The organism is Microbacterium sp. OR21 (assembly GCF_047306785.1).
In the GTDB taxonomy this organism is placed as follows: domain Bacteria; phylum Actinomycetota; class Actinomycetes; order Actinomycetales; family Microbacteriaceae; genus Microbacterium; species Microbacterium esteraromaticum_E.
In genome coordinates, this window is the sequence record NZ_JAZEXJ010000002.1 from 570,111 (window position 1) to 683,363 (window position 113,253).

Annotated in this window: 108 protein-coding genes, 6 tRNA genes and 1 pseudogene (1 of these 115 cut by a window edge); 28 read left to right on the forward strand and 87 right to left on the reverse strand. The window is 69.1% G+C overall.

Annotation, left to right across the window (positions count from 1 at the left end; translation table 11 throughout):
* The 9 genes from V2S04_RS07230 to V2S04_RS07270 form a co-directional block, all read right to left on the reverse strand.
* A protein-coding gene (locus V2S04_RS07230; protein WP_413637819.1) for an L-serine ammonia-lyase, iron-sulfur-dependent, subunit alpha crosses the window boundary here: on the reverse strand, positions 1-1,163 show its 5' portion. It extends 334 nt beyond the left edge of the window; 1,163 of the gene's 1,497 nt are visible here — the first part of the coding sequence; its start codon is at positions 1,161-1,163; its stop codon lies off the left edge, out of view.
* Positions 1,164-1,298: 135 nt separating this feature from the next.
* Positions 1,299-1,371, reverse strand: a tRNA-Arg gene (locus V2S04_RS07235).
* Between the two features lie 73 nt (positions 1,372-1,444).
* Positions 1,445-2,077, reverse strand: a complete 633-nt coding sequence (locus V2S04_RS07240) for an asparagine synthase (protein ID WP_413637821.1) — start codon at positions 2,075-2,077, stop codon at positions 1,445-1,447.
* A 54-nt stretch (positions 2,078-2,131) separates the two neighbouring features.
* Positions 2,132-2,791: a GntR family transcriptional regulator gene (locus V2S04_RS07245; RefSeq protein WP_413637823.1), complete on the reverse strand. Its 660-nt coding sequence runs from the start codon at positions 2,789-2,791 to the stop codon at positions 2,132-2,134.
* A 107-nt stretch (positions 2,792-2,898) separates the two neighbouring features.
* Positions 2,899-3,033: a methionine/alanine import family NSS transporter small subunit gene (locus tag V2S04_RS07250; RefSeq protein WP_099194994.1), complete on the reverse strand. Its 135-nt coding sequence runs from the start codon at positions 3,031-3,033 to the stop codon at positions 2,899-2,901.
* A complete protein-coding gene (locus tag V2S04_RS07255) occupies positions 3,030-4,649 on the reverse strand; it encodes a sodium-dependent transporter (protein WP_413637825.1) in 1,620 nt (539 codons plus the stop codon). Before V2S04_RS07255 ends, V2S04_RS07250 begins: the two co-directional genes overlap by 4 nt.
* Before the next feature lie 192 nt (positions 4,650-4,841).
* Complete coding sequence (locus V2S04_RS07260; protein WP_413637827.1) at positions 4,842-5,042, reverse strand: multidrug transporter; 201 nt, start codon at positions 5,040-5,042, stop codon at positions 4,842-4,844.
* Between the two features lie 1,026 nt (positions 5,043-6,068).
* A complete protein-coding gene (locus V2S04_RS07265) occupies positions 6,069-6,686 on the reverse strand; it encodes a DUF305 domain-containing protein (RefSeq protein WP_413637828.1) in 618 nt (205 codons plus the stop codon).
* A gap of 131 nt (positions 6,687-6,817) precedes the next feature.
* Positions 6,818-7,216, reverse strand: a complete 399-nt coding sequence (locus V2S04_RS07270) for a four-helix bundle copper-binding protein (protein ID WP_413637829.1) — start codon at positions 7,214-7,216, stop codon at positions 6,818-6,820.
* 116 nt (positions 7,217-7,332) lie between these two features.
* Between V2S04_RS07270 and V2S04_RS07275 the strand changes: the two genes are divergently transcribed.
* From V2S04_RS07275 to V2S04_RS07300, 6 genes are all read left to right on the forward strand, one after another.
* Positions 7,333-7,614 carry a metal-sensitive transcriptional regulator gene (locus V2S04_RS07275; RefSeq protein ID WP_413638117.1) on the forward strand — a complete coding sequence of 94 codons (282 nt, stop codon included), beginning with the start codon at positions 7,333-7,335 and terminating at the stop codon, positions 7,612-7,614.
* Between the two features lie 165 nt (positions 7,615-7,779).
* Positions 7,780-7,974, forward strand: a complete 195-nt coding sequence (locus V2S04_RS07280) for a heavy-metal-associated domain-containing protein (RefSeq protein ID WP_413638118.1) — start codon at positions 7,780-7,782, stop codon at positions 7,972-7,974.
* Between the two features lie 64 nt (positions 7,975-8,038).
* A complete protein-coding gene (locus V2S04_RS07285) occupies positions 8,039-8,344 on the forward strand; it encodes a hypothetical protein (protein ID WP_413637831.1) in 306 nt (101 codons plus the stop codon).
* Positions 8,345-8,347: 3 nt separating this feature from the next.
* Positions 8,348-10,291 carry a heavy metal translocating P-type ATPase gene (locus tag V2S04_RS07290; protein WP_413638119.1) on the forward strand — a complete coding sequence of 648 codons (1,944 nt, stop codon included), beginning with the start codon at positions 8,348-8,350 and terminating at the stop codon, positions 10,289-10,291.
* A 52-nt stretch (positions 10,292-10,343) separates the two neighbouring features.
* Positions 10,344-10,799: a DUF6153 family protein gene (locus V2S04_RS07295; protein WP_413637833.1), complete on the forward strand. Its 456-nt coding sequence runs from the start codon at positions 10,344-10,346 to the stop codon at positions 10,797-10,799.
* Positions 10,800-10,868: 69 nt separating this feature from the next.
* A complete protein-coding gene (locus V2S04_RS07300; protein ID WP_413637835.1) occupies positions 10,869-11,471 on the forward strand; it encodes a DUF305 domain-containing protein in 603 nt (200 codons plus the stop codon).
* Here the strand turns inward: V2S04_RS07300 and V2S04_RS07305 are convergent.
* The 5 genes and pseudogenes from V2S04_RS07305 to V2S04_RS07325 all read right to left on the reverse strand — a co-directional run bounded on the left by V2S04_RS07305 (position 11,437) and on the right by V2S04_RS07325 (position 14,898).
* Positions 11,437-12,222, reverse strand: a complete 786-nt coding sequence (locus V2S04_RS07305) for a transposase (RefSeq protein ID WP_413637836.1) — start codon at positions 12,220-12,222, stop codon at positions 11,437-11,439. The two genes, V2S04_RS07300 and V2S04_RS07305, sit on opposite strands and share 35 nt — an antisense overlap.
* On the reverse strand, positions 12,210-12,422 hold the full coding sequence (locus V2S04_RS07310; RefSeq protein WP_413638120.1) for an IS110 family transposase: 213 nt from the start codon (positions 12,420-12,422) through the stop codon (positions 12,210-12,212). Before V2S04_RS07310 ends, V2S04_RS07305 begins: the two co-directional genes overlap by 13 nt.
* Positions 12,423-12,844: 422 nt before the next feature.
* A pseudogene (locus V2S04_RS07315) lies at positions 12,845-13,282 on the reverse strand (IS3 family transposase); the annotation flags it as partial.
* A gap of 220 nt (positions 13,283-13,502) precedes the next feature.
* Entirely contained in the window at positions 13,503-13,868 is a 366-nt protein-coding gene (locus V2S04_RS07320) for a hypothetical protein (protein WP_413637838.1), read from the reverse strand.
* 118 nt (positions 13,869-13,986) lie between these two features.
* A complete protein-coding gene (locus tag V2S04_RS07325) occupies positions 13,987-14,898 on the reverse strand; it encodes a cation diffusion facilitator family transporter (RefSeq protein ID WP_413637839.1) in 912 nt (303 codons plus the stop codon).
* Between the two features lie 608 nt (positions 14,899-15,506).
* Between V2S04_RS07325 and cmtR the strand changes: the two genes are divergently transcribed.
* Together cmtR and V2S04_RS07335 are read left to right on the forward strand one after the other, a co-directional pair.
* The gene (gene cmtR, locus V2S04_RS07330) at positions 15,507-15,839 is read left to right on the forward strand and encodes a Cd(II)/Pb(II)-sensing metalloregulatory transcriptional regulator CmtR (protein ID WP_413638121.1); all 333 of its coding nucleotides are present in this window, start codon (positions 15,507-15,509) and stop codon (positions 15,837-15,839) included.
* A 200-nt stretch (positions 15,840-16,039) separates the two neighbouring features.
* A complete protein-coding gene (locus V2S04_RS07335; RefSeq protein ID WP_413637840.1) occupies positions 16,040-17,920 on the forward strand; it encodes a heavy metal translocating P-type ATPase in 1,881 nt (626 codons plus the stop codon).
* Between the two features lie 158 nt (positions 17,921-18,078).
* Here V2S04_RS07335 and V2S04_RS07340 read toward each other — a convergent pair whose 3' ends face one another.
* The 15 genes from V2S04_RS07340 to V2S04_RS07410 all read right to left on the reverse strand — a co-directional run bounded on the left by V2S04_RS07340 (position 18,079) and on the right by V2S04_RS07410 (position 30,089).
* Positions 18,079-18,351 (reverse strand): hypothetical protein, encoded by a 273-nt coding sequence (locus V2S04_RS07340; RefSeq protein WP_413637841.1) that lies wholly within the window; start codon positions 18,349-18,351, stop codon positions 18,079-18,081.
* 94 nt (positions 18,352-18,445) lie between these two features.
* The gene (locus V2S04_RS07345) at positions 18,446-19,348 is read right to left on the reverse strand and encodes a cytochrome c oxidase assembly protein (protein ID WP_413637842.1); all 903 of its coding nucleotides are present in this window, start codon (positions 19,346-19,348) and stop codon (positions 18,446-18,448) included.
* Between the two features lie 75 nt (positions 19,349-19,423).
* Positions 19,424-20,446 (reverse strand): c-type cytochrome biogenesis protein CcsB, encoded by a 1,023-nt coding sequence (gene ccsB, locus V2S04_RS07350; RefSeq protein WP_413637843.1) that lies wholly within the window; start codon positions 20,444-20,446, stop codon positions 19,424-19,426.
* Between the two features lie 11 nt (positions 20,447-20,457).
* Positions 20,458-22,035 (reverse strand): apolipoprotein N-acyltransferase, encoded by a 1,578-nt coding sequence (gene lnt, locus V2S04_RS07355; RefSeq protein ID WP_413637844.1) that lies wholly within the window; start codon positions 22,033-22,035, stop codon positions 20,458-20,460.
* 3 nt (positions 22,036-22,038) lie between these two features.
* Positions 22,039-22,977, reverse strand: a complete 939-nt coding sequence (locus V2S04_RS07360; RefSeq protein WP_413637845.1) for a cytochrome c oxidase assembly protein — start codon at positions 22,975-22,977, stop codon at positions 22,039-22,041.
* Between the two features lie 23 nt (positions 22,978-23,000).
* Entirely contained in the window at positions 23,001-23,240 is a 240-nt protein-coding gene (locus V2S04_RS07365; RefSeq protein ID WP_413637846.1) for a zf-TFIIB domain-containing protein, read from the reverse strand.
* Positions 23,224-24,930 carry a cytochrome c biogenesis protein ResB gene (locus V2S04_RS07370; RefSeq protein ID WP_413637847.1) on the reverse strand — a complete coding sequence of 569 codons (1,707 nt, stop codon included), beginning with the start codon at positions 24,928-24,930 and terminating at the stop codon, positions 23,224-23,226. Before V2S04_RS07370 ends, V2S04_RS07365 begins: the two co-directional genes overlap by 17 nt.
* Positions 24,911-25,675 (reverse strand): cytochrome c biogenesis CcdA family protein, encoded by a 765-nt coding sequence (locus tag V2S04_RS07375; RefSeq protein WP_413637849.1) that lies wholly within the window; start codon positions 25,673-25,675, stop codon positions 24,911-24,913. Before V2S04_RS07375 ends, V2S04_RS07370 begins: the two co-directional genes overlap by 20 nt.
* Positions 25,672-26,271, reverse strand: coding sequence for a TlpA family protein disulfide reductase (locus V2S04_RS07380; protein WP_413637850.1), 600 nt, complete (start codon positions 26,269-26,271; stop codon positions 25,672-25,674). The genes V2S04_RS07375 and V2S04_RS07380 overlap by 4 nt, the downstream gene beginning before the upstream one ends.
* On the reverse strand, positions 26,268-26,603 hold the full coding sequence (locus V2S04_RS07385) for a DUF6804 family protein (protein ID WP_413637851.1): 336 nt from the start codon (positions 26,601-26,603) through the stop codon (positions 26,268-26,270). Before V2S04_RS07385 ends, V2S04_RS07380 begins: the two co-directional genes overlap by 4 nt.
* Positions 26,600-27,124: a signal peptidase II gene (locus V2S04_RS07390; protein ID WP_413637852.1), complete on the reverse strand. Its 525-nt coding sequence runs from the start codon at positions 27,122-27,124 to the stop codon at positions 26,600-26,602. The genes V2S04_RS07385 and V2S04_RS07390 overlap by 4 nt, the downstream gene beginning before the upstream one ends.
* Positions 27,108-27,815 carry a copper resistance protein CopC gene (locus tag V2S04_RS07395; RefSeq protein WP_413637853.1) on the reverse strand — a complete coding sequence of 236 codons (708 nt, stop codon included), beginning with the start codon at positions 27,813-27,815 and terminating at the stop codon, positions 27,108-27,110. Before V2S04_RS07395 ends, V2S04_RS07390 begins: the two co-directional genes overlap by 17 nt.
* A 14-nt stretch (positions 27,816-27,829) precedes the next feature.
* Positions 27,830-28,807, reverse strand: coding sequence for an NAD(P)-binding domain-containing protein (locus V2S04_RS07400; protein WP_413637854.1), 978 nt, complete (start codon positions 28,805-28,807; stop codon positions 27,830-27,832).
* A 26-nt stretch (positions 28,808-28,833) separates the two neighbouring features.
* Positions 28,834-29,541 carry a DsbA family protein gene (locus V2S04_RS07405; protein WP_413637856.1) on the reverse strand — a complete coding sequence of 236 codons (708 nt, stop codon included), beginning with the start codon at positions 29,539-29,541 and terminating at the stop codon, positions 28,834-28,836.
* Positions 29,542-29,633: 92 nt separating this feature from the next.
* On the reverse strand, positions 29,634-30,089 hold the full coding sequence (locus V2S04_RS07410) for a hypothetical protein (protein WP_413637858.1): 456 nt from the start codon (positions 30,087-30,089) through the stop codon (positions 29,634-29,636).
* A gap of 450 nt (positions 30,090-30,539) precedes the next feature.
* Between V2S04_RS07410 and V2S04_RS07415 the strand changes: the two genes are divergently transcribed.
* Both V2S04_RS07415 and V2S04_RS07420 read left to right on the forward strand, forming a co-directional pair.
* On the forward strand, positions 30,540-31,187 hold the full coding sequence (locus V2S04_RS07415; protein WP_413637860.1) for a M23 family metallopeptidase: 648 nt from the start codon (positions 30,540-30,542) through the stop codon (positions 31,185-31,187).
* 290 nt (positions 31,188-31,477) lie between these two features.
* On the forward strand, positions 31,478-31,975 hold the full coding sequence (locus tag V2S04_RS07420) for a hypothetical protein (RefSeq protein ID WP_413637861.1): 498 nt from the start codon (positions 31,478-31,480) through the stop codon (positions 31,973-31,975).
* Between the two features lie 11 nt (positions 31,976-31,986).
* Here V2S04_RS07420 and V2S04_RS07425 read toward each other — a convergent pair.
* From V2S04_RS07425 to serS, 5 genes are all read right to left on the reverse strand, one after another.
* Positions 31,987-32,078, reverse strand: a tRNA-Ser gene (locus V2S04_RS07425).
* A gap of 62 nt (positions 32,079-32,140) precedes the next feature.
* The gene (locus V2S04_RS07430; RefSeq protein ID WP_413637862.1) at positions 32,141-33,400 is read right to left on the reverse strand and encodes an LCP family protein; all 1,260 of its coding nucleotides are present in this window, start codon (positions 33,398-33,400) and stop codon (positions 32,141-32,143) included.
* Between the two features lie 22 nt (positions 33,401-33,422).
* A tRNA-Ser gene (locus tag V2S04_RS07435) sits at positions 33,423-33,507 on the reverse strand.
* A 110-nt stretch (positions 33,508-33,617) separates the two neighbouring features.
* The gene (locus V2S04_RS07440) at positions 33,618-34,412 is read right to left on the reverse strand and encodes an HAD family hydrolase (protein ID WP_413637863.1); all 795 of its coding nucleotides are present in this window, start codon (positions 34,410-34,412) and stop codon (positions 33,618-33,620) included.
* Positions 34,409-35,731, reverse strand: coding sequence for a serine--tRNA ligase (gene serS / locus V2S04_RS07445; RefSeq protein WP_413637864.1), 1,323 nt, complete (start codon positions 35,729-35,731; stop codon positions 34,409-34,411). The genes V2S04_RS07440 and serS overlap by 4 nt, the downstream gene beginning before the upstream one ends.
* A gap of 75 nt (positions 35,732-35,806) precedes the next feature.
* On the opposite strand from serS, the gene V2S04_RS07450 reads away from it, so the two are divergent.
* Positions 35,807-36,805, forward strand: coding sequence for a diacylglycerol/lipid kinase family protein (locus V2S04_RS07450; RefSeq protein ID WP_413637865.1), 999 nt, complete (start codon positions 35,807-35,809; stop codon positions 36,803-36,805).
* A gap of 6 nt (positions 36,806-36,811) precedes the next feature.
* On the opposite strand, the gene V2S04_RS07455 is transcribed toward V2S04_RS07450, so the two are convergent.
* The 3 genes from V2S04_RS07455 to V2S04_RS07465 all read right to left on the reverse strand — a co-directional run bounded on the left by V2S04_RS07455 (position 36,812) and on the right by V2S04_RS07465 (position 39,317).
* Positions 36,812-37,525, reverse strand: coding sequence for a hypothetical protein (locus tag V2S04_RS07455; RefSeq protein ID WP_413637867.1), 714 nt, complete (start codon positions 37,523-37,525; stop codon positions 36,812-36,814).
* 112 nt (positions 37,526-37,637) lie between these two features.
* Complete coding sequence (cls, locus tag V2S04_RS07460) at positions 37,638-39,101, reverse strand: cardiolipin synthase (protein WP_413637868.1); 1,464 nt, start codon at positions 39,099-39,101, stop codon at positions 37,638-37,640.
* A 42-nt stretch (positions 39,102-39,143) separates the two neighbouring features.
* Positions 39,144-39,317, reverse strand: coding sequence for a hypothetical protein (locus V2S04_RS07465; protein WP_413637870.1), 174 nt, complete (start codon positions 39,315-39,317; stop codon positions 39,144-39,146).
* A 164-nt stretch (positions 39,318-39,481) separates the two neighbouring features.
* Between V2S04_RS07465 and V2S04_RS07470 the strand changes: the two genes are divergently transcribed.
* Positions 39,482-40,594, forward strand: coding sequence for a DUF4192 domain-containing protein (locus V2S04_RS07470; RefSeq protein WP_413637871.1), 1,113 nt, complete (start codon positions 39,482-39,484; stop codon positions 40,592-40,594).
* Positions 40,595-40,635: 41 nt separating this feature from the next.
* Here V2S04_RS07470 and V2S04_RS07475 read toward each other — a convergent pair whose 3' ends face one another.
* Positions 40,636-41,823, reverse strand: coding sequence for a MarP family serine protease (locus V2S04_RS07475; RefSeq protein WP_413637873.1), 1,188 nt, complete (start codon positions 41,821-41,823; stop codon positions 40,636-40,638).
* A 13-nt stretch (positions 41,824-41,836) separates the two neighbouring features.
* Positions 41,837-43,360 carry a lysine--tRNA ligase gene (gene lysS / locus V2S04_RS07480; RefSeq protein WP_413637874.1) on the reverse strand — a complete coding sequence of 508 codons (1,524 nt, stop codon included), beginning with the start codon at positions 43,358-43,360 and terminating at the stop codon, positions 41,837-41,839.
* Between the two features lie 88 nt (positions 43,361-43,448).
* Between lysS and V2S04_RS07485 the strand changes: the two genes are divergently transcribed.
* On the forward strand, positions 43,449-45,266 hold the full coding sequence (locus tag V2S04_RS07485; RefSeq protein ID WP_413637876.1) for a DUF2207 domain-containing protein: 1,818 nt from the start codon (positions 43,449-43,451) through the stop codon (positions 45,264-45,266).
* Positions 45,267-45,312: 46 nt separating this feature from the next.
* On the opposite strand, the gene V2S04_RS07490 is transcribed toward V2S04_RS07485, so the two are convergent.
* The 10 genes from V2S04_RS07490 to hpt form a co-directional block, all read right to left on the reverse strand.
* Positions 45,313-46,014 (reverse strand): DUF2520 domain-containing protein, encoded by a 702-nt coding sequence (locus tag V2S04_RS07490; protein ID WP_413637878.1) that lies wholly within the window; start codon positions 46,012-46,014, stop codon positions 45,313-45,315.
* On the reverse strand, positions 46,011-47,693 hold the full coding sequence (locus V2S04_RS07495) for a PH domain-containing protein (protein WP_413637880.1): 1,683 nt from the start codon (positions 47,691-47,693) through the stop codon (positions 46,011-46,013). Before V2S04_RS07495 ends, V2S04_RS07490 begins: the two co-directional genes overlap by 4 nt.
* The gene (locus tag V2S04_RS07500) at positions 47,690-48,289 is read right to left on the reverse strand and encodes a PH domain-containing protein (protein WP_413637881.1); all 600 of its coding nucleotides are present in this window, start codon (positions 48,287-48,289) and stop codon (positions 47,690-47,692) included. The genes V2S04_RS07495 and V2S04_RS07500 overlap by 4 nt, the downstream gene beginning before the upstream one ends.
* Complete coding sequence (locus V2S04_RS07505; protein ID WP_413637882.1) at positions 48,258-48,722, reverse strand: DUF3180 domain-containing protein; 465 nt, start codon at positions 48,720-48,722, stop codon at positions 48,258-48,260. Before V2S04_RS07505 ends, V2S04_RS07500 begins: the two co-directional genes overlap by 32 nt.
* Positions 48,719-49,258 carry a 2-amino-4-hydroxy-6-hydroxymethyldihydropteridine diphosphokinase gene (gene folK / locus V2S04_RS07510; RefSeq protein ID WP_413637884.1) on the reverse strand — a complete coding sequence of 180 codons (540 nt, stop codon included), beginning with the start codon at positions 49,256-49,258 and terminating at the stop codon, positions 48,719-48,721. The genes V2S04_RS07505 and folK overlap by 4 nt, the downstream gene beginning before the upstream one ends.
* Positions 49,258-49,626 carry a dihydroneopterin aldolase gene (gene folB, locus V2S04_RS07515; RefSeq protein ID WP_413637885.1) on the reverse strand — a complete coding sequence of 123 codons (369 nt, stop codon included), beginning with the start codon at positions 49,624-49,626 and terminating at the stop codon, positions 49,258-49,260. The genes folK and folB overlap by 1 nt, the downstream gene beginning before the upstream one ends.
* Positions 49,627-50,421 carry a dihydropteroate synthase gene (gene folP / locus V2S04_RS07520; RefSeq protein WP_413637886.1) on the reverse strand — a complete coding sequence of 265 codons (795 nt, stop codon included), beginning with the start codon at positions 50,419-50,421 and terminating at the stop codon, positions 49,627-49,629.
* Entirely contained in the window at positions 50,418-51,020 is a 603-nt protein-coding gene (gene folE / locus V2S04_RS07525) for a GTP cyclohydrolase I (RefSeq protein ID WP_413637887.1), read from the reverse strand. The genes folP and folE overlap by 4 nt, the downstream gene beginning before the upstream one ends.
* Position 51,021: 1 nt before the next feature.
* Entirely contained in the window at positions 51,022-53,028 is a 2,007-nt protein-coding gene (ftsH, locus tag V2S04_RS07530; RefSeq protein WP_413637888.1) for an ATP-dependent zinc metalloprotease FtsH, read from the reverse strand.
* A gap of 64 nt (positions 53,029-53,092) precedes the next feature.
* Positions 53,093-53,644, reverse strand: coding sequence for a hypoxanthine phosphoribosyltransferase (gene hpt, locus V2S04_RS07535; RefSeq protein WP_099195784.1), 552 nt, complete (start codon positions 53,642-53,644; stop codon positions 53,093-53,095).
* 84 nt (positions 53,645-53,728) lie between these two features.
* Between hpt and V2S04_RS07540 the strand changes: the two genes are divergently transcribed.
* The gene (locus tag V2S04_RS07540; protein ID WP_413637889.1) at positions 53,729-54,238 is read left to right on the forward strand and encodes a DUF937 domain-containing protein; all 510 of its coding nucleotides are present in this window, start codon (positions 53,729-53,731) and stop codon (positions 54,236-54,238) included.
* Positions 54,239-54,241: 3 nt separating this feature from the next.
* Here V2S04_RS07540 and tilS read toward each other — a convergent pair whose 3' ends face one another.
* From tilS to V2S04_RS07555, 3 genes are read right to left on the reverse strand one after another with little or no spacing between them, the layout of a single operon-like run.
* Entirely contained in the window at positions 54,242-55,231 is a 990-nt protein-coding gene (tilS, locus tag V2S04_RS07545; protein ID WP_413637890.1) for a tRNA lysidine(34) synthetase TilS, read from the reverse strand.
* An 18-nt stretch (positions 55,232-55,249) separates the two neighbouring features.
* Positions 55,250-56,047, reverse strand: coding sequence for a 3-hydroxybutyrate dehydrogenase (locus V2S04_RS07550; protein WP_413637891.1), 798 nt, complete (start codon positions 56,045-56,047; stop codon positions 55,250-55,252).
* A gap of 46 nt (positions 56,048-56,093) precedes the next feature.
* A complete protein-coding gene (locus tag V2S04_RS07555; RefSeq protein WP_413637892.1) occupies positions 56,094-57,467 on the reverse strand; it encodes an MFS transporter in 1,374 nt (457 codons plus the stop codon).
* A gap of 66 nt (positions 57,468-57,533) precedes the next feature.
* Between V2S04_RS07555 and V2S04_RS07560 the strand changes: the two genes are divergently transcribed.
* A complete protein-coding gene (locus V2S04_RS07560) occupies positions 57,534-58,499 on the forward strand; it encodes a LysR family transcriptional regulator (protein WP_413637894.1) in 966 nt (321 codons plus the stop codon).
* Positions 58,500-58,554: 55 nt separating this feature from the next.
* Positions 58,555-59,046 carry an inorganic diphosphatase gene (gene ppa / locus V2S04_RS07565; RefSeq protein WP_340087516.1) on the forward strand — a complete coding sequence of 164 codons (492 nt, stop codon included), beginning with the start codon at positions 58,555-58,557 and terminating at the stop codon, positions 59,044-59,046.
* A gap of 81 nt (positions 59,047-59,127) precedes the next feature.
* Here the strand turns inward: ppa and V2S04_RS07570 are convergent, their stop codons facing one another.
* Positions 59,128-60,543, reverse strand: coding sequence for a peptidoglycan DD-metalloendopeptidase family protein (locus V2S04_RS07570; protein ID WP_413637895.1), 1,416 nt, complete (start codon positions 60,541-60,543; stop codon positions 59,128-59,130).
* Between the two features lie 231 nt (positions 60,544-60,774).
* Between V2S04_RS07570 and V2S04_RS07575 the strand changes: the two genes are divergently transcribed.
* From V2S04_RS07575 to V2S04_RS07585, 3 genes are all read left to right on the forward strand, one after another.
* Positions 60,775-60,847: transfer RNA gene (locus V2S04_RS07575), tRNA-Glu, on the forward strand.
* A 26-nt stretch (positions 60,848-60,873) separates the two neighbouring features.
* A tRNA-Asp gene (locus V2S04_RS07580) sits at positions 60,874-60,947 on the forward strand.
* Positions 60,948-61,016: 69 nt separating this feature from the next.
* A tRNA-Phe gene (locus V2S04_RS07585) sits at positions 61,017-61,089 on the forward strand.
* Between the two features lie 125 nt (positions 61,090-61,214).
* On the opposite strand, the gene V2S04_RS07590 is transcribed toward V2S04_RS07585, so the two are convergent.
* The 3 genes from V2S04_RS07590 to V2S04_RS07600 all read right to left on the reverse strand — a co-directional run bounded on the left by V2S04_RS07590 (position 61,215) and on the right by V2S04_RS07600 (position 64,029).
* Entirely contained in the window at positions 61,215-62,444 is a 1,230-nt protein-coding gene (locus V2S04_RS07590; RefSeq protein ID WP_413637896.1) for an ATP-binding protein, read from the reverse strand.
* Between the two features lie 101 nt (positions 62,445-62,545).
* Positions 62,546-63,388, reverse strand: coding sequence for an SDR family NAD(P)-dependent oxidoreductase (locus V2S04_RS07595; RefSeq protein ID WP_413637897.1), 843 nt, complete (start codon positions 63,386-63,388; stop codon positions 62,546-62,548).
* Positions 63,388-64,029, reverse strand: coding sequence for an NADPH-dependent F420 reductase (locus tag V2S04_RS07600; RefSeq protein ID WP_413637898.1), 642 nt, complete (start codon positions 64,027-64,029; stop codon positions 63,388-63,390). The genes V2S04_RS07595 and V2S04_RS07600 overlap by 1 nt, the downstream gene beginning before the upstream one ends.
* An 83-nt stretch (positions 64,030-64,112) precedes the next feature.
* Here V2S04_RS07600 and V2S04_RS07605 point away from each other — a divergent pair, with 83 nt between their 5' ends.
* The 3 genes from V2S04_RS07605 (at position 64,113) to V2S04_RS07615 (ending at position 67,257) form a co-directional block, all read left to right on the forward strand.
* A complete protein-coding gene (locus tag V2S04_RS07605; protein WP_413637900.1) occupies positions 64,113-64,739 on the forward strand; it encodes a cyclodeaminase/cyclohydrolase family protein in 627 nt (208 codons plus the stop codon).
* 42 nt (positions 64,740-64,781) lie between these two features.
* On the forward strand, positions 64,782-66,260 hold the full coding sequence (locus tag V2S04_RS07610) for a deoxyguanosinetriphosphate triphosphohydrolase family protein (protein WP_413637902.1): 1,479 nt from the start codon (positions 64,782-64,784) through the stop codon (positions 66,258-66,260).
* A 76-nt stretch (positions 66,261-66,336) separates the two neighbouring features.
* Positions 66,337-67,257, forward strand: a complete 921-nt coding sequence (locus tag V2S04_RS07615; RefSeq protein WP_413638122.1) for an NADP-dependent oxidoreductase — start codon at positions 66,337-66,339, stop codon at positions 67,255-67,257.
* A gap of 54 nt (positions 67,258-67,311) precedes the next feature.
* Here V2S04_RS07615 and V2S04_RS07620 read toward each other — a convergent pair whose 3' ends face one another.
* Together V2S04_RS07620 and V2S04_RS07625 are read right to left on the reverse strand one after the other, a co-directional pair.
* Positions 67,312-67,569: a DUF6458 family protein gene (locus V2S04_RS07620; RefSeq protein WP_413637903.1), complete on the reverse strand. Its 258-nt coding sequence runs from the start codon at positions 67,567-67,569 to the stop codon at positions 67,312-67,314.
* Positions 67,570-67,689: 120 nt separating this feature from the next.
* On the reverse strand, positions 67,690-68,193 hold the full coding sequence (locus V2S04_RS07625; RefSeq protein WP_413637905.1) for a MarR family winged helix-turn-helix transcriptional regulator: 504 nt from the start codon (positions 68,191-68,193) through the stop codon (positions 67,690-67,692).
* A 108-nt stretch (positions 68,194-68,301) separates the two neighbouring features.
* On the opposite strand from V2S04_RS07625, the gene V2S04_RS07630 reads away from it, so the two are divergent.
* On the forward strand, positions 68,302-68,646 hold the full coding sequence (locus tag V2S04_RS07630) for a hypothetical protein (RefSeq protein ID WP_413637906.1): 345 nt from the start codon (positions 68,302-68,304) through the stop codon (positions 68,644-68,646).
* A 2-nt stretch (positions 68,647-68,648) separates the two neighbouring features.
* On the opposite strand, the gene V2S04_RS07635 is transcribed toward V2S04_RS07630, so the two are convergent.
* A complete protein-coding gene (locus tag V2S04_RS07635) occupies positions 68,649-69,845 on the reverse strand; it encodes a glycosyltransferase (protein ID WP_413637907.1) in 1,197 nt (398 codons plus the stop codon).
* A gap of 129 nt (positions 69,846-69,974) precedes the next feature.
* Between V2S04_RS07635 and V2S04_RS07640 the strand changes: the two genes are divergently transcribed.
* The gene (locus V2S04_RS07640) at positions 69,975-70,238 is read left to right on the forward strand and encodes a glutaredoxin domain-containing protein (RefSeq protein ID WP_313366368.1); all 264 of its coding nucleotides are present in this window, start codon (positions 69,975-69,977) and stop codon (positions 70,236-70,238) included.
* Positions 70,239-70,269: 31 nt separating this feature from the next.
* A complete protein-coding gene (locus tag V2S04_RS07645; protein WP_413637908.1) occupies positions 70,270-72,024 on the forward strand; it encodes an aldehyde dehydrogenase family protein in 1,755 nt (584 codons plus the stop codon).
* Positions 72,025-72,052: 28 nt separating this feature from the next.
* On the opposite strand, the gene V2S04_RS07650 is transcribed toward V2S04_RS07645, so the two are convergent.
* On the reverse strand, positions 72,053-72,931 hold the full coding sequence (locus V2S04_RS07650) for a neutral zinc metallopeptidase (protein ID WP_313366366.1): 879 nt from the start codon (positions 72,929-72,931) through the stop codon (positions 72,053-72,055).
* 96 nt (positions 72,932-73,027) lie between these two features.
* On the opposite strand from V2S04_RS07650, the gene V2S04_RS07655 reads away from it, so the two are divergent.
* A complete protein-coding gene (locus V2S04_RS07655) occupies positions 73,028-74,017 on the forward strand; it encodes a malate dehydrogenase (protein WP_413637909.1) in 990 nt (329 codons plus the stop codon).
* Positions 74,018-74,083: 66 nt separating this feature from the next.
* A complete protein-coding gene (locus V2S04_RS07660; protein ID WP_413637910.1) occupies positions 74,084-74,542 on the forward strand; it encodes a recombinase family protein in 459 nt (152 codons plus the stop codon).
* Between the two features lie 36 nt (positions 74,543-74,578).
* Here V2S04_RS07660 and V2S04_RS07665 read toward each other — a convergent pair whose 3' ends face one another.
* From V2S04_RS07665 to V2S04_RS07795, 27 genes are all read right to left on the reverse strand, one after another.
* Entirely contained in the window at positions 74,579-75,349 is a 771-nt protein-coding gene (locus tag V2S04_RS07665) for a hypothetical protein (RefSeq protein ID WP_413637911.1), read from the reverse strand.
* A 51-nt stretch (positions 75,350-75,400) separates the two neighbouring features.
* A complete protein-coding gene (locus V2S04_RS07670) occupies positions 75,401-76,114 on the reverse strand; it encodes a hypothetical protein (RefSeq protein WP_413637912.1) in 714 nt (237 codons plus the stop codon).
* 16 nt (positions 76,115-76,130) lie between these two features.
* Positions 76,131-77,795, reverse strand: a complete 1,665-nt coding sequence (locus tag V2S04_RS07675) for an alpha/beta hydrolase (protein ID WP_413637913.1) — start codon at positions 77,793-77,795, stop codon at positions 76,131-76,133.
* Positions 77,792-78,082 carry a hypothetical protein gene (locus V2S04_RS07680; RefSeq protein WP_413637915.1) on the reverse strand — a complete coding sequence of 97 codons (291 nt, stop codon included), beginning with the start codon at positions 78,080-78,082 and terminating at the stop codon, positions 77,792-77,794. Before V2S04_RS07680 ends, V2S04_RS07675 begins: the two co-directional genes overlap by 4 nt.
* 175 nt (positions 78,083-78,257) lie before the next feature.
* Positions 78,258-78,551: a WXG100 family type VII secretion target gene (locus V2S04_RS07685; RefSeq protein ID WP_313366360.1), complete on the reverse strand. Its 294-nt coding sequence runs from the start codon at positions 78,549-78,551 to the stop codon at positions 78,258-78,260.
* Positions 78,552-78,648: 97 nt separating this feature from the next.
* On the reverse strand, positions 78,649-80,346 hold the full coding sequence (locus tag V2S04_RS07690; protein ID WP_413637916.1) for a hypothetical protein: 1,698 nt from the start codon (positions 80,344-80,346) through the stop codon (positions 78,649-78,651).
* Between the two features lie 7 nt (positions 80,347-80,353).
* On the reverse strand, positions 80,354-80,575 hold the full coding sequence (locus V2S04_RS07695; protein ID WP_099196903.1) for a hypothetical protein: 222 nt from the start codon (positions 80,573-80,575) through the stop codon (positions 80,354-80,356).
* 61 nt (positions 80,576-80,636) lie between these two features.
* A complete protein-coding gene (locus tag V2S04_RS07700) occupies positions 80,637-81,017 on the reverse strand; it encodes a hypothetical protein (RefSeq protein ID WP_413637917.1) in 381 nt (126 codons plus the stop codon).
* On the reverse strand, positions 81,014-81,670 hold the full coding sequence (locus V2S04_RS07705) for a DNA/RNA non-specific endonuclease (RefSeq protein WP_413637919.1): 657 nt from the start codon (positions 81,668-81,670) through the stop codon (positions 81,014-81,016). The genes V2S04_RS07700 and V2S04_RS07705 overlap by 4 nt, the downstream gene beginning before the upstream one ends.
* A gap of 2 nt (positions 81,671-81,672) precedes the next feature.
* Positions 81,673-82,377 (reverse strand): hypothetical protein, encoded by a 705-nt coding sequence (locus tag V2S04_RS07710; protein ID WP_413637921.1) that lies wholly within the window; start codon positions 82,375-82,377, stop codon positions 81,673-81,675.
* Between the two features lie 147 nt (positions 82,378-82,524).
* Positions 82,525-87,027 (reverse strand): FtsK/SpoIIIE domain-containing protein, encoded by a 4,503-nt coding sequence (locus V2S04_RS07715; protein ID WP_413637923.1) that lies wholly within the window; start codon positions 87,025-87,027, stop codon positions 82,525-82,527.
* Between the two features lie 59 nt (positions 87,028-87,086).
* Entirely contained in the window at positions 87,087-88,421 is a 1,335-nt protein-coding gene (locus V2S04_RS07720) for an RDD family protein (RefSeq protein WP_413637924.1), read from the reverse strand.
* Positions 88,421-90,079: a serine/threonine-protein kinase gene (locus V2S04_RS07725; protein ID WP_413637926.1), complete on the reverse strand. Its 1,659-nt coding sequence runs from the start codon at positions 90,077-90,079 to the stop codon at positions 88,421-88,423. Before V2S04_RS07725 ends, V2S04_RS07720 begins: the two co-directional genes overlap by 1 nt.
* The gene (locus V2S04_RS07730) at positions 90,076-91,407 is read right to left on the reverse strand and encodes an FHA domain-containing protein (RefSeq protein ID WP_413637927.1); all 1,332 of its coding nucleotides are present in this window, start codon (positions 91,405-91,407) and stop codon (positions 90,076-90,078) included. The genes V2S04_RS07725 and V2S04_RS07730 overlap by 4 nt, the downstream gene beginning before the upstream one ends.
* Complete coding sequence (locus V2S04_RS07735; protein WP_413637928.1) at positions 91,404-92,225, reverse strand: PP2C family protein-serine/threonine phosphatase; 822 nt, start codon at positions 92,223-92,225, stop codon at positions 91,404-91,406. Before V2S04_RS07735 ends, V2S04_RS07730 begins: the two co-directional genes overlap by 4 nt.
* Positions 92,222-93,592 (reverse strand): RDD family protein, encoded by a 1,371-nt coding sequence (locus tag V2S04_RS07740; RefSeq protein ID WP_413637930.1) that lies wholly within the window; start codon positions 93,590-93,592, stop codon positions 92,222-92,224. Before V2S04_RS07740 ends, V2S04_RS07735 begins: the two co-directional genes overlap by 4 nt.
* A complete protein-coding gene (locus V2S04_RS07745) occupies positions 93,589-95,979 on the reverse strand; it encodes a transglutaminase domain-containing protein (RefSeq protein ID WP_413637931.1) in 2,391 nt (796 codons plus the stop codon). Before V2S04_RS07745 ends, V2S04_RS07740 begins: the two co-directional genes overlap by 4 nt.
* On the reverse strand, positions 95,976-97,235 hold the full coding sequence (locus tag V2S04_RS07750) for a DUF58 domain-containing protein (protein WP_413637933.1): 1,260 nt from the start codon (positions 97,233-97,235) through the stop codon (positions 95,976-95,978). The genes V2S04_RS07745 and V2S04_RS07750 overlap by 4 nt, the downstream gene beginning before the upstream one ends.
* On the reverse strand, positions 97,235-98,206 hold the full coding sequence (locus tag V2S04_RS07755; protein WP_413637934.1) for an AAA family ATPase: 972 nt from the start codon (positions 98,204-98,206) through the stop codon (positions 97,235-97,237). The genes V2S04_RS07750 and V2S04_RS07755 overlap by 1 nt, the downstream gene beginning before the upstream one ends.
* Positions 98,207-98,258: 52 nt before the next feature.
* Positions 98,259-104,354: an Ig-like domain-containing protein gene (locus V2S04_RS07760; RefSeq protein WP_413637935.1), complete on the reverse strand. Its 6,096-nt coding sequence runs from the start codon at positions 104,352-104,354 to the stop codon at positions 98,259-98,261.
* Between the two features lie 181 nt (positions 104,355-104,535).
* Positions 104,536-106,020, reverse strand: coding sequence for a S8 family peptidase (locus tag V2S04_RS07765; protein ID WP_413637937.1), 1,485 nt, complete (start codon positions 106,018-106,020; stop codon positions 104,536-104,538).
* A 46-nt stretch (positions 106,021-106,066) separates the two neighbouring features.
* Complete coding sequence (locus V2S04_RS07770) at positions 106,067-106,696, reverse strand: DNA-3-methyladenine glycosylase I (RefSeq protein WP_413637938.1); 630 nt, start codon at positions 106,694-106,696, stop codon at positions 106,067-106,069.
* A gap of 40 nt (positions 106,697-106,736) precedes the next feature.
* Positions 106,737-108,794, reverse strand: a complete 2,058-nt coding sequence (locus V2S04_RS07775; RefSeq protein WP_413637939.1) for an acyl-CoA dehydrogenase — start codon at positions 108,792-108,794, stop codon at positions 106,737-106,739.
* 139 nt (positions 108,795-108,933) lie between these two features.
* The gene (locus V2S04_RS07780) at positions 108,934-110,370 is read right to left on the reverse strand and encodes an MFS transporter (RefSeq protein ID WP_340087588.1); all 1,437 of its coding nucleotides are present in this window, start codon (positions 110,368-110,370) and stop codon (positions 108,934-108,936) included.
* A gap of 64 nt (positions 110,371-110,434) precedes the next feature.
* Positions 110,435-111,253 carry a MetQ/NlpA family ABC transporter substrate-binding protein gene (locus tag V2S04_RS07785; RefSeq protein WP_413637941.1) on the reverse strand — a complete coding sequence of 273 codons (819 nt, stop codon included), beginning with the start codon at positions 111,251-111,253 and terminating at the stop codon, positions 110,435-110,437.
* 27 nt (positions 111,254-111,280) lie between these two features.
* The gene (locus V2S04_RS07790) at positions 111,281-111,952 is read right to left on the reverse strand and encodes a methionine ABC transporter permease (RefSeq protein WP_099196077.1); all 672 of its coding nucleotides are present in this window, start codon (positions 111,950-111,952) and stop codon (positions 111,281-111,283) included.
* Positions 111,949-112,725: a methionine ABC transporter ATP-binding protein gene (locus V2S04_RS07795; RefSeq protein ID WP_413637943.1), complete on the reverse strand. Its 777-nt coding sequence runs from the start codon at positions 112,723-112,725 to the stop codon at positions 111,949-111,951. Before V2S04_RS07795 ends, V2S04_RS07790 begins: the two co-directional genes overlap by 4 nt.
* 93 nt (positions 112,726-112,818) lie before the next feature.
* Here V2S04_RS07795 and V2S04_RS07800 point away from each other — a divergent pair, with 93 nt between their 5' ends.
* Complete coding sequence (locus V2S04_RS07800) at positions 112,819-113,241, forward strand: OsmC family protein (RefSeq protein WP_413637944.1); 423 nt, start codon at positions 112,819-112,821, stop codon at positions 113,239-113,241.
* Positions 113,242-113,253: the final 12 nt, after the last annotated feature.

Consider the following 113,253-nt stretch of genomic DNA (forward strand, 5'->3'; position numbering starts at 1 on the left):
CCGACCTCGGCCTGGCAGCCGCCTTCGGCTCCCGAGATCGAGGCGTTCGCTTTGAACAGCGAGCCGAGCGCGGTGGCGGTGAGCAGGAACCGGCGGATGCCGCGGCGGCGGTTCGCCTCGGCGACCGCGGCCTCATCGAGCGGCTCACCGGCAGGCAGAGCCGCCTGCTCGTTGCGGAAGCCGAGCAGGGCGCTGCCGACGAGTTCGCCGTGCGGGGTGACGGCGTTGCCGACGCCGAGCCCCGAATCGGCGAGGAAACGCCACCAGTACATCGCCACGGCGGGGAGGATGCCTGCGGCGCCGTTGGTGGGCGCGGTGACGACGCGGCCGCCGGCCGCGTTCTCCTCGTTGACCGCGAGGGCGAACGCGCCGAGCCATTCGCCGGGTAGCACCGCGTGCCCCTCGACCTCGGCGGCCTCGAGCTGCTGGCGGATGTCGCCGGCGCGGCGCTTGACCTTCAGGATGCCAGGGAGCGTGCCCTCGGAGTGCAGGCCGGCGTCGACGCAAGAGGCCATAGCATCCCAGATCGCGTCGAGCCCCGCCGCGACCTGCTCCTCGGTGCGGACGGCCATCTCGTTCGCGCGTGCGATCTCGGCGATCGTCATCCCGGTCTCATCGCACAGCGCGAGCAGCTCTTCGGCGCTGTCGTACGGGTACGGCTGAGGAGCCGCGGCCACACGCGCCTCTTCGCCGTCGCGGCGGATGAAACCGCCTCCGACGGAGTAGTAGGTCTGCTCGAGCACGGGTGCGCCGTCGGCGTCGAGAGCGTGCAGGGTCATTGCGTTGGGGTGCCCGGGCAGTCGCGTGCGGGGCACGAACGCGATGTCGTCCTTCGCGAACGGGATGCCCCGCTCCCCCGCCAGAAGCAGGTCGCGACCCTCGGGCCATCGGCTCCACAGTTCGCGCACGTCGGCGGGATCGCAGGTCTCCGGGTGCAGTCCCTGCAGGCCGGCGACCACGGCATCCGGGGTGCCGTGGCCGAGCCCCGTCGCCCCCAGCGAGCCGAACAGCTCGCAGCGCACCCGCGCGACCCGATCGAGCACGCCCTCAGCGCGCAGCCGATCGGCGAAGTCGACGCCGGCGCGCATCGGCCCCACGGTATGCGAGCTCGACGGCCCCACACCGATGGAGAACAGGTCGAAAGCCGAGACGTACGCAGTCACGCCTCCAGCCTACGACCGACCCGTCTTCTCGAGGCCGCGAGAGCTGGCGCTGCGCCGTCGCGGAACGTCCCCCGAGGAAAGGCGAAACCCCCGCCGCTTCCGCGACGGGGGTTTCAATACTGTCTCAACACAGTGCGCGCCCCGAGGGACTCGAACCCCCAACCTTCTGATCCGTAGTCAGATGCTCTATCCATTGAGCTAGGGGCGCACGACCCGCTCAGCGGGCCGAAGAACAGCCTACAACACGTTCCGGCGAGAAGCGAAATCGGCGGCGGGGCGACTCATCCTAGGCGTGTCCAGAGGGCGCGCAGGCCGTCTCGCTCGCTGCCCGAAGCATCCTTCTCCGCGGCCTTCTCGGCTGCCTTCTCGCGCTTTCGGCGAGCGCGCTGCGCAGACGAGAGCGCCTGCAGGTCGACGAGCTTGAGTGCCTGCATCCGCGCCTCGCGCATCTGCTCGTACTCCGGATCCTGATCGGCGCGCATGCCCTCGACCCGCAGCCGGCGATCGAGATTGCTGCGCACGTCAGCCCAGGCCGCGGCTCTCGCCTCTTCGACGAGCCGGCGCAGCGCCTCGGGATCCTCGGCCATCGCCCTCAGATGCTCGGCCACGCCGATGGACTGCCTGGCGCGCCGGCGCAGGTTGCGCACATCGCGGTCGCGGTAGTCGTGGGTGCCGTGCGGGTCGGAATGACGACCGCGGGCGCGCTTGCGCAATGCGGTCAGATGCTCGGCCGCCTGCTCGGACTCATCGGCCATCGCGCGCAGCGCGACGCGAGCCTCGTCCATGTAGTGGTCGAGTTCGAAGGTGCCTCCCTGCGCGATCGTCCCCACGAGGATCTGGTTCTTCACGGTCAGCCGAACGGCCGCCGTGGCGATCGCGACGCCCTCGGCGATGGCATCCGCTGTTCGTCCCACGAGCACCTCCCCCATCGAGCGTACCGGCACCCCATCGACAGCGGTGAGGGTGGTTCACTCCCGCGCCGCCGACGTGCCGAACATCTTCTCGTGAGCCGCCGCCCTGCCCTCGGCCAGGTGCTCGGGGATCATCCGCCGCAGGGCGTCGACGTCGCGCGCGCGGATCGCATCGAGGATCTCGCGATGCGTGGCTGCCATGTCGGCCAGATCGTCGTGCTGTCCGAACAGCCAGCGCAGCCGAGTGACCAGCGAGCCGGCGAGCTCGATGAGCATCGCGTTTCCGGACAGCCGCACGACGGCCATGTGGAACGCGGTGGATGCCTGACGCGCGGCGTCGGTGTCGCCGAGCGCCGCCGCCGTCGCCTCCTGGTTGACGAGGGATTCGAGCAGGGCCAGTCCGACCTCGTCGATTCGCTGGGCCGCCAGCACGAACGAAAGGGTCTCGAGAGCCTCTCGCACCTCGGCGAAGCCCTGCAGATCCTGCGGCGAGAACTCACGGACGGTCGCCCCGCTGCGCGGCCGGGCCACCACGATGCCGTCGGCGACCAGGGCCTTGATGGCCTCGCGCACGGGCAGCCGCGAGACGCGGAGCTCGTCGGCGATGTCGCGTTCGACCAGGCGAGAGCCGGGCGGGCGGCGCCCTGACACGATGTCGTCGCGCAGCGCGTCGGCGACACGCTCTGACTCGAGGCCAGAGCTCCTGTCGATCGCCATGCTCGATTCAACCACCGCGCGATCGTTTCGGCCAGTATTCCGATATGTCATCCTGCCGAGGACGACGCCCGCGTCTCTGCGTCGGCCGCGTCACGAGCCGGCGCCGACTAGAGCTCGACGGGCGGCGTCGGCTCGTCTTCTGCGGCCTCCGGGTGACGAGCGAGGTTCACGATGGCGAGAGCCAGCCCTCCCCACACGGTGACCATGGCGACGATCATCATGATGATGGCGGTGAGGGTCATGACCGTGCTCCCTTCGCGGCGTCATCGTGCAGAGCGATGCTGCCCGTCTCCGCGTCCGGCTCGTAGCGCTCCGTGACGAGGAACTCGTCGTACTCGGGGTCGAGCTTGGCGTGCGAACGTCGGCTCCAGGGCAGCAGCGTGAGCAGGATCGCGAACACGATGAGCGCGATGACCATGCCCCAGCCGAAGATCGCCAGGAACCACAGGGGGTAGCCCTCGTACGGTTCGCTGATCTTCGCTCTGACCTCGCTGACGAACAGGTAGCCGAGCACGATCGGGGCGAGGGCGCCGACCAGCAGCATCCACACCCACCCGAGTCGGAAGCTGGAGCGCCTGTTGATGTGGTCGCGCAGCGCCGGCAGCTTGCGCAGCAGCCACGCGACGACGATCACCGCGACGAGCGCCACGGCCATGATGCCGAACGCGTTGATGAACGCGTCCGTCGCATCCAGCACCTGCAGCGCCGTCGTGGTCGAGAAGAAGGCGATCGAGATCAGCGCGACGGGGATCGTCACGACGAGGGTCGTGCGGACTCGGCCCCAGCCCAGCTTGTCCTGCAAGGCGGCGACGACGACCTCGAGCACCGAGATGAGGGAGGTGACGCCGGCGAACACGAGGGCACCGAAGAACAGCACGCCGATGATCGATCCTCCGGTGGCGTTCGAGACGATCGTCGGGAACGCGACGAACGCCAGGCCGATACCCGAGGCGGCGACCCCGGAGACGTCGGTGCCCTGCGCCTGCGCCATGAAGCCGAGGGCGGCGAAGACGCCGATGCCGGCGAGGATCTCGAAGCCCGAGTTCGCGAAGCCGACGACGAGACCGGATCCGGTGAGGTCGGTCTTGCGCTTCAGGTATGACGAGTACGTGACCATGATGCCGAAGGCCACCGAGAGCGAGAAGAAGATGTGGCCGTAGGCGGATGCCCAGACGCCGGGGTCGGCCAGCGCCTCCCAGTTCGGGGTGAAGAAGGCGTTCAGCCCGTCGACGGCGCCGGGCAGGAAGAGCGCCTGCACGACGAGCGTCGCGAACATCAGCGTGAGCAGCGGCATGAGGATCATGTTCGCGGCACCGATGCCGCGCTTCACACCCAGCGCCATGATGATGATCACGACCAGCCAGACGCCGATGAGCGGGATGCCGACCTGTGGCACGAACTCGAGCGAGACGCCCTTCTTCAGATCGCCCATCTGCAGGAACTCGGTGAAGAAGTAGTTCTGCTCATTGCCCTTGCCCCAGGTGATCTGCGCCGAGAACCAGGTGTACATGGCCGCCCACGCGATGATGACGGCGTAGTACGTGGCGATCACGACGCAGATCAGCACCTGCCACCAGCCGAGCGGCTCTGCCACACGGCTCATCCGGCGGAAGGCCAGCGGCGCCGATCCGCGGAAGCGGTGGCCGATGGCGTAGTCGAAGAACAGCAGCGGGATTCCCGCGGTCAGCAGAGCGCACAGGTAGGGGATGAGGAAGGCGCCGCCGCCGCCTTCGTATGCCACGTAGGGGAACCGCCAGATGTTGCCGAGACCGACCGCAGATCCGATCGCCGACAGGATGAAGACGTTGCGCGAGCCGAAGGCCTCGCGCCTCTTGGTCTGCGTCGTAGCATTCGCCATGCTGGCGAGGTTACCGCAGGCGGTCACGCCGTAGCGGGGCCGTGACGGTCGCCCATCGAATCGTGGCGGTGGCATCCGCCCGGTGTCAGGTGCCGCGCAGCTCGATCGCGTCCTCGTTCCCGCAGGCTGACGCGTGCGGATGAGGTCCGCCCCGCGTGCGCCCCTCCTCAGGCGCGTGGGGCGGACCGCCCCTCAGTCCGCCTGCTCGGCCTCATCGGCCTCATCGGCCTCAGTCATGCCCGGGCCGGGCCCGGGGCGCACGGCCGCGGTGTCGGCGATGTCGACGCGCACATTGCCGTCGTGCTCCGACACCTCGATCCGCGGCGCAGCGTCGGCCTCGGTGGAATGCTCCGCGCGGAGGAACTGATCGCGCAGCTTCTCGTCGTGCGTCATCTCTGATTCGCTATTCTGCATGCATCGCATGATGCTGTGCGATCTGCGACGAAGGCAGACCCTGGCCGACCGTCGGCGTGCGTGATAAGCGGCGGCTCTATGCGAAAAATCCGGCCCTCGAGGCTTCGTCCCAAGATCCGGATTCTCAGCGGAGACGGAGGGATTTGAACCCTCGGTCCCCGTGAGGGGACTCCACCTTAGCAGGGTGGTGCGCTCCAATCAGACGGTCGACAGGCTCGCCGTGCTGGGACGGGTGGAACGACTGGAAAGCCTCTGTTTCCGCGGCTACTCGACCATTCGGTCTTATGCTCATCACGCTCTGGAGACACGCGAAACTCGTCAAGAGCGCCACCCTCGGGATGCTCCGGACACTTCTGGGACACTTGGCGACGCGTGGAGTGGCGGCGGGACTTGAACCCGAATGACACCCCTGCAGCCTCGGTCCTGCCATCGACCGGCATGAAGGCAAGTCGCGAACAGTAACCGAGCTGCACCACCTCTTGTCTTGTCACTCGAGGTCGTCAGGAAACCACTCATCAACGCACTCGATATACGGCATCTCACCGTCGAATCGGATGGGCAGCAAGACGTAGTCCGAGATGGACGTGTCGAACTCTGGGAACCGGGGCGGCGCGGAGCGTGATTCCGAAGATCCTGCGGACTGCTGCTTCCTCATCGCGGCCCGAATCGCCTCGCCTCCGTCCCATCGACGGAGAAGAAACGCGAGATGCCTGCTCGGTCTGGGGGTATAGCTCGCTCTCGTCGGGCACCCATGGGCCCGCCAACGCGATGTAGAGGTTCCTTCTTCCCGGGTGCTTGTAGAGCAGCGGGTAGTGTGCGAATCGCTTTTCGATGCCGGGCATGCCGATCAGGATCAGCGCTGTCCCAGTGCGGTCGTTATCGGTCCAACCCTTTGGCGTGAACAGAATCGACACGATAGTTGTCTTGAGGGGCGGTGCCCCGGATGCAGCACCGCCCCTCGCGCATGAGGTCATGATCCATGACGGTGTTGCCGCTCGTAGTCGTTCATTCTGCGGGGCACTCGCGTTGCGCGGTTTGGTCGAAGGCGGGAGCGGGACGGGCTTCCGCTTCTTCGGGTGTCGTGGCGACGCCGCTCTTCTCGATGTCGTCGATGAGCCAGTCCATTTCGAGGATCTCGTTGCGCTGGGCCTTGCTGATCTCGGCGGCCAGTTCGCAGACGCGGATGTCCTGGATCTGGGCGCGTTCGGAGCGGGTGATGGCGAGGGAGTGGTGGGGGATCATCGCGCTCATCCAGGCGGTGTCGTCGACGGTGATCTGGCTGCGGTCCAGTGCGACTCCGCCGGCGATGAGGAGGACGCTGGCGGCGACGACGGCGATGTTGGCCTTGACGTTCTTGTACATGTTGAGCATCCAGGCCAGCATGACCAGCCCCATGGTGCCGCCCATCGTGAGAGCCATGAAGACACGGCTCTCGCTGAAGCGGACGTGGCTCCATTCCCAGGAGCCGACGAACATGACCCAGTACATGACGACCATCCCGGTGAGGATCATCGCCGCGAACCGCAGGTACATCTTCCAGGGCTTGGGGTGACCCTGCTCGCCCTTCCGACCGTGTTCGCCGTCGGCTTCGTGCTTGGGTGCGTGGCGCTCGTTCGAGGTCATGACGTCTCCTGGTGCGGGTTGGGATAGGTCGGGTGACGGGCGGCGATGTTCGGTACTTCCGCGCTTCGTCACCTCACCGCGTCGTGATCGGGTGATTGCGCGGTGCTGTGTGTCGCGGGTTCTGCCGGGACTCAGAGCGCGGCGAGCAGATCGGTGCAGGCCTGCTCGCAACGGCGGTAGGACTCGGCGCATACGCGGCAGTGCTCGTGCATCTCGGCGTGCTGTTCGCACTCGGCGGCGCAGGACGCGCACGCCGTGCGGCAGGCTTCGAGGAGTGTGCGGATGGTTGCGATGTCGGGCGCGGTCTGCCGGGTGAGCACTGCGCTGGTGACGGCGCAGATGTCGGCGCAGTCGGCGTTCTTGCGGATGCACGCGACGAGCTCGGCGACCATGTCTTCCCGGAGACAGGCATCAGAGCAGGCGGTGCATGCCTGCTCGCACTCGGTACATGCGTCGATGCAGCGTAGGAGCGTGTCCTGCGCGGGCGGCGTAGCCGACCCTCGAATGGGTGGCGAGCATCTGATCTGCAACAGTCATGGCGGTTTCCCTTCCGCCGGGACCCTCCCCGGCGCGGGCGACGCTACGACGCGGAAGAGGGATCACTGAAGGGGGTTGCTATACCCCTGAGGGGTATAGTATGACGTCCATGTATGGGTATGCGGACAACAAGAATGCGTTGCTGAAGCGGCTGCGTCGGGCTGAGGGTCAGGTGCACGGTATCGCCCGGATGGTGGAGAACAACGAGTACTGCATCGACATCCTCACTCAGGTGTCCGCGACCACGAAGGCGCTGGAAGCGGTCGCACTGTCGTTGCTGGGCGATCACCTCCGCCACTGCGTCGCCGAGGCGACCGCGCAGGGTGGCCCGGTGGCGGAGGAGAAGATCCGTGAAGCGAACGCCGCGATCGCCCGGCTCGTGCGCTCCTGACCAACCCGAAGAGAGGAACCCATGATGACGATCCGACGAGTCGAACTGGGACTGAAGGAAACCAACCCTGGCTGCAGCTGCTGCGCCGCCCCCGATGGCGCCCAGCACGACACGGCAGTACCCTCGACAGCGCTCGTTGAGTACACGCAGATCCTCGTCGAGGGGATGTCGTGCGGGCATTGCGTGAACAGTCTCACGGAGGAGCTGAGCGCGCTCGAGGGTGTCGAGCAGGTAAGCGCCGACCTGAACGTCGGGGGAACCCCGACGGTCACCATCCACCACAGCACCCCGCTGCACCTCGACGCGGTGCGGGCTGCCGGCCACGAGGCCGGGTACACGGTCGCGGACGCACCGGCCTGACTCATCCGGGCGAAGTGCCGCCCATCACCGCCATCAACGCATCGCACGGCATAGGGAGGCTCCGATGAGCCAGCACGAGCACCACGAGCACCACCACGCTTCGGGTCACGGCGACGACGAGCAAACCGCGGAGGGGATGCGCGAGACCGTCGCCATCGAGCCCGAGCACGGCGACCCGCACGGCGGATATGACCACGACCGGCACAGCGCGCATGGTGCGCACAGCACCCACACCGGACATCACTTGTCGGAGCACAGCATGACCGGCCACGAGGGAGACACCGCTCCGGGCGGCCACGCTGGCCGTGGTGGGCACACCGGTCGTGGTGGGCACGGGGACCATGTGGGGCAGTTCCGCCGGTTGTTCTGAGTGATGCTCGCCCTGGCCGTTCCGGTGATGGGGTTCTCGAGCATGTTCGCCATGCTCGTGGGTTACTCCCTGCCTGAGGTGGAGTGGGTCGTCTGGGTCTCGCCGGTCCTCGGCACGGTGATGTACGTCTGGGGCGGGCGCCCATTCCTCACGGACGCGATCAGCGAGGTCCGCACCCGCAAGCCCGGGATGATGCTCCTCATCGGTCTGGCGATCACGGTCGCGCTCGTCGCCTCGTGGGGGGCGAGCCTGGGGCTGCTGCACCACGAGCTCGACTTCTGGTGGGAGCTGGCGCTACTGGTCGTGATCATGCTGCTCGGTCACTGGATCGAGATGAGGTCGCTTGCGCAGACGACGTCGGCGCTGGATTCGCTCGCAGCCCTCCTCCCGGATGAGGCCGAGCGCGTCGAGGGCGAGTCCACCGTCACGGTCGCGCCGGCAGACCTCCGCGTCGGTGACGTGGTGGTGGTGAGACCCGGCGGACGGGTGCCCGCGGACGGGCGGGTGGTGCAGGGGTCGGCGAGCATGGACGAGGCGATGATCACCGGGGAGTCCCGCCCGGTGCGCCGTGCGGAAGGCGACCAGGTCATCGCCGGCACCGTCGCCACCGATTCCGGGGTGCGGGTGGAGATCACCGCCGTTGGCGACAACACCGCTCTCGCCGGCATCCAGCGCCTGGTCGCCGATGCGCAGAGCTCCTCCTCGAGAGCGCAGCGGATCGCCGACCGCGCGGCCGGTCTGCTGTTCTGGTTCGCGCTGGGAGCGGGGGCGATCACCGCGGCGGTATGGACGGTGATCGGGCTTCCCGATCAGGCGGTGGTGCGCACCATCACGGTGCTGGTGATCGCCTGCCCGCACGCACTGGGCCTGGCCATCCCGCTGGTGGTGTCGATCGCGACCGAACGGGCCGCGCGCGGCGGGGTGCTGATCAAGGACCGGCTCGCGCTGGAGAGCATGCGCACCATCGATACGGTCCTGTTCGACAAGACCGGCACCCTCACCAAAGGCACCCCCGCCGTCACCGCCGTCTACCCCGCAAGTGGACATGACCCGGATCGTCTGCTCGCTCTGGCCGCAGCGGCCGAATCGGACTCGGAGCACCCACTGGCCCGCGCGATCGTCAACAGCGCCGCCGCGAAGCAGCTCACCCTGCCGGCCGCGACGGGATTCACGTCCTCCCCGGCGGTTGGGGTTCGTGCGACCGTGGACGGAAGCACCGTGCAAGTCGGCGGCCCATACCTGCTCGAGCAGGAAGGCTCAACCGAGCTGCCGATCGCGGACCAATGGCGCACCGAGGGCGCGATCATCCTCCACGTGCTCATCGACGGCATGACCGCGGGCGCGCTGCGGTTGGAGGACGAGATCCGCGATGAGTCGCAGACGGCGGTCGATGCTCTGCACGCCCGCGGAGTGCAGGTCGCGATGATCACCGGCGACGCGGACGCCGTCGCGTCCACCGTCGCCGCCCAGCTCGGAATCGACCGGTTCTTCGCCGGGGTGCGGCCGGAGGACAAGGCCTCCAAGGTGCAGCAGCTTCAGGGCGAGGGCCGCAAGGTGGTCATGGTCGGCGACGGCGTCAACGACGCCCCCGCCCTCGCTCAAGCCGATGTGGGCATCGCGATCGGCGCGGGCACCGACGTGGCGATCGCGTCCGCCGGGGTGATCCTCGCCAGCGATGATCCCCGCTCGGTGCTGTCGGTGATGGAACTGTCTCGGGCGAGCTACCGGAAGATGAAGCAGAACCTGTGGTGGGCTGCGGGATACAACATCATCTCCGTGCCGCTGGCCGCAGGCGTCCTCGCCCCGGTCGGGTTCGTGCTGCCGATGTCCATCGGGGCGATCCTGATGTCCCTGTCCACGATCGTCGTCGCCCTCAACGCGCAGCTGCTGCGGCGCCTCGACATGCGCCCCGAGGTGACCACGATTCTGGTGCTTCAGGGCAGCTGACAGAAACGGTTCGTAACGTGCCGCGGGAAGGAAGGGAAACAGCATGCGCGCGATGCGAACAGGTCAACCGCTGACACTGCGCAAGTCGGTGCTGCACACCTTCCTCCTCACCATCAGCGTCGTCGTCGGAGTGATGATCGGATTGCTCGGGATGCACGTGCTCAGCACGGGCCAGACCCACCACGCACCCATCACCACCGTCCACGATGCCCAGCTGCACGACGCCGGGCTGCGCGACGCGGGACTGCATGAGACCTCAGTGGCGGTGTCGGCCATCGACGGCAGCACCGGCTGCGCTGAGCGGGCGTGTCAGGACGACATGGACGGCATGTCGTTCCTGTCGTGCGTGCTCGCCCTCCTCGTCACGGCGTTGGTGACCGCCATCCGCCCCGCGCGGGGATTCCTGCTGCTGGCTCGAACCCTCATCGCGCCGCCCGGCATCCACCCGCCCGCGGTCGCGCCGAGTCGACCACCCGATCTGACCGTCCTTTCCATCAGTCGCACATGATCCGCTGCCCGTCCTCGCAGACACAGGGCGCTCTCGCGCGCCCACACATCACACGACATTGGAGAGATCATGAAGTTCCGTACCCTCACCCTCAGCGCCGGCCTCCTCGCCGGAGCGCTCGTCCTCACCGGTTGCAGTGGCACCGCCGGCGGCGGTTCCACCATGGAAGGCATGGACCACGACAGCATGCCGACCGCCACCGCCGAAGCGAGCGAGGCGACGTTCAACGACGCCGACGTGTCCTTCGCGATGGGCATGGCGATGCACCATGAGCAGGCCATCGAGATGTCCGACATGCTGCTGTCTAAGGACGGCGTCGATCCCGACGTCGCGGCTCTCGCCGAGGAGATCAAGGCCGCCCAGGCGCCCGAGATCGAGACCATGAACCAGTGGCTGGAGTCCTGGGGGCAGGACCCCGAGATGGAAGGTATGGACCACGGCGGCGGGATGATGTCCGAGGAGGACATGACCGCCCTCGAAGAGGCCGACGGTGGACCGGCGTCGACGCTGTTCCTCGAGCAGATGATCGTCCACCACGAAGGTGCCATTGACATGGCCCAGACGCAGCTCGAGGACGGACAGAACCCTGACGCCCTCGCCCTGGCGAAGAAGATCATCGACGACCAGGCCGCCGAGATCACGCAGATGGAGGACATGCTCGCACAGCAGTGAGTCCGTCCCTCACACCGGTGGCCGCCCGGGGAGGGTGGCCACCGGTCGATCCCGTCTGACGTTTCTTGGAGTGTGGGCGCGGGCGGCGGGCGATCTCGTCAGCGCTGCGAAGGCCCACCAGTGGCAGGCGTCGCCGAGCCGCTTGTTGCGAACCTTCCGGGCTTCCACATAGTGCGAGCGTCCGGACGCACGGGTAACAGGTGCTGTTCCGGCCGAATGCTCTCAAGCCGGCGGCCGTGGTGAACCGATCGAGGTCGTCACCGATCTCGGCGAGGACTCGGGCTGCGAGCACAGCACCGATCCCGGGCGCGGACTGCAGGATCGGCGCGAGAGGCTGGCGTGCCAGCTCCGTCGTGAGCGCCTGCTCTAGCTCCTCGACAGCCTCGCGCATCGGGTCGACGATCTTCAGCAAGCCGGTGACCGCGATGCCGAGCGCAGTCTCGACGGGTTCGCTTTGCCGTAGCGCCGGTGCTCTGAGATCCGCGCGCACCTCCCTGACCAGGAATGGGTCGTTGCCGCGACCGACGCCGTGGAAGATCGCCTCGATTCGACCGTATGTCAGCCGTAGCGCCCCAGCAGGGGTCGGCGCGGTAACCAGCACTGCTGTTGCCGCGTAGTGCTGCAGCTTCGGGAACGCTTTGGCCGCCAGCCGATAGAACGCCAGCAACACGGAGCGCAGATTGCTCACCGTCTGGTGCAATCCCCAGATCGCTTCCTGGTGCTGCCTGGCCGGTGCCTTCACGCGCAACACACCGTTACTGTTTGCCGCAACGGGCGGTGCAGGTGCAGATCCGTGCGCAGCAGGTGCGCGAGCGCGATCGCGTCTGCAGGATCGGGCTTCTGACCGGCCAGACCATGCCGTTCTCGATACCTGGCGAGGGCGGGCGGATTGGTCGGATAGACGGTGAACCCAGCGCTTGCCAGCGCGACAACTCGGGGCAGCCGCCGTATTCAGCAATCAGCCCGAGCAACCAGCTGAAGCTGCCTGCATCGGCGGTCGGCCGCCGTTTCGTGATCACCTTCCCCTCGGCGTGAACGAGCGCGACGTCGTGATGGTTCTCCGCCCAGTCAATCCCGCTTGTCACCTCGGCTTGTTCCATGTGCTCAACTCCGTCCTGGTCGAGAGCATCGAGATGCGTGTCGGCGACCTAGTGGAAGCGCTCAGCGCCGCGGCATTTCACAAGCCGTTCACTATCTCGCGGGCCGGCAGGGTTACTGTCTACGTTCAGCCCTCACCGGTCAGCAGAATCTGAAGAAGCGATCGCCTGATGGCTGCTCGCCGCTCACATTGCCCGACTCGGGTCGGTGAAATCTCAGTGACCCCTGCCAGGCCCACTCGATTGCCAAGCTGTAGCGCCTCGACTATCCCATTGGGTGAAGTCGGTCACCCAGATGTGATCCGGCCGCGGCGCGGTGCAGTTCCGATTAAGCACGTCTCCGGCTCGCACGCCGTACTTGGCCGAGATCCTCGTGCGGCTCGCCTGGCGCGGGTGATCCTGGCCAGGCCGAGCGCGCGCATGGCACGCCCGACCGCACCGCGCGAGGCGTCCGCGATTGCGGTGCGGCGGATCAGCGCGGTCATCTTCTTGCGCCCGTACAGGCCTTCCGGGGTCATCTTGCGTCGCACCACGCCAGCGGCGTCGATGATCTCGGTCCAAGCCGCGTCACGGATGGCATCGACGACCCTCGCATCGCAGACCATCCGGGAAGCGATGCGGGGGATCCTCCAGGCCCCGGAAGGTGCGTGCGGCGATCTTCACGCCCTGCTCTGGCAGGACCCGCACGACCGACTCGACCGTCGATGCAGCACTACCAGGGTGTGATTTGGACCTTTAGGGCCTCGCGCGCCTGTAGTCGAAGGCGCCGTCCTTACGCTGCGATCCGAGCAAGTGATAGAGGACCCCGTCGTGATCAATGACGGGCTTGGGCTGGCCATCCCGTTGCAGAGGACAGACGACAGATTCGCCTGTGTGCTCCATGGCATCGTCGTGCAGAACCGCAAGATAGGTTTCGATCGACATACAGGCAACGCTACGCGGCCCACGGCCCAGATACCTCAGGACATCGACGTATGCCGTCAATCGCGGAGAGCCCAGCAGCGACCGCAGGGTCCTGGCGCAGGCTAACCAATCTCCTCTTCCAGCTCCCGGCGACTCTGACGAGTGGGACGGAACATATGGAGATCGACAAGGACAGGTAGGGTGGGCGACCACCGGGATCGTTCATCACGTCAGGGATGTCGGCCGTCACCGCGGCGAGATTGCCGATGAACCAGTTCCCGTACGCGAGGAAGTCCGTCACGTGACCTCGACCGAATCCCGGAGGCGGAATCAGCCGGTGGCGCACATTCACAATCGCGCCACCAAGGACGAATGCGATTCCCATCGCCCACCACATGGTCCGGGAGCGCCGTCCGGCGACGAAGAGTGCAGCCGTGGCCCCGACCCAAGCACGGTGAGGATCCAGATGAACTCCCGCAAGAGCCCGTGTGTTTCAGATCCTGCGACGACGCATGTTACGCGTGAGTGGTGTGTTCGTCCGGATGAGACTTCGGCTCGATCTGAAATGTGGAGTGCTCGACAGCGACCGGGAAGTGCTCCGCCACGCATTCTTGAAGGGATCTCAGCAAGCGAGCCGAGTCCTCTTGAGTGAGCTGGTCGTCCACGACGACGTGCGCGCTCAGGACCGGCAGATCGGTGGACACTTGCGACGCGTGCAGATCGTGGACGTCGACGACATGCGGCAGTTCACGCAAATGGCGACGGACCTCTTCGAGGTCGAGTCCAGGAGGAGTCGATTCCAGCAGGACGCTGCCGGACGCACGCAGCAGGATGAGGGTGCGCGGGATGATCAACAGCGCGATGAGGATGCCGGCCACAGCGTCCGCCCGGTACCAGCCGACTGTCGCGATCAGTATGGCGCTGACGATAACGCCTACGGACCCGAGCGCGTCGTTGACGACTTCGAGGAACGCCGCGCGCATGTTGAGGTTCGATGTGCGCCCCCCCATGAGAACGAAAAGCGATGCCACGTTGGCGAGCAGACCCACGATACCGAAGAACAGGAGACTGCCCGATGAGATCTCGGGAGGTTCGAACAGACGCCTGACGCCCTCGACGAGAGCGAAGATGCCCACACCGAGGAGAAGGGCGGCCTGGGCGAGGGCGCCAAGCACCTCCGACCGCCGCAAACCCCAGGTGTACCTGGCGCTGGGCTGCCGGTCCATCAGATGAGCCGCTGTGAGGGCGAGGGCAAGGCCGATCACGTCGGTCAGCATATGGGCGGCATCGACCAGTAGTGCGAGACTGCCGGTGATGATCGCGCCCACCACCTCTGTAACGAAGACCGTTGTCGTGATCGAGAAAGCGATGATCAGGCGACGCCGCGGGGTGCTCGCCGCCGGGGCGTGGGTGTGATCTGCTCCCATGTGTTTCTCCTTAAATACAGGGGCGACTGAGGATCTGACGTGCGATCGACGTCGCGTCTTGGGTGACGCCGGCTAGCGAGTCGGCTCCTGGGCGGCTGTAGCGGGGGATGCCCGCGCCGAACCGACCCGGAACGGCAGTCGCGCCTCGCCGACGATGGGCTGCGTGCTCTCGCGCACAGGCTCGGGGAGCAAGGTGTCCCCGAGAAGATACCCCGTGGCGAAGATCAACGATTGGGGCGTGATCCGTGCGCCGTCTTGTGGCTGCGATACCGAAGACTAGGAGCGGCAACAGTCCGAAACTGGTAATGAGCCGCATTATCAATAGGGGGCGGTTCGGCCTCGCGGGACGAGGATACCGAAACCGCGGCTGCACGTTCGGATTGTAACCCGCCCGCATATCTGGTGCCTTTGATTTGCCAGACCGTGCGCGAGGCGTAGCGGCAGCGGATTCCAGCCCCGCACCGACGCACGCATCAGCCATACGAGAATCGTGACCAGCGTTGCCACGATGATGGGTAGATTTCCACGTTCATGTCGCCGTCCTCCGGTCGCTCTGGACCGCCACCTAAATCAAGGTCATTCAGCGTGCCGTGTATAGTCATTGTGAGCTGACTATTACTTCCCGTCTTGATGTGATGAACCGACTGGGTAGGGCGATGGCCGACCCCACGCGCTCCAGAATTCTGCTGTCGCTGCTGGATGCTCCCGGTTATCCGGCTGAGCTCGCACGTGATCTCGAACTAAGCCGCACGAACGTGTCGAACCATCTCACCTGCCTTCGGGGCTGTGGGCTGGTGATCGCGACACCGGAGGGCCGTCGCACGCGGTACGAGATCTCGGATCCACACCTGACCCTGGGCCTGCGGCACCTCCTCGACGCCGTTGTCGCGGTCGATGAAGGCGTGCCGTGCGTGGACGAGAAGTGCGAGTGCTGCGCATGAGCGCGGAGTGCTGCGGCGCCGATGAGCCGAGTAAGACAGGCACCGTCCAGCGCATCGAGTTGTCGCGACCGCGCGCGGCGGGAGACGCCTGTTGTGGCCCCGATGTTGCATTGGTCGCACCGGCCGTGGCAACTCGTGATGAGGGCGATGCGTGCTGCGGTCCCGCACTGACGTCAGCTGCGGAACCCGATGAACACGAGGTGCGCCCGCCGTGGTGGCGTGACCTCGCCCTGCTGCCGTCGGCGCTGTCCGGGGTGTTCTTGCTCGCCGGGTTCGCGCTCGAATGGACGGGCCTGGAGGCTCCCGCACTGGTACTGCAGTGGGCCGCCCTGCTGGGCGGCGCGTACACGTTCGTTCCCGGCACGATCCGCCGACTGATCCGCGGCCGGCTCGGTGTCGGCCTGCTGATGACGATCGCCGCGGTCGGCGCTGTCCTGCTCGGGCACATCGGGGAGGCCGCGACCCTGGCGTTCCTGTTCTCCCTGGCCGAGGCGCTGGAGGACCGGGCAATGGACCGCGCGAAGGAGGGCCTGCGCGCACTGCTGTCCCTGATCCCGGACATGGTTCGTGTCTCGCGGCTCAGCGGCGACATCACGATCCCGGCTGCCGACGTACGCGAGCTCGACATCCTCGTCGTCGGAGCGGGCGAGCGAGTGGCGACCGACGGCGTCGTCGTCGAGGGACGGTCCAGCGTCGACACCTCGGCGATCACCGGGGAGTCCATACCAGTCGAGGTCGGACCGGGCGACGCGGTCGCGGCAGGTACGGTGAACGGGTCGGCGACGCTGCGGATCGAGGCGACCGCAGATGGTCGCGACAACTCCCTCACGCAGATCGTCTCGCTCGTCGAGCAGGCCCACGCCCGCAAGGGCGACCGAGCGCGCCTGGCGGATCGGATCGCACGCCCTCTGGTTCCCATCGTCCTGATCGCCGCAGCGCTCGTCGCCCTGTTCGGTTTCGTCGTCGGTGACCCGTGGACCTGGATCGAGCGGGCACTGGTCGTCCTGGTCGCGGCATCCCCCTGCGCACTGGCGATCGCGGTGCCGGTCACGGTGATCAGCGCTATCGGTTCCGCGTCGAAGTTCGGCGTGGTGATCAAGTCGGGTGAGGCGTTCGAACAGCTCGGCACCATCCGCGCCGTCGCCTTCGACAAGACCGGAACCCTGACCCGCAACGAACCAGCCGTGGTCGACCTCCGACCCGCCGACGGGATCAGTCGCGACGACCTGCTCGCCTGGGCTGCCGCACTCGAGGCCACCAGCACGCACCCCTTGGCCGCCGCGATCACCGCCGCATCCGCGAAGTCCTTGCCTGCGGTCGACGTCGTCGAAGAAGCCGGCCACGGCATCGCCGGGCGCGTCGACGGCAAGCTCATCCGCGTCGGGAACGTGCGCTGGCTTCCCCCGGCCGCACTCAGCGGTGCTTCCGACAGGATGGCGGCGGAGGGCATGACCGTGGTCGTCGTCGAAGCCGACGGCGTGGTCGCCGGGCTCGTCGGCATCCGCGACGAGCTGCGACCGGAGTCGGCCGAGACCGTGCGGATGCTGCACAGTCAGAGCATCGGGACCACCATGATTACCGGAGACAACGAACGCACCGCCCGCGCCATCGCCGCACAAGCTGGCATCGAGGACGTGCGGGCTGAGCAGCTGCCCGCCGACAAGGCCCGCGTCATCGAGACGCTGACCGCCGTTCGACCGACGGCGATGGTGGGGGACGGCATCAATGACGCCCCGGCTCTCGCGACCGCCACGGTCGGGATCGCCATGGGGCTGAAGGGCTCGGCGGCCGCCATCGAGTCCGCCGACGTCGCCTTCACCGGCCACGACCTCCGCCTCCTCCCCGGCGCGCTCGCTCACGCCCGCCGTGGCCGGCGCATAATGACTGCGAACATCGCCGTGGCACTCGCGATCATCATCGTGCTGTTCCCGCTGGCGCTGTTCGGCGTTCTCGGTCTCGCAGGCGTCGTCCTGGTGCACGAGATCGCCGAGGTCATCGTCATCCTCAACGGCGTCCGTGCAGCGCGACGCCCTGCGACTCTCCGGGAACTCGTGCCGGCAATCGAGCCTGCACACGTCTGATCAACTACATCGTGCGACGCTTCCCGCTGCCCGGACACTTCAACTCCATGACAGATCGCGCCCTCGATCGCGGTATCGACGGTGCAACCGGGGCAGGCGGCTCGCACGCTGTCCATCGGACCGCGCACGCGAGCCGCCTTCTCCTCCCATGCCGGCTCCTATGCCGCCGCGTCGAGCAGGATCGTGATCGCGTCATCGTCGGGGCAGGACGACATCCGCGCTTCACCGCTCTCCGTCGTGAACGTGAGCCTTGTGCATCCTTCGTTGTCGGGGTCGACCTCGACGACGCCAATCGTCGCCAGCAAGGTACCGCCGTTCACGCCGACGAGAATCGTCATGCCGGGATCGAGTTCGCTGGCCGCGAGCTCGAAGCTCTGCAATCCGTCGTCGCGCTGCTCCGCCCGCTCTTCGGTCAGCTCCGAAACCGACACCGCGGCAGGTGGCCATCTCGAAGGTCTTCGGGTCGAGCTTGTCGGGCGCTGTGTCATAGTCCTGCTGCGTTGCCGGACCGTTCGTGGTCCGGCGCTAGTTCTCATCCCGCGCGCGGGAGAGGGTAGCGAGGTAATCGTTGTAGGCGTCGAGCTCGGCATCCTCGGCCTTCTGGCGTTGCTTCGCGGTGCGCGCGTCGCGGGCGCGCCAGCGGGAGAGGCAGACGATGAGCACCACAAACAGCGGGAGTTCCGCGTAGGTCCAAACTAAGGAGCCGGCGATTGCCTGATCGAGGGCGGGATCATGCCTAGTAGTGGCTGTGTTGTATGCGCTGAACAGCAATGTGCTGGTGCGGAGCAGAACGAGGCCGAAGATGGCGTGGATCTGGATCTCGACGGCGATGTCGATGAATCGTGCGGCGAAGGAGGGGGCGCGTGGTAGTGGGTCGGAGGACCACAGCGGTGTCGCTGAGACGATACCGAGGACGAGGATGACGAAGAGTAGGGCGTCGTGGCCGAAGGGGATGCGCATGATGGCGCTGATGGCGTCTGTGAGGTAGAGGGTGGGATACAGCAGCATCGCGGTGACGATGGCAACCACGGGGTGCAGCGCGGCCCGCCAGAACCGTGAGCGGAGCCCCCCGTGCGCGGCGCAGAGGATGAGGCGTCCGAGGCCGGTGTGGGGTGTGCTGCGTAGGAGCAGCCGTCCCGGTGACCCGGCGATCAGGAGGGGCGGGACGACGGTCAGCAGGGTGATCTGCTGGAACACCAGGGCTGCGATGGACTCCGTCGCGAGGCGGTTCACGCCGAACGTCGTGACGGCGAAGATCAGGACGCACCCGATCAGGAACGATGCCGTGCGGGCGATCGCCCAGCGGCAGCCGTGACGCCACATCCAGATTGCGCCGCGCAGGTACAGCGCCGCGAGCAGCAGGGCGGCGATGGCGACAGGCGAGCCCGCGAGGGGCTCGAACGCGACCCACTGGTCGATCGGCGGCATGGCGGATTTCCTTTCATCGAGGCGATCATGCGTCGGCGGCTCCGGCCGTGGTGGTGGCGCGGGCGGAGCGCGGGGTCAGGTGAGGCCGGAGTAGGAGTGCAGGCCGGGGAAGTACACGTTGACGATCGTGAAGTTGAACAGCACGGCGGCGAATCCGATGATGCACAGCCAGGCCGAGCGGTTGCCGCGCCAGCCGCGGGTGGCGCGGGCGTGGATGTAGCCGGCATAGAGCACCCAGATCACGAAGGTCCAGACCTCCTTGGTGTCGAAGCCCCAGTAGCGTCCCCAGGAGTCGTTGGCCCAGATCGCTCCGGCGATCAGGGTGAACGTCCAGAACATGAAGCCGACGATCACGAACCGGTGGGCGAGGGTCTCGAGGACTTCGCCGGCGGGCAGCGTGCGCAGGAACCCGCCGCGGCGCCCTGCGGCGGGCGAGGTGCTCGTGCGGCGTTCACGGCGGGATTGCAGCAGTTGTGTGATGGAGAGGCCACAGGCGAGGGCGAACAGGGCGGTGGCGAGGGAGGCGACGAAGACGTGGATGACGAGCCAGATGCTCTTGAGCGGATCCATCAGCGAGACGACTTCGACGTAGAAGCTAAGTGTGGCGCCGCCCAGCAGCAGGACGATGATGCCCACCAGGAACGCGCCGAGGAAGCGCAGGTCGTACCAGCGGAGGGCGAGGAGGTAGACGGCGACGATCAGGACCGTCCCGGTGAGAGCGAATTCGTACATGTTCGCCCATGGCACCCGCTCTGCGGCGATGCCGCGGGCGATGGTTCCGCCGGACTGGAAGAGGAACGCGAGCGCGGTGAGCGCGGTGCCGATCCTCGCCCACAGCAGCCGGGGACGCTGCGAGGGTGGGGCATGGATGTCGTCCGGCTGCGGCTGGTCGGGCGGGGTCGGAGCGCTCGGAGAGGGCTGGTCGGCGGCGCCGATGAGGACCGGTGCGCGCTGCTGTTCCCGAGCCGGGGCGGGGCGTGCGGAACGCTGTGCGAGGTCCACGGTGTAGGCGACGAACGCCAGCGCGTAGGTCGCGATGGCCGTCCACACCAGCAGCAGTGAGAGGCCATCGAGGGAGGGCGTTTCTGTTCCGGGCATGTTGAGCTCCTTCATACGGACGAGCGGTTGCGGATGCGGTGGAGGATCCCGAATGCGATCAGGGCTCCGAGGGCGCCGAGCGGGATCAGCGCGCTGATCCCGGGGCCGAGGATCGTGGCGGGCGTGAGACCGGTGCGCAGCGGGACGATGGTGATCGCCGCAGCGGCGGTGTCGACGGGGATGCTGTCGATGGTCGCGCCGTCGGGGGCGATCACCTGGCTGGTACCGGTCGTGGAGACGTTGACGACGGCGCGGCCGGTCTCGATCGCGCGCATGCGGGCGAAGGCGAGCTGCTGCAAGTTCTCGGCGGTGCCGCGGAAGTCGGCGTTGTTGGTCTGGAAGACGTATAGCTGTGCGCCCTCTCGCGCGCCGTCCCAGATCACCTGGTCGTAGATCACGTCGAAGCAGATCGCCAGCCCGATCCCGACATCGTCGACGGTTACCAGGGGCGGGAGGGTGCCCGGGGTGTACTCGCGCTGGATCAGCCCGACCAGGTCGGGGACGATCTTCTCGTACAGCCAGCGATCCGGCACGTACTCCCCGAACGGGACGGGATTGATCTTGTCGTGCCGCTGGCGTTCGTCGGGCTGCGGGGTCCAGAGCAGGGACGAGTTGAAGACGTCCGCTCCTCGTGCGGTCGCGGCGTTCATCAGCAGCGGAGCGTCGGCTTGGCGGACGATGCGGTCGAGCGTGGCGGCGGTGGCGGGGTCGGCGAGTGGATCGGAGTCCACTCCCCCTTCCGGCCAGGCCAGCAGATCCATCGGCTGTCCGAGCAGCGGAGCGGTCGCCTCCGCCTGTGCGGCGAGCACGTCACCGCGTTCTCGGGTGTCGAAGTAGGCCGCCGGGCCGTTGCCTTGCACCCACCCGACCTCGAGTGTGCCGGTGGGCGAGGTGGGGAACTGGGGGACGAGGAGTAGGAGAGCCAGTACGGACAGGGCGGGGACGCCGCCACGCAGGAACCGTAGCCCGCCGGCGCGTGCCCATTGTACGACGCCGGCGCACATCGTCACGAAGAGGAAGGAGAGTCCCGTCACGCCCGTCCAGGATGCGACCTCGGACAGCGGGCCGTCGACGAGCGTCATTCCGATGCGTGCCCAGGGGAACCCGGAGTACGGCCACGAGCCGAGAACGACCTCTCTGCCCGCCCAGAGGCCGGCCACCAGGAGGGGAACCGCGACCAGCTGCGCCGCGCCCCGATGCGGGAACCGCGCCGTCCACCGATAGGCGAGCGTGATCAGGACAGCGCCAATGCTGAACAGGATCGTCTCAAGGCCGGCAAGGGCAATCCACGGCAGGGGGCCGAGGAACTCCCCCACCCAGATCAGGTGAGTGAAGAAGAACACTCCCCCGAAAGCGGCACCGACCAGCAGGGCCCCGCCGATGCTCCGGCCGACGAGGGTGCTCAGCGCCAGGGTCACGCTGAGCAGCGCCAGCGGCCACCATCCGACCGGCGGCGAGGCGAGACTCAAAGCGAGTCCTCCGATCATCGCGGCCGGGACCCCCGCCCACAGCGGAAGCCCGCTCGGCGGGGAGGACGCCCCGCCGGCGGGCGCGGCGACGGCCGGGGCTGACGTCAAGGTCGGGTGCATCGGTCAGGTGTCCTTCTTGCGGAGGGCATCGAGGTAGGCGTTGTAGGCGTCGAGCTCGGGATCACCGTGCACGTCGGCATATCTGTCGGCTTTGGCGGCCCGGAGGGTGTCATCACGGAACCATCGGTGCATGACGTAGAGGAGCATCACTACGGTGGGGCCTTCTCCGTAGGACCAGGCCAGGGCACCGGCGAGCCACTGATCGTCCAGCGGATCGATGCCTAGCGCCGTCGTGGGACCGGCGAAGGTCTCGACGAACAGCGTCGGGCTCATCATCAAGAACACGCCGAAGAACACGTGCAGGGCTGCTTCGGCGAACAGGTCCATCGCACGGCCGGGGTACGTCATCCGCACCGGGAGCGGGTCGTTGGACAGGATCGGGATGGTGAACAGAACGCCGGCTGCCAGGAAGGCGACCTCGAGCAGCGGATGCCCGCCAGGGGTCTGCAGGATCGGGTCGACGAGACCTCCGAGGTAAAGGCCATAGAACGACATCAGGAACAGCGGCATCGCGATCCAGGGGCTCAGCGCCCACCGTGCGATGCGGCTGCGCAGCCCGGCCAGGGCGAGGCGGAGGATCACTCGCCCGAGGCCGCGATGCGGGGTGGCGCGCAGCAGCAGTGTGCCCGGGGAGCCGAGCACGAGCAGCGGCGGGATGGCCATCATCAGGGTGAGCTGCTGGAACATGAAGACCGAGAACAGCAGGTACCGGTACCCTTCGACCGCCAGGCCGGTCATGGCCACCAGGACAATACATCCGAGGAGGAAGCACACCGTGCGGGTGACCGACCATCGGCGTCGCTGCCGCCAGAGCCGGATGGCGCCGGCCAGGTATAACACGGCCATGAGCAGACTGAGCATCGGCAGCACCGGGACCGGCGGCAGCATCGGCGTGAGAAACGCCTCTAGCGTCGGCGGTGTGTCGGGAATCGAGTCGTTCATGGCGTGTCATCGGTCGGCGAGGTTCAGAAGTCGAAGAGGTCCCCGAGGAACCCCTCGCGTCGTCTCTTGCCGCCGCGGTCATGCCGGGAGCGGCGGTGCTCGTCTTCGGGGTAGTCAGGGGCCTGGTAGCCGGATGAGCGGTCGATGATCTTGTCGAGCTCGCCGCGGTCCAGCCACACGCCGCGGCATTGGGGGCAGTAGTCGATCTCGACGCCGGAGCGGTCGGTGACCAGGAGCGTCGTACCGTCAACGGGGCATTTCATCGGTTCTTTCCTTCTCTGGGGATGAGTCGGAAGCGCCGGTGAGCGCCTCCGTGTGGGTGTCGGCGATGTCGACGACGGCTTTGCGGAGGGTGGGGTCTTCGCCGCGGGCCAGTCCGGCGTACTCGAGGCGGACGCCGTCCTCGGTGGGGTGGGCTTTGACCCAGACGCGGCGACGGGGCACGAAGAGCCCGGCGAAGAGGCCGAGCATCGCGAGGATCGAGAAGGCCAGCACCCATCCGGCGGTCGGGTCGCGCTGGATCTGCAATGACGCGAATCGCTTGACTGGATCCTCGGGCGACGCGATCTCCCAGGTGACGGTGCCCCACCCGTTCGGCAGGTCTGCGGTCTCCCCCGGTGTCAGTTCGATGGAGTCGACTCCGGTCTTGCCGCCGGTGTGCTGGGTGAGGCCGTCGGTTTCGAGGGTGTACACCGATCGCGGGGTGCCGTCGTCGATGCCGAGGTCGCCGCTGTACACGTTGAAGGTGAGCAGCGGGTTGACGACGTCGCCGTAGATGGAGGTGTAGGCGCCGGAGTCCAGCACACCCGCGGTGGGGTAGAAGAATCCGACCAGGCCGACCTGCTCGGGCAGCCCGTCGGGAATCTTGATGATCCCGAGGGAGGTCATGTTCGAGTCCTGCGGGAGGAACGGCTGCGACTCGGTGTACACGAGATCACCGGCCGCGTCGCGCACGGTGATCGTGGGAGCGTAGCCATTGCCGAGCAGGTGGATGCGGTCGCCCGTGACAGAGATGGGATAGTTCACGATCACGCTCTCGGTCCGCTCCTGCTCACCGGGGACGCGCACGGTGACGTCGGCGGAGAAGTCTCCCGCCTGCCCGGCCCCCGGTGTGCCAGGCCGCTGATACGTGACCTGGAATTCGTCGAGGGTGAGCGAATACGGAGCGAGACCGGTGCCGTCGATGAATCGGCCGGCGTCGAACGAGGAGTAGTCGCTGAGCGCGTTGACGAAGGTGGTGCCCTCAACGACGACGCGCTGGCCCGTGTAGGAGAACGCTCCTCCCAGGCCCACCGAGACGAGCACGCCGATCAGCGCGGTGTGGAAGACGAGGTTGCCGGTCTCGCGCAGGTATCCGCGTTCGGCGGATACGGAGAGCCATCCGCGGCCGTCGTAGCGGTGCACCCGGTAGCCCGCGCGGCGCAGCTGCCGCTCGGCGACCTCGATGGCCTCTCGCGCCTGGCTCGCGGGATCGGCGGCCGGGACGGTGCGCTCCTCGTAGTCATCGAGCCGGGACAGTCGCACCGGCGTGCGGGGCGGCTGGGATCGCAGGGCCTTGTAGTGGTGCTTCGTGCGCGGGGTGACACATCCGATCAGGGAGGCGAACAGCAGCAGGTAGATCGCGGAGAACCACGGCGACTGGTATACATCGAACAGCCCGATGGCATCCACGATCGGATAGGCCTCGGGGTTGTCACGCTGCCACTGGATCACCCCGTTGGGGTCGGCGCTGCGCTGCGGGAACAGTGATCCTGGCACGGCGGCGATCGCCAGCAGGAGCAGCAGCAGCAGAGCGGTTCGCATGCTGGTCAGCTGACGCCACGCCCATCTCGCCCATCCCATGACCCCCAGCGCTGGTTGGGCGATGACGGAACCGTCGCCGTCGGCGTGGTCGTCGGGCCGCAGGGGGTCGACGGGTGCATCGGTGGTGGTCTCAGAGCGGGAGGGGGACATTGATCACCACCTGCTGGAGGGCGGACATCAGCGCAGTCCACAGCCCGGTCACCATCAGGATGCCGAGGAGGACGAGAACTCCCCCGCCGACGATGTTCAGGGTACGGATGTGGCGGCGCAGGAACGCGATCGACCGGGACGCCCACCCCCAGCCGAGGGCGAGCACGAGGAAAGGCAGGCCGAGCCCGAGCGAGTAAGCCAGGCCCAGCAGGCCTGCACGGGTCGGGTCGCCGAGGTTCCACGAGACCGACAAGATCGCCGCGAGCGTCGGGCCGATACACGGCGTCCACCCGACGCCGAGCGCGAACCCGAGCAGCGGCGCACCGAGCAGCCCAGCACGGGACTGCATACGCGGGCGGAGCGAGCGCTGGGCGACGCCGAAGAACCCGATGAACACCAGGCCGAGGATGATCACCACGACGCCGAACACACGCGTCAGGACGTTCGCGTACTGCAGCAGCAATAACCCGAACGTCCCGCCCAGGATCGTCACGGTGACGAACACGACAGTGAACCCGGCGATGAACAGCGTCACCCCTAGCAGCAGCCGCGTGCGCTCCGCCGTCGCAGTGGGGGTCGATGCGCCCCCGACCGCGGTGACGCTCGAGGCGCCGCCCAGATACCCAAGGTAGCCGGGAACCAGCGGCAGCACGCACGGGGAGACGAAGGAGATCAGACCCGCCAGGACCGCTATCAGGATCGCGACCCACAGCGCCCCGTCAGCGACGAGCTCACCGGGGCTCACGGCGACTCCTCGAGGGCGTCGCGAACGAGCGTCGACAGGATGGATGCGCTCTGCAGCTGCCCGATGATGCGCGCGGCGACCCGCCCCTCCCGGTCGACCACGAGTGTCGTCGGGGTCGCCTGGATCGGGGTGACCTGTGCGAACGCCAGCTTGACCTTGCCATCGTTGACGTCGATCACGCTGGGGTAGGTGACGTTGTTGTCCCGGGCGAAAGAGAGCGCCGTGGCGGGCTGGTCGTAGGTGTTCACTCCGAGGAACGACACGCTCTGATCCTGGTACTCCTGCCACACCTCCTCGAGCAGCGGCGCCTCGACGATGCACGGTCCGCAGGCGGCGTACCAGAAGTTCACCACCAGCACCTCGCCCCGGTAGTCGTCGCTGGAGACCGTCGCGCCGGTCTCGGTGGCACCTTCGAAGACCACCGGGTCGCCCCGCTCCCCTGCCGCGATCTCCACGACGCGGAAGTCTCCGGCGATGTACCCCTTCTCGTCCCCCTCCTGGTACTGCTGCGCCAGGGAGTCGTTCGCGGAGCACCCCGTCAGGGCGATGACGCCCAGGAGCACCGCGGCGACTGCGGCGATCGTCCGGCGGATCATGTGCGACGCACCTTGATCAGTGCCCCCGCGATCAGGAAGACGATGGCCGCGGCCGGCTGCGCCGCCGCCCAGACCGGGCCCGTGAATGGGAAGGGCACGACCGGGTTCCACAGCACCAGGACCGCGACGAATACCGGGATCCACCACCATTGGCGCGCCTGCCCAGCAAACCAGGCCACGATCGCCGCGAAGATCGCAGTGACGAATAGCACCACCTGGAACAGGCCGGCACCGGTCCACAGCGGAGCGGTGAAGAGGACCGCTGCGGCGAGCAGTCCCGGTGCGAGTGCATTGCGCTGGAACGTGGACGGCGCGTGTTGTTTCGCGTTCATGCGGTACCTGCTTCCACTCGCGCCGAAGGAGCCAGGTCGCCCTTGCGCCGCCGGGTCCAAGTGATGCCGAGAAGGAGGATGACGCCGATGCCGAGCGCGACATCTGCGAGGTTCCCGATGAACAGGGTCCCGTAGGCGAGGAAGTCGGTGACGTGCCCGACCCCGAAGCCGGGCGGTGAGAACAACCGATCGATCAGGTTCCCAAGCGCGCCGCCCAGCATGAACCCGAACGCCACCGCGAGCCCTGCCGTCCGTGCACGGAGCGCGGCGATGATCAGCCAGACCACCGCGCCCGCTCCGACCAGGGTGAGCACACCAGTGAATCCAGACCCGAGGGAGAAGATCGCACCCGGATTGAACGCGAGTTGGAGGCCGAACAGATCGCCCAGGAGCGGGATACGCACCTCCTCGCTCAGCGTGACGAGAGCGGCCGCCTTCGTGGCCTGATCGATCATCACGATCCCTGCCGCCACAATGGCGGCGACCGCGAGGTGTCTAAGCCGGTTAGGACTCATCGGCATTCTCCTTCTTCTGCTGCGCCGCCCGGTCTCGACGGCGCCGATCACGACCTGCCATGAACATCAAGAGTGCTGCGCTACCCAGGAGGGCCGCTCCCCCAGCGACGACCAGGACGGGGAGTGCATCGAGGTCCGTGCTCGCTTGGCTGTGGATGTCGCCGTAGCCGGACTCGGCAGTCGGCGTCGGGGTCGGCGTGCTCTCCTCCGATGGGGAGGGGCGGCTCATGGACGTGGGGCTGCTCGTCGGCGGCGCGCCCGTCGTCTCCACCGTGAACGTGTACTCGTCGCTGATCGGGTGTCCGTCGCTGGACACCACCCGCCACCTCACCGTGACCTCTCCGACGACCAGCTGGTCGGACAGGTTCTGCGTGACCGTCGCCTCGGAGATCTCGGGAGCGTCGTCGACGAGGTTTCTGCCGTCTTCTGTGATGACCTCGATCGCCGTGGCGCCCTCGAGCCTCTGCAGCTCGCCCGTGAAGGTGAGGGAGATCTCCGCCGGGGCGTCAGATACTGTCGCGGATGCCTCGGGGTAGGCGGAGAGCAACTCGTCGTGAGCAGCGGCGGGACTCGCCGTGCCGAGAACGGCGCCGCCGATGACCAGCAGAGCAGACAGGCTGGCGGACGCGGTGAAGCCACGGCGCCGCTTGCTCGACGTTCGAGAGGTCGAGAGCCTTCGGCGGTGGATGGATTTCATGAGTTCTGCTTTCTTCAGGGGCGTTGGACGATGTGGCCGGCGATGGTCGTGGCATCCCGCCAGACCCCTGCGATGGTGTCGGAGCCCCTGCCGCCGTACTGCGGGATCCCGGCGACGAATAAGCCCGGTATCCCGGTCATGGCCCGCTGGGGAGGATCGATCTGGGCGCTGTCCGGTAGCCAGTCGTCCCCGGGAACGAATCCGGTGGCGAGGATCACGGAGCTCGGCGTCGCCACTGTTCCGTCGAGGAAGGTGACAGCGCTCTTCGCGGCCCTTGCCACTGCGGGGCAGATCCTGACGCCAGCGTCACGCAGTTGTTCGTAACTGTCCCCGAACACCGGCTCCGGTCGCGATCCTCGAGCAAGGAGTTGCCGGCGCGGGTAGCGTATCGCCGGCTGGTGCCGACGAGCCGTGCGGACAGCCAGGGTCACGGCATGCGAGGGCGCGAGTTCACGGGCCAGCTGCACACCGCTGTTTCCGCCGCCGACGATGAGCACATCGTTCGTGGAAATCTGCCGCGGATACAGGTACTCGCTACTGTGCAGCACAACTCCGGGCACTTGAAGTTCCGCTGCCCACACCGGCATGCGCGGATGCGCGGCGGCGCCGGTCGCACACACGACGTTTCGGGTCTGCACCTCGCCATCCGTGGTCGACAAGTGCAGGACCGAGCCGGACCCGCGCCGCTCCACACCTGTCGCGCGCACACCCCAGATGGTCTTCACTCCGAGATCGCCTTCGACGTAGCTGAGGTAATCGATCATCTCGTCGACCCGCGGCCGACGGCGTTGATCACCCAGGAAGGGCAGGCTCGGCAGAGCGCTGTGACGGGCGTCGCTGAGAAGCACCATCGAATGCCACCGGGAAGCCCAGCTGCGCAGGCCTGGCGCGGCCCCGTCGATCACGACGAAGTCCTGCTGGGGATGCAGTCCTTTCGCGACCAGTGCGGCCGCCACTGCGAGGCCGGCCTGACCGCTGCCGACAATGATCACTCGTTTATGCGACAGGCCTGCCCGCATCACTCGTCACCGTTCACCGCTGCTTCGATGGCGTTCTCGAGGTCGTCCAGCTGCTGCAGTTGGAGCTGCTCGCCCTCGAGGAAGAACGTCGGCGTGCTGTTGACGCCGAGCTCCTGTCCCGCATTGAAGTCGAGCTTGACCCGTTCGAGCGTGGCCGGATCCGCGATGGCGGTATCGTAGGCAGCCATATCCAGGCCGATCTCCTCGGCGAAGCCGCGGAAGAGATCAGCGCGGGATTCTCGAGCCTCGCCCCACTCCGCCTGCGTCTCGAACAACCGGTTGTACATCTCCTCCAACCGATCCTGCTGGGCGGCGGCCTCTGCGGCGAGAGCCGCGTTCGTCGAGTTGAAATGGCCCGGGAGCGGGAAGTAGCGCACCACGTAGGTGATCTCCCCGGCGTACTTCTCGCGAAGATCCTCCACGATCGGGTAGAACATCCCGCAGGCCTCGCACTCGAAATCGAGGAACTCCACGACCTCGACCGCACCCTCCCCGCCGTCGTCGAGGATGTGCGAGCTGGCATCGACGACAGCCGGGGGCTCGGCTGTCTGGCCCTCCCGCGCCGCGGGTGACGGGGTGGACGAATCTTGGTTGTTGATCATCACGTAGATGATCGCTCCCACCACGAGAACGATAACGAGTGCTGCAGTGATCAGGATCGGACGCGCGCTGCGGCTCGCGGCGCGCGTCTTTCCAGAAGGGTTCATCAAGTACTCCAAACAGGATCAATGGCATGGAACAGGCCCCGGGCGGGTACCCGGGTGCGTAGCGCCGTCCGCACGAGACGGCATGCCGAAGGTCAGGTTCGGGAAAGACCCAGCTGTGTCAGCGACAGTGCTCCAGTCGGAGCAGCGATGAGGCGGACCGGGACGAGCGAGAGGGCCGCCCAGCGAGGGGCGAGATATACGACTCCCCGCCGCCGCGAAAGCATCCGGGCGAAGATCACGAGGACGAGTCCGCACAACACACCGAGGGCGCACAGAGCCGCCCCGACAAGGATCCCCGTTGACTCGTCATCAGCGGAGCCCGCCAGGTGCTCGTCGATGGTGCTGCCGCCCTCCCCCACGGTGACGTGGGGATCGACGAGTGCGTTCACCAGCAGGGGTGAGGTCCAAGTGCCTTCGCTCTCGGAGTGCGATGCACCGGCGGCACTCAGTATCAGAAGCAGAGCCAGCACAAGCGCTGTAATGATCCTCGTTATCAACAACCGCTGGCTCAGTATTTCTAAGCGCTGCGTCCGAGCCGAGGAGATCATCTCTACAAGGGTAGAGCGCGGACCTTTGAGCCTCCTCTATGGAGATGGAGCCCGGTCTTTAAGCAGATGCTGTGAAGATGCATCTCGATTTGACCTGAGCAATTCAGACTATCTACCGTTACAGATCGGTAACGATCGGGTCTGCGATCGAAATGAGCATTCTGCTCCACCGGAAGGACCACCATCATTTCAGTGCTACCCGAACGCGAAACCGAGAACGCGTCGACGGACTCTGGCTCCCTTAATCGCCCCCTTCTTCGTCGCGATCTCCGTCGCCAAGGCGAGCCGCCGTCGCACGATGCCACCGCGCCCTCACAAACCTCCGTCATCCCGCCGCACATACCTGAATCCCACGTTCCGGTAACGTCTGCGATACCGCCCCACCGTCCACGCGACCGGAGCCCGTGGGGTCGTGCGAAGACGCTCGGAGCCGCCCTCGCCGTCAGCGTAATGATCACCGGCGCCGCCCTTCCAGGAGCATCCGACGCGGAACCGCAGCCGGTTCAGGCCACGGTGACCGTTGATGGTCAGTCCTACACGGCGGAAGAAGACGTCCGGGCGGAGGTACTCTTCCGCGGGGACTATTCCGCAACCACGGAGGAGGAGATCGCCGCGTCACGCGCGCAGGCGCTCACAGCCGCCGTCGCATCCGGCCTTCCCCTCTCGACAGCTGTGAACCTGCCAACAGCTCAACAGGTTCTCATGCCGTTGGCCTCCGACACCTACTCCCTCAGCGACGGGTTCGGCGCCTCGCGGCCGGGTCGCTCGCACATGGGCCAAGACCTCGCGGCATCAGTCGGTACGCCCATCTATGCGGCTGTCGCAGGCTGCGTGTCGCTCTCAACCGAGAGAAACAGCGGCTACGGCGTGAGCATCCGGGTCGAAAGCCTGCTCGACGGAAAGACGGTCAGCACCCTCTACTCACATCTGAACAACGGAACCCGCGCGGTGAAAGTCGGCGACTGCGTTACTTCCGGTCAGTACCTCGGCGACGTCGGCTCCACCGGCTACATCTTCGGATCCTGTCTGCACTTCGAAGTTCACATCAACGGCCGCCCCATCGACCCCCGGCCCTGGTTGAGCAAGAACGTGGATTGAAGCCACCTCAGTCGCTGTACGCTGTAGGTCCCGACGGAGTGATCACCGACCACTGCCCGCCTATCAGGTAGCTGCCCGCCGTCCACGAACCGGCAGACATCTCCCCAGGCGGTGCGGAACCTTGGGACCCAGTGAACTCGACGATTCGGAGCGACGCGTGCTGCATCGTCGTAATGGAGGGGCCGGAAACCGCAGAAATTGGCATCACGCCACGTGGCTTCTGGCCGGCGACGAGGAAGAATGAAGGGTGCGCCTCGAACGCGTGAAGTGCTTAGATCTCGCCGATCTCCTTGCCTCTGCCGCAGCTCTCGGTGATCCGCTCGCATTCAGACAACTATGCGGAGAAGGATCCAAAGTCGTGGCGCGGCACGCGGCTCGTGCCTCTGTCACCGAGGGCTCTCGAGATCTTCGAGGAACACGCAGCCGGTAAGCGCGCCGATGACTATCTGTTCACCAATCGCCGTGGCGGGCAACTCCGGGTCGGCGTCGTGCGCAAGTTCCCCATCGGCTTTCGTCGCCACGCACTCCGACACTACGCCGCGTCAACCTGGCTCCGTCTTGGCACTCCTGTCCACGAGGTAGCCGAGTACCTCGGCGATGATCCGCGCACAGTTCTGAAGATCTACGCGCACATTCTCGGCGAGGGACAACGCCGCGACTTCATCAATAGGCTCGCCGCCGCCGAGGCGACTCAGAAAAAGCCCGGACACTCCACGGACACTAGAGCCCAGAAGCCTGATCAGATTCAGACGCCTTCGAATCAGGCGAGCCGAGAAATAGGCTTCTGATCAGGAGCTTTTGGCGGAGACGGAGGGATTTGAACCCTCGGTCCCCTTGCGAGGACTCCACCTTAGCAGGGTGGTGCACTAGGCCTGACTATGCGACGTCTCCAGGCATCCGACTTCGACCGGATGCGCCTTGCAAGCATACCCGTTCTCCGGGGCAGTCACGAATCAGCCCCGGACGTTGCCGTTCGAGCAGGTCTGCACGGCGGCGGAGTTGCCCTTGATGGAGTCGGGCAGCGCCACGACGTCGTCGGGGGTCGGCGCGGGGGTCCCGGATGCCGTCGGCGCAGGCGCGGCCGGCGTCTCGGGCTCCTGCACGACGACGCCCTCGTTCGCGGTGTTCTGGTGCGTGATCTGCAGCTGCTTGTTCGCCTTGATGGCGTCCCACAGCACGGTCGCGGCGCTCTCGTCGGGGACGACCTTGTTCGCGTCGTACGGGTCTTCCGCGGTGGGGTACTGCACGAACACGATGTCCTCGAACGGCACGCTCTTGACCGCGAGGGCGATCTGCACGATCTTCATCGGATCGGCCAGCGTCTTCGACGCCTCGAGGTTGTTCAGGCCCGTGTCGGCCAGCTTGAGCATGACCGGCACGTTGCCGAGCACCTCGCCGCTGATCATCTTGCGGGCGAGGCTCGACATGTACTGCTGCTGGTTGCCGATGCGCCCGAGGTCCGACCCGTCGCCCACGCCGTGACGCGTGCGCAGGAACTGCAGCGCCTGCACGCCCTGGATAGTGTGCGTGCCGGCCTTCATGTCGAGGCCGGTGTACCGGTCCTTGATGGGGTTCGCCAGGCACACCTCGACGCCGCCGATGGCATCCGTGATCTCGATCACGCCGCCGAAGGTGACCTTCGCGGCGAACTCGATGTCCTCGCCGGTGAGCTGCGAGATGGTCTTGGCCACGCAGTTGAGGCCGCCCTTCTCACCGCCGTGCTCGTAGGCGACGTTCAGGGCCTGCTTGCGCATCGCCGGCTTCGTGTTGCCGTCGATGTCGGTGCACTCGGGAATGGGCAGCATCAGGTCTCGGGGGAAGCTCACGGCGGTGACCCGACGCGGCTCTGCCGACACGTGCACGAGCAGGTTGACGTCGTTGAGGGTTCCGCCGGCATCCCGGCCGGTGCATCGCTCGCCGAACAGGTGCTTGTACTTCTCCTCGCACGTATCCACCCCGGTGAGCAGGATGTCGAATCCGCCCGGGTACGCGCCGATGTCGGGCGGCAGCTCCTTCGTGCCCTCGAGCTCGACTGCGTTCGCGTTGACGGTCGAGGTGAATCCGCCCACGACGTATCCGGCGACGCCGATGCCGCTGATCAGAACGACGGCGAGCGCGACGCCGAGCAGCTTGAGCAGCTGCCCGACCGCGCTCGGCGAGCGGAGCTGACCATGGCGCGCCACGGGCTGGCGTCGTTTGACGGACGTGCTCACTCGGGGGCCTTTCGACAGGAAGCGGAGGGTGTGGGATTCGAACCCACGGGACATTGCTGCCCACTGGTTTTCAAGACCAGGTCCATCGGCCGCTCGGACAACCCTCCCGACGCCGGTTCGCACCGGACGGTCAGGCGTCGAGTCTATCGGCTTCGGGCGGAGCCCATCGGACGACTCATTCTCGCGCGCACGCCTGGGGATCTTCTGGGGAAGACGATCAGAGCAGGGTGCGGAGGGCGGATGCCAGACCGCCGTCCTCGACGACGCCGGTCAGCTCGCCGGCGGCGTCGCGCACCTCGTCGACGGCCTGCCCCATGGCCACCGCACGCCCACCGCCCTCGAGCGCCCAGGCGAACATGCCCAGGTCGTTACGGCCGTCGCCCGCCACGAGCACCCTGTCGCGTGGCGTCTGAAGCTGGGAGCGCACGCGCTCCAGCGCGGTGCCCTTGTCGACGCCCTTCGGAGCGATGTCGAGCCAGGCCGTCCAGCCGACGGCGTACGACACCTCGTTCAGCCCGACCTCGGCGACGATGCGCTGGAAGTCCGCCTCGTCGTGCTGCGGCGACACCACGACCACCCGCGAGACGGGTTGCTGCATCAGCTCGTCGAACTCGACCTCGCGCCCGGCGTCGAGCGACCAGTCGTCGAGCACGTCGGTGTACAGCCGCTCCCCCGACGCGAGTTCGACCATGTAGCGCGCTTCGGGCAGGCTCTCACGCAGCAGGGCGAGCACCGGGGCCGGATCGAAGACCTCGACGCGCCACCGCTCCCACGTGTCGCGGACACGGCGCATCACGACGGCGCCGTTCGAGCACACCGCGAACTCGGCGGTGAGCTCGAGGGCGTCGATGAAGCGCTGCGTCGCGCCCCAGCTGCGCCCCGTGGCGAGCATGACCTCGTACCCGGCGTCGCGCACGGCGCCGACGGCCTCGACCACACCGGGGCTCAGCGTCTCATCTTGCAGCAGGATCGTGCCGTCGATGTCGAGCCCGACCAGGCCGCGCGAGCTCACTCCGTGCCCTGCGCGGCGGTCTCGGCCGATTCCGCCACCCAGCCGATCGGCCGCAGCACGTCGATGCCACCCAGGTAGGGCCGCAGCACCTCGGGCACCGTGACCGAGCCGTCGGCCTGCTGGTGCGTCTCGAGGATGGCGACGATCCAGCGGGTGGTGGCCAGCGTGCCGTTCAGCGTGGCCACGCTGCGGGTCTTCGCCGCCGCGGCGTCATCCGACTCGGGGCGGTACCGGATGTCGAGCCGGCGCGCCTGATAGGTCGTGCAGTTCGACGTCGAGGTGAGCTCGCGGAACGCGCCCTGCGTGGGCACCCACGCCTCGATGTCGAACTTGCGGGCCGCGCTCGAGCCCAGGTCGCCCGCCGCGACATCGATCACCCGATAGGCGAGGCCGAGAGCGGTGAGCATCTCCTCCTGCAGCGCGACGAGGCGGTCGTGCTCGGCCTCGGCGTCCTCGGGCGTCGTGTACACGAACATCTCGAGCTTGTTGAACTGGTGCACGCGGATGATGCCGCGGGTGTCCTTGCCGTACGAGCCGGCCTCGCTGCGGTAGCAGGTCGACCAGCCGGCGTAGCGGTGCGCGCCGTGCGTGAGGTCGAGGATCTCGTCCTTGTGATAGCCGGCGAGGGGCACCTCGCTGGTGCCCACCAGGAACAGGTCCTCCTTGTCGAGGTGGTAGACCTCGTCGGCGTGCTCGCCGAGGAACCCGGTGCCCTGCATGATCTCGGGGCGCACCAGGGTGGGCACGATCATCGGGGTGAAGCCGTTGGCGAGCGCCTTGTCGAGCGCGAGGTTCATCAGCGCGATCTCGAGACGCGCACCGATGCCCTTCAGGAAGTAGAAGCGCGAGCCCGACACCTTCACGCCGCGCTCCATGTCGATGGCGCCCAGCATCTCGCCGAGCTCGAGGTGGTCGCGGGGCTCGAAGTCGTAGGTGGGCACGTCGCCCACGCGGCGCAGCTCGACGAAGTCCTCCTCGCCACCGGCGGGGACGCCGTCGATGATGACGTTCTCGATGCGCTCGAGGGCGGATGCCGCAGCATCCGCCGCCTCGTTCGCCGCCTGCTGGGCGGCCTTGACCCGATCTGCCAGATCCTTGGCCTGCGCGACCAGCGCGGCCTTCTCGTCCTTCGGGGCCTTCGCCACGGTCTTGCCGAAGGCGTTCTGCTCGGCGCGCAGCGTCTCGAAGGCGTTCAGCGCATCGCGACGCGACCGGTCGGCCTCGATCGCCGCGTCGACGGTTTCCGGCGCGTTCCCGCGCGCGATCTGTGAGCGTCGGACGAGCTCGGGCTCGTCGCGGAGGAGGGCGAGATCGATCATGGGCCAAGTCTACCGACGGCGCCCGGACCGCTCCGGCGGCGGCAGGGCGAGGGACTGCGGTCGTAGAGTGGCGTCATGTCGGCATCCGGGATCGAGCGCGCGCACGCGGCTCTCATCCTCAACCCGGTGAAGGTGGATGCCGCGCGGCTGCGTTCGGCGCTTCGAGCCCTCTCCCGCGCGCACGGCTGGGCGGCACCGCGGTTCTACGAGACGAGCATCGAGGATCCGGGTCAGGAGATCACCCGCACCGCCCTCGCCGAGGGAGCCGCGGCGGTGCTCGCCGCGGGCGGAGACGGCACGATCCGCGCGGTCGCCGAGAGCATGGCGGGCACCGGCGTGCCGTTCGCCGTGCTCCCTGGCGGCACCGGCAACCTCTTCGCACGCAATCTCGGTCTGCCCCTGCTCGACGTCGAGAGGGTGATGGAGGGCGTCTTCACCGGCTTCACCCATCCGGTCGACATGGGCTGGGCCCGGCTCAGCCGTCCGGACGGCAGCGTCACCGAGCACGGCTTCGTCGTGCTCGCCGGGATGGGTCTGGACGCCGACATGATCGCCAACACGAGGCCCGACCTGAAGCGCTCGGTCGGGTGGGTCGCCTACCTCGACGGCGCCGCGCGCTCTCTTCCCGGCGCCAAGCCGTTCCGTGTCGTCTACCAGGTCGACGAGGGCAGACTGCACTCGACGAAGGTGCACAGCATGCTGTTCGCCAACTGCGGCGCGCTGCCCGCGGGCATCGCGCTGCTGCCGGATGCCTCGCTCGACGACGGGGCGATGGACATCGCGCTGATCCAGGCGGCGGGGCCTCTGGGCTGGCTGGGCATCTGGCGCAAGGTGTGGTGGGACAACTCCGTGCTGCGGCGCACCCGCGCCGGGCGTCTCGTGCTGGAACGCCGCGGCAGGGACGCCTCGATCCGCTATCTGCGCGGAGCCATGGCGGAGGCGGCGATGATCGGTCCGACGTCGATCGAGCTCGACGGCGACGAGCTCGGCCTCGCGGTGCGGATGGTGTGCCGTGTGCAGCGCGGCGGTCTCACGATCGCATTGCCCCGCGGACACGACACGTCGCGCTTCTGATCCGCCTCAGCTGTGCACGGCGACCGTGCCGTCGAGCCCGCCGCCGGCCAGGGTCAGCTCGAACGCCCCGTCCGCAGCCTCCTGCGGAAGGAGGATCGGCGTCACTCGCGGTGCCAGGTCCATCGTGCAGACGCCGTCGACATCCTGGAAGGTGACGGCGGCTCCGGCATCGGTCGACTGGACGTCGTTCACGATGGGAGGGCAGGAGCTCGACCCCCAGGTCAGCAGCACGATGCCCTCGTCGTCGAACCAGCCGGCCGAGGGCGTGTACTCGGTCTGTCCCTGCGGTGCCTCGGCGAGCGCGTCGAGGTCGGCGCTCTCGGTGCGCTCTCCGTGCACGACCTCGACCTCGACGCCGCGGGTGACGTCGACGCCGTCGGGCACCGGCACCATCAGCGCACGCGGGACGAGGTCATCGGTGCAGGCTTTCTCGGCACTGGCGGCGAGGGTCACCCGCACGCCGCGATCCGAGGAGGCCACATCGCCGAGCACCGGCGCGCACGATGACGATCCCCAGGTGAGCACGGCGAACGCGCGGCCTCCGTCGAGCCACGCCACCTCGACCTCGTTCACCGCGTCGGCGTACGGAGGGGTCGCCGTGTCGCTCGGAGCGCCCGAGCTCGTCGGGGCAGCAGCTCCGGGAGTCGCCGCGCAGCCGGCGGCGAACACCGCGACGGCGCCGAGCGCCAGCGCGGAGGGGACGGTGCGCAGGAGAGTCATACCCTGATGGTGTCACGTCGGCGATCGCCGTCCCAAAGCGGGCTCACGCCGACGCTGTCGCTCACTCCGCTGCAATCCGCATGGACGAGCAACCGGCGGTTTCGCGAGAGAGCTACTGCAGCGCGGAGGTCAGCCGCGCGAGGTTGTCGAGCACGGTGGAGCGCAGCGGCTGCTGCATCCACTCGTCGAGCGTGAGCTCGCGGCTGAGGGAGCGGTACTCGTCTTCGACGACGCGCATCTCGTCGACGAACTCCTCTCCGCGCACGAGCATCGACACCTCCATGTTCAGACCGAACGAGCGCATGTCCATGTTGCTCGACCCGATCACGGCGACCTGGTCGTCGACCGTGAGGCTCTTGGTGTGCAGGATGTACGGCTTGGGGTACATCCAGATCCGGATGCCGGCGCGCAGCAGCGCCTCGTAGTAGCTGCGCTGTGCGTGGTAGACCATCGCCTGGTCACCCTGCTCCGACACGAACAGCTCGACCTGCACGCCCCGGTCGACCGCCGAGGTCACCGCCGCGAGCAGGGCCTCGTCAGGAACGAAGTACGGGCTCACGATCATGATCCGTTCCTGCGCGGCGTACAGCAGCCCGAGGAACAGCCGCAGGTTGTTCTCGACCTCGAACCCCGGGCCCGAGGGCACGATCTGGCAGTCGAGGTCGCCCGCCCCCGTCTCGATCCGGGTGATGTCGATGCCCTCGGGCACCGTGTCGGTCTCGGCGTAGTAGTCGCTGAGGAACACGGCGTTCAGGCTCGCGACGACGGGCCCGTCGACGCGCACCATGAGGTCGACCCAGTGCAGTCCCTGACGGATGTTCTTGGGCAGGTTGTAGGAGGAGTCGGTGATGTTCTGCGAGCCGAGGAAGCCCACCGTGCCGTCGATCACGAGGAGCTTGCGGTGGTTGCGCAGATCAGGGCGCTGGATCCGCCCGCGCAGCGGCTGCACCGGCAGCATGACATGCCAGTCGGCGCCCATCGCCTCGAGGCGCCGGACGGTCTCGCGGTACTTCGGCTTCCAGCGGTTCGCCCAGTAGTCGAGCAGCACCCGCACCGGGATCCCGCGAGCGGCGGCCTCCTCCATCGCACGGAAGAAGTTGTCGGTCGAGTCGTCCGCCTGGAGGATGTAGAACTCCACGTGCACGTAGTCCTGCGCACCGCGGATGGCGTCGGCCATCGCGTCGAGCGACGTCTGGTAGTCGCTGATCAGGTGGGCTCCGTTGTCGCCCGACAGCGGCAGGGCGCCCATCGCCTGATTCATGGCGACGAGCGGGGGGAACCACTCCGGCGGGTCGGGCCGCAGCGAACCGAGCCGCAGGTTCTTGGCCGTGTCGGCGATGTAGTGGTTGATCTGCTCCTGCTTGCGCCGTCGCAGGCGCGGCAGCTTGGGGTTGCCGATCAGGAGGAAGAGAAGGATGCCGAGGACGGGGATGAAGAAGATGGCCAGCAGCCATGCCATGGCCGATGTGGGACGGCGGTTGCGCGGCACGACGATGACGGCGAACGCCCGGACGCTGAGGTCGATGATGAGGTACCCGACCACGGCCCACCACGGCCAGGTGTTGACGTCGAGCACGGCGCCTCCCCTCGGTGACCTCGGTTCAGCGTAGCGGGTGCGTCAGGCGCGGGGCGGCAGGCCGCGAGCGGCGCGCTCTTCGGCCTCGATCTGGGCGTGGACCTTGCGCTCGGTGCGATCGAAGCGCAGGATGCCGCGGAGCACGATGACGAAGACGACGCTCACCGCGATGGTCGGCAGAAGTGACCATGCCGCCGCGACCCAGAAGTTCTCCACGACCTCATCGTACCGCCCGTGCCTGTGAGCCGGGCCGACGCGATTCGCATGCGGACGCATATTCCCGTCACCTTCGTCCCAGCAGCGCGAGCTCTCCACCGAGGCCGTGGAGACCGGCGCATCCGCCGATCGGGTGGTCGGCCCGGTCGAGCACACTCCCCTGCATGACCACGATCATCAAAGCCACAGACCCCGCCGAGTTCCTCGGCCTCGTCCCGGCCCTCGCCGGCTTCACTCCTCGCCACAGCATCGTCATGCTGCCGTTCCACGGATCCCGGACGCAGGGGGCGATGCGCATCGACCTGCCGCCCTCCGACGTCGAACCCGACGACTTCGCCGATGTGGCGCTGCGCGCTCTGCTGCAGGTGCCCGACGCCGACGCGGTGGCCATCGTGATCTACACCGACGAAGCCGCGACGCAGGTGCCCGACGGCGTGCTGCTGCCGCATCTCTCCCTCGCCGTGGCGGTCGTCGACGTGTGCGTCCACGCCGGGCTGCGGGTCGTGGAGGCGCTGTGCGTGACCGCAGACGGATGGGGCGACTACCTCGACGACGAGCCGGCGATGCACGCGCTCGAGGGCATCCGGCAGGCTCCGCCTATCCCGGGCATCGGGGACGTCAGCGGCGATCAGCTCGCCGGCGCCGAACTGCCGCCGAGCGACCTCGTCGAGCGCGAGAGCGTCGGCCGCGCCCTGCGCGATCTCGGCGAGGCCATCGAGCACCGGATGCAAGGAGGCGCTCGCGGCACCGACGATCCCATCGCCCTGATGGCCGCGGAGGTCATGCTCGACGACCTGCCGCACTTCGTCGAGCACCTGCTCGACGTCCCGGCCGACGACGACCCGTACGTCTGCGCCGCTCTGCTGTGGTGCCTGAGCAGACCGCCGCTTCGGGACGCGATCCTCGTGCAGTGGGCCACCGACCTCGACTTCGGCTATCACGCGTTCGATGCGCAGCTGGCGTTCTCGAGTGCGCACACGGCTGTTCCGGATGCCATCAGCGAGGTCTTCATGGGCCGCGGACCTCGCCCCGACGTGGATCGCCTGGGATGCGCCCTGCAGGTCGTGCGCTTCGCCGCGGCCCGAGCGCCGCGTCACGCGAAGGTCGGCGCCCTCACCGCGGCAGCCTGGCTGTCGTGGGCGATGGGCCGCTCCTCGCACGCCGGGGTCTACGCCGACGCGGCCCTGCGCATCGACCCCGGGCACAGCATGGCCTCACTGATCTCGAGCATCCTCGCCGCGGCGATGCTGCCCGAGTGGGCGTTGCGCGCCCGATGACACCGCGGCCCGCGAGGGCGTCCGCGGCTCGGAGAGCGTCGTCAGCGGATGCAGGCGCCGACCGACACGCGACCCGAGGCGTCGACGGCCTGCGCGATCACCGGCTGCAGCTCAGCGTTCGTCATCGCGTAGCCCACATCGGGCGTGGCAGCGTCCTTCGCGAAGACCATGCCGGCGACCTGACCGCGGTCGGTGAGCAGAGGGCCGCCGGAGTTCCCCGGCTCGACCTGTGCGCGCAGCGCGTACACGTCGCGCAGCGCCGTGCTGTCGCCGTAGATGTCCGCCACAGACGCCGGCGCGGCGGAGATCACGCCCGCCGGCACCGCGCGGAACGGTCCGCCGAACGGATAGCCCATCACCGCCGCGCCGTCGCCGGGGCCGAGGTCGTCTGACAGGGCGAGCGGCCGGGCCATGACGTCGGCGGCGAGCACCGCGATGTCGTCGACCGGATCGAAGTACACCACGGTGGCGTCGCGCGCGGGCTCACCGGGCACCTCCACGATCGGCGCACCCACCCCGGCGACGACGTGCGCGTTCGTCAGGATGCGGTCGTCGGCGATCACGAATCCGGTGCCGCTGGCGATGACACCGCATCCGTCGGCCGAGCCCGAGATCCGCACCACCGAGCCGGCGGCACGCTCGAGCTCGGGGGTGGACAGCTCGATCGGGGCGGCGTCCGGCGCGGCGGCGAGGTCGCCCGGCTGCAGCAGACCTTCCAGGCTGCGCAGACCCGTCTCACCGAACGCCATCGCGTTCAGCCGGGCAGCAGCCTCGGCGACCGGTGCCGGGATGTACTTCTCGATCGAGCGCAGCACGCTCGACGAGGCCACGGCGGCCGACAGTCCCGGTACGCCCGCTGACGCGATGGACGACCCGACCATCGTGATCGCCAGCGCCGCGGCCACCACGGCGGCCGCACCGCCCAGCAGCCGCTCGACCACGCGCAGCTTCAGGCGATCCGCACCCTTGCGCACCAGCCGGCCGATCGCCGAACCGACGGACACGCCGATCGCGAGCAGTGCGATCGCGGTCACGACCAGCAGCAGAGCCCGCCAGTCGCTGTCGGGCACGGCGCGGGCGACGAGCGGCAGCACCCACGGCGCGATCAGTGCGCCGAGCACGAGTCCGCACAGCGAGCCGAGCACGGCGAACAGGCCCGCGCCGAGCCCCGTCATGAGCGACGCGACCAGCAGGACGACGATGAGCAGGTCGACGAGGTTCGGCGTCATGGCCGGCTTCCGATCACTTGACGAGCGGGAAGAGGATGGTCTCGCGGATGCCGAGGCCGGTGATCGCCATCAGCAGGCGGTCGATGCCCATGCCCATGCCGCCGGACGGCGGCATGCCGTGCTCGAGTGCGCGCAGGAACTCCTCGTCGACGGGCATCGCCTCGTCGTCGCCACGCGCCGCGAGCTTCGCCTGCTCGACGAAGCGCTCGCGCTGGATGACCGGGTCGACCAGCTCGGAGTACCCCGTGGCCAGTTCGAAGCCGCGCACGTAGAGGTCCCACTTCTCGACGACGCCGGCGATCGACCGGTGCTCGCGCACCAGCGGCGACGTGTCGACGGGGAAGTCCATCACGAAGGTCGGACGCACGAGGTCGACCTTGACGAAGTGCTCCCACAGCTCTTCGATCAGCTTGCCGTGCGTCGGATGCGGCGGGATGTCGACGCCGTTCGCCTCGGCGAAGGCGATCAGCTCGGCCACGTCGTCCTGCGGCGTGAACTCGCGCCCGGCCGCAGCCGACAGCGAGCCGTACATCGAGATCCGGTCCCAGTCGCCGCCGAGGTCGTACTCGGTGCCGTCGGCCCAGGTGACGGTCGTGGAGCCGGCGACGGCCACCGCGGCGTTCTGGATGAGCTCCTGCGTAAGGTCGGCGATGCCGTTGTAGTCGCTGTACGCCTGGTACGCCTCGAGCATGGCGAACTCGGGGCTGTGCGTCGAGTCGGCGCCCTCGTTGCGGAAGTTGCGGTTGATCTCGAAGACCCGCTCGATGCCGCCCACCACGGCGCGCTTGAGGTACAGCTCCGGCGCGATGCGCAGGTAGAGCTCGGTGTCGAAGGCGTTCGAGTGGGTGATGAACGGCCGTGCCGAGGCGCCACCGTGCTGCACCTGCAGCATCGGGGTCTCGACTTCGAGGAACTCGTGCGATGTGAACGTCGCCCGCAGGCTGGCGTTCACGGCTGCGCGGGCGCGCACCGTGGTGCGGGCCTGGTCGCGCACGATGAGATCGAGGAAGCGGCTGCGCACGCGGCCCTCCTCGCTCAGCTCGGAGTAGGCGTTCGGCAGGGGCAGGATGGCCTTCGACGCGATCTGCCAGGCATCCGCCATGATCGACAGCTCGCCGCGGCGGCTGGAGATCACCTCACCCCGCACGAACACGTGGTCGCCGAGGTCGACGAGCGCCTTCCAGTCGGCCAGCGACTCCTCACCGACGTTCGCGAGCGACACCATCGCCTGGATGCGCGAGCCGTCACCGGCCTGCAGCGTCGCGAAGCAGAGCTTGCCGGTGTTGCGGCTGAACACCACTCGGCCGGCGACACCCGCGACCACGCCGGTCGCGGTGTCGGGCTCCAGCTCGCCGTACTCGGCGCGCAGCGCCGGGATGCTGTGGGTGACGGGCACCGCGACCGGGAACGCACCGCCACCGGCATCCGTCCGCTTCGCGATCAGCCGCTCGCGCTTCGCGAGGCGAACCGCCTTCTGCTCGAAGACGTCGTCTTCGAGCTCGGCGGATGCAGTGGTCGGCGCGGGCGCGTCAGTCATGGGTGGGGCTCCTTGGAAAGTCCCTGCAAGTCTACCGGCGCGGCCCACCGCCCCCAGGCTGCCCGTGGCTCTCGGGTAGCCTCTCGACATGCGTGCTCAGCCCTCCGCCGCCCTGCTCGACGCGATGCGAGCGCTCGTCGCGACGAGAGCTCTCGTCGCTCTCGCGATCGCCGTCGGCGTGCTGACGGCGCTGTCATCGGCCGCCCCCGCTGCGGCCGACGTCGACGACTTCTCGTACTCGTCCTGGTCGGCCCAGTACGACATCGCACTCGACGCCGAGGGCAGGGCTGTCGCGCAGGTGACCGAGACGCTGGTCGCCGAGTTCCCGCAGCACGATCAGAACAAGGGCATCATCCGGGGCTACCCGCAGCGGTATCTGGGAGCCGGTCTCGACATCGACATCGTGTCCGTGACCGATGAGAAGGGCCGCGACGTGCCCTTCGAGATCGAGAACGAGGATGACATGGTGCTCGTTCTCACCGGCACCGACGAGTACGTGCATGGTTCGATGACGTACGTGATCCGGTCGACCATGCGCGACTTCATGGTGCACGGCATCGAATCCGGCAATGACGAGTTCTACTGGAATCTGCTGCCGCTGAACAGCACGCAGGACATCGGGCGCTTCGACGCGGAGATCCGCTTCGCACCCGATCTCGCGGCCGCGTTCACCGGCGACACCGCGTGCTATGCGGGCCGTCAGGGCGAGCGGCGAGCCTGCGACATCGAGCAGTCCGACGATCACTCGAGCTTCCGAGTGCGCTCCGGCGAGCGGGCCGCGGGCGACGGTGTGACCGTGGCGATCGGATTCGCCGGCGGCACGGTGACCCAGCCCGATGCCCGCCGGGCCGACCCTGTGGCCGACTTCGCACCCACGGTCGCCGGCGTTCTGACCCTCGTCACCGCTGCGGGCGCCTGGATCGCGGTGGCGCGGATGAAGCGCCGACGCCGCACCGCGACCGGCATCGTCGTCGCGCAGTTCGACGTGCCCGCCGACCTGCCTCCACTCGTGGCGGCGCCGCTGATCCAGGGTGCCCCCGACCCTGTGCCCGCGCAGATGGTGCACCTGGCTGTGCGGGGCGCGCTGCGCCTGGAGGAGGAGCAGAGCAGCGAGCGACCGGCTCCGCGCCTGCTCGACAGGTCGCGGTCCGGGCATCCGCTCGATGCGGCGATGCTCGGCGCGCTGTTCCCCGGCGAGACGACCGTGCGACGCATCCCGCGCACCAGCGAGAAGTTCGCCAAGCGCATGCGGCGGCTGGTGGCGAAGGGCGCCGCCGAGGTGAAGAGCCGCGGCTGGACGACCTCTGAGCGCAGCCGCGCGGCGAAGGCCTTCGGGTGGGCGGCGCTCGCCCTGCTCGGGGTGACGCTCGCGCTGCTGATCTGGACGGCGACGAAGGATCGCGATCTGCTGCCGCTGTCGGTCGTGGCGTTCGCACTCGCCGGCGTCGGTGCGGGCGTCTCGGCCATCGTGGCGTTCAGCAGGCACACCGTGCTCACCCCGGCGGGTGCCGAACGTGCCGAGTACCTGCTGGGTGTGCGGGAGTTCATCCGGGTCGCGGAGGCCGATCGGCTGCGGATGCTGCAGTCGGTCACAGGCGCCGAGCGGCGCAGCGACGGCTCGGTCGACGTCGTGCACCTGTACGAGAAGCTGCTGCCCTACGCCATGCTCTTCGGCGAGGAGAAGTCGTGGGCCGAGGTGCTCGAGACTCGGTACGCCGACACGGGCACCGGCCCCGACTGGGTGAGCACCTACGTCGGCGTCTCCCTCGCTTCGCGTGTGTCGAGCTACTCGACGTCGATGAGCACCGCGGCCGCCTACACGGCCTCGAGCTCGTCGAGCGGCGGATCGACCGGCGGCGGCTTCTCGGGCGGCGGCGGAGGCGGCGGGTTCTCGGGCGGTCGCTGAGGCGGCGCGGCTGCGCAGCCCAGCCGGCTGCGCCGCCTGCGCGAGATCAGCGCTCGACGGGCGGGATGGGCGGATCGGATGCCGCGCGCAGCGCCTGCTCGACCGTCGACCCGACCAGTGCCGAGAGGTAGCCGCCCGGGTTGTCGATCCCGATGCCGCGCAGCAGCCCGGTGGCCTGCCGCACGATCGATCGGGAGAACTCCGACGCCGTGGCGATCGCCTCGGCGTAGGCGGCGCGATCCTGCTCGACGATCACGACGGGCTCGCACCCCATCTCCACCGCCAGCGCCTGGGCGATCGGCAGCACGGCGGCCGGCGCGGTCACGGCGGCGAACGCGGCCTGCAGCTGCCTCAGGTCGATGGTGGTGCCGGTGAACGAGATGGCGGGGTGCACCGCGAGGGGGATCGCTCCGCGCTCGGCGGCCGGGCGCAGCACCTCGGTGCCGTATGCGGGATCGGTGTGCAGAACCAGCTGCCCCATCTGCCAGCCGTCGAGCTCGGCGATGCCGCTGACCAGCCCTGGCAGCTCGGCATGCGGCACGGCTACGATCACCAGCTCGCTGCGCCGGATCACCTCGAGTGGCTCCAGCACGGGCACCCCGGGCAGCACGGCGGCCGCGCGCTCGTCGTCCGATCCGGACGTGATGCCCGTGATCGCATGGCCCGCACCGGCCAGCGCGGCGCCGATCACAGGTCCCACCCGGCCTGCGCCGATGATGCCGATGCCCAGGCGTCCGTCACGAGTCACGGCTGGGCCGCCTCGGCGGCGTGCTCGGCCCAGCGGTGCGTGCGGTCGGCCGACGCGGCGACGGCCGCCGCGCGGCTGACCCCGTCGAGCAGCGCGATCGCGTCGTCTCGCTCGAGGCCGGACAGGTTGCCCGTCACAGGGCCTGCGACCGAGTGGATCTGCCCGCGCGCGACGCGCTGCAGCCGTTCGAGCGGGCTCTGCGAGATCGACACGCTCTGCAGACGCGCGAGCGGGAAGACGGCCAGCCGGCGCCACAGGTACCCTCGGCGCACCAGCACGGCGTGCGCGGTCAGCCGGTATCCGTGCCGTTTCCACGAGAGCGGGCGGCGCCAGGCTGCGCGCCGCGGGATGGTGCGGTACGGATCGTCTGCGACCGGTCCGGTCACACCGTTCTCCCACATGGCGGCGATCTCCTGCGGCGCGATGCCGGGAAGCACCAGCCCGAGCACCCGCTCCACGTCGGCGCGACGTCCGACGGGCAGCACGATGTTGAACTGCTGCGCGTTGCCGGACGACTGCTGCGCGGCGCTCTTGCCGGTCATCCGGTTGATCTTCACCGTCCACCAGCCGAACGGGCGCCAGAGCAGCGACTGCGACACCTCGACGGCGAAGATGCGGCCCGGCGGGAGCGTCTCGGTCACGGTCGTGAGCAGCCCGAACGTGATGCGCACGCCGTCCGCGGTCGATGCGATCGAGTAGCGCAGCGACTTCGAGATCTGCGCCCAGGTGATGCCGACCACGGCGATGACCAGCGGGATGCCCATGCCGAGGCTGAGTCCGATCAGGCCGATCGTGATCTCGGCGGAGTCCTCGCCGTCGGCCGTCATGCCGAGGTACATGGCGACGATCGAGATCAGGTAGATCGCGCCGAAGAACAGGATCCACAGCACCGCCGAGATCAGCTGCGACCCGATCAACCGACCGGCGGGGATCTTCACGACGCTCTCGGGGGCGACGTCGGCGAGGTCGACGCCCTCGATCAGGCCCGACACCCCGGCGTTCACCGACCCGAGGATCTGCTCACGGGCGGTCTGGGAGGGCGCGGCTCCGGCTGCCGTCATGCGGGCGCTGCGTGCGCCGGCGGCCAGCCGCAGGATGTCGGCGCGCACCGCCTCCGCCTTGGTCGTCGAGAGGTACTCGAGCGGCACGTTCGCATCGTTGCCGGCACCGACGACCTCGAGCTTGGCCAGCCCGATCAGGCGGGCCGGGAACGGGCGGGTGAGGTTCACGCCCTGCACGCGGTCGAGCGGCGCGCGGCGGTGCGAGCGGAACAGCAGACCCTTGCGCACCTCGACATGATCGCCGGTGATGCGGAACTGCTGGAACCGCCACAGGAACCAGAAGATGGCGACGAGCAGCACGACGAGCCCGAGCACGGCGAGCAGCGCCAGCAGCACGAGGTCGTTCTCGAGCACCCAGTCGACGGGATCGCCGCTCTGCCCCATGTAGCCGGCCTCATCGGGGGCGAAGAGTCTCACCGCCCACGCAATGAACTTGTCGCGCATGTTCGTGATGACGATGCCCGCCACCACCAGCAGGGCGAGACCGCCCTTGAACAGCGGCGTGAGCGGATGCATGCGGTGCCAGTCGCCGTCGGCGAGCGACGACGAGCCGCCGTCCGGCAGGGTCCCCGGCGCGACGGGTGCGGCGGCGTCGGGCGCGTGCTCGGGCGTGCTCACAGCCCGGTCCGTCGGGTCTCGGCGACCTGGATGAGCGTGTCGCGCAGCGCCTCTGCAGCTTCCTGCGTGAGCCCGGGGATCTGCACCCCGGTGGCCGCGGCCGCGGTGACCATCTTCAGCTGCGAGAGGCCGAAGATGCGATCGAGCGGCCCCTGCGTGATGTCGACCAGCTGCATGCGGCCGTACGGCACGGCGACCATCCGCTGCCACAGGATGCCACGGCGGAAGACCACGTCGTCGGCGCGCAGCATGTATCCGAGAGCGCGCGCCTGGCGCGGGAGGATGATCATGGTGATCACGTCTATCGCGATGAACGCTCCGGCGGGGATCCAGACCCATTGCTGGTCGAGCACCGTCGCCGCGATGACGGCCGCGACGGCGACGAGCACGGTGATGATCGTGTTCTGCACGAACTGCGAGACGACGTAGCGCGGGGAGATCTGGTGCCAGGTGCCGTCGAGCGCCAGCGCGGCGCTGCTGCGCGGTGCGCGGATGCCCGAGTACGTGCCCTCGTCGAGCACGACCGGGGCGGAGGGGGCTGCGGGCGGAGTGAACGGGTTCGGCTCACGGGGCGGGTTCGTCTGGCTGTCGCTCATCAGGATCCTTCGGCAGTGTGCAGAACTGTTCCGCGATGAGCGCCACACCGACCAGCAGCGCCGCGCCGATGATGAGGGCGATCATCGCCACCACCGACCCTACCGGCGCGGGCACCGGCCGGGTGGCCAGGAAGAGCAGCAGGCCCGCCCCGAACCCGGCCATGATCGCGCCGAGCAGACCCGACGCCCGGGCGAGGGTCGCGGCGCGCAGCGCCCGGAACGGGTCGATGCGGCGCCCGCCACGGGTGCTGCGGCGAACCGGCCAGGCCAGTGCCAGCACGGCCACCGCGACGAGCACGAGCAGCACGGGCAGGAAGCCGGACGGGGTGAAGGTCGCTCGCCCGGTGACCGTGAGGAGGTGGTCGAAGGCGAAGCCGGCGCCGGTGGCCAGCAGTGCCAGCACGACAAGCAGACCGGCGGACGTGCGCTTCATCGCGTTCCCGATGAGCGAAGCCGGTGCACCAGTTCGTCGACGCGGCCCGACCCGGGCAGCACGGCGTCGGCGTCGAGGCTCAGCCACGGCTCGAGCACGAACAGCCGCTCCGCGGCTCGCGGGTGCGGCACCTGCAGATGCTCGGCGTCGCTGGTGAAGTCGCCGTAGGCGATGAGGTCGAGGTCGAGGGTGCGGTCGCCCCACCGCTCGAGGCGCACCCGCCCCTGCTCCTCCTCGATCGCGTGCAGCATGCCGAGCAGCACCTGCGGAGCCAGTCGCGTGGTCAGCAGCGCGACGGCGTTGAGGTACGGGGGCGCGTCGGGATCGGGGCCGTCGGGTTTCACCGCGACGGTCTCGATCGGCTCCGACATGACCAGCTCGTCGACGAGCGGCAGGCGGCGCAGGCGCTCCGCCGCCGCGTGCAGCATCTCGCCGCGATCGCCCTCGTTCGATCCCAGAGCGATCACCGCGACCTGCGGCTCCCGGCCCGGCCGAGGGTCGGGCAGATCGGAGAGGTGCGTGAGACGACGGTCCATCACGCCCTCCCGCGGCGGACGGTGACCGAGACGTCGGCGAAGGTCTGCTCGATCGGCGCGTGCGGCTTGTGCACGGTGACCGTGACCGCCGCGACGCGCTCGACGTCGAGGGCCGCATCGGCGATGCGCTGCGCGAGCGTCTCGATGAGGTTGACCGGTTCGCCGGCGACGATCGCGGCGACCCGGTCGGCGAGTTCCCCGTAGTGCACCGTGTCGGCGACGTCGTCCGATGCCGCGGCTGCGGCGAGCGGCAGCTGCAGGGTGAGGTCGATCGTGAACTCCTGGCCCTGCCGACGTTCGAAGTCGAAGACGCCGTGGTACCCGAACACGGTCAGCCCGGTGAGGGTGATCTCATCGACCATGTCCATTCAGGCTCCGTCCCATGCGGTGGTCACGGCCAGCGCGTCGCGGGTGGCGGCCACGTCGTGTACCCGCACCGCCCACGCTCCGGCTCGCGCCGAGAGCGCGCTGGTGACGGCGGTGGCGAGGTCGCGACGCGGCTGGTCCGCGTCGCCGTCGAGCGTGTCGGCGAGGAATCGCTTGCGCGAGGTGCCGATCAGCACCCGGTGCCCCAGCGCGACGATCTCGTCGAGCCCGCGCAGCACCTCCCAGTTCTGCGGCCCCGATTTGGCGAAGCCGATGCCCGGGTCGAGGATGACGCGTGACGGCGCGATGCCGGCCACCGCGGCGGCGGTGACGCGGTCACGCAGCTCGGATGCCACCTCGCGGGCGATGCGCGTGTACTGGGCGCGGGCGTACATGTCGGCCGACGGCCCGCGCCAGTGCCCGATCGCGATGTCGGCGTCCAGGTCGGCGACCGTCGCGAGCATGTGCTCGTCGGCGAGACCGCCCGAGACGTCGTTGACGATGCGGGTCCCGGCGCGTACGGCGGCGGCGGCGGTGTCGGCGTTGAGTGTGTCGATCGAGGTGGGGATGCCCTCGGCGGTCAGCGCCTCGATGACGGGCAGCACTCGACGCTGCTCCTCGGCGGCGCCGATGCGGTCGGCTCCGGGGCGCGTGGACTCGCCGCCCACGTCGATCATCGTCGCTCCCTGCGCACGCATGGTGCGCGCGCGGGCGACGGCGATGTCGAGGTCGAGGTACCGGCCCCCGTCGCTGAACGAGTCGGGGGTGATGTTCAGGATGCCCCAGATGCCCGTCATCCGTGACCCCCCGAGCTCGGGCTGCCGATCAGGGCGATGAGCTCGGCGCGCGCCGTGGGTTCGGTGAACGCCCCGCGGGCGGCGATGGTCACCGTCGTCGAGAGCGGCTGACGGCCGCCGCGCATGGTCACGCAGCCGTGGGATGCGTCGAGCACGACGAGCACTCCCCTGGTGTCGAGGTTCTCGGCGATGGCATCCGCGATCTGCTCGCCGAGCCGCTCCTGTACCTGCGGACGGGTGGCGAGCGTCTCGACGACCTTGACCAGCGCCCCGAGGCCGACCACCTGCTCGCCGGGCAGGTAGGCGATGTGCGCGACGCCGGCGAACGGCAGCAGGTGGTGCTCGCAGACCGAGCGGAAGCGGATGTCGCGCAGCAGCACCGCGCCCGAGGGCAGTGTGTCGGGTGCCGGGCCCCGGGAGACGCTGATCGTGCGCGCGAGGTGGACGGCGGGATCCTCGCCGACGCCGGCGAAGAACTCCGCGTACAGCTCGGCCATCCTGCTCGGGGTCTGCGTGAGACCCGGGCGATCCGGGTCCTCGCCGATCGCCTCGAGCAGCTCGCGGGTGAGCCGCTCGACGCGCGACCTGTCGACGCTCACGTCACGCCGTCGCCGGTCGGGCCTGCCCGCCGGTCGCGGGCGAGCCGGCGGCCCGGGTGGCATCGGCAGGCTGCGCGGTCTGCGCGGCGACGCCCTCCTCCACACGTCGGGGCATCGCGATCGGGGGCAGCGTCGAGACGGGACGCTCTTCGCTGGAGAGCCACTGCGGGCGCTCGGGGAGCTTGCGCACCCCGGTGAAGATCTCGGCGATCTGATTGTGGTCGAGCGTCTCCTCCTCGAGCAGCGCCAGCGCGAGGCGGTCGAGGATGTCGCGGTTCTCGCTGATCACCTTGTACGCCTCGTTGTGCGCCTGCTCGATCAGCGCGCGCACCTCGGTGTCGACGCGCTCGGCGACCGTCTCGGAGTAGTCGCGGCCGCGCCCCATGTCACGACCGGCGAACGGCTCGCCGCCTTCGGAGCCGAGCTTGACCGGCCCGAGCTGCGTGGTCATGCCGTACTCGATGACCATCTTGCGGGCGATGCTGGTCGCCTTCTCGATGTCGTTCGAGGCGCCGGTGGTCGGGTCGTGGAAGACGAGCTCCTCGGCGACACGACCGCCCATGGCGTACGTCAGCTGATCCTGCAGCTCATTGCGGGTGACCGAGTACTTGTCGTCGACAGGGAGCACCATGGTGTAGCCGAGCGCCTTGCCCCGGGGAAGGATCGTGATCTTGGTGACCGGGTCGGTGTAGTTCATCGCCGCCGCGGCGAGGGCGTGGCCGCCCTCGTGGTACGCCGTGATGAGCTTCTCCTTGTCCTTCATCACGCGGGTACGGCGCTGGGGTCCTGCGATCACCCGGTCGATGGCCTCGTCGAGGGCGCGGTTGTCGATCAGCTGGGCATTCGAGCGGGCGGTCAGCAGGGCCGCCTCGTTCAGGACGTTGGCGAGATCGGCACCGGTGAATCCGGGGGTCTTGCGGGCGACGACCTCGAGGTCGACCGACTGCGCGAGCGGCTTGCCCTTGGCGTGCACCTCGAGGATCTGCTGGCGGCCCTTCATGTCGGGGGCGTCGACGCCGATCTGCCGGTCGAAGCGACCGGGGCGCAGCAGCGCCGGGTCGAGGATGTCGGGGCGGTTCGTCGCCGCGATGACGATGACGTTCGCGTTCGGGTCGAAGCCGTCCATCTCGACGAGCATCTGGTTCAGCGTCTGCTCGCGCTCGTCGTTGCCACCGCCCATGCCCGCACCGCGGTGACGGCCGACGGCGTCGATCTCGTCGATGAAGATGATGGCCGGGGCGTTCTCCTTGGCCTGCGTGAACAGGTCGCGCACGCGGGATGCCCCGACGCCGACGAACATCTCGACGAAGTCCGAGCCGGAGATCGAGTAGAACGGAGCGCCCGCCTCGCCCGCGACAGCGCGAGCGAGCAGGGTCTTTCCGGTTCCGGGAGGGCCGTACAGCAGCACGCCCTTCGGGATGCGCGCGCCGATGGCCTGGAACTTGGCCGGGTCCTGCAGGAACTCCTTGATCTCGTGCAGCTCCTCGATCGCCTCCTCGGCGCCGGCGACGTCGGCGAAGGTGACGGTCGGGGTCTCCTTGTTGACCAGCTTCGCCTTCGACTTGCCGAACTGCATGACCTTGCTGCCGCCGCCCTGCATCGACGACAGCAGCCACCAGAAGAGCAGGCCCAGCAGCACCAGAGGCAGCAGCAGCGAGAGGAAGCCGTCGAACCAGGTCGCGCGCGGCACGACATCGTTGACGTCCTCGGCCTTGATCTCGGCCGCGTCGATGGCCTCGACGACCTGATCGGCGCGCGCCTCGACGTAGTAGAACTGCACGTTCTTCGCGCCCTCGAACTCCTTCGAGAGCGTCAGGTCGACCCGCTGGTCGCCGTCGGTGTTGACGACCTTCGTCACCGTGTCGCCCTTGAGCAGCTCGAGGCCCTGCTGCACTGTGACCTGCGTCGGTGCGGACAGGTTCGAGATCAGCAGGAAACCGGCGAACAGCAGTGCGCCGATCAACGCGACGTAGATCAGCGGATTGCGGGAGACCTTCTTGACGTCCATGATGCGTTCAGCGTACCGCCCGGTGTTCAGGCGTCCGCTGTGCGTTCACCCTCGGCGGAACCGCTCAGCTGTACACGTGCGGTGCGAGCACGGCGACGTCGCGCAAGTTGCGGTAGCTCTCGGCGTAGTCGAGGCCGTAGCCGACGACGAACTCGTTGGGGATGTCGAAGCCGACGTACTTGCAGTCGATCTGCACCTTCGCCGCCTCGGGCTTGCGCAGCAGTGCGAGCACCTCGATCGATTCGGCGCCGCGGGACTCGAAGTTCTCGAGCAGCCAGCTGAGGGTGAGCCCCGAGTCGATGATGTCCTCGACGATGAGCACGTGCTTGCCGTGCAGGTCGGTGTCGAGGTCCTTGCGGATCTGCACCACGCCGCTCGACTTGGTGCTCGCGCCGTAGCTCGACACGGCCATCCAGTCCATCGGCGCGTTCATCATCAGACGGCGCGAGAAGTCGGCCATCACCATCACCGCGCCCTTGAGCACGCCGACCAGCAGCAGGTCCTTGCCGGAGTAGTCCGTCGCCACCTGCGCGGCCAGCTCCTCGAGCTTCGCGTGGATCTCCTCCTCGGTGACGAGGATCTCGGTCAGGTCGTCCTGGATGTCGGCAGCGCGCATGCAACGATCTTAGGTCGATCACCTGGGCCTTCCGCACTACTGTGAGCGGTGAAGCGGGGCATCCGCCCGGCGGGAAAGGAACACATGGACGTCGATGAGATCCTCAAGCAGGTGCCGATCGATGACATCGCCGAGCGCTTCGGTGTCAGCCCCGATGTCGCTCGCCGGGCGGTGAACGAGGGCGGCGCGACCCTGCTGGGCGGGCTCGCGAAGAACGCCGAGACCGACGAGGGCTCGGCGGCGATCGAGAAGGCGCTGAACCGGCACGGCGGCTTCACCGGCGTCTCGAAGGTCGACGACGTCGATCAGGCCGACGGTGAGAAGATCGTGAAGCACGTCCTCGGCGACCGCAAGGGCGAGGTCACCGAGACGCTGAACAAGAGCGAGAAGACGGCCGGCGGCATCGACTTCGGCAAGCTGCTGCCGATCCTCGCGCCGATCATCATGGGCATCATCGCCAACAAGAGCAAGGGCCGCTCGGGCCAGGGCGGCGGCGGAATCGGCGACATCCTCGGCGGGCTGCTCGGCGGCGGGCAGGGCTCGTCCGGCGGCGGGCTGGGAGACATCCTCGGCGGCCTGTTCGGCCGCAGGTAGCCGCTACCGCGCGGTGAACACGATCTGCCCGCCGGCCCGCCGCGCGGTGCAGGCGGGCAGATCGATCGGCCCCTGACCCGACCAGTCGGTCGCCAGCCGCGCCACTTCGAGCGTCTGGCCGCGCGTCAGGCTGACTCCGAATTCGCTGTCGACGACGAGGCGGATGATGCGGTTGCGCAGAGCGGCAGGGTTCGCGGCGAGCGCGGCGACGCTCACGGCGATCCCCGCCTCGGCGTGCTCGACGATGTCCTCGATCGTCTCGTGGATCATCTCCTCGAACGCTTCGGCGTCTTCGCGGAGCTGCTCGGCCGTGCGCGCCAGCGCCTCCGCGATGCCCGGGCCCAGCTCGGCCTCGAGCACCGGCAGCACCCGCTCACGGGTGCGCACCCGGGCGTAGCGGTCGTCGACGTTGTGCGGATCGTCCCAGACCTCGAGAGCGGATGCCGCGCAGAACCGGCGCGTGATCTCGCGGCGCACCCCGAGCAGCGGCCTGATCCAGAGCAGGTCGTCGTCGCCCCTGCGGACGGGGGCCATGCCCTGCAGGCTCGCCGCCCCCGAACCGCGCGCGAGCCCGAGCAGCACGGTCTCCGCCTGATCGTCGAGGGTGTGCCCGAGCAGCACCGCGTCTGCCCCCTCCGCGCGAGCCGTGGCGCGGAGAGCCGCGTAGCGCGCGTCGCGGGCGGCCGCCTCCGGCCCGTCCGGATGCCCGGCATCCACCTGCACGGGCAGCACCAGGGCATCCGCCCCCAGCTCTCGCGCCTGCGCGGCCGCTCGGGCGGCGATCGCGTCGGACCCGGGCTGCAGGCCGTGGTCGACGACCGCGGCGATCACACGGCCGCCGAGCTTGCCCGCCTCGAAGACGGCGGCAGCGGTGAGCGCGAGCGAATCCGCGCCCCCCGAGAGGCCGACGACGACCGGCGCCCCTGCGAGCGGCGTGATCGCAGCGCGGACGGCACGGCGGACTTCGGCGATGGCGGGATCGAGCGAGGGCACGCCCCCACGCTAGCGCGGTCAGCGCGCCGACCAGCCGCCGTCCATCGTGTAGCTCGCCCCGGTCACCATCGCCGCCTCGTCGCTCGCCAGCCACGCGACGAGCGAGGCGACCTCGGCCGGCTCGACGAGTCGCTTGATCGCGCTCTCGGTGAGCATGATGCGATCGAGCACCTCGGCCTCGTCGATGCCGTGCACCCGCGCCTGATCGGCCAGCTGCTTCTCGACCAACGGGGTGCGCACATAGCCGGGGTTGACGCAGTTGCTCGTCACGCGGTGCGCGCCGCCCTCGAGCGCGGTGACCTTCGACAGCCCCTCGAGTCCGTGCTTGGCCGTCACGTACGCCGACTTGTAGGGCGAGGCGCGCAGTCCGTGCACCGACGAGATGTTGATCACCCGGCCGAAGCGCCGCTCGTACATGCCGGGCAGTGCGGCGCGCACGAGCAGGAACGGCGCTTCGAGCATGAGCGCGAGCATGCGGCGGAAGTCGTCCGGGTCGAACTCCTCGATCGGGCTGACGTGCTGGATGCCGGCGTTGTTCACCAGGATGTCCACGCCCGACAGCGCGACGGCGAGTCGATCATCCGACACCGCCTCTCTGTCGAGCAGGTCGACGACCCATGGCGTGCCGCCGACGGCCTCCGCGACGCGCGCGCACCCCTCGGCGTCGCGGTCGGCGACGACGACGTGCGCCCCGCGTGCGGCGAGTGCCTCGACGATGGCGAGGCCGATGCCGCTCGCCCCGCCGGTGACCAGCGCCCGGCGCCCCGCCAGCGGTGTGGCTGAGGGGTGCGGCGTGGCGTCGGGTTGCTGGGTCATGTCGTTCCTCCGGGGCGATGCGGACGGGTGGTGGCCGGGCCGGATGTCAGGCGCCGGTTCTCGCCGTGCTCAGGCCGTGCTTCACGGCGTCGGCCTCGTCGACCGCCAGCAGCGAGACGCCCTTGGTCTCACGCAGGGTGATCACGGCGACCGCGGTGATGGCGCAGGCGATCGCGACGTACACGGCGACCGGCACCCACGACGAGAACTGCTGCAGCAGCGCGGTGGCGATGATCGGCGCAAGCGATCCGGCGACGATCGAGGTCACCTGGTAGCCCAGCGAGACGCCCGAGTACCGCATGCGGGTGGGGAACATCTCGGCCATGATGGCCGGCTGCCCGGCGTACATGAGTGCGTGGAAGCAGAGTCCGATCGAGACCGCGGCGATGATGATCAGCGGGTTCAGGGTGTCGAACATCGGGAAGGCGAAGAACGCCCACAGCGCGCCGAGCACAGCACCGGCGAGATACACCGGGCGACGCCCGAAGATGTCGGAGAGGCGACCGGCCTGCGGGATGACGACGAAGTGGATGGCATGCGCCACGAGCAGCGCCAGCAGCAGCTGACTGGTGTCGTACTCGTGCACCGTCTTCAGGTACACGATCGTGAACGACACGATGATGTAGTACAGGATGTTCTCGGCGAAGCGCAGGCCCATGGCGCCGAAGATGCCGCGGGGGTACTTCTTCACGACCTCGAGCACGCCGTACCCGGCGGCTTTGTCGGCCTCGACCTGCGCACGCGCCTCGAGGAAGATCGGCGCCTCGCTGACGTGGGTGCGGATGTAGTAGCCGATGATCACGACGATCGCCGAGACCCAGAACGCCACGCGCCAGCCCCAGCCGAGGAACTGGTCGGCGGGGAGCAGCCACGACATGCCGAGCAGCACGAGGGTGGCGAGCAGGTTGCCGACCGGCACCGCGGCCTGCGGCCAGCTCGACCAGAAGCCGCGCGAGCGGTCGGGGCTGTGCTCGGCGACGAGCAGCACGGCGCCGCCCCATTCACCGCCCACGGCGAAACCCTGGATGAAGCGCAGCAGCACCAGCAGCGCGGGGGCCCAGTAGCCGATGGCGTTGTAGCCGGGCAGGCATCCCATCAGGAACGTCGCGACGCCGACGAGAATGATCGTGACCTGCAGGGTGTGCTTGCGGCCCAGGCGATCGCCGATCTGGCCGAACACGATGCCGCCCAGCGGGCGGGCGATGAATCCGACGGCGTAGGTTAGGAACGCCGCGATGATGCCGTCGAGCTCGGTGCCGGCGTCCGGGAAGAAGTAGCTGCCGAAGATCAGCGACGCGGCGGTGGCGTAGAGGAAGAACTCGTACCACTCGACGACGGTGCCGACCATGGAGGCGGCGACGATCTTCTTGAGGCCGGACGCTCTCGTCTCGGCGGGGGCGCTCGTGCTCTGGACGCTCATGTGCACTCCTTCGTGTGTGAGCTCGCGGGTCTCAGCAAGTATCGGCAGACGACTCGGTGTGCATCAATGACCAGTCGAGCAGAGCCCGTGTGCACAATTGCAGATGTGAATGCCTCGACGACGCCCTCGCCCGACCCGCACGATCTGCTGATCCTGCTCGAGGTGTCGCGATCCGGCCGGTTCATCACGGCCGGCCAGACGCTCGGGCTCAACCACACCACCGTGTCGCGCCGGATCGCCGCGCTGGAGAGCGCCCTGGGCGGCCGGGTGCTCTCCCGCAGCGCAGGCGGGTGGGAGCTCACCGAGCTCGGGCGGCGCGCGAGCAGAGCCGCGGAAGACGTCGAGCGGGCGATGAACGGCATCCTGCGCAGCGACGGGCCGGTCGATCCGATCGCCGGCGTGGTGCGGATCTCGTCGACCGATGGGTTCAGCGGCTTCGTGATCGCCCCGGCGGTCGCGCAGCTGCGCCGCAGACATCCGCGGCTCAGCGTCGAGATCGAGAACGTCACCCGTCGCGCGCTGCAGCACCGCTCGGGCCTCGACATGGAGGTCGTGGTCGGCGAGCCCCAGGTGCATCGCGCCGAGGCGATCCGGCTCGGCGAGTACGCCCTCGGGATGTACGCGTCGCGCGAGTACCTCGACGAGTTCGGCACCCCGGCGACGATCGACGATCTCGCCGGTCACCCCCTCGTCTACTTCGTCGACTCGATGCTGCAGGTCGACGACCTGGACGCCCCACGCCGCCTCGTGCCGGGGATGCAGGACTCGCTGAGCTCGACGAACGTGTTCGTGCACGTCGAGGCGACGCGGGTCGGCGCGGGGATCGGATTCCTGCCGTGCTTCCTCGCCGACGGGCATCCGGATCTCATCCGCATCCTGCCGGAGGACTTCGACGAGCGACTGCCGTACTGGCTGGTGCTGCGGGCAGACTCCCTGCGCCAGCCCGCCGTGGCGGCGGTGGCGGATGCCCTGCGCCGGCGCACCGCGCAGGTGCAGACGCAGCTGCTCGGCGGCTCGGGCGCGCGCGAGTAGGCTGGTCTGCGGCATCCACCGTCTTTCGACACCGTCGAACCAAGGAGAACAGCACATGGGCGCACACGACGCCGTCATCGAGATCCCGCGCGGAAGCCGCGTGAAGTACGAGGTCGACCACGAGACCGGTCGCGTCCACCTCGACCGCGTCCTGTACACCACGTTCGGCTACCCGGCCGATTACGGCTACTTCGACAACACGCTCGGCGAGGACGGCGACCCGCTCGATGTGCTCGTGCTGCTCGACCACGCCATCTACCCCGGCGTCGTGGTGAACGTGCGGCCCGTCGCCGTGCTGAAGATGAGCGACGAGGCCGGTGGCGACGACAAGCTCGTGGCCGTGCTGTCGAAGGACCCGCGCTGGGCTCACATCCAGGACATCGGCGATCTGCCCGAGTACACGAAGAAGGAGATCGCGCACTTCTTCGAGCACTACAAAGACCTCGAGCCGAACAAGTGGGTCAAGGTCGACGCGTGGGGCGATGCCGCCGAGGCGCAGCGCATCCTCGACGAGGCGATCGAGCGCTTCGCGAACGACGGTCACTGAGACCTTCCGCCCGCAGGGCGGCGCAACGACAGAACCCCCGGCCGAGCGGCCGGGGGTTCTCGCGTGTGTACGCGTCGTCGCTCAGAAGGCGCCGCGACGCGACAGGAAGCTGTACGGGTCGGTCGTGCCGCCGCCGGTGTACACCTCGAAGTGCAGATGGCATCCCTGCGAGGCTCCGGTGTTGCCCGAGTAGCCGATGAGCTGTCCAGCGCTGACGTGCTGGCCCGAGCGCACGGCGAAGTGACTGAGATGCGCGTACCCGGTGGCGATGCCGCCACCGTGCTGGATGCGCACGTAGTTGCCGTAGCCGCCGTTGTACCAGGCGACGTCGACCCGGCCCGACGAGGCGGCGTAGATGCCGGCTCCGCAGCCGTTCGCGAAGTCCAGTCCGCGATGGAACGTCGAGCGGCAGACGCCGTTGGTGCATCGCGGCGGGCGCGGCCCGTAGCCGGAGGAGATGCGGCCGCCGTGCGGACGACGCCATGCACCGCCACCGCCACCGCCGCCGCTGCCGCCCCCGCTGCCGGAACCGCCGCCTCCGCCGCCTTGGTTGTTCTTCGCGGCCTCGGCCTCTTCGCGTCGGCGGCGCTCCTCCTCGGCGCGGCGACGCGCCTCCTCGGCCTTGCGACGACGCTCCTCCTCGAGCTTGCGCTGGCGCTCGCCCTCCTGGTACGCCGCGACGGTCGCCGTGGTGTTGTCCTTGAGGGCGGCGAGCTGCGCCTCGAGCGTGACGAGGTTCGCCTGACGCTCTTCGAGGGCTGCCTGCGCGGCATCCGCGGCCTGTTGCGCCGCGATCATCTTCTCTTCGGCGATCTTCTGCAGACGGTCGCGCTCGTCGCGGGCAGCGGATGCCTGATTGCTGAGCGACTGAGCGGTGTCACGAGCGGATGCCGCGCGGTCGGCGACCGTGCGGTTGTACTCGACCAGCTTGTCCATGCTGCCCAGGCGCTCGAGCAGATCATCGGCGCCGTCGGACGATTCGGAGAGGAACAGCTCGAGAGCGGCCTCGTCTCCGCCGCTGCGGTAGAGCTGGTTGGCGACCTGGCCGGCCTTGCGAGCGCTGTCGTCGGCGATCTTCGCCTGCTCGTCGGCCTGCGCCTGCAGGTCTTCGGCCTTCGCGGCCTGATCGAAGTACGCCTGCTGCGCGTTGTAGAACTCCTCGCCCGCCTTGCGCGATGCCCCCTCGGCGGCAGCGGCCTGCTCGGTGAGCGTGCGGATCAGCGCCTCGATGCGCGTGATCTCGCTTGCCTTCGCGGCCTCGTTCGCCTTGGCCCGCTGCACATCGTCCCAGCTGGGGTAGTCGGCGGCCTGCGCCGACTGGGTGCTCGCCGAGACGCCGAAAGCGGTGAGGGCGATGGCGCTCAGGGCGCCGACGGCGATGGCTCCGCGACGGGTGACAGACGACCGCGACCACAGGGCTTCGCGTTCGGCCGGCGTCGGCGCACAGCCGCAGTCGGCCCCTGCGGATCGGGCATCCGCAGAAAGTTCCTCGTTCACTCGGCTCCTTCCGCCGGATTCACAGCTGCAACAGTAACAACATTCGTCACAACTGCACCAGAGGGCGCCGCCCTCGGCCTGCGGCTGGCACGCGTTCACGAGCGCATGCGAGCCCTTCCATCGTCCACCCGAAACGCCCGGGATGGAAGCAGACCCGCCCTCGATTTCGTTTTTCTCCTCTCTCCCCCTTATGCTTGAGCGTCGGCAAGGGAAACCCCCGGGAATCTCTTCGGCCCCATCGTTTAGCGGCCTAGGACGCCGCCCTTTCACGGCGGTAGCACGGGTTCGAATCCCGTTGGGGTCACTCTTCCGATACAATTGAAAAGTTATGGCCCTGTAGCGCAGTTGGTTAGCGTGCCGCCCTGTCACGGCGGAGGTCGCGGGTTCAAGTCCCGTCAGGGTCGCTCCGAGCGTTGAGCCTTCTTTCGAGGAGGCTCTTCGTCTAGGGTGCGGCAGATCATGATGTGCCGCACGGCTCTGTAGCTCAGTTGGTAGAGCGTTCGACTGAAAATCGAAAGGTCACCGGATCGATGCCGGTCGGAGCCACGTAGCGGAGATTACACCGCTGCCGAACCCTCGCAAGGCTTCTACTTGCGGGGGTTCTTCTTGTGCCGGCAAGGAGACCAGGCCGGCACGTGCGCTCGTCAGCGCCGAACTTGGCGCTGACATGCTCACACTTCCGGCCAGCTGGTGGTCAAGTACGCCTCCAGAGCGCGATGGCGGAAGGTGTACAGCCGTCCGCGATCGATGATGCCGCGCTCTCGGTCGAGCCTCTGCGAGGTCGTGCCGGCGTCGGTGGCCTTGCTGAGCCCCATCCCCTCGGCGATGCGACTGAGCGTTCGCTCCGCGACGGGGAGGGATGCCATGGCTTCGACGAACTGCTTCTCGCGACGCGGAAGTCGATCGAGGATGCGCTCGATGTGAGCCGTGGCTTCTCGTTGTGCCGATCGCCAGCCCTGACGCACCTGGTCGATGGTGATCACCCGGGTGTCACCGGCGTACCACGCCTGCTCGCCGGCGAGCTGGAACAGGAACGGCTCACCTCTGCAGAGGTCGACGACCTTCGCGGCCGCCTGCTTCTCCATCCGGATCGGTACGGTGCCGCCGGAGCCGTCGGGCACGTCCCACCCACGCAGAACGAAGTCCTGCAGAGCAGCTGCCAGGTCGTCGTCGCTGAGTGGTGCCAGCGTCTCGGTCTTGAACCGTCTGGCGAAGGTGGCGACCTTGCGCGCCCTCGCCATGTCCTCGAAGTCGGGCAGCCCCGTGAGGTACACCGCGATGGGCAGCGTGCGCTCGACGCGGCCACCCGGGACGTCCACCTCGATCTCGTGGACGATGGCGTCACCGAGCGCGATCAGCAACTGCGACAGCACCTCACCATCGGTGATGTTCTGCACCTCGTCGAGGTGGATGAGGACCATGACGTCTCCGCGCTCAGCCGCGGCGGTGCCGATCTCGATGAGCAGGTCAGTGAGCGCAGCATGGGGCTCGGGGCCCTGCCGGTCGCGAAGAGTGAGGCCGATGCCGGAGACGGCGACGGCCTGGACGCGGGAGATGGCGTCGGCGATCCGCCTCTCCCGGGAGGCCGGAAGCCCGGCGTCGTCGGCGAGCTTGAGCAGCGCGGTGGCGACGAGCTTCAGCGGGTCGGAGCCCGACGGGACGCGCAGCTGCTGGGTCACCCAGTCACCAGCGGCCGCCGCCTCTTTCGCGATGCGCCGCACGAGCGTGGACTTGCCGAGACCCGGCTCGCCGAGGATCGTCCGGCCTCGCTCGTACAGCCCGGCGAGTCGGCGCGGGCGCACGACGTCGCGCCAGTCGCTCAGCTGCGCGGTGCGACCGGCCCACACAGCGGGGATGACGTCGGAACCGGGGTTGAAGGGATTGTCGACCGCGTTGCGCATGTTGGTAAGTTTACCAACAGCAGTAGATCTTGGTAAACTTACCAACCGAGACTGTCAGTACAGCGAGATCGCCGTTGGCTCCTCCACGAAGCAGCGCCGCGTCACCCAGCGTCGTCCGGCAATCCGACGTACTCCGCGCTGCGACGCCACAGTTCGGCGGCGAGCTGCTCGTCGAACGCCTGCGGGTTGGTCATCGCGACCCTCTGCTTCTCGTAATACTCCCGCGGCATCCAGTCCGTGCCCGGCTCACCTTCCGCCAACCACACCAGAGGCTGGGCGCCCTGCTCCGGGCTGAGAAGACCGAGAAGCCGCCCCAGCGGCGTCTGATACAGGAACCGCATCAGGCTCGTGGTGTCGGAGGCGAAGCTCGTGCGCACGATGCCGGGGTGGAAGGCGACGGCCGACAGCCCGTCTCGGCCGAAACGACGCTCGAGCTCCTTGGTGAAGAGGATGTTGCTGAGCTTCGCGTCGCCGTACGCCTTGTTCGGCGAGTAGTCCCGCTCGTTGTTCAGATCGTCGATGTCGATCGATCCGAACAGCCGCGCGGCGGCACTGGACGTGTTGACGACCGACGCTCTGCTCGCGATCAGGGTGTCGAGGAGGAGGTTGGTGAGCAGGAACGGCGCGAGATGGTTCACCTGCAGCGTCTTCTCGAAGCCGTCGACGGTTCTGGTCCTGTCGCCGAAGATGCCACCGGCGTTGTTGACGAGGACGTCGATGCGCGGGTGCGCGCGCTTCAGTTCATCCGCCAATGCACGCACCTGAGACAGATCCGCGAAGTCTGCGGTGAAGTGCTCGGCGCCCAGCTCGCCGGCCAGCGCTGCGGTCTTCTCAACAGAACGTCCGACGAGAACGACCGTGTGCCCGTCAGCGACCAGCTTGCGCGACGCTGCAGCGCCGATGCCATCGCTGGCACCTGTCAGCACGATCGTCTTCTCGGCCATCAGGGCAGCCGGTTGGCGATCGCCAGGTTCTGAGTCAGCTCCTCGGCGTTCTGCCGCGCGACGTATGCCGGACGGTCGCGCTCGACGCGCCACGACTCGCTCAGCGGCCCGATGTTGACCGTGTCGAATCCCAGCTGGTCGTACAGGTGAGTGACGAACTCCGCGGCATCAGCATGATCACTCGCCGTCGCCAGCGCTCGACGATTCGGTGCGCCGGCGGGCATGCCGCCCGCGGTGATCTGCTCGGCCTGGATGTGGTTGAACGCCTTGGCGACGCGAGACGTCGGCAGGTGCTCCTGCAGCATCTCGGAGGTCGTGGTCAGTCCCCTGTCGAGGGCGTCGATGTGGCCGTCTCGTTCGAAGTAGTAGTTGTTGGTGTCGAGCACGATCTTTCCGGCGAGGGGTTCGACGGGGATCTGCTGCATAGCATGCAGCGGGACGGTCACCACCACGACGTCGCCGGCTGCACCGGCCTCCTCAGCGGTCGCAGCGCGGGCGCGGTCGCCGAGCTCGGCGACGAGATCGGCGAGGGTCTCCGGTCCGCGGGAGTTCGCGATCACGATGTCGTAGCCTGCGCCGAGCGCGGCTCGAGCGATCTGGCTGCCGATGTGTCCTGCTCCGATGATTCCGAGAGTCGTCATATCGGACACAACCCCCCAGGCGTGCGCATATTCCTTCGTCCGTCGAACCGATCGGCGCCGCGCCACCGGATACCCTGACGCGCATGGCCGATCCCGACTCCGCTCACGTTCCGACGTCCCGCCCGATGGATGCCTGGCTCGACGCTCTCAGCCAGCCCAACGGCTCGCCTGGCGGAGGGGCGGCGACGGGCGTGCTGCTGGGTGTCGCCGCTGCCCTGATGGGCATGGTCGCGGCGTACACGCCCGACAGCGCCGCCGCGTCGGCCTGCGCGGTACGACTGGAACGCAACCGCGCGGATGTGCTGCAGGCCGTCGAGGCGGACGGGGTGCTGTCGGCGCGGTTCGGAGCGGCACTGGCACTGCCCTCCGACGACCCGCGCCGCGATGCGCAGGTCGCCGCCGCCGCTGTCCAGGCCGCCGAGTCCGTGGCTCGGCTCGGAGCGATCGGCATCCTGCTCACCTCGGATGCGCGCGTGCTGGCCGAGGCCGGCAATCCGCACATCGCGGTCGACCTCGCCGTCGCGATGGAATCGCTGGCCGCCGGGCTGTCGGGGGCGGCCATGAGCATCCGAGCGAACCTGCAGATCGCCCGAAGGCACGACGCGACGCCAGCACGGCCGGCGAGCCTCGAGACCGACGTCGGTCGGCTGCTCGAGGCCCGCCGCCAGGTCGCCCAGATGATCCGCGAGATCTCCGCGCGCCTGGACTGACCACGCGCCGGAGTCGCCACGAGCTCGTGCCACACTGACTGCATGCCTCAGCATCCGGATGACCCGCGCCAGAGCCGTCGCCTGTCCGAGACACTCGACGAGTTCCAGCGGGCGGAGGGGCACCCGCAGTTCCGGGTCGACGTCGAGCGCATCCGCTTCTCGCCGTACTACTCGCGCCTGTCCGCCGTCACGCAGGTGATCTCGCAGGCAGGCGCCGGTCTCGCCGTGCATAACCGGCTCACGCATTCGATCAAGGTCGCCGCGGTCGCACGCGCCATCGCCACCCACCTCTCCACCCGCACCGACGAGCCGAATCGGATCGTCGAGCAGCTCGGCGGGGCGCACCCGGTCGTGGTGCAGGCGGCCGCCGCGGCGCACGACCTCGGGCATCCGCCGTTCGGCCACCTCGGCGAGCAGACGCTCGACCGCCTCGCCCGCACCCGCTTCGGGCTCAGCGAGGGGTTCGAGGGCAACGCGCAGACCTATCGCATCCTGACCCGGCTCGACGAGCACGACCGGCCCGGCGTGGGCCTCAACCTCACCGCCGCCGTGCGCGCGGCGGTGCTGAAGTACCCGTGGCGCCGAGGTCAGGGCGGGCCGCGGCGCGGCGGAGCCAGCAAGTTCAGCTTCTACGCGATCGACGAGGCGGATGCCCGGCAGGCGCTCTCGGCGTACCCGTCGATCGTCGAGGGGCAGCAGAGCGTCGAATGCTCGATCATGGACATCTCCGACGACATCGCCTACTCGCTGCACGACCTCGACGACTTCTACCGGGCGGGGCTGCTCAACCCCGCGACGCTGTCGGCGGAGTTCCGCTCCTGGCGACGCGATCTGGCCCAGCTGCGATCCGCCGACGCGGTGACGCTGGCCACCGACACGCGCACCCCCGGGCACTCCCTCGAGCTGCTCTGGCGCCGGATGCGCGCGAAGGACGCCTGGATCACCGACCCCGACGCGTTCAGCGAAGCCGTGGCGAAGGTCTCGGCCGAGGTGATCGACGGGCTCGTCGCCGAGCCGTTCGACGGCTCGCTCGCCAGCGAGCGTGCGCTCGCCCGGTTCACCACCGCCTGGATCGCCCGGCTGCAGTCGTCGATCGAGGTGCACCGGACTCCCGACATCCGTTCCGGGCACGTCAGCCTGAACCGTCAGGCCTGGCACGAGGTAGCGGTGCTGAAGTTCCTGCACGAGCGGTTCATCCTCGAGCGGCCCGACCTCGCGGTCTACCAGCGCGGTCAGGCCAGCGTCCTCGAGCGCCTCGTCGACGGCTTCACCGCGTGGCTCGACGACCCGCGCGATGCACGCCGCGCTCCGCGCCGCCTGATCGACCTCGTCGAACTCGCCACCGACGACCACCGCCGGCTCGACGACCCCGAGCGCAACGGCGCCGACGTCGAGACGCACGGCCGTGGCCGAGGCATCATCGACTACGTCGCCTCCCTCACCGACGCCCAGGCGATCTCGCTCGACGCGCTGCTCGCCGGCCGCACCGAGCGACTCTGGGACGCGGGCCAGGGCCTCTGACCTCGGATGACGTCGGCCCCGGCCGCCCCGGGAGGTGGAAGAGTGGATGCCGATCCACACACTCTCGGGAGGCATCATGCGAGCCGTCGTCTACGACCACTTCAGCAAGGATCTCGATACCCTCGAGGTGCGTGACCTGCCTGATCCCAAGCTCCCTCCTGCTGCAGTGCTGATCGAGGTGCGCGCGGCCGGCGTGAACCCGGTCGACTGGAAGGTCATGGCTGGCGGACTGGACGCCCTCATGCCCACGCAGTTCCCCGTCATCCCCGGCTGGGACGTCGCGGGGGTGGTGATGGCAGTGGGTCTGGACACGCCGGAGTTCCAGGTCGGAGACGAGGTCATGGCCTACGCCCGCAAGGACGTCGTGAGCGCCGGCACGTTCGCTGAGCGCGTGGCGGTGCCCGTCTCGGCGGTGACGCGCAAGCCGGCATCCCTCTCCTGGGAGCAGGCCGGGGCGCTCCCCCTCGCCGGCGGCACGGCACTGCGCACCATCGACGCTCTCGGCGACGTGGACGGCCGCACCGTGCTCATCCACGGCGGCTCCGGGGGCGTCGGCAGCTTCGCGGTGCAGATCGCCGCGAGCCGTGGCGCGAAGGTCATCGCCACGGCGTCCGAGCGCAATCACGACTATGTGCGCGGACTGGGCGGCGAGCCGACGACCTACGGCGACGGGCTCGCCGAGCGGGTGCGCGAGATCGCGGGCGGGCCGGTCGACGCCGTCGCCGACTTCGTCGGAGGGATGCTGGAGGTCACTCTCGCCGTGCTGAGCGATTCCGGCGTGCACGTGTCGATCGCCGACCCTTCGGTCGTCGATCACGGCGGCCGCAACATCTGGGTGCGTCCCGACGGCACGCAGACCGCTCGACTGGCCGAGCTCGCCGACGACGGACGCCTGAGCGTGGAGATCGCCGAGACCTTCGCGCTCGACCGCGTGGCCGACGCGTTCCGCGCCAGCCAGAGCGGTCACACGCGCGGCAAGCTCGTCATCGTCCCCTGAGACAGAGTTCGCGCCCGGGCCTCACTCGGGACCCGGGCGCGAACGTCCCTCCGGTCAGAAGACCTCTTCGTCTCCAGCCGCACGCGTCGAGCGACGCGTCTCGTATGCGCCGGGAGCGGCTTCCGTGCGAGTGACCACGTCGGTGCGGCGACGACGGGCCATGAGCACCAGGCCGACGATGAACGCGACGACACCGGCCCCCATCAGGATGTAGCCGATCATCGTGAGGTCAGCCCAGCCGACATCGATGTTGAGTGCGAAAGCGAGGATCGCTCCGATGACGAACAGAACGACTCCGGTGCCGATGGTCATCACTTGCTCCCTTCGTTGTGGCGCGGCCGTCCGGCCCGCCTGAACTCCACGATCCCGCGCCGGACGAGCGCAGGAGAATGGGGTTGACAACGACCCTTCAGGTACGGAATGCGACGGGGCTCAGCTCTGGGGCGCGCCGGCCGCCGGCTCGACCCCGTCGACGGCGTCGGCCATCGCCCGCAGGAAATCGGAGACATTCGCCTGCGCCTGCGCATCCATGCCGGCCGCCACGGCGTACATCAGCTCGTGCATGCGGCCGAGAGTGTGCCGCACGTCCTGGTCTGCGTGCGCGGTGGCACGCACCGAGATCGGGTGGCCGCCCGCATCCGTCTCCCGCTCGACGTGGCCCGAGCGCTCGAGGCGGTCGATCAGCACCGACGTCGCGGCCGGCGATATGCCCAGGTACGCGACCAGAGCGGCCGGCTGCGCACAGTGATCCGGCTGCCGGAACAGGAAGCGCAGAGCCAGCAGCTCGTTCTCGCCCATCGACATCTCATCTCGGGTGCGGCGGCGCATCGCCCTTTCAGCCGCCCGGTACAGACGAAGCGACTCGAGCACCTCCCGTGCGCGCTCTCGCTCACTGCGCTCGTCGTACCAATAGCCGTCAGTCTGCGTATCCGCCACGCTCACTCCTCCAGCGGGCGCCTGCACAGCCCGCATAAGCAATGATAGAAGAGGGCAAGGGGACCCCGGCGGTCGCCACGACCGCAGAATGCAGCGACGGAGGACACTGTGAGTTTTCGAAGCAAGGAGACACTCGAGGCCTGGCTTGAGGATTTCAAATCCGCTCGCGAGGCCGGGGATCTCATCAGGGTGATCATTCAGGACGGCTCCGACGGCTCAGATACGGGACTGGTCATCGTGCCGGTGAAGAACTCGTCCGTCAGCATCTTCATGCAGCCGATCCAGGTCGGCGAGCGGCAGTGGAACATCACCCTCGAGCCGAACGACGAGAACACCGTGCTCAACAGCCACCAGCTGCACTCCCTCGCCAGCGAGCTCGCGGTCGCCGCCGAGCTGTGCTCGTACCTCGAAGCCCGCAGCATCGGCCACGAAGAGCAGTCCGACCAGGTCTGACCTCACAGCTCCCCCGGACGCATCGCCTCCGCGTCGATCGCCCGGATGACCCGCAGCGCCGCGGTGTCGGTGAGGGGCTCGTCCACGTCATCGGTCCGCCGCCGGCGCGGCGCGTACACGACCAGTGCGTGAAACAGGAAGCGGGCGAAGAACGCCACCACCAGTGAGATCGCCGTGGCGATCACGCTCGAGATGTGCCAGGTCTCGACCATCAGCGCCATGACGGGAATGCGCAGCGCCGCCTCGACGGCGTTGAACGACACCGATGCGGCGAAGCGCACCCACAGCCTTCGGGCATCCGCTCGTTCGTCGCGGAAGACGAACAGCTCCTGCAGCACGAAGTTGCCGATGATGGTGACCGCCGCTCCGACGATCGCGGCCAGCACGTAGTCGACTCCGAGGTGGGTCAGCGCCCACATGATGCCGATGTTCGCGAACGCTCCGACGCCGCCGATCAGCGCGAACCGGCCCATCCGGCCGAAGCGCAGGCGCGCCAGGTGGGCGAGGAAGGTGGCCCCCTGCCGCAGGCTCGCCTTCGAGTCGCCGTGCCGGCGCGTGCCGAACTCCATCGGCACCTCGGCGATGCGCAGCTCGCGGCGCTCACCGCCTCGCACGAGGATCTCGAGCAGGATCTTGAAGCCCTGCGGTCGCAGCTCGGCGAGGTCGATGCGCGAGCGATCGACGAGGAAGAAGCCCGTCATCGGGTCGGTGCTGCGCCACAGCCGACGCAGGAACATCGCCTTGGTGACGACGGTCGACGCCTTCGACACCGCATACCGCACGGCGGTGCCGAGCCCGGCGGAGTCGCCGCCGCCGATGTAGCGCGACGCGGCGACGATGTCGGCGCCGCCCTCGGCGTAGCGGGCGAGCATGGCCGGCAGCAGCTCGGGCGGATGCTGCAGATCGCCGTCCATGACGACGCAGACGTCGTGCGCGGCCTCCGCGAGCCCCACCGCGACCGCACCGCCGAGGCCACCGGTGTTGCGCTCGCGGTGCACGCCCCGGACCGGGAGGTCGGCGGATGCCCCGACACGGGCGACCTCGTCGATCGTGCCGTCGGCGCTGTCGTCGACGAAGAGGATCTCGGCCGTGGCGCCGGCGAGGGCCGCCGAGATGCGCGTGACGAGCTCGGCGACGTTGTCGCGCTCGTTGAAGGTGGGCACGATGACGGTCACCGGCGGGAGGGCGATGGCGCTCACGTGCTCTCCTCTGCGGTGTCGTCGAGATGCGGGTGTCGCGCTCCATCGTTTCACGTGTTGCTCAGCGACGGATGCGTCTGGCCGCACGCTTCCGGCGCCCGCCCAGGCGCGCGCCCATAGGCTGGAAGCATGAGCACCCCCGCATCCGACACCATCACCATGTTCGGCGCCGAGTGGTGCGGCGACTGCCGCCGCACCAAGAAGCAGCTCGACGACCTCGGCATCGAGTACACCTACGTCGACCTGGTCGCGGAGCCGGCCGCGGCCGATGTCGCCAAGGAGATCTCGGGCCGGATGAACATCCCCGTCGTCGTCTACCCGGACGCGAGCCACCACGTCGAGCCGAGCAATGCCGACGTCGAAGCGAAGCTTCGCGAGCTCTCGCTGATCTGACCTTCGCCCCACCCGCCGACTGGAGACGACGATGACGCCGCAGACGGCTGCCGACACCGAGCTCGACGAGGCGCTGCGCGCCGCCCTCGACGGCGATATCGAGGTGCTGCGCCACGGAGCGCGAACCTGGTCGCATCTCACGGCAGGTCAGCGTGCCACGCTGCTGCGCGCCGTCCGCGCGAGCGTCGCGGCCGCCGTCGAGGACTGGGCCGACACGGCCGCCGACTCGAAGGGGCTCGGCGCCCGGCATCCGCTGCGCGGCGAGGAGTGGCTGAGCGGCCCGTACTCGGTGCTCGGCGCGCTCGACGCCTACATCGACACGCTGTCCGAGATCGCCGCCGGGCGCAGTCCCCTCGACCGCGTGGCGATCGGTCGCGCTCCCGGTGGGCGCACGCGTGTCGGCGCGTTCCCGCTGACCCGGCTCGACCGCCTGCTGCTCTCGGGCTTCACCGGCGAGGTATGGCTGCAGCCCGGCATCACCCCGGCGGCGGCGCGTGCCGCTGCCGGCCTCGCCCAGCGGACTGCGGACGACAGCGGCGGGGTGGGTCTGGTGCTGGGCGCCGGCAACATCACGTCAATCCCCGTGCTCGACGTGCTGTACGAGCTTCTCGCGTACAACCGGGTCGCGCTGCTGAAGGTCAATCCCACGCAGGACGCCCTGGTGCCGGTCTACGAGCGCGCACTGGCGCCGCTGATCCAGCCGGGCTTCCTGCGGATCGTGCAGGGCGGGGCTGCAGTGGGCGCGTACCTGACCGCGCACCGCGACCTCGAGCACGTGCACATCACCGGGTCCGCGGCCACCTTCGACACCATCGTGTGGGGGCCCTCGAGCGGACCGAAGGCCGGGGCGACGACCCGCCGCCGGCGCGAGAACCGTCCGCTGCTGAAGAAGCCGATCACCGCCGAGCTGGGCGGCGTCTCCCCGATCATCGTCGTGCCGGGCGACTGGAGCGCCGCCGACCTCGCGTTCCAGGCCGAGCACATCGCGACCATGCGCCTGCAGAACAGCGGACACAACTGCATCGCCGGGCAGGTGGTGATCATGTCATCGCAGTGGCCGCAGGCCGAGCAGTTCCGTGCCGAGCTGCGGCGCGCCTACGCGGCGGCCCCCGAGCGTACGACCTGGTACCCCGGCTCGACGACGCGCATGCAGCAGGCCGCCGAGGACTATCCGGATGCCCTCGTGCTTGCGGACCGCCTTCTCGTCGAGGTGGACGCCGGTCAGGATGCCACGGCCCTGCAGCGCACCGAGTACTTCGCCCCTGTGCTCGGGGTCGTCGAACTGCCCGGCACGGGTCAGGCGTTCCTCGACGCCGCGGTCGCGCATGCGAACGACCGGCTGCAGGGCACGCTGGGCGCGAACCTCATCATCGATCCGGCGACCGAGAGGTCGCTCGGCACCGGGTTCGAGCGTGCCGTCGCCGAGCTGCGGTACGGATCGATCGCGATCAACTCGTGGACGGCGTTCGGGTTCATCACGCCGACTCTCACGTGGGGCGCCTTTCCCGGAAACACCCTCGACGACGTGGGCAGCGGCATCGGCGTGGTGCACAACGCGCTGCTGCTCGACGGCGTCGAGCGATCCGTGGTGCGCGGTCCGTTCCGCCCGTTCCCCCGATCGTTGCCCGGGCTCAACGGCGGGGGCCGTCTGACGATCCTTCCCAAGCCGCCGTGGTTCGTCTCGTCTCGCACCGGCACCGCGGTGAGCGCGGGTCTCACCCGGTTCCGGGCGCACGGCGGCATCCTGCTGCTGATCCGCACGCTGTTGCGGGCGCTGCGCGCCTGACGCGCCCCTGCGCAGATCGCCCCGGCGGTCAGAGCTCGGCGCCGGAGACGGCGAACGTGTCGCACACGCCGAGGCCGTTCTTGTAGCCGTTGGCGAACCAAGCCTGGCGCTGCTCGCTGGTGCCGTGCGTGAAGCTCTCCGGGTTCACCCGACCGGCCTGCTGCTCCTGGATGTGATCGTCGCCGACCGTGAACGCCGCGTTCAGGGCATCCGTGATCTGCTCCTCCGTCGGCTTCTTGACGTACGCGACGCCGTTGTCGTCCTTCAGCGTCGTCACGTCGCCGAGCCAGGCGCCCGCGTAGCAGTCGGCCTGCAGCTCGGTGCGCACCCCGTTGCTGTCGGGGCCGGTGCCGTTGTTCGGGTGCTCGTCCATCGTGCCGGTGATGTTCTGGATGTGATGGCCCCACTCGTGGCCGACGATGTACAGCTGGGCGAGCTCGCCGGCCGACGCGCCGAACTGCTGACGCATGAGCTGAAAGAAGTCCGGATCGATGTACACGCCCTGCTCGGGCGGGCAGTAGAACGGCCCCACCGCGTTCGACGCCGTGCCGCACTGCGTCGACGTCTGACCGTCGACCACCGTCAGCGTCGGCGCCTGGTACCCGTCGACGTGCTGCTGCCAGTACTCGTTGAGCACCACCTCGGCGCCGGCCATCCGGCAGTCGTCGTTCGTGTTCGCGTCCTCGCCGGTGTCGCACTCGGCGAGGGTGTTCTCGCCGCTCGATGCGGGAGGGTTCTCGCCCGCCGGCGCTGCGCCGACCAGCCCGGTGAGGTCGGGTCCGCCGAGCATGGCGACGACGAGGGCGACCAGTCCGAGCACCCCCACGCCGCCGCCCGCGATCGCGGCTCCCCGCCCGCGGCGGCGCGTGGTGTTGCCCGAGATGTCGGCATCCGGATTGAACGTCATGCAGAAAAGGTAGCGCTCCGCGGCGTCCGGCGACGAGGGCTTGACGAATCCCGGCTCAGCGGTCAGCTGAGCGGCCTCGAGGCATAGGCTCGGGTCATGGCGACGACGATCACGATCACAGGTGCCGGCGGACAGATCGGCTACGCGCTGCTGTTCCGCATCGCGGCGGGCGACATGCTCGGCCCCGACGAGCACGTCAGACTGCGACTGCTCGAGATCCCGCAGGGGCTCCGCGCGGCCGAGGGTGCGGCGCTCGAACTGCAGGACGGCGCGTTCGGGCTGCTCGACGACGTCGAGGTCACCGATGACGCCGAGGTCGGGTTCGACGGGGCGAACCTCGCGCTGCTCGTCGGCGCGCGGCCACGAGGGCCGGGGATGGAGCGCGGCGACCTGATCGCCGCCAATGGCGGCATCTTCGGCCCGCAGGGCCGGGCGATCGCCGCGTCAGCGGCATCCGACATCCGCGTCACCGTGGTCGGCAACCCCGCCAACACGAACGCGCTGATCGCGGCGTCGGCCGCCGACGGCGTGCCGGCAGAGCGGTTCAGTGCGCTCACCCGGCTCGACGAGAACCGGGCGCGAGCGCAGCTCGCCCAGACGCTCGGCGCGCCGGTCGCGAGCGTGCGCCGGGTGTCGATCTGGGGCAACCACTCGGCGACGCAGTTCCCCGACATCGCGCACGCGACGATCGACGGCGACCCGGTCGCCGAGCGCCTCCGCGCCGTCGTCGGCGACATCCGCGCCTGGCAGGAGCAGACCTTCATCCCCCGGGTCGCGAAGCGCGGTGCCGAGATCATCGAGGTGCGCGGCTCGTCGTCGGTCGCCTCGGCAGCGAGCGCCACGATCGATCATGTGCGCGACTGGGTGCAGGGCACCGCGGACTGGACCAGTGCGGGTGTCGTCTCCCACGGCGAATACGGCGTGCCGGAGGGGCTGATCTCGTCGTTTCCGGTGCAGGCAGTCGGCGGCGAATGGCGCATCGTCGAGGGTCTGGAGATGGATGCCTGGGCCAGGGCCCGCGTGGATGCATCGGTCGGCGAGCTGACCTCCGAGCGCGACACCGTGGAGGCGCTCGGGCTGCTCTGAGCGCTTTTGGAATCGGTTGGGTCGCACGTTGCCCGCTCGGGCAGAATGGAGTGCGGAGGTACGACGATGAGCGACGCGATGAACCCGACGGATGCCGGAGCAGATTCCGCCCTCACGAGCCCTCTGCACCTGCCGCACGCGGCGGCGACGTGCCCGAAGTGCCTGGCGAACACCGACCACGGCTGGTGGTCGGCCCGCCCCGAGGGCGCCCGGCTCGTGGGCCTGGTGGTGGCCCGCGAGGGAATGCCGTCGGTGACCCAGCAGCGCGAGGATCTGACCCGCTTCGGCGTGCCGATCGAGGGCTTCCGCCACCCCGCGCCGGAGATCCTCGAGAGCTGGGGCGACCGGCTGGCGCGACTGATCGAGACGCTGCGCAGCGGCGATGTGCTGGTCGTCGCCAACGCGCATGCGCTCGGCCGCGACCGCGACGAGGAGTCGCGCACGATCGCCGACCTGCGCCGCCGCGGGATCATGGTGAAGGTGCTCGGGCACCACGCCCGTCACCTCGCCGACGCGACCGTCTGAGGCGGCCGCGACAGTCTGAGGCGGCCGCAGCGGCGGTCAGTCCTCGCTGTCGGCCTGATCGCGCAGCGCCTCGTCGTCGAGCAGCCCCAGGTCGGCGCGGGTGACGACCTGCGAGGTGACGGCGTACTCGACGAGCCTGGCGCGGCGGTTGGTCGCGACCTGGCCCGGGCCACCGCGCAGACCCTGCACGCCCATGCGGTCGAGCTTGTCGCACACATTGTCGAGCTTGCGGTTGAACTTGGTCATGCTCCAGCCCAGACGCTTCGCCGCGGCGGTCGACGAAGGCAGCTCGTTCATGCTGACGCCCTCGCGGCGCAGCATCGGCTCGGCGAGTGCGACGATCAGCTGCTTCTGCATGGCCGTGAACCGGGCGGGCATGACGGTCGTGTCTCCGCTCATCGTCGCCTCGACCTGGCTCGAGATCTCGTACGGCGCCTCTTCGGTGTGCAGGCTCAGCTCGTAGGTGACGGGACCGGCGGTGAAGACGATCACATTGCGCTCGAAGACCAGCGGCATGCGTGCACCCGGCGACAGCCACGACTGCACCGCGCCGCCCGCACTTGACACGGTCGCCGCAAGGCGGACGCCGACGTTCGCCAGCCACCAGAGGCCGTCGCGGAACCGCAGCTCGAGGAAGTGACGGTGCAGGTAGGGGTTGTCGTCGATCTCCAGATCGCCGACCCGCCCGATCACGAACGCGCGATCCGCCGGCACGTCCCGCCACTCGCCCGCGAACTCCAGACGCAGCGGCGGCGTCGCCTGCTCTGCGGTCGTCGCGGGCACGGCGGCGTCTCTCACATCGTTCACAGGATGATCCCCCTCCGGCACCATCTTGTCACGATGACCGTCCGCCACGGTTCAGCCGGCGTCGTCGCCTTCCGCGTGCGGGGAGGCAGGGAGATCGGCGGGCGAGGGCTGCGGCTGCACGGGCGTGCCGTCGGCCTCGCGGTAGACCGGGCTGCCGTCTTCGGGGAAGTAAAAGCGCGGCTGCCAGTCCGGCCCCTCGAAAGCGGGGAACCGCTGCCACGCGGTGTCGTACACCAGACCGTCGAAGACCATGTCGGACAGGTCGCCGGCATCCCCCGGGAAGCATCCGGGCGTCGCCGTCGCACGGATCACACCTCGCCCGGGACGGATGGTCACCACGCCGCGCCCGAGCGGGTCGCCCGCGCCGATGACGTTGATCTCGGCGCTGTCGCCCTCGCCGTACTCGGCGACGCTGACGTCGACGCCCGCGTCGGCGAAGGCCGAGCGTGCCGACTGCACGACGGCATCCACATCGATGTCGTCGCTCTGCAGCTCACGCACCCACGAGAAGGTGTACCCGCGCTGACCGCCGTCGAGGTCGCACGAGATGGGTGCAGCGCCCCAGGTGTCGACGCTCCATTCTCCGTCGTGCACCGCCATGATCACGTCGTGCATCAGGGTGGAGTACGCGACGTAGCGCTTCTCGCCGTCCCGATACAGCGCGTCGCCGGTGAGTCCTGCGTCCGCCGAGCCGCATCCCGTCATCATCGCCACCATTCCGACGGCCATGGCCGCCAACAGTCCTCGTCGAGTCTCGCGTCGCATCGCATCCATCCTGCCCTCAGAAGTCGACCAGCTCGAACTCGTCGCTGATCCACCAGTTGCCGGCATCCCAGAATCCCTCGGTGCTGCCCTCGCCCTGACGCTCGGTTCCGGGCTCGCCGGTGCGGATGATCTCGGCGACGTTGTAGAACGACTCAGAGCCCGGTTCGAGGTACGCACCGGGGCCGAGGGCGTCGTGTCCGGTCGCCGCCGGCAGCTCCTCGCCGGTGCGCGAGACTCCCCCGTCGCTGTCGAAGACGGTGACGCCGGGCAGATGCTCCGGCGGGACAGGATGCCCGGGAGCGGTCGCGCGCCCGATCCGGGCGGTCGCGTCGTCTTCCGAGATGGTCGCGTACACCTGCGTCGCGCGACTGTCGGTGAGGTTCTGCACCACCGTCTCGTCGTCGGGGAAGCCCGCAGATCCGACGGCGATGAACGCGGTGACGCCGTGCCCGTCGGGCTGCGAGCCGATCGCGAACGCGGCGGTCGTGCTGCCGTACGAGTGCGCGATCACGTTGATGTCGGCATCGGGTGAGAGGGCTCGCAGCCCGTCGAGGTACGAGCCGAACGCGGCTGCGCCGTCGATGGCCCGGCCCATCCGCGGCTCTTCGAGCAGGTCGGGCGAGTCGTAGCCGAACCACACCACCGTCGCCGATCCGGGCCCGACCGAGGCGTTGAGCTCGCGCGCCGACGCGCCCCAGCCTGCCAGGCCGTGCACGGTGCTGTTCATGCCGGGAACGAGAGAGTTGATCTCGGATGCCGTCGCCAGGTCGCCGTGGGCGATCGCGGCGGTGACCTGCTCGGAGCCGTCGGGGTCGAAGCTGATCAGCGTCGGCCGAGGCAGACCCTCCGCGTTGAGCGCGCGCATGACCGCCTCGAGGTCGTCGCGGCGATCGGCCGTCAGGTCGCCGGCGAGCAGAGCCTCGAGGTGAGAGCGGTTGGCCTCGCCGCGCACGTCGTACGGGATGCCGTCGAGGTTCCCGATCACCTCGGGGTGGGCGGCGATCAGCTCGTCGTGCAGTTCGGGGTGCGCGCGCCAGACCCGCAGCACCTCGGCGGGGTCGCCGCCGGCCAGCAGACTCTCGAGGAAGGTGCGCTCCTGCGGCGTCAGCGTAGAGTTCGCTCCGGCGGCGAGGGCGGCGAGTGCCGCGCCGTACCCGGCGAGCCAGCCGGCGTGATGTCGTTCGTACTCTACCCACAGCGCATCGAGCGCCTGTGCCGCGGTGTCGCGCACGTCGATCGCCTCGCTCGCGAGCGCGTGCGTCGTCTCGATCGCGAGGGCGCTGGTGCCGTAGGAGGCGGCGAGCGCGGCCCGTCCGGCGTCGTCTGCTTCCACGTCGGCCTGAACCCAGTTCGCGTGGGCGATCTCGATCTCCTCGATCATGGCGTTCGCCGGTGCCGCGTACCGGTCGTATGCGTCGGCGTAGGTCGCGATCACCCGTGAGAGGTGCGCCGCCTCGGCGATGTCGGGAGCGAGGGCGGCCAGCAGGTCGGCGGCGTCCGCGCGCACCGACGTGACGGCCTTTCCGACACCGGGCAGGCCGGTCGCGGTGGTGGCGCCGTCATGCAGGTCGTCGAGTGCGTCCTGCACGCGAGTGAGCTGGCCCGACCACCACGACATCGTGCCGGTGTCGCCCTCGATCCGCTCGAGCAGGTATCCGCGATTCGGTGAGACGAGCGTCATGACCGCCTGCCCGTCAGCTCGACATCGAGATCGCTGTACCGGTCGGCGATGCGATGAGCAGATGCCGATACCTGCGAGCCGTCGTCGACGCGGGCGCGCACGGCTTCGCCGAGCCCGGTGAGGCGGCGGTGAAGGGCGAGGCGCAGAGCGGGCCTGGAGGCCGGGTTGCCGATGCCCGTGTCCTCGGCCCCGAGGTCGGCCGACTCGAACAGCACACCCGTGATCGCAGTGTCGACCGTGCTCGAGGCGTGCTGCAGCTCGGCGTAGAAGATCTCGACGTCGCCCACGGTGACCTTCCCTCCGGCGCCGGACGATCCGGCTCACCGCCAGGTTAGGGACGCCGGGGAGCAAGGTCGATGGGCATCGCTACCCATGGGCGGTCCCTCAGCCTCACGGGCACGAAAAGGGCCGTAGCGCAGATTCTGAGATCTGAGCCACGGCCCTTCCGTGAAGCCTGCGGAGTCAGCCGCCTGCGAGCTCGGAGTCCTTGTCGCGGATCGAGTCCGCCATGCGGTCCAGCGCCTGCGCCATGTCGTTGACAGCCTCAGCCGCGTCATCGAGCGACGTCGTCAGCTCGGAGTACGCCGTCGAGTACGCCTCGGACGCGTTCTCCGTCTTGAAACCGTCCTGCACCAGGTCGTCGATGACGCCCTGCAGCTCCTTCAGCGTGTCGGTCACCGTGGTGCGCCCATCACGCAGACGCGATGCCGCGCTCTCCATCTCGGAGTACGTCGCCCCAAAGTCATGTCCGGCCATAACAACCCTCCAGCTCTCATCTACGACAGCCCCTCCGGACCGCCCACACAAGACGTTACCGAAACTTCGCCGACGCGCGAATGGGGAGAACTCCCCATCACCTCTTCTTCACGGTCCACTGCGTGACTCCGGACGTGAGCGATGCCACGCCACCGCTGCGGGTGGAGACGCCCTCGACGCGCGGATCGACGATCGTCATCCGGGGATTGATCGCGATCGGCAGAGCGACGGCGGACTGCACGATCGTCGCCTCGATCTGCGCGAGCACCTCGCGGGCCTCGTACACATCCGTGGTCTGCGACAGCTTCTCGATCAGCGTGTCGCGGTTGCCGTCCGGGGCAGGGACGACGGATGCCGAGCCGCTGCTGCCCCACTGATCTGCGATCTGCGCGGGCGTCTCGGGAATCACGGTGCGGGCGATCACGGCATCCCACCCGCCGCCCTCCACCGCTTTCGCGTAGTCGTCGCTGCCGCAGTCGCGCACGCCCCAGCCCGCCTCGGCGGCGACCTCGCGCAGCGCCGCGAAGGCTCCGCGGGCGAACTCGCTGCGCCGGTCGTACAGCACGCAGACGCCGACACCATCGGGAAGGCCTGCGTTCTGCCGCTCGAGCGCCGCATCGTCGGCGGGTTCGCCGAGCTTCTGGGTGAACCCGGAGTCCTCGGCGACGATGTCGTACGCCCGCGAGCCGGGCGCGGTGATCATCGACGTGGTGCCGGCGAAGTCGGATGCCCATTCACCGCCGCCGCGCTCAGCGAGCGTCGAGGCGGGCACCGCCCTGAGGAACGCGATGCGCGCCTGCGGACGAGAGAACACGCCGTAGGGCTGCAGCTGAAGCGACCACATGGTGCCGTCATGCGTGGATTCAGCGGTGAAGTCCTTGCGCTGCAGCATCCGGATCGGATCGCGATTGCCGCTGTTCGGCGCGACCTGCGCGACATCGACGGTGTCGCCGATGCGCTCGAGCACGTCGTCGCCGCGGGGGACCAGCGCGATCTTCTCGACCTTCGCGCCCACGATGCCGCGGTAGTCGGGATTCGGGGCGAACGCGAGGCTCGTCCCGGACCCGTCGATCTTCTGCAGAAGATACGGTCCGCTCGACACCAGCCTGTCGGGAGCGGGCGTCTCGCCCGGCTCGATCGTGGCTCCGTCTCGCCATTCGGCGCCGAGCTTCGACAGCGTCTCGTCATCGCCCGAGCGGATGGCGGTGATGACCGCCTGCTTGGCCTCCATCGGGTCGTCGAGGTCGAGGGCACGCTGGGCGATGACATGGGCCGGCATCGGCGCGGAGACGGCACGCTGCCAGCCGATGTCGGGCCGGGTGAAGGTCACCTCTATCGCCCGCGCGAACTCGTCGATCTTCGGCGGCTTCGCATCGAGCACGCTCGCGTCGGACGCCGCATTGCTCTCGTCGTCGGCGAGCAGGCCCGCCCGCCACGCCCAGCCGAGCAGAAGGTCGGCAGCGTCCAGCGGGATGCCGTCCGACCACACCGGTTCGGCGAGGTCGTACCTCACGGTGAGGGGCTTCTTCGAGACGATCTTCACCGTGCCGAATCCCTCGTCCGGTACGAACTCGCCGTCGACGAGGTCGCCGAAGTCGGCGCGGGTGAGCTCGGCGACGTCGCGGTTCGCGGCCGTCGGCGCGGCGGCAGGGTTCAGGGACGTGAGCTCACCGCTCCACGCGACCGTGACCTCGGTGCCGGCTACGACCGTCTCGGGCAGCGCGGGCGCGCACGCGGCGAGTCCGAAGGTGAGCGCGACGACCGTGACAGCCGCGACGCGACGCGAGCCTCTCACCGACGGATCACGCGAGGTCGGTGTCGTCGTCTTCCGCGGCCATCGCGCGGAAGGGCTCGCTCTCCTCGCTCTCGAGCCAGGCCTTGGCGTACTCGAGCAGCGTCGCCGGCGACTCCTCGGCCTCTTCGTAGGTCGCGAACGGCCCGATCGTGTCTTCCGACGGCCGCTCGTCGGCCCGCAGCACGCTCTGCGTCGACAGGTTGTACCAATAGGTCTGCGATTCCCGCATCAGTTCCCCGCTCCGGTCAGCTGGCTCGATTTCAACGGTAGGAGTGAAGGCCCGGCGGTGCTCACTCGAACGACGGGCGCAGCTGCTCGCCCATGGAGTCGATGTTGGCCGGTGTGACCTGCCAGCGCGTCGCGTCAGTGTCTTCGAACGTCACCTCGTACTGCCTGCTCGTGCGATCGAACTGCACGAGGATCGCGGCCGGGAGCGGATCACCGGGCTTGTAGTAGCTATCGAGGTAGGCGTTGACCGCCGCCTTGGCGTAGTACGGGTGCGAGGCCACGGCGGCGATCGATCCGTCGTCGGAGTACGCGTAGCCGTGCGTTCCGCTGAACTTGCCCCCGGCGAAGTCGAGGACCATCGACAGCGCCTGCCATTCCTTGTCGGCGCCGGAGAGGTTCTCGACCAGCGCACGGATGAGGCCGGTGGTGACGTCGTCGGTCATAGCACTCCTTGGGCTGCTCGCCGGTCCGGCATGTCGGCCCGGGAGACCCTGTCGAAGGCCTCACCGGCGACGTTGTCGAACATCGGGAAGTTTCGATACGCGGCCTTCCCCGTGGCGGGATCGGTGACCGTGTAGTTGACCACAAAGCTATCAGGGCGCACCGCGCCGGGAGGCATGACCTCGACCGTGTAGTCGACCTGATAGCCCTTGCCGACCCAGTCGGCCCACTCGTTCTCCATCTTCTTCCACGCGCCGCGGTTCAGGTTCGCGGCCTGAGGCGCGATGCCCTCATCGGGGGTGTCTCCGTAGAAGCGATGACCGCCGAGGTGACCGCCGTCGTCGGTCGATTCGCCGAGGTTGCCGATGTCCGTGGCGTTGTCGCCGCGCGTGCTGCTTCCGAAATCCTCGGTGATCGTGCCGCGCTCGGTGATGGGCCGCCCTGTCTCGGGGTCGAAGTGAGTGGCCTTCGTGTTGCCCCCGCGCGTGGTGATGACGCCGTCGTCGAACCGGTCGACGTCGTTGACGCCGTTCTTGTTGCGCACCTGGCGCTGCCCGTGACCGCGGAACATGTCCGCGAGCTGGCGCACGTGGATGGGCAGGCCGTCCAGCGAATGCATGATCGGACGACCCAGCGAGTCCATGATCTTCGCCATCGTCAGTCTCCCGTCAGGTTCAGTGTCGAGAGGTCGGCCATCAGCCGTCCTGTCATGCTCTCGACGTCACCGGCGTACGTCTCCATGTCTGCCTGCGCCTGCTCGAGCGCCTGCAGGTCGGCGTAGAACTCGTCGGTGTCGCCGACGGTGGACTCGACGATCGGGGCATCCAGCGCCGCCATGATCACACCGGGCAGCTCTTCGGTGAGCGGCGCGATGACCATCGGCAGGATCTGCTCGAGCGCCTGCTCGATCGCGATGTCGACAGCCGCGTTGAGGAGCTTCTTCTTCAGCAACAGCATCGGGCCCGCACCGAGCGCGGTGACAGGGTTGGTCAGCATGCCGACCAGAGCGATCATCGTGGTCGTCACATCGGCGATGACCTTGATCTTCAGCCCGAAGACGACGTCGGCTGCGATGTTCATGCCCGTGGGAACCGGACCGAGCAGCCCGAGCAGCTTGTCGAGGTTCTGCGACCGGTTCGTGTTCCATGCGGCCACATACGCCGGCCCCGCCTGACCTCGCATCGCAGCGGCCATGTCGCCGTTCACCTTGCGGTCCATCGCGGTCAGCGCCTGCTCCAGATCGCCGCTGAAGGTGCGGACCATCTCCGCGCCTCGGCGAAGCTCGTCCTCATCGATGTCGGGCCATTCGAAGCCGAGCTTCTCCATCACCCAGATGAGCTCATTCGGCAGCATCATGCCCATCGCGCACCCTCCTCCGTTCGATTCAGACCTACCGATTCCGGTGGCGCCACCTTCCCCCCGGGCGGTGGCGCGCTCCCTCCGGACCGGCCACACAAGACGCTACCCAGGCCCGTCCGATACGGGAATGGGGAGAACTGCCCACGCTGGTCAGGACTGCTCAGGCACGTACGGCATCTGCATGGTGACCGCCCGTCCCGCCTGCACCATGATCCCTCGGCCGACGGGGAAGTCCGAGCGCTTCATCCGACTGAACGGCACCTTGAACAGCGATTCGCCGTCGTAGGTCTCGGGCTTGAGCACGATGCCCTGACGGCCCGACTTCCATTCGCCCAGCACCCCGATGCTGCCGTTGGCCCGAGTGATCTCGGCCTCGCCGATCAGCATGTGGTCGCTGTTGTTCATCGCCTGCAGCAGAGCGCGCATCGGCCGGTCGGCGGCGCCGTCGGCGAGATGCGGGACGTCCTCGATCACGATCAGGATGCGCTGCTTCTGCGCATCACTGACGACGAGCTCGGCGAGCTCGGTCGCGAGATCCTTCTCGTCCTCCGCCTTGGTGGCCGATCGCACCCACGGACGGAAGTCCTTGAGCTCGGCCCGGCGGCTGCCGAAGTGGTAGAGCTGCACGTTCGGGTCGAACCGCTCCACCGAGGTGATCAGCGCCTTGAGCGCATTCGTCTTGCCCGATTGCGGTGGACCCGAGATGACGAACGATCCGATCGGCTCGAAGCCGTGCGGGGCGAGCGATTCGTCGGCGACGCCGAACACCGGCATCCCGTCGACCGTCGCCGGCATCTCGGCGATCGGCACCATGGTCGGCAGGGCGCCGATCTCGGGCAGGTCGCGCACGCCCTTCTCGCGCAGGCGGTCGCCCAGAGCGCGCAGCGCCTTGGTCTGCTCGACGACGTTGGCGGTGCCGCCGAGCACGGCGATCTGCGCCTCGTGGCCGTCGATGATCGCGCGGCCGGGTGCCGACTGCTCGTCGAGGATGTCGCGCGGCGCGTTCAGCAGCATGTACTGGCTGGGATCGCCCATGCGCAGCAGCACCTTGCGCGGGATGTTCGAGGCGACGGCGCTGGGCACCGCGTTGCCGCGGTCAGCGGTGAGAACGGTGTGCACCCCGAGCGTGCGACCCTCGCCGAGGATGCGCATGAAGATGCGGTAGAACGGCCCACGCCCCGGCGCCATCTCCCAGTCCTTCTTGAACTCCGGGTAGTTATCGATGAGCAGCAGGATGCGCGGCATGTTCGGGTCGGCCAGCTCGCGGTACTCCTGCACCGACGCGGCGCTGGCCGCCGAGAACGCCGCAGCCCGGCGATCCATCTCGCGGTCGAGGGTGCGCAGCAGACGCTGGATGCGCTCGGCGTCGGCGCTGTCGACGACGGACCCGACGTGCGGCAGCGCGTTCAGGGCGCTCAGCGCACCGGATGCGAAGTCGAGACAGTACACCTGCACGCGTCCGCGCTCGGGCCGCATCCCGGCCGCGGTCGCGATTGTCTTCAGCAGCGTCGACTTGCCCGAGCCGGAGGTGCCGTAGACGACGAGCGATCCGTCTCGGTCGGGCACGAACACCGCCGCCTCCTGCAGCTGCTTCTCGGGCACGTCGAGCAGAGCGATCGGGATGCGCGTATCGCCGTCGTTGGCCAGGTGCTTGAGGTCGACGAGCGGCGGGAGGTCATCGAGCCACGGCCGACGGGGGCGCTGCAGGCGGGCTGCGTCGGCGGCGCGGATCAGCGTCGACACGATGCGCTTCTGGTCGTTCGGACCGAGATCCTCCTCGTGCGAGTCGGACTCGGGTGGGCGGTCGGGCTCCCATTCGGCGCTCGCGCCGAAGCGCAGCTCCGATACCCGCACCTCGGCGACGCCCGACTCGTCGTCGGTGGTCCAGCCGCCGGCGTACGCCGACTGGAACGGCACGAGGCGGCCGGGACCGGTCTTGGCGATCGCACGACCGGGGATCGACGGGGGGAACGTCGCCGCGACGGGGTCGTCGACGACATCGCGCGAGTCGGCCTCATCAGCCATCCGCAGCGCGATGCGCAGGTTGGTGTTGGCGCGCAGGTTGTCCTTGATCACACCGGCGGGGCGCTGGGTGGCCATGATGAGGTGGATGCCGAGCGAGCGGCCGCGCTGCGCGATGTCGACCACGCCGTCGACGAACTCCGGCATCTCGGATGCCAGGGCCGCGAACTCGTCGATGACGAGCACGAGAGCCGGCGGGCATTCCGGATCCTGCCGCTTCTCGAGCTCGAGGAGGTCCTTGGCCTTCTTGCGGTTGAGCAGGTGCTCGCGATGGTGCAGCTCGGCGCGCAGGCTGGTCAGCGCGCGGCGCACGAGGTGCGGGCTGAGGTCGGTGACCAGACCCACGCAGTGCGGCAGGTCGACGCAGTCAGCGAAGGCGGAGCCTCCCTTGTAGTCGACGAAGAGGAAGGTCACCCGGTCGGGGCTGTGCGCTGCGGCCATGCCGAGCACCCACGCCTGGAGGAACTCGGACTTTCCGGCACCGGTCGTGCCTCCGACGAGCGCGTGCGGGCCGTGGGTGCGCAGATCGAGCGCCATCGCGGAGCTGGCGCCCTGGCCGATGATCGCCCGCAGCGTGCCGGACTTCTTCAGCCGGGGCCGTGGGGCGGGCGAGCGGTCGACGATCGTGTTGTTCTGCCGCCAGCGCTCGATGACCACGTTCGGGTCCTCGGCGATCGCCGGATCGACAAGCTGCAGGAACATCACCGATCCGGGGATGTCGGAGGAGTCGTGGGTGACCGTGCTCGCGTCGACCACGGGCGCCAGGCGGCGGGCGAGCATGTGCATGTAGGCGTTGGAGACGCCCTCGACCTGCACGTGCTCGAACTTCTCGCCGTTGCGCACCAGCCCCACATGCGCGTCGGTGAGACCGGCGGTCACGTCGATGAAGCTGCGGCACACCGCGGGGAGCGACTCGACCGTGGGCGCGACGAACACGGCGTGCACGCCATGGTCGGCGCCGCGCTCGAGCACGTCGGTGAGGCGGCCGCGATCGACCTGAGCGTCGCTGGTCACGAACACGATCACCGACAGCGGTGGCGTCTTCTGGTGGTCGGTGGCGGCACGCGCGACGTCCGTTCCGTACAGGAGCGGGTTCCAGTCCTCCTTGAACGGACCGCGCGGTTCGCCGGAGACGTCTCCCGCCGCGCGCTTGACGTAGTCCTCAAGCATGTTCAGCAGGGCCGCGCTGGTCGGTGCCGAATCGGCGAGCGCCACATCTCGGAACGGGCTCTTCTCGCTCGAGGTGTGCGGCATCCACTTCAGCCAGTCCAGCTCGCTCGTCCACGCCGAGTCCGAGAACGCCACGGCGACGACGTCGTTGGGCGCGTGCAGACCGAACACCTGCACGGCGACACCGCGCATGGCGTCGGCCACCGGGGCCTGGGGCCCTGCGATCCCGACGGAGCCGGCGTCGGCGAAGGTCTCGAAGACGGGCACGTCGTCGACGTACCGGTAGCGCTCGCGCAGGCGATCGACCCGATCGATGAACTCGGGCAGGCCCTCGGGGACCTCGCCGTCGTCGATCGAGTTGCGCGCCGGCAGGCGGCAGCTGCCGAGCCGCAGCGCCAGGAAGTTCCAGTGCTCCGGGCGGCGCGTCCACAGCATGGGCCCGAGGCGCATGGCGTGGTCGAACACCTCGGCGACCGGCGGCGCCTCGGCGTTGCGGGCGGCCTCCTCTTCGGGCTTGCCGTGGAAGAAGTCCTCTTCGAGCTGCTCGAACTGGCGCTCGAAGAGCGCGAACTCGTGGTTGGTGCTCTTCTTCGACTGCGCCGACTGGTTGACCACGTTCATCAGCGCCATCAGTGGAGTCATCACGATCATCAGCAGCGATCGGGGGTTGCCGTTCAGCGCGAACAGCGCGGCGCCCATCAGGATCGGGGCGACCATGATCGCCCACGGGAACATCTTGCCGATCTTCTCGGTGGGCAGCCGCGGCATCTTGAACCTGGTGCCCGGGTAGCGCACCTCGATGCGCGGGCTGCGGTTGAACAGCAGCCCGCCGCCGCGCTCGATCACGGGCTCCTCCGACGATGTGCCGTCGAACGTGTTCGCCAGACGCACCTCGAGCGTGGTGCCGCCGATCACGAACGGCTGTCCCTCTTCGATGCGCACCCGCTGCGCGGCAACACCGTCGACCAGGACGCCGTTGGCCGAGTTGAGGTCGATGACCTCGATCTGGGTGCCGACCTCGAGACGGGCATGCCGCTTCGACACCATGGCATCCGCCAGCACGACGTCGTTGCCGGCGTCGCGTCCGATCGACACCTGCCCCGCCGCGATCGGGAACTCCTGACCGGCGAGCGCGCCTCCGGTCGCGCGCAGCACGCCGACGACCGTGCGCTGGGCGCTGCTGATGTGCCCCGAACCGTAGTTGAGGATCGAGGCCGCGAAGCCCGAGCCGATCGCCGCCTCTCCGATCGGCACGTCGGGCTGCAGGGCGACGAGACGCTCCGCGGTCGGCGGCGCGACGGCGAGTGTGAGCACGTCGCCCTCCCCGACCGGCACGGATCGCGCCGGGTCGGCTTCGGCGATGTGCCGCGCGACGTCGCCTGCTGTCGCGGTGGAGTCGGTGGTGACGACGATGTCGACGGGGTCGCCCGTCTGCCGGTGCAGGGTCAGCTTCAGCCTCATGCGTCGTCCTCAGTCTCGATGTGTGTCGCCGGTGGCGGCGCGTGTCGGGCGGCGGCGGGTCATACCCTGACCACGGTCGCGGTGCGGTCGCCGAGTCGGATGGCGTCGCCCTCGACGGCCAGTGTCGCGGCGCCGGCGGTGAGCGCGTACTCGACGCCGTCGCGGATGAGTCCCGAGCCGTTCGTGGATCCGAGGTCCATGACCTCGACGCCTCCCTCGGCCGGTCGGGCCAGCAGGTGGGTCTTCGACAGCGAGCGGGTGCTGTCGGCCAGGGGGAAGGGCGTGGCGCCGGCGTGCGTGCCCGCGTCGGGGTTGCGGCCGAGCAGCACGGGGGCGGTGACCCCGATCCCCTCTCCCGAGTCGAAGCGCAGGCCGTACCGCACCGGGGTGGGCGCGGCGGCCCCGGGTGCGGCGGTGGGCTGCTGCCTCTCGACCGCCACGGTTCGGGGCTCTGGGCGCGGCGGTACGGCGGCGACGGTCGGAGGGGTGGGCTGCGGGGCGACCGGCGGCGGTGTGTCGGATGCCGGCGGTTCGGGCTTCGCGGGTGACCGGTAGCCGCCGAGCACGGGCTTGCCCGCTTCGGCCTGAGGTTCGCCTTCCGGCTCGGTGGTCAGCGGCAGGCCGATGACCGGACGCGCGTTCGCCTCGTGCGGGCGGGCGACGCCCAGCACGCCGGCGCTGACCCGGCTGCCCGGCCGGTAGACCGGCTGCTGCGAAGGATCGACGGGCGTGGCGAGGGAGGGAAGCACGACGCGCTCCCGGGTCGGCTCGGCCTTGACCATCTTGCGAGCCACGCGCATGCGCTTCTCGTCGAACGGGTTGAGGCCTGCGCGCACATCGACCAGCCACACGGCGCTCGCCTTGTCGTGCCAGCCGCGTCCGCGACGCCCCGGGTCGAAGGCGGGCGAGATCAGGAACAGCAGCGAGCCGACCACGGGAAGCAGGCCGGCGGCGTTCACGATGAGCCAGCGCAGCAGCAGCCGGAGGAATCCGACGCGTCCGAGGGTGCGCACGTCGATGGTGCGGATGCCGGTGAGCGCCTTGCCGATGGTCAGGCCCTTCACGGCGTGCAGCGACCACTGCACGATGGCGAGCGCGAGGGTGAGCACCGTCGTGATCGACGCCATCACGACGGCGAGGACGAAACCGGGGTGATTGACGAGTCCGTATGCGGAGATCGACCCGGTCGCCAGTTTCATCAGAAGCGGCACGGATCCGATCAGGAACGGCAGTTGCACGAGCACCAGCGCCACGCCGTCGAAGAGCGCGGCGAGCGCGCGGCGTCCGAGCGGGGCGGGGAGAAGGCCCAGTGCGGCGGCGTACGCCGGATCGGGTCGACCGGACTCGTCGAGCCCTTCGATCGTCTCGCTCTTCTCGTCGATCTCCCAGATCATCAATCCACGCACCCCCTGACCTCGGGCGAGGAGGTGCCGTTCTCGCGCTTGAGGATGACGTCGATGCACGTGCGACCCGGGTTCGGACCGGGCAGCACGACGGTGGGCTCGGTCACCTGCGCCGACTTCGAGGGGCCATCGAGGGTCACCTGATTCCAGAGGAAGGTGTCGCCCTCCTGCGGATCGGCGTTCTTCCACGTGAACGTGATCGCGTCGCCGTTGCGGGTGCCCACCAGATCGTCGACGGGCGGCACGAGCCCCGCGATCGGATCCTGCGCCTCCGGTTCGGACGGCGCCGGGGTCTGCGAGGCCTGGGGGCCGATGCTGTCGGCGGCGAGGCTGCTGACCCAGATGACGGCGCCCACGACGAGTGCCGCGCCCGCGAGCAGGAGCACCCAGCCCCACCACGGCATCCGCTTCTGCGCTGCCGGGGCGTCGGGAGCTGTCGTCGTCTGCTCCGTCGCCGTCGGGGTCGGAGCGGGAGCGGCAGCCAGCGGGGCGACGACGCGCGGCGGACGCAGCAGGGTGCGCTCATCGTGATCGGCCGCGACCGGAGCCGCGGTCTGCGGTGCGACCGCTGGAGAGCGCAGCTGGGTCTCGTCGATGGCCGCGGCGGGCGCGCCGGCCGGGTCGAAGCGCGGGACGTCGCCGACGACCGGAGGCTGCTTGCGCTCGGTGCGAGCCGACGGTCGGGTGGCGTTGGCGGCATCCGGCCCCTGCGGGCTGATCGAGCGCACCTCGCGCACGCGGGTCAGGCCGTCGTCGTCGTCCTCGAGCTCGTCTGCGGGCGGATGCTCGTCGACGATGTCGACCGGGGTGACCGAATGCGCGAGCTCGATCTGCACCTTCTGCAGGGCTCGGGCGAAGGCGACGGCACTGGGGTAGCGATCGTCGGGGTTCTTCGCCATCGCGCGCTCGAGCACCGACTGCAGGCTGCTCGGTGAATCCGCGCGATCGAGGGTCGGCACGGCCATCCGCTCGATCCGCTCGATCAGATCGGCGCTGGTGTTGCGCTCGCCCGGCCGCTCGAACGGAGACCGGGACGCGAGCAGCGTGAAGATCGTCGCGCCGAGCGCGTAGACGTCGGTGCGCGGACCGCTCACCGGCGGCTCGGCGAAGGATTCGGGCGGCGACCACGGGATCGACATCCCGGCGGCCTCGTTCACCGCCCCCGCCGTGGTGGCGATGCCGAAGTCGGTCAGCGCCGGACGGTTGTACTCGGTGACCAGGATGTTCGCCGGCTTGATGTCGCGGTGCAGCACTCCGGCCCGATGCGCGGTCTCGACCGCGCCGGCGACCTGGATGCCGACGCGCAGCGCCTCGGCGACAGAGAACGGCTCCCGACGCGAGCGCACCTGCAGGTTGGGTCGCGGGCAGTACTCCATGACCAGATAGGGGCGGCCGTCGCTGGCGACGCCCGCCTGGTAGATGGTGACGATCGCGGGGTGCGTGGACAGCATGGCCATCACGTTCGCCTCGTCGGTGAACTCCTGCGCGGCCCCCGTGGTCAGCCGGTCGGCGAGCAGCACCTTGACCGCGACCTTGCGCCGTGGCATCTGCTGCTCGTACAGGAAGACGTCGGCGAAGCCGCCCGCGCCGAGCGGCTGCAGATACGAGAACCCCGGAAGCGCGGGCGGTTCGGAGGGGGGCCGATTCACGCGAGTCCTTCGAACGTGACCGTCACGCCGTCGCCGAGATCGACCACGTCGCCGCTGAGAACGAGCGTCTGCTCGCCGGGGTGCAGGCGCACCGGGTCGGCGCCGGGGCGGAGCAGGGTCGATCCGTTGGTGGTGCGCAGATCGATCACGACCACCGAGTCCGCCTCGGGGCGGATCTCGAGGTGGCTGCGCGAGATGTCCTGCTGGGGGCTGTCGACCGCGACGAGGTGCGGCATGTTCTCGCCGCTGGCGCGGGTCGACCGAGGCCTGCGTCCGATGATGACGGTGCGGTCGAGGTCGACGACCTGCCCGGTGGACAGACGCGCGATCCCGTGACGGGTCGAGCCGGCCGGGACGTCGACGGCCGGCAGCACGGCCGTGGGCGCGTCCGGTCCGGCGGTCTGCGGATCGGGCGCGCCGTCGGCCTGCGACCGGAGGCGTCGGAGCTCTGCCAGCGAGATGGTGGAACCGTCGTGGTCGCCGGCACCTGGCGCATCGGCGGACGGGATGCCCGCGGGCGTCTCCGGCGACACGGCGGGTATGCCGGGATCGGACCCGGGCACGACGGTGAGGTCGGCGGGGATGAGGGTGTGGGCGAGGGGCGAGTCCTCGACGGCATCACTCTCGGCATCGGCCGTCTCCGGCTCGGCGGTCTCCGGATGGGCGGTCTCCGGCTCGGCGGTCTCCGGCTCGGATGCAGGCGCGTCGCCGTCCGCCTCCGTCCAGGCCGACTCATGGTCGGCCGCCGCAGTCTCGGCCGCCTCAGCGGACTCCGGCTCCGCGGCGGCGGCCGGCTCCTTGACGACCGGAGGCTCCGCGTGCAACACGGGCTCCGCAACGACGGCGGGCGCGTGGCCGGCATCCGGGGTCTCCCGCGACGAGGGCTCGGCCGTCGCGTCCTGCCCGTGCTTCAGCGCCGCAGCGAGCACCACGCCCGATGAGATCGGGTACCAGGTGTCGTCCGAGGCGTCGTCGACGGTGATCTCGAATCCGCGCGCGTCGGCGACGAATCGCTCGCTCCAGGTGCTGACCTGCGCGCCCGAGACGATCTGCTCGTCGTCGTCGGCGACGATGCGGGCCTGCACCGGGCCTCGCACGGCGAAGCGGACCGAGCCGGCCGAGGTGAGCGCCACGGCGAACGATCCGAGGGCGGCGATCGAGCCGCCGGCCAGCGCGTCAATGACGTCGGTCAGCTCGGGGGCGCCGTCGCGCAGCATCCGGTGCAGCAGCGCGACGCGCTCGGCGTCGGTGTCCTGCGGCACGGCGATCATGCCGCCGGTCTCGACGACGACCCGCCAGGCGCCGGGCCGGTAAGAGAACTGGTTCATCGGACCCCTCCGGTCACTGTCTCTCGCGGACGCGTGTCGGCGTCCACGTCGTCCATGTCATCCGACAGCACGATCGTTCCCGGTCGGGTGGTGACGGCGATGGCGTCGACCACCACGACGGTGATGTTGTCGCGCCCGCCGGCGGCGACGGCGTCGGCCGTCAGCACGTCCGCGGCACACTGCGGGTCGGCCTCGTTCGAGAGCACCTCGATGATCCGCCCGTCCGACACCTCGGACGTGAGCCCGTCGGAGCACACCAGCATGCGGTCGCCCTTCTCGGCCGGGAACAGCCAGAAGTCGGCGTCGCCGGTGCTGCCGGCGCCGATCGCCCGCGTGATGATGTTGCGGCGCGAGTCGGTGAGCGCCTCCTCGGCGGTGAGCTCTCCGGCGTCGAGCAGCTCCTGGATCACCGAGTGGTCCTCGCTGATCTGCTCGAGCTCGCCGGCCGAGAAGCGGTAGGTGCGGGAGTCGCCGATGTTGACCGCCAGCCAGTAGCCCAGCCCGTCCACCGACGAGATGACCACACCGCTGAGTGTGGTGCCCGCGCGGGCCGCGCCCGTCGTCGCGAGCTGATCCACAGCCGCCCGCGCGCGGGCCACCGCCTGGCGCACGTCGTCGAGGGCGAGCGCGTCACGGCCGACGAGCTGCCCGAACTCCGCGACCACGGCGCCGCTGGCGACCTCGCCCGCCTCGTGTCCGCCCATCCCGTCGGCGACGATGAACACCGGTGCGGTCGAGAGCTGCGCGTCCTCGTTGAGGGCGCGACGGTTGCCGGTGTGGGTCGCCGCGCCCACCCGCACCATCACCGGGGCGGTCATGCGAAGCCGCCGATCGTCACGATGCGGTCGCCGATCTCGATCGCGTCACCGAGTCGCACGGGCACGCGCTGTCCTGCGGGGCAGGCGATGCGCGTCCCGTCGCGCACAATCGTCAGGCCGTTGGTCGAGTGGCGGTCCATCACCCAGCCGCCGGTCGGCTCGGAGCCGGCCTCGAAGTGGGTCTTCGACAGCGAGAGGGTCTCATCGCGCACGGCGACGACGACCGCACCGGGCTCCTGCTCAGGGTTGCGGCCGAAGACCGTGCGGGACGACACCGACACGCGCTGCCCGTCGTCCCAGGTGAACACGAGACGGTGCCCGGGCACGCTGATGCGCGTCGATTCCAGGTCGTCGTCGTGGTCGAAGCCGGTCGCCTGCGCAGCGGCGGACTGCGGCGCGACAGCGGGCGCGGCCGGGGCGGATGCTGCCGGAGCGGCGGGTTCGGGAACCACCGGAGCGGCGGGGGTGGCGGGCGCCACAGGCGCGGCGGGGGCAGCGGGTGCTGCGGGTGCTGCGCCGGGCTGGGTCACGCCGGGGACGAAGGAGATCAGCGGATCGCCGGGAAGGTTCTGACGCACAGGAGGGGCGGCGATCGTCTGATCGGCCGCGTCGGCGGCGGGTGCAGCCGGGGCGACCGGCGCCGCCGGCTGCACGGGCGCCGAGGGCGACGCGGGTGCCGACGGGAGCACGGGGGCGGCCGGAGACGCCGGTCGCGGCGCGACGATCGTCTCGTCGGGGAAGCCGTCGGGCAGCGGAGGGGCGTCGCGGGTGGGCTGCGGGAAGGCGAACGGTGCCGGCGGAGCGGGCGGCGTCGGATGTCCGGTGAAGCCGCCCGTCGCGAGTGGATTCGGCAGGACGGGGGCCGCGGCCGGCGCGGCGGCGGATGCGGACGCGTCCGACTTCGCTGCCGCGGCATCCACCATCAGCGCACCGGCGACCTTGTCATGCCAGCCCTGGTAGCGACCCGAGCCGTCGAACAGCGGAGAGAACATCCCCACCACAAACGACGCGGTGATCGAGAAGACGATGTTGCGCAGCAGCGCCCGCCAGAACGACACGGGGGTGCGGTCTTCGGCGCCCACCAGGCGGATGCGCTGCGCGCGCATGCCGATCGAGCCCTTGCCGGTCTGCATGAGCGTGTACACGACGAACCAGCCGAGGGTGAGCAGGCTGAACACGCCCGCGGTCACCGTCACCCCGACGAGCGCGCCCGCTGCCGTCTCGGGGGTCTGCATGGCGCCGACCGTCATGCTCACCATGACGATCACGCCGATCACAGGCAGGACGCCCGCGATGAGCGCGTCGATGATGTAGGCGATCACCCGTCGGCTGATCGGCGCGATGTCGCCGGGGGGAAGCGTCGTCATGGGGTCTCGCTCTCGGACGTCGTGCGGTTCTTGTCGATGTTGCCAGGTTCGCGGCGCACGCGCGCGGCCGCGGCGTCCTTCAGCTCCTGGAGGCGCTCGCTCATCCGGCCGTGCCCCTTGAGGGAGCGCAGGCTGAGCCGTGCCTTCGTGCGGCCCCAGAACGTGGTCGCACCGCGCAGCTCGTCGATGGCCGCGTCGACCTCGCGCCAGAACGCGTCGACCTCTTCGGCCGACGGGTCGCCAGGTCCGAAGACCTGGCCGTCGGCGCGCACCGCGAGCGCGGTGGCGGCCGGGAGGGTGAGTGCGGATGCCATGACGTCCGCCTCCTCCACGCGCGTGCCGCCGGGTGCGATGCGCGCGCCGTGGTCGATCGCGCGGTCGGTCAGCTCGTCCCACCCACCGCTGATCCGGTCGGAGTGGCGTTCGGCGTTGCGGCGAGCGCGTCGCCGCGCGGCCTTCCACGCGCCGATCACGATGAACGGCGACGCGAGCAGCAGCAGCACGCCGAGCGAGATCCCGGCGATGGCGAGGATCGTGCCGATGAGGCCCAGCACGTTGAGGCTGTCGTCCTCGGCCTTGCGGTCGTCGGGCACGGTCGGCGGCAGGTCGACCGGCTCCTGCGGCGGGGGCGGCGGCTGCAGAACCTGCGGCTTCGGGTCGACGCGCGGCTTGGTGTTCTGATCCTGCGGGACCTTGTCCTCCGGCGGGGTGGGGTCGAACGGCAGCCATCCGTAGCCCTGGAACGCGATCTCGACCCAGGCGTGCACGTCGTCGCCGGTCGCGGTGAACACGGGATCGCCCTTGCGATCGGCATCCGGGTACCAGCCCATCACGACCCGCACCGGGATGCCGAGCTCCTGCGCCGCGAGCGCCATCGCGGCGGCGTACTGCTCGTCGTCGCCGATCATCTGGTCGCCGCCGAGCAGGGTGCTGATGCGCTCGGCGGTGTGCCCGGCGCGCGAGAGCACCTCGCCCTCGAGCCCGTGGCTGAAGAACCCGCCTTCGGCGAAGTACGTCTCGAGCGCCCTGGCCTGCTCGATGGGCGTCTCCGCGTCGGTGACGACGTCGGCCGCCGTCGCCGACAGGTCGTCGGGCGAGTAGGGCGAGACCTTCTGGCGGATGTTCGCGAACTTCGCGTCCTTCAGCTGATCGTCGCTCGGCCGCGCGGGGACGACCGCGTCGATGGTGTACGCGTCGCCCTTCTTCAGCCCCGCGGTGACGATGGTGGTGTCGGTCGACGAGTTGCTGTACGCCGTGCGGCGCAGGGCATCAGCGCGGTCGCCCTCGAAGCGCACGTCGTCGACCACCGAGGTGCCCGGCAGCCAGACTCCCGAGTAGTCGGCGATCTCGAAGCGCAGCTGTGCCGGCACGCCCTCGGCTCCGAGGGCCATGTCGCTGCGCAGCGGCAGGAAGGCGCTCGACGAGCCCGGCCCGCCGTCGGTCACGTTGTAGACCATGCCGTCCCAGCCGTCCATCGCGGCCAGACGCACCCGGCCGCCTTCCGGCAGCCCGGTCACGGTGAAGAGGGTCTTGGTCTTCTGGTCGCGCACGGTCTTGCGGAAGCCCTGCAGCGGGCTGGCGTAGTCGCGGATGTTGAACGGCGGGATGATGGCGTCGCGGAACACGCTGCGCGGTCCTGCCTGCGCGGTCACGGCGTTCACTGCGGCGCCGGCGCCGGCGGCGAGGGCGAGGACGACCGCGCCGCCGATCAGGCGGCGCATGCGCATGTGCCTGGCGCGGGACGGATCCGCCTCGGAGACGTTGACCGCGGCGGACTGCGGTGCCCACCACGATCGGAGCGACATCCACACCGCCGTCACGGCGGCGATCGCGATGCCCTGGGCGAGGGGGAACGCGGCGGTCGGCACACCGAGGGCGATCACCAGGAACAGCGCGGCGATCACAGGCAGCAGCGACCAGGCGACGTGGCGCAGCCGCAGCGCCAGCGATGCGGAGAGCACGCCGGCCACCAGACCGATCAGGAACGGCACAAGCAGATGTCCGTCAGCGGCCGAGACCGGCGCGACGGTGGTCAGCAGCTGCTTCCACGACGTGACCACACCTGTCGCGAGCGCGGCGAGGGTGTCGAGGGTGGGGATGACGCCGAGCAGGGCGGTGTGCGGCAGCGCGAGCGCGCCGCCGAGGAGGAAGTAGACGACGACGGTGGCGCCGGTGACGATGAGGATGCCCCAGCCACGCCACGCGCACAGCGTGGCGATGGCGAGTCCGAGCACGATGCCGCCGACGGCGGCGAGCAGGAAGCTCGGGCCCGCGAACGTGGTCCAGAACCCGACGAGAGCGGCGAGCAGCAGCGTCCCGACGGCGACGATGTCGATGACCCAGCCGGGTCGCAGTCGCGATTGCGCGGTGGTCTTCGTGGCGGTCATGCGAGCACCCTCTGCAGTGCGAGCGGAAGCTGGTCGAGCGCGCCGACGGTCACCACGTCGGCGTCGGCGATGCGGCGCAGCTCGGGACTGTCGAGGCCCGCTTGGGCGACGACGGCGAGCGCGCGGGCACCGAACGGCAGACGCGCGCACGCCCGGCGCAGCGCCTCGACATCGACGCTCGCGCCGCAGACGAGCACGACGACGCTGGCCAGCGGCATAGCCGCCGCCACGACGCCGGCGAGTTCGGCGATGCCGCCCTCCCGGGGCTTGGACTGCTCGACGGCAGACAGCGAGTCGAGCAGCTGCTTGCCCGTTCCGGATGCCAGTTCGCGCCCCTGCACGCGCACGTCGACCCGCTGCGAGTCCTGCAGCGCGCGCAGTCCGATCGAGCCCGCGATCGAGACGCCGAGCTCGAACTCGTCGTCGGAGCGGTAGTCGCCGCTGGAGCGCGACAGACCGATCACGAAGTGCGATCGGCGGGTCTCCTCGAACTGGCGCACCATCATGGTTCCGGTGCGCGCGGTCGAGCGCCAGTGCACGTGGCGCAGATCGTCGCCGGGCTGGTACTCGAGCAGCGCGTGGAAGGAGACGTCGTCGCGCGACAGGTCGGTGGCCGGCAGCCCCTCGAGGTCTCGCAGGAATCCGAGCGACTGCCCGCCGAACAGGACTGTCTTCGGGTGCACGAACAGGTCGACCGGCTCGTCGCGGCGGTGCGCGCGCTCGAACACGCCGAGGGGGTCGCCGCGCACGACGCTCACCGGCCCCACCGCGACGACGCCACGACGCTGGGTGGGGATGGCGAAGAGCTCTTCCGCGGTCTGCCCCGCGGCGAGGCGCTGGATCGAGAACTCGCCGCGGCCCGCACCGACCGGCAGCACCACCCGCGAGGGCAGGATCGCCCTGCTCCCCCGGTTCTCGAGCTTCAGCGCGCCGATGGCGCGCTCGCCCACCACGACCCGGGTGCGCGCGAGGTCGAGCGACACGTCGTACTCGGTGCGTCCGATGAGGAACAGGGCGCAGATCGCCAGCACGAACGCGGTCACCCACGCGGCGACGACCAGCTCGCGCCATCCCTGCACGGAGCCGACGACCGCGAACAGCAGGGTGAGCGCCATCAGCATCCACCCGAGCGGGCGCACGACACCGGCCACCACGCGCAGGCGCTCGAGCACCCGCCCGCCGACGACGGCGACGACGTCGCGCCAACCCGCCTCGGATGCCGGCGCGCTCCCCTCTGCCACGGTCGCCTGCGACATCAGGCCGCCGCGCGCGCCTGCGGCGCAGCCACGTTCTCGAGCACCCGCGCGATCACGCTGTCTGCCGTGGTCCCCGCGAACTCCGCCTCGGCGTCGAGCAGCAGACGGTGCTGCCAGACGGGCCGTGCGAGAGCCTTGATGTCATCCGGGAGGACGTAGTGGCGGCCGTGCGCGGCTGCCCACACCTTCGCGATGCGGATCATCGCGATCGCGCCGCGAACCGACACACCCAGGCGGATGGCGGAGTCGGCACGGGTCGCCTCGGCGAGCTCGGCCGTGTACCGCAGCACGGCGGGCTCGACGTGCACGGTGGCACCGAGGTCTGCCATGTCGGCGACGGCGCCGGTGGTGATCACCGCGCTGAGCGCAGCCGACGGGTTGCGCTGCGCGGCGCCGGCCAGGATGCGCTCTGCGACGTCGAGGTCGGGGTAGCCGATCGACGTCTTGATGAGGAAGCGGTCGAGCTGCGCTTCGGGCAGCTTGTACGTGCCCGCCTGCTCGACCGGGTTCTGGGTGGCGATCACGAGGAACGGGCGGCCGGCCTCGTGGGTCACGCCGTCGACGGTGACCCGCGACTCCTCCATGACCTCCAGCAGCGCCGACTGCGTCTTCGGCGAAGCACGGTTGATCTCGTCGGCGAGCACGATCGACGCGAAGATCGGCCCCCGGTGGAACTCGAACCGATGCGCCTGCTGGTCGTAGATCGTCACACCCGTCACGTCGGAGGGCAGCAGGTCGGGCGTGAACTGGATACGCGAGCTGGTGCCCTGCACGGTCGCCGCCAGCGCCTTCGCGAGGCTGGTCTTGCCGGTTCCCGGCGCGTCCTCGAGCAGCACGTGGCCCTCGGCGAGCATCGCGGCGACGACGAGGCTGACGATGTCGCTCTTGCCCTGCAGCGCCTTGTCGACGTTCTCGACGAGGCGGTGGAAGGTTCCCTGGAACCAGGTGGCCTGTTCGGGGGTCATGGTCATTGCTGTGGTGTCCTCATTCTTCTGTCACTGATCCGGGGCGCGCTGAACGCGACTACGGTCTCGCCCAATAGCGCTTCTCGGTGTCGACGCTTCCGCCCCACCCGGCGACATCGACCCAGACGTCCACGCCATCGCGGCCCTGGTAGCAGCCGAGCTGCTTGGAGCCCCGTCCGTCGAAGTTCACGGTGTAGGCACCGGCGATCTGACCGTACGCACTGGAGTGGCACGTCACCGTCTTGCTTCCCAGGTTCGCGTTCTCCCAGTTGACGACGAACTGTCGGCATCCGTTCACGCATCCGCTGCCGGCGCTGTCGCCCTGGGTCACCCAGATCTTGGGCGGCGGCGGCGCACTGGTCGTCGCGGAGTACGTCTGCGACTCGGCGGCCCCGCCCTTCGTCGCCTCCACGCGCACCTTGATGCTGTGCGTCTGGTTGTAGCCGTTGCCGACGATCCGCTCGCCCCTCTCGGAGCCGACCTTCTGCCAGCCGCCGCCGTCGATGCTGATGTAGGTCGTGATCGGGCGGCCGTTGTACGAGCTGCTCGAATTCCATGTCAGACGGATCGCCTGGTCGCCGCTCTTCGACGCGCTGCCGCTCGGCGCGCGAGGTGCGCCGTAGGGAGTGACGGAGTTCGACGCGGTCGACGGGCCCGGCTGCGACTGCTGACCGCCGACGACCGAGTACGCGCGGACCCGGACGGTGTACGGCGTGCCGTTGTCGGCCGCGATGTCGGACCGGCCGTCCCACGCCTGCCACTGCTGCGCGTTCAGCTGGTACTGGTAGCGCATCTCGCTCGGCGCGGCACCGTTGCGGGCCGCCTCCGTCATCGTGAAGCTCACCCGGATCGCCCGATCCAGTTCCTGTGCGGTCACACTCGACGGAGCACCGGGCTGGCCGAAGGCCCTCCTCGGTGCGGACTGCGCGCCGACCTGGTTCCAGCCGGCCTTGTTCTCCGCACGCACGGCGTAGGTGTAGTCGGTGGTGCTGGTGGGAACCCGCACCGTCTGCGAGGTCGAGGTGCCGGTCGACACGCGTCCCACTTCCGCGCCGCCGCGGTAGGTGATCAGCTCGTACTGCCGGATGGCGTCTCCGTTGGGGAACGCCGCGTCCCACGCGACGGTCATCTGGGCCTCGGAGCCAACCGATGGTGCGCTCGTGACTCGAGGCGCCGGCACCGCCCCGGGAATCCCGGCCGGGATCTCGGCCGCGGAGTACAGGCTCCAGCTCGACGGGTCGGGCGCGCGGTTGTGCGCCTGGATCCGCACACTGTAGCTCGTTCCGTTCTCGAGCCCCTCCCAGCGCAGCGAGTTGCCGGTGACGCCGGTCTTCTGACCGATGCCCGACGGCGGCGTCGGCGAGATCTCGAGGGTGTACGACTCGACCGGCGATCCGCTCGAGGTCGGCGTCGTCCACGTCACATCGAGAGCCTTGTCGCCGAAGACCAGCTTCGGGGGCAGCGGCGTGTCGGGGCGGGTGTCGGGGCGGGCGACCGCCGATGCGGCCGACGCCGGGCCCTCGCCCACGCGGTTGGTCGCTGTGACCTGGAAGGTGTACTCGACGTTGTTGGTGAGCCCGTCGAGGGTGCAGGTCGTCGACGCGCACGCCTTGCTGTACGGGTTGCCCGACACCGAGCTCACGGTGTACTCGGTGATCTCGGCGCCGTTGTTCGACGGCGCCGACCAGTTCAGCACCACGGTGCGGTCCTCGACCGCGGTCACCGTCGGCCGTCCCGGGGCATCCGGGATGCCCTGCACGGTGACCGTGATCCGGCCCTCGACCTCCCGATCCGGGTCCTTCGTCGCGTCCTGGACGCGGTAGCGCACCACCATGACGCCCACGAACGTCTTGTCCGACGTGATCTCGACGTTGTCGCCCGAGGGCTTGACCCGCCCGGAACCGCTCTCGACGACAGCCGAGATCAGTTTGAGGGGTGTGCCCTCTGCGGCGAACGGGTTGATGTCGTTGGCCAAGGCGGGGACGGTGATCGTCTCGCCCTGATCGGCCTCGTCGACCGAGTCGGGGCTGGCGACGGCGAGGGAACGCGTGGATGCCGTGACGGTGACCTGCACCGTGCCGTCCACCGGTTCGGTGGTGCCGTCGGTGACCGAGATCGGGATGGTGACCGTGGTGCCCTTCGGGGTGTCCGGTCCGGTCTCGGCATACAGCGTCGTGCCGTCGACGCGTGCGCTGATGCCCTTGCCCGGCTGCGAGCCGACCGAGAAGCGCAGGTTGCCCTGGTCCTTCGGGTCGGGGTCGGTCGCGAGACCGGACAGGTCGAGTGCGGTCGCCTTCTCGCCCGGCGCGATCTGCATCTGCGCACTCGTCAGCGTCGGCGGCTGGTTGTCGGGCGGCAGCACGGTGATCGGGATGGTCAGAGTGGCCTTGCGCCCCTCGGGGTCATCCGGACCGTCGCCGTCGGTCACCTCGAACGTCAGCGCGTCCTCGCCGAAGTAGCGATCCCGCGAGGTGTAGACGAGGGTCGTCGTGTCCTTGATCAGGTCGTCGCCGTTCGCGAACGAGGCGCTGACCTTCGAGGCCTCGGTGAGCCGCACATCGCCGCCGCCGGCGACCACGACGTACTTGTCGAGGGGGATCTCCTTCGTCTCTCCGCTCCTCACCTCGAGCGGCTTGGTCGACTTCAGCCGGGGACGCATCTCGTCGATCGCCGGCACGAAGATGAACGCCGACGCCGACAGTTCGTCCTGATCCGTGATCACATAGCGGATCAGCTGGCGCTCCTCGCCCACCGTCACCCGCACCTTGCCGTCACCGAGCACGCGCGCGCCGTCCTCGACGGTCAGCTCGACTCCTTCGATCGTGCCGTCCGGATCCTCATCGTTGCGGAGGATGTCGAGGTCGACCGACAGATCGTCTTTCACGTCCTCGACCTGCACGCGGTCATCCCGCGCGATCGGGTTCATCAGCGGGACTTCCTCGTCGACCTTCACGAAGATCGCCGCCGTCGACTGCGCACCCTTGTCGTCGCTGATCGTGTACTGCAGCGAGGTGTCGAGCTCGTCATCGGGCACATCGATGATGATGCGGTCGCCCGAGATCTTCGCGGTCATGTCCTTCACATCGGAAGGAAGTGTCAGACCCGACTTCACGTAGCCGATCCGGTCGCCCTCGGGGTCGGAGTCGTTCGCGAGGGCGGGTACCGCCACGGACCGACCGGGACGGACGACGACGGAGTCGTTGACGGCGTACGGCGCCTGATTCACCGCCTCCGGAGGGGCGACGCCCATGCGGATGGTCGCCTTCGCCTCGGCGCCCAGGCGGTCGCGCACCCGGTAGCTGAAGGCATCCACGCCGGATGCGTCTTCATATGCCTCGTAGGTGAGGAAGTTGCTGCCCTGCTCGACGATGCGGCCCTTCGCGGGTGCGCTGTCGACGCCGATCAGCTCGACCGAGTCTCCGTCTGCATCGAGCCCGTCGAGCGGCACGGGGATGTTGATCCGCGAGCCGGCCAGAGCGCGTGCGGTCAGATCCCGCGGGCGAGGGGCGGCGTTGGTGCCGTCCTCGTCGATCGGCAGCACCTGCACGGCGATGTGCCCGCCGGCCTTCTGACTGCGAGAGTCGACCGCCTCGTACGTGATGTACACGGTGCCCGGGTTCTTCCCTGCGCGGAAGCGCACGGCATCCTGTGAGACGAACGCCTCGCCGTCCTCGGGGTCGACAAGTGGTTCGACGAGGTCGGGGGCGACGTGCAGCTTGTCGCCGCTCGGATGCACGTCGTTGTCGAGCACCGGGATCGTGACCACGTCGCCGACGCGCACGACGGCCTCGTCGTCGTTCGTGACGGGGGCCAGCAGCTTGGTCGGCGCCGGGATCGGGATGACCACCACATCGCCCTCTGCGGACTTCTTGCCGTTCGAGATGCGGTAGGTGATGCGCACCGGCTCATCCAGCGACCCCTGGTCGCTGATGCGCAGCGTCTCGTGGTTGAGCACCGAGACGTTCACACCGCTGCTCGGCGGCACCGAGACCGACTGCACGACGAGCACGCCGCCGGCCGGGTCGCTGTCGTTGCCGAGCACCCCGACGAGCGCCTCGCTGCCGGTCGTGAGCATGGCCACATCGCGCACGGCGACGGGTGCCAGCTCGCTCTCCTGCTTGTCGAGCACGTCGACGCGCACGATCCCCTTGGCCGGCTTCGGGCCTGCCGTCGCCAGGTACTGCACGTAGTAGGTGTTGGGAGTCTGCGCCTTGAACGTGAACTTGCGGTTGGCATAGTCGCGGTCGATCTCGGCACCCGGAGTGTCTTCAACTCGTGCCAGACGCAGCTGCTCCCGACCGGAGCTGGTGTCGTTCGCCAACGGAGACACGGTGACGGACTCGCCCGCGCGGGTCACCACGTGGTCAGCGTTGGTGAGCGGGTTGGTCGAGCCCTCGGGCTTCACATCGAGCAGGATCTTGCCGTTGGAGACCTTGCCCATCGCATCCGAGACCGCGATCTCGACCTCTTTGCGCCCCTGCAGACTCGCAACAGCCCGGTAGGTGATCTTGCCGTCGGTGGTGAACTCGACCTCATCGCCATCGGCCGCCACGACGCTGCGCAGGTACAGGTCGTCGCCGTCGGGGTCGCGCCAGTCGGGCAGCACGTTGTACGAGACCGTACCGCCGGTCTCGACCGCCATCTTGCTCGTGCGCTTGGGGCGAGGGGCGCCGTTGGTCTTCTCATCGTGCACCGACACGGTGACGATCGCCTGATCCTTGCCGCCTCGGCCGTCGTCGATCTCGTAGGTGAAGGACGCCGTGCCGGTCGCGTCTTCGGGGACCGAGATCTGCAGGGCGGCGCCGTTGAGGATGGGTCGCACCTCTCCGACCGACGGCTGCTTGCCCACGAGCGACGCCACCAGCACGTCGCCATCGGGGTCGTTGTCGTTGTCGAGCACGGGCAGCAGGGTGGTGCCACCCGGGCGCACGCCGAGATCGGGATCGTCCTCGGCCGTCGGCGGAGTGTTCTTCTCCTTGCGCTCGGGCAGGGAGGTCTCGACGGTCTCCTGGGAGGTGTTCTCGTCGTCCTCGCTCTCGCCCTCCGGTGGAACGAGAACGCTCCAGTCGTCGACACGCTGCAGGCTCTCGTTCGCCAGCCACGCGGCGCCGCCGATGATGTCGTTGAGTACGATCACGTCGCGGTTGACCCGGAAGGTGAGCGACTCGGCGTTCTCGGCGCCGGGGATGCTCTCCTTCACATCGAGCGAGTCGCCGCTGCAGTCGCGGATGAAGGTCGCCGAGATCGACCACGCGCCGTAGGTGCAGCCGCGCAGCTGCACGGGCGCGGCGGGGTTCCCTGTGCCGTCCGCGTCGGTGGCGACCGGGTCGCCGCCGTCGAGCGGGACCTGCAGCAGCGAGGTCGGGGTCGACAGCGCCACGGAGGCGGATTCGGCGGATGCCTGCTGCAGCACGGCATCCGTCGCCTGAGCGAGCTCGGTGCGGAAGCCCCCCGGCGTCGTCAGGACGCCCGCCGCGGCGTCGAGGACCACGGGAGTGGATCCGACGGCGGTGATGCTCGGCGGCTCGCTCAGATCGAGCTCTCCCACCGACGCGGTCGCAGGCTCGAGCGGCATGCCCTCGGGGTCGGACGGAACCGTGACGACCTCGCCCTTCTCACCCGAGAGCGCGTACACCGTGCCGTCGCGCCCCACCGTCACGTCGGCGCCCTTGCCGAGCTCGACCGTGGGATCGGCGGCCTTGATGTCGAAGCCCGAGAGGCCCTTGGCCGACGTGATCCACAGGTCGCCGGACTTGTCGTCGAGGATCGCCACGGTCTTCGCGCCGAGCGCGACCTTGGCGCTGCCGGGCACCGACGCGCTGTCGCCCAGCACCATCCGCGCCGGATCCACTGCCGTCAGCGTGCTCTCGCCCTTGTCGGCGACCAGCACCGTCGCGCCATCCTGCAGCACGTCGTAGTTTTCACTCGCCGCGCGCATTCCGCCGTCGAGGACCGTGGACTCGTGGTTGAAGTGCCCCACGAGGAAGCTCGACGACTTCGTCAGCCACACTCCGGCGTCGTTCAGGTCGACCTTCGTCGTCGGCAGACCGTCGTACGCGACGGCCATCGAGGTGAGCGCCACCGCACCGATCGCCACTCCGGCGATGGATGCGGCCGTCTTCGGCCGTGCTCGAACCCACGACAGTGCCTTCATACCGAGTCGTCCCCCCTCAAGCGCCGCGAAACGCCGTGTTTATCCTAACCACGGTCGTCGCACGCGCACCCTTCGGAGCATGGGCAGCGCTCCCCATGCCCCGGCCGACCGGCCGGCCGACACAGCAGAGCGGGTGCACGGCGCAGAGCCGTGCACCCGCCCGGTGCATCATGAAGCCGCGTCAGCGCACGGCTGCGTACGCGTCGACGAGTCCCTCTCCGTAGTAGGAGTTCTCGTCGTCGGTGCCGACACACGGGGCCGCGACAGCGGAGACTGTGCACGCCGTGTCGGCGGCCTGAGCGCGCAGTTCGTCGATGATCCGCTCCGGTCCCCAAGCGGGGTGGGCCGACTTCATCAGGGCTGCGACTCCCGCGACGTGCGGCGACGCCATCGAGGTGCCGCTCTTCAGCCCGTATCCGTTGTTGCGGACGATGGTCGACAGCACACGGCTGCCGGGGGCTGCCACGTCGATGGAGCCGAGGCCCCGGTTCGAGAACGACGACAGCGCGCCGCGGCTGTCGACGGACGAGACGGTCACGACTCCGTCGAGCTCGGTCGGGATGTCCTTGCACGAGCTGTTGATCTCACGTGCCGTGGGCTTGTCGGCGTCGTTCGGGCTGGACGTGTCGACGGTCTTCGACGACAGGTCGTACGAGCTGTTGCCGGCGGCGGCGACGTGCACGGCGCCCTTCGACGTCGACCAGTCGACGGCGCGACGCACGGCCTCCATCGCCGGAGCCTGCTCGGGCTGGTCGCCGCACCAGAACTCGAACGGGTCGACGTAGTAGCTGTTGTTCGTCACGTCCATGCCTTTGAGGCCGGCCTCCATGAAGCCGCAGACCGCGTACTCGGGGTAGATGAACCCGTCGTCGTTGACGACCTTGACCGACGCCATCTTCGAACCGGGGGCGACACCGACGATGCCCACGCCGTTGCGGGCGGCGCCGATGGTGCCGGCGACATGCGTGCCGTGGTCGCTCGTCGTGGGCGCCCACGCCGCCTCACCCGTCGCCGGGCGCCCCGCGTCGGTGCATCCGACCGAGTTGAATCGGTCGATCTGGCTGGCGAGGTCGGGGTGATCGGGGTCGATGCCCGAGTCGAGCACGCCGATCAGCACATCGGGAGAGCCCGTCGTGATCTCGTGCGCCTGCGGCACGTTGATCATCTGCATGTCCCACTGCTCGCCCTCGCGCGGGTCGGTGAATGTGGCCGCGGTGCCGTCGGAGATGTCGGTCTTCTTCGACTCGGACTTCTTGAGCTGCCCCTTGCCGGGGCCCCACGGCGTCGCGACGCCCTCCGGAGTACCCTCGCTGACCGCCACCGAGCGGGTGGGGCCCGCGGACGCGATCGAGTTGCCGCCCGCGGCGACGACCGCGGTGCGGAAGTCCGCCTTCGTCGAGTGCGCGACGATCACGCCGATCTGCGGCCAAGACTGCACGACGACACCACCCGCCGCGACCACCGCGGCCTCGGCCTTGCGCACCTGGCCGGGGTTGACGATCTTCGTGTTGACGACGTAGCTCGACACCTGGCCGTCGGGCGTCGAGATGGGCACCGGCGTCGATGCCTTCTCGAGCGCGGGGGCGGCGAACGCCGGCTGGACGCCGATGACGCTCACTCCGAGGATGGCGGCTGCCACGGCGATCTTCGCTGTTCGGGATCTCATCTGGATGGCACTCCTTCGTGTCATGTGCGGGCGGTTCTCGCACCGCTCACCCGATCCTGTCAGAGACCCCCGACTCGCCCGCGGAGGCGTCGGCGACCGTGTCGGCCCGCCAGCATCCCTCGACATGGTCGTCGACCATGCCGGCCGACTGCATGAGCGCGTACATCGTGGTCGGCCCGACGAAGCGGAATCCGCGCGAGCGCAGCGCTCTGCTGAGGGCGGTCGATTCGGCGGTCACGGCAGGAACATCGCCGAAGTCGCGAGGGCGGGGTCGGGGTCGGGATGCCGGTGGCGCGAACGACCACATCAGGGCATCCAGCTCACCCTCGGCCATGTCGCGCACGAGTGCCGCGTTCGAGATCGTCGCCTCGATCTTGGCGCGGTTGCGGATGATCCCGGCATCCGCCATCAGCCGCTCGACGTCGTCGGGGCTGAAGGCGGCGACCAGAGCGGGATCGAACGCGGCGAACACCTCCCGGAACCGGGGACGCTTGCGCAGGATAGTGATCCAGCTGAGCCCCGCCTGGAAGCCCTCGAGGGCCATCTTCTCGAACAGCGCGCGATCGCCGCGCAGCGGGCGACCCCATTCCTCATCGTGGTACCGGCGGTACTCGTCGTCATCACCGACCCACGCGCAGCGCGTGCGTCCGTCGGTCGCGGTGAGGAGGGATGCCATTCCGCCACGCTACCGCCGGCGTCGGACACCGTGTCGACGGTCAGGCGCGCTTCTTCTGGCGCAGCGCCTTCTCGGACACCGGGGCGTCACCGGAGGCCTCGAGCGCGGCGTAGTACGCGCGCGCCTCGTCCTGCCGCTGCTGCTCGACGCCGCTCGCGATGGGGGCGCGCACGTGCTCGGGCTCGTAGCCGAACGCCTGCACGAGCTCGAGGGCGTGTGGGCGCAGGCGCGCGCACAGCCGGTCGATGTAGCTCGACACCGCGGCGGCGCGCTGCATCGACAGACGCCCGTTGATCATGTGCCAGGCGAGGTGCTTCTCGATCAGCGACAGCCCGAACAGGTCGCGCAGCCAGGTGAGCACACGCAGGGTGTCGGCGTCGTCGACCCGACGGATCGCATCGGTGAAGGCCTCCCACTGCAGCAGCTCGCCGTGCGCGCGGGCGGCTTCGATCAGCTCCGCCTGGTTCTCGTTGAACAGCTTCTCGCCGAGCACCTTGTCCTTGCCGGCGGCGCGGAGGCGACCCGCGATGTCGGCGACCATCTGCTGCACGCGCTCGGTGAGCAGCTCATGCTGCTGCTCCTCGCGCAGACCGAGCTCGACCGAGCGGGCGACCTGTCCGAAGTCGGCCACGGCCTGGCCGAGTGCGCGCAGGCCCGCGCCGTGGAACACCTTGCCGGCCGTCTGCCCGACCGCGTACCGGGCGAGCGTGCGTGCGTCGGCGCCCTTGAACTGCTTCGCGAAGTCGGTCAGCAGGCGCTTGCCGACCAGCTGCAGCAGGATGTTGTTGTCGCCCTCGAACGTGACGTAGATGTCGAGGTCTGCGCGCAGGCCGACGAGGCGGTTCTCGAACATGAACCCGGCGCCACCGCAGGCCTCGCGTGCCTCCTGCAGCGTGTCGAGCGCATGCCACGTCGACAGCGGCTTCAGGGCCGCGGCGAGGGTCTCGAGGTCTTCGCGGTCTTCGGGGGTGTCGGTGCGGCCGGAGAAGACCCCGTCGAACTTCTGCAGGAACTCGTCGTGCGCGAAGATCTGCGCGTAGGTGGTGGCCAGGCGCGGCAGCAGGCGACGCTGGTGCTTGCCGTAGTCGAGCAGCACGGTCTCCTCGCCGCTCGCGCCGTCGAACTGCCGGCGCTGCGTCGCGTAGGTGATGGCGATGTGCAGGCCGAGAGCGGATGCCCAGGATGCTGCGCCGTCGAGCGAGACCCGGCCCTGCACGAGGGTGCCGAGCATGGTGAAGAAGCGGCGCCCGGGGCTCTCGATCTCGCTCGTGTAGGTGCCGTCGGCGGCGACGTCGCCGTAGCGGTTGAGCAGGTTGGTGCGCGGGACGCGCACGTGGTCGAAGCTGAGACGCCCGTTGTCGATTCCGTTCAGGCCACCCTTGAGACCGTCGTCCTCACGGCCGATGCCGGGCAGGTCCTGGCCGTTCTCGTCGCGCAGCGGCACGTAGAAGCAGTGCACGCCGTGGTTCACGCCGTTCGTGATCAGCTGCGCGAACACCGTCGCAGCGATGCCGTGCAGGGCGGCGTTGCCGAGGTACTCCTTGGTCGCCGCGCGGAACGGCGTGTTGATCACGAACTCCTCGGTGTCCGGGTCGTACGTCGCGGTCGTGCCGACGGCGGCGACGTCGGAGCCGTGGCCGATCTCGGTCATCGCGAAGGCACCGGGGATCGACAGATCCATGATCCCCGGAAGCCACTTCTCGTGGTGCTGCTCGGTGCCGAGCTGCAGCACAGCCGAACCGAAGAGCCCCCACTGCACGCCCGACTTGATCTGCAGGCTCGGGTCTGCGGCGACGAGCTCTTCGAAGCCGGCGATGTTCGCGCCGTTGTTCTCCTCGCCGCCGAACCTCTTCGGGAACGCGCGGTGGACCGCGCGGCTGTCGACCAGCAGGTGCAGCTGCGAGAGCACGCGCTCGCGGTGCTCGTCCTTCGCGAGGCTGTCGTCGCGCCAGAACGCCGGATCCTTGATCATCTCGCGCGCCTCGCGGCGGGTGTCGGCCCACGTGCCGAGCAGCAGGTCGTTCACGCGCTCGACATCGATCGCGGCCGCCTCGCGCTCGGCGTCGGTGATGGTGGGGCGGATGGCTGCGTCGACCATGGCGGGTCCTTTCAGGAAGGAGCAGGGATGCCTCGATGGTAGATCGACGACAACGCAGAGCGAACCCGACTGTGGACTTTCGCCAATCATCTCCGGTGGGAGGCTTCTCCCCCGTTGTCGTCAGTCCACAGCATCCGGACTATCGGCTCAGCTGATCCTCCGCGTCGACGTCCTTGCCGGTCGGGTCCCACTTGATGACGAGCAGCGAGACGAGCCCGGCCAGAGGCGCGAGCGCGACGATCCAGAACACGCCGGTCGACAGCGAAGCGGCGAGCACGGGGAAGAAGACGAGCGAGACGATCGAGAAGACCCGCTTGACGGCCTCGTTGAATCCGACGCCGACGCCGCGCAGACGCGTCGGGTAGGACAGCGTCGCGTAGCTCATCAGGTTGGCGCCCGGCCCGCCGGCCTGCGCGAAGACGAAGGCGGCGAGCATCGCGATCGCGATGATCACCAGAGCGCCCGACGGGATGCCGACTGCGGCGAGCACGAGCAGCGACGCGGCCTGGATGGCGAATCCGATGATCGTCATCCTGCGGGCGCCGACGCGGTTGATCAGGGCCACGCCGAGGAGGCCGCCCGCGGCGCCGAAGCCGAGGTTGATGACCAGGGCGGAGAGGATGGTGACGAGCGGGCCCTGCTGGAACAGCATGGCGATGATCAGCGGGGTGCCGTAGGCGACGGCGTTGTAGCCGAACGTCGAGAACACCGACACGCACAGGGCTGCGATGGTGCGCAGCCGGTAGCGGGCGGCGAACAGCTCGCCGTACTGCCGCCAGTGACCGGTGCGGGCCTTGACCGTCGTGCGGGCGCTCTCGGCATCCGGAGCGAGCTCGACCTCGAGACCGTGGTGCGAGCGCATCACGTCGACGGCACCGCGCAGGTCGCCCTGGTCGGCGAGCCACTGCGGTGACTCGGCCATGTACTTGCGCCGCACGAGCAGCACGACGATCGCCGGTACGGCACCGAAGCCCACGACCACGCGCCACAGGATGTCGTGCTGAGCGACGGGCAGCAGCAGGAACACGGCCAGCACCAGCAGGTAGCCGAATCCCGTGGCGATGTACCAGGCCGGCGACCAGGCGTTCACGCGCTGCGAGCGGCTGCCCGAGCCGCGCAGCTTCGAGAACTCCGCGAGGAAGGCCATGGCGACCGGCAGGTCGAGGCCGACGCCGATGCCCATCATGAAGCGGAAGAAGATGAGCACCCACTCGTTGGGGGCGAGCGCGCAGCCGATGGCGGCGACGACGAAGAACGCCATGTCAGCCATGAACAGCTTGTACCGGCCGAAGCGGTCGACGAGCATGCCGCCGAAGATGGCGCCGACCACCGAGCCGACCATGATCGCAGCATTGACGACGCCGGTCATCAGCGGGTCGAGACCGAATTCCTCCTTCACGGCGGTGATGCCGAAAGCCAGGGAGGAGAAGTCGTAGGCGTCCATGAAGATGCCGCCCAGCGCGAGCACGATGATCGCCTTGGTCTTCGTGCCCTGCGACCCCTTCTCGGCGAGCAGGGCGTGCACGTCGCGCGCGGTGCGGATCACCGTGGACGAGGTCTTCTGATCGAGGCTCATGAGCGTCAACGCTAGAGCGGGATGACGCCGCGTGACGTCACGAGTCGTCACGCGGCGTCATGTTTCACCAGGCCGTGCGGATGGTGCCGTTGCCCTCGATGACCTCGCGGACCTCGTCGCTCGTGAACGCCTTCTTCAGCGCCTCGGTGGCCTCGGAATCGGCATCCTTCTGCTGCACCACGACGTTGAGCGCGAAGCGGTCGTCGAGTTCGGTGATCAGGCCGTCGTCCTCGGGCGTGAGCCCGAGGGCCTTGATGTGCGAGGGCCACTGGAAGACGAGGTCGGCCTCTTCGTAGGCGGCGTTGAGCGAGGCGATCGGCACCTGCACGAACTCGACGTCCTTGGGGTTCTCGGTGATGTCCTTCACCGTCGCGGAGTAGGGGTCGACCTCGGGATCGAGCGTGATGATGTCGTTGGCGGCGAGCAGCTTGAGCGCGCGGCCGGTGTTGGACGGGTCGTCCGGGATGGCGACCTTCGCACCCTGCGGCAGGTCGGCGATGTCGTCGAGGGTCTTCGAGTAGAAGGCGATGACGAAGTTGTAGACCGGCTGCACGCCGACCAGGGTGGCGTCGTTGCCCTCGTTGAACGTCTGCATGTAGGGGATGTGCTGCGAGAAGTTCGCGTATACGTCGCCGCTGTTCAGGATGGTGTTCGCGGTGATGTAGTCGGCGACCTCGACCAGCTGCACCTCGTATCCGTCTTCGATGGCCTCGCCGGCGGCCTCGACCACGTCGGTCATCGGCGCCTGCACCGCGGCGACCTTGAGCACCGTCGGCTCGTCCGAGCCGGCATCCGGCTTCTGGTCCGCCGCCGGGGCGCAGGCGCTGGCGGTCAGAACCGCGCCGAGGGCGAGCGCGGCGAGGGCGGTGCGTGACTTCTTCATATGTTCTCTTCCGTTTCGATCGAGGGGTCAGCGATGGTCGAGCCGCACGGAGGTGCGGTGTCCCACGGCCTGGATGGCGAGCACGCACACGATGATGATCACGATCGTGAGGTACATGAGGTTGTCGTTGTAGACCTGGTAGCCGTAGCGCATGGCGAAGTCGCCGATGCCGCCGCCGCCGACGACGCCGAGCACCGTCGAGTACGACAGCAGGCTGATCGCGGCCGACGTCAGGGCGTAGACGAGACCGGAGCGGGCCTCGGGCAGCAGCATCCGGAACACCGCCTGCGGCACCGTCGCGCCCGACGCTACGGCGACCTTCGAGATGCCGGCGGGGATCTCGCGCAGGATCTGCTCGGTGAGTCGCGCGTAGATCGCGACGGCGACGAAGCAGAGCGGCAGCGTGGCGGCCTGGGTGCCGAAGCTCGTGCCGATCACCGCCCGGGTGAACGGGATGAGGAAGACGACGAGCAGCAGGAACGGGAACGACCGCACCACGTTGATGTACAGGTTCGCGACGGTGTTGATCACGCGGTGCTCGGCGATGCCGCCCCGCTCGGTGAGATAGACCACCGTGCCCAGCGGCAGCCCGACGAGCACCGCGGCGAGCAGGGAGACGAGCATCATGTATCCGGTCTCGGCCATCGACTGCGCGATGTCCTCGCCGTATTCGGCGAGCAGGTCGGTGAGCCAGGTCATGCCGTCAGCTCTCGTTCGACCTGCTCGTAGTAGCTCGGCAGCGAGCGGGAACCCGCGGCGTCGATCTCGAAGATCCGGCGCAGGCGGCCCTTCTCGAGCAGCGCAGCGCGGTCGCAGATCGCCTTGACGACGTCGAGGTCGTGGGTGATCACGATGACGGTAGTGCCGAGCTGGTCGCGGGCGTCGGCGAGCACGCGCAGCACGTCGGCGGTGGTCGACGCGTCGAGTGACGAGGTGGGCTCGTCGCAGAGCAGCAGGGACGGCTGCGAGACGAGGGCTCGGGCCAGGCCGACCCGCTGCCGCTCGCCGCCGGAGAGCTGGGCGGGGAAGTGCTCGGCTCGATGCGTCAGGCCGACGAACGAGAGCATCTCGTCGACCGCGTCGCGCTGCTGCGCCGCGGTGAGGCGGTTCTCGTCGCGCCGTGGGAGGCGAAGGGGAAGACGCACGTTGTCTCGCACCGTGCTGTTGCTGAGCAGATGGACACCCTGGAAGACGACACCGACGTCACGGCGCAGGCGGCGCAGGCCCGCGCGATCGAGGTCGGCGACCGAGACGTCGCGCACGCGGACGTCGCCGTCGGTCGGCCGGGTGAGGCCGTTGATCAGCTCGAGCAGAGTCGACTTGCCGGCCCCGCTCTCGCCGATCACGCCGAAGATCTCGCCGGGGCGGATGCCGAGGGTCACGTCGTCGAGTGCGGGGCGCTCGTCGCCGTCGGGGCGGAACCGCTTCGTCACATGGCGGAACTCGACGATCGCGGGCAGGTCGGTGGCCATCGCGGTCTTTCGGGGTGGGGGTTAGGGCCGGCTGTCGGACCCGCGGTGGGGCGAGCGGCCTTTTCTGTACGTGATCCAAATTATAGTTGAGCCATGAGTCTCAGGTACCGGACGGAAGCGATCAACGGTGACGGCGGCACGGGCACGGCCCGCGTGATCGATGGCATGGAGGTGCCGGTCGCCTCTCCCCTGGCGCCGAACCCCGATCCGGATGCCTCGAACCCCGAGCAGCTGCTGGCACTGGCGTGGTCGACGTGCCTGAACGCGACCGCGCAGGCGCTGGTCAAGCGGGAGCGTCGCACGGCGGTGCGCATCGAGGTCGAGCTGCATGACGCCTCCGAGGGACCCGGCTACGAGTTCCACGTCGACACGTACCTGTCGGCCGAGGGGCTGACACTGGCGGCGACCGATGACCTGCTCGAGCGCGCGCACGCTCGATGCCCGGTGTCGAAGCTGCTCCGCGGCGCGAGCACGGTGCAGGTGCACGCGGAGGAGTACACCGGCGTCAGCGCCTGAGCCGGGCGCGCG

Bases quoted from the DNA above. Each gene is read 5' to 3' on its own strand.
- V2S04_RS07245 (WP_413637823.1), bottom strand. From the start codon at position 2,791: ATGGCGATCGACAGGAGCTCTGGCCTCGAGTCAGAGCGTGTCGCCGAC.
- V2S04_RS07250 (WP_099194994.1), bottom strand. From the start codon at position 3,033: ATGACCCTCACCGCCATCATCATGATGATCGTCGCCATGGTCACCGTG.
- V2S04_RS07255 (WP_413637825.1), bottom strand. From the start codon at position 4,649: ATGGCGAATGCTACGACGCAGACCAAGAGGCGCGAGGCCTTCGGCTCG.
- V2S04_RS07260 (WP_413637827.1), bottom strand. From the start codon at position 5,042: ATGACGCACGACGAGAAGCTGCGCGATCAGTTCCTCCGCGCGGAGCAT.
- V2S04_RS07265 (WP_413637828.1), bottom strand. From the start codon at position 6,686: ATGACCTCGAACGAGCGCCACGCACCCAAGCACGAAGCCGACGGCGAA.
- V2S04_RS07275 (WP_413638117.1), top strand. From the start codon at position 7,333: ATGTATGGGTATGCGGACAACAAGAATGCGTTGCTGAAGCGGCTGCGT.
- V2S04_RS07280 (WP_413638118.1), top strand. From the start codon at position 7,780: ATGTCGTGCGGGCATTGCGTGAACAGTCTCACGGAGGAGCTGAGCGCG.
- V2S04_RS07285 (WP_413637831.1), top strand. From the start codon at position 8,039: ATGAGCCAGCACGAGCACCACGAGCACCACCACGCTTCGGGTCACGGC.
- V2S04_RS07290 (WP_413638119.1), top strand. From the start codon at position 8,348: ATGCTCGCCCTGGCCGTTCCGGTGATGGGGTTCTCGAGCATGTTCGCC.
- V2S04_RS07295 (WP_413637833.1), top strand. From the start codon at position 10,344: ATGCGAACAGGTCAACCGCTGACACTGCGCAAGTCGGTGCTGCACACC.
- V2S04_RS07300 (WP_413637835.1), top strand. From the start codon at position 10,869: ATGAAGTTCCGTACCCTCACCCTCAGCGCCGGCCTCCTCGCCGGAGCG.
- V2S04_RS07320 (WP_413637838.1), bottom strand. From the start codon at position 13,868: ATGTGGTGGGCGATGGGAATCGCATTCGTCCTTGGTGGCGCGATTGTG.
- V2S04_RS07325 (WP_413637839.1), bottom strand. From the start codon at position 14,898: ATGGGAGCAGATCACACCCACGCCCCGGCGGCGAGCACCCCGCGGCGT.
- V2S04_RS07345 (WP_413637842.1), bottom strand. From the start codon at position 19,348: ATGCCGCCGATCGACCAGTGGGTCGCGTTCGAGCCCCTCGCGGGCTCG.
- ccsB (WP_413637843.1), bottom strand. From the start codon at position 20,446: ATGCCCGGAACAGAAACGCCCTCCCTCGATGGCCTCTCACTGCTGCTG.
- lnt (WP_413637844.1), bottom strand. From the start codon at position 22,035: ATGCACCCGACCTTGACGTCAGCCCCGGCCGTCGCCGCGCCCGCCGGC.
- V2S04_RS07360 (WP_413637845.1), bottom strand. From the start codon at position 22,977: ATGAACGACTCGATTCCCGACACACCGCCGACGCTAGAGGCGTTTCTC.
- V2S04_RS07365 (WP_413637846.1), bottom strand. From the start codon at position 23,240: ATGAAATGCCCCGTTGACGGTACGACGCTCCTGGTCACCGACCGCTCC.
- V2S04_RS07370 (WP_413637847.1), bottom strand. From the start codon at position 24,930: ATGTCCCCCTCCCGCTCTGAGACCACCACCGATGCACCCGTCGACCCC.
- V2S04_RS07380 (WP_413637850.1), bottom strand. From the start codon at position 26,271: ATGATCCGCCGGACGATCGCCGCAGTCGCCGCGGTGCTCCTGGGCGTC.
- V2S04_RS07385 (WP_413637851.1), bottom strand. From the start codon at position 26,603: ATGAACGCGAAACAACACGCGCCGTCCACGTTCCAGCGCAATGCACTC.
- V2S04_RS07390 (WP_413637852.1), bottom strand. From the start codon at position 27,124: ATGCCGATGAGTCCTAACCGGCTTAGACACCTCGCGGTCGCCGCCATT.
- V2S04_RS07395 (WP_413637853.1), bottom strand. From the start codon at position 27,815: ATGAAATCCATCCACCGCCGAAGGCTCTCGACCTCTCGAACGTCGAGC.
- V2S04_RS07405 (WP_413637856.1), bottom strand. From the start codon at position 29,541: ATGAACCCTTCTGGAAAGACGCGCGCCGCGAGCCGCAGCGCGCGTCCG.
- V2S04_RS07410 (WP_413637858.1), bottom strand. From the start codon at position 30,089: ATGATCTCCTCGGCTCGGACGCAGCGCTTAGAAATACTGAGCCAGCGG.
- V2S04_RS07415 (WP_413637860.1), top strand. From the start codon at position 30,540: ATGATCACCGGCGCCGCCCTTCCAGGAGCATCCGACGCGGAACCGCAG.
- serS (WP_413637864.1), bottom strand. From the start codon at position 35,731: ATGATCGATCTCGCCCTCCTCCGCGACGAGCCCGAGCTCGTCCGACGC.
- V2S04_RS07450 (WP_413637865.1), top strand. From the start codon at position 35,807: ATGTCGGCATCCGGGATCGAGCGCGCGCACGCGGCTCTCATCCTCAAC.
- V2S04_RS07455 (WP_413637867.1), bottom strand. From the start codon at position 37,525: ATGACTCTCCTGCGCACCGTCCCCTCCGCGCTGGCGCTCGGCGCCGTC.
- V2S04_RS07470 (WP_413637871.1), top strand. From the start codon at position 39,482: ATGACCACGATCATCAAAGCCACAGACCCCGCCGAGTTCCTCGGCCTC.
- V2S04_RS07475 (WP_413637873.1), bottom strand. From the start codon at position 41,823: ATGACGCCGAACCTCGTCGACCTGCTCATCGTCGTCCTGCTGGTCGCG.
- lysS (WP_413637874.1), bottom strand. From the start codon at position 43,360: ATGACTGACGCGCCCGCGCCGACCACTGCATCCGCCGAGCTCGAAGAC.
- V2S04_RS07485 (WP_413637876.1), top strand. From the start codon at position 43,449: ATGCGTGCTCAGCCCTCCGCCGCCCTGCTCGACGCGATGCGAGCGCTC.
- V2S04_RS07500 (WP_413637881.1), bottom strand. From the start codon at position 48,289: ATGAGCGACAGCCAGACGAACCCGCCCCGTGAGCCGAACCCGTTCACT.
- V2S04_RS07505 (WP_413637882.1), bottom strand. From the start codon at position 48,722: ATGAAGCGCACGTCCGCCGGTCTGCTTGTCGTGCTGGCACTGCTGGCC.
- folK (WP_413637884.1), bottom strand. From the start codon at position 49,258: ATGGACCGTCGTCTCACGCACCTCTCCGATCTGCCCGACCCTCGGCCG.
- folB (WP_413637885.1), bottom strand. From the start codon at position 49,626: ATGGACATGGTCGATGAGATCACCCTCACCGGGCTGACCGTGTTCGGG.
- folP (WP_413637886.1), bottom strand. From the start codon at position 50,421: ATGACGGGCATCTGGGGCATCCTGAACATCACCCCCGACTCGTTCAGC.
- ftsH (WP_413637888.1), bottom strand. From the start codon at position 53,028: ATGGACGTCAAGAAGGTCTCCCGCAATCCGCTGATCTACGTCGCGTTG.
- hpt (WP_099195784.1), bottom strand. From the start codon at position 53,644: ATGCGCGCTGCCGACATCCAGGACGACCTGACCGAGATCCTCGTCACC.
- V2S04_RS07540 (WP_413637889.1), top strand. From the start codon at position 53,729: ATGGACGTCGATGAGATCCTCAAGCAGGTGCCGATCGATGACATCGCC.
- V2S04_RS07550 (WP_413637891.1), bottom strand. From the start codon at position 56,047: ATGACCCAGCAACCCGACGCCACGCCGCACCCCTCAGCCACACCGCTG.
- V2S04_RS07555 (WP_413637892.1), bottom strand. From the start codon at position 57,467: ATGAGCGTCCAGAGCACGAGCGCCCCCGCCGAGACGAGAGCGTCCGGC.
- V2S04_RS07560 (WP_413637894.1), top strand. From the start codon at position 57,534: ATGACCAGTCGAGCAGAGCCCGTGTGCACAATTGCAGATGTGAATGCC.
- ppa (WP_340087516.1), top strand. From the start codon at position 58,555: ATGGGCGCACACGACGCCGTCATCGAGATCCCGCGCGGAAGCCGCGTG.
- V2S04_RS07590 (WP_413637896.1), bottom strand. From the start codon at position 62,444: ATGCGCAACGCGGTCGACAATCCCTTCAACCCCGGTTCCGACGTCATC.
- V2S04_RS07595 (WP_413637897.1), bottom strand. From the start codon at position 63,388: ATGGCCGAGAAGACGATCGTGCTGACAGGTGCCAGCGATGGCATCGGC.
- V2S04_RS07600 (WP_413637898.1), bottom strand. From the start codon at position 64,029: ATGACGACTCTCGGAATCATCGGAGCAGGACACATCGGCAGCCAGATC.
- V2S04_RS07605 (WP_413637900.1), top strand. From the start codon at position 64,113: ATGGCCGATCCCGACTCCGCTCACGTTCCGACGTCCCGCCCGATGGAT.
- V2S04_RS07610 (WP_413637902.1), top strand. From the start codon at position 64,782: ATGCCTCAGCATCCGGATGACCCGCGCCAGAGCCGTCGCCTGTCCGAG.
- V2S04_RS07615 (WP_413638122.1), top strand. From the start codon at position 66,337: ATGCGAGCCGTCGTCTACGACCACTTCAGCAAGGATCTCGATACCCTC.
- V2S04_RS07620 (WP_413637903.1), bottom strand. From the start codon at position 67,569: ATGACCATCGGCACCGGAGTCGTTCTGTTCGTCATCGGAGCGATCCTC.
- V2S04_RS07640 (WP_313366368.1), top strand. From the start codon at position 69,975: ATGAGCACCCCCGCATCCGACACCATCACCATGTTCGGCGCCGAGTGG.
- V2S04_RS07645 (WP_413637908.1), top strand. From the start codon at position 70,270: ATGACGCCGCAGACGGCTGCCGACACCGAGCTCGACGAGGCGCTGCGC.
- V2S04_RS07650 (WP_313366366.1), bottom strand. From the start codon at position 72,931: ATGACGTTCAATCCGGATGCCGACATCTCGGGCAACACCACGCGCCGC.
- V2S04_RS07655 (WP_413637909.1), top strand. From the start codon at position 73,028: ATGGCGACGACGATCACGATCACAGGTGCCGGCGGACAGATCGGCTAC.
- V2S04_RS07660 (WP_413637910.1), top strand. From the start codon at position 74,084: ATGAGCGACGCGATGAACCCGACGGATGCCGGAGCAGATTCCGCCCTC.
- V2S04_RS07670 (WP_413637912.1), bottom strand. From the start codon at position 76,114: ATGCGACGCGAGACTCGACGAGGACTGTTGGCGGCCATGGCCGTCGGA.
- V2S04_RS07675 (WP_413637913.1), bottom strand. From the start codon at position 77,795: ATGACGCTCGTCTCACCGAATCGCGGATACCTGCTCGAGCGGATCGAG.
- V2S04_RS07685 (WP_313366360.1), bottom strand. From the start codon at position 78,551: ATGGCCGGACATGACTTTGGGGCGACGTACTCCGAGATGGAGAGCGCG.
- V2S04_RS07695 (WP_099196903.1), bottom strand. From the start codon at position 80,575: ATGCGGGAATCGCAGACCTATTGGTACAACCTGTCGACGCAGAGCGTG.
- V2S04_RS07700 (WP_413637917.1), bottom strand. From the start codon at position 81,017: ATGACCGACGACGTCACCACCGGCCTCATCCGTGCGCTGGTCGAGAAC.
- V2S04_RS07705 (WP_413637919.1), bottom strand. From the start codon at position 81,670: ATGGCGAAGATCATGGACTCGCTGGGTCGTCCGATCATGCATTCGCTG.
- V2S04_RS07710 (WP_413637921.1), bottom strand. From the start codon at position 82,377: ATGGGCATGATGCTGCCGAATGAGCTCATCTGGGTGATGGAGAAGCTC.
- V2S04_RS07715 (WP_413637923.1), bottom strand. From the start codon at position 87,027: ATGAGGCTGAAGCTGACCCTGCACCGGCAGACGGGCGACCCCGTCGAC.
- V2S04_RS07720 (WP_413637924.1), bottom strand. From the start codon at position 88,421: ATGATCTGGGAGATCGACGAGAAGAGCGAGACGATCGAAGGGCTCGAC.
- V2S04_RS07730 (WP_413637927.1), bottom strand. From the start codon at position 91,407: ATGAACCAGTTCTCTTACCGGCCCGGCGCCTGGCGGGTCGTCGTCGAG.
- V2S04_RS07735 (WP_413637928.1), bottom strand. From the start codon at position 92,225: ATGACCGCCCCGGTGATGGTGCGGGTGGGCGCGGCGACCCACACCGGC.
- V2S04_RS07740 (WP_413637930.1), bottom strand. From the start codon at position 93,592: ATGACGACGCTTCCCCCCGGCGACATCGCGCCGATCAGCCGACGGGTG.
- V2S04_RS07745 (WP_413637931.1), bottom strand. From the start codon at position 95,979: ATGACCGCCACGAAGACCACCGCGCAATCGCGACTGCGACCCGGCTGG.
- V2S04_RS07750 (WP_413637933.1), bottom strand. From the start codon at position 97,235: ATGTCGCAGGCGACCGTGGCAGAGGGGAGCGCGCCGGCATCCGAGGCG.
- V2S04_RS07755 (WP_413637934.1), bottom strand. From the start codon at position 98,206: ATGACCATGACCCCCGAACAGGCCACCTGGTTCCAGGGAACCTTCCAC.
- V2S04_RS07760 (WP_413637935.1), bottom strand. From the start codon at position 104,354: ATGAAGGCACTGTCGTGGGTTCGAGCACGGCCGAAGACGGCCGCATCC.
- V2S04_RS07765 (WP_413637937.1), bottom strand. From the start codon at position 106,020: ATGAGATCCCGAACAGCGAAGATCGCCGTGGCAGCCGCCATCCTCGGA.
- V2S04_RS07770 (WP_413637938.1), bottom strand. From the start codon at position 106,696: ATGGCATCCCTCCTCACCGCGACCGACGGACGCACGCGCTGCGCGTGG.
- V2S04_RS07775 (WP_413637939.1), bottom strand. From the start codon at position 108,794: ATGGTCGACGCAGCCATCCGCCCCACCATCACCGACGCCGAGCGCGAG.
- V2S04_RS07780 (WP_340087588.1), bottom strand. From the start codon at position 110,370: ATGAGCCTCGATCAGAAGACCTCGTCCACGGTGATCCGCACCGCGCGC.
- V2S04_RS07785 (WP_413637941.1), bottom strand. From the start codon at position 111,253: ATGAAGAAGTCACGCACCGCCCTCGCCGCGCTCGCCCTCGGCGCGGTT.
- V2S04_RS07790 (WP_099196077.1), bottom strand. From the start codon at position 111,952: ATGACCTGGCTCACCGACCTGCTCGCCGAATACGGCGAGGACATCGCG.
- V2S04_RS07795 (WP_413637943.1), bottom strand. From the start codon at position 112,725: ATGGCCACCGACCTGCCCGCGATCGTCGAGTTCCGCCATGTGACGAAG.
- V2S04_RS07800 (WP_413637944.1), top strand. From the start codon at position 112,819: ATGAGTCTCAGGTACCGGACGGAAGCGATCAACGGTGACGGCGGCACG.